At 62.2% G+C, this 100878-nt stretch carries 104 protein-coding genes, 2 tRNA genes and 1 pseudogene (1 of these 107 running past the window's edge); 73 read left to right on the top strand and 34 right to left on the bottom strand.

Translation table 11 applies throughout. The features are described 5' to 3' along the window. From D1641_RS00825 to D1641_RS00805, 5 genes and pseudogenes are all read left to right on the top strand, one after another. Window positions 1–2159, top strand: a pseudogene (locus D1641_RS00825) (hypothetical protein); the annotation flags it as partial. 248 nt (window positions 2160–2407) lie between these two features. Then, complete coding sequence (locus D1641_RS00820; protein ID WP_160662490.1) at window positions 2408–3691, top strand: insulinase family protein; 1284 nt, start codon at window positions 2408–2410, stop codon at window positions 3689–3691. A gap of 3 nt (window positions 3692–3694) precedes the next feature. Continuing rightward, complete coding sequence (locus D1641_RS00815; RefSeq protein ID WP_160662489.1) at window positions 3695–4972, top strand: pitrilysin family protein; 1278 nt, start codon at window positions 3695–3697, stop codon at window positions 4970–4972. Beyond that, on the top strand, window positions 4969–5928 hold the full coding sequence (lgt, locus tag D1641_RS00810; protein ID WP_160662488.1) for a prolipoprotein diacylglyceryl transferase: 960 nt from the start codon (window positions 4969–4971) through the stop codon (window positions 5926–5928). Before D1641_RS00815 ends, lgt begins: the two co-directional genes overlap by 4 nt. A 3-nt stretch (window positions 5929–5931) precedes the next feature. Further along, window positions 5932–6777, top strand: a complete 846-nt coding sequence (locus D1641_RS00805; protein ID WP_160662487.1) for a bifunctional 5,10-methylenetetrahydrofolate dehydrogenase/5,10-methenyltetrahydrofolate cyclohydrolase — start codon at window positions 5932–5934, stop codon at window positions 6775–6777. A gap of 3 nt (window positions 6778–6780) precedes the next feature. Here D1641_RS00805 and D1641_RS00800 read toward each other — a convergent pair whose 3' ends face one another. After that, complete coding sequence (locus D1641_RS00800) at window positions 6781–7434, bottom strand: YoaK family protein (protein WP_160662486.1); 654 nt, start codon at window positions 7432–7434, stop codon at window positions 6781–6783. Window positions 7435–7574: 140 nt separating this feature from the next. On the opposite strand from D1641_RS00800, the gene D1641_RS00795 reads away from it, so the two are divergent. From D1641_RS00795 to rplS, 5 genes are all read left to right on the top strand, one after another. Then, window positions 7575–7772, top strand: a complete 198-nt coding sequence (locus D1641_RS00795; RefSeq protein WP_201757169.1) for a DUF1858 domain-containing protein — start codon at window positions 7575–7577, stop codon at window positions 7770–7772. A 102-nt stretch (window positions 7773–7874) separates the two neighbouring features. Next, a complete protein-coding gene (locus D1641_RS00790; RefSeq protein ID WP_160662485.1) occupies window positions 7875–8468 on the top strand; it encodes a flavodoxin family protein in 594 nt (197 codons plus the stop codon). Beyond that, window positions 8465–9166 carry a class I SAM-dependent methyltransferase gene (locus tag D1641_RS00785; RefSeq protein WP_160662484.1) on the top strand — a complete coding sequence of 234 codons (702 nt, stop codon included), beginning with the start codon at window positions 8465–8467 and terminating at the stop codon, window positions 9164–9166. The genes D1641_RS00790 and D1641_RS00785 overlap by 4 nt, the downstream gene beginning before the upstream one ends. After that, entirely contained in the window at window positions 9154–9951 is a 798-nt protein-coding gene (locus D1641_RS00780) for a Nif3-like dinuclear metal center hexameric protein (RefSeq protein WP_160662483.1), read from the top strand. Before D1641_RS00785 ends, D1641_RS00780 begins: the two co-directional genes overlap by 13 nt. 129 nt (window positions 9952–10080) lie before the next feature. After that, window positions 10081–10422 carry a 50S ribosomal protein L19 gene (rplS, locus tag D1641_RS00775; protein WP_160662482.1) on the top strand — a complete coding sequence of 114 codons (342 nt, stop codon included), beginning with the start codon at window positions 10081–10083 and terminating at the stop codon, window positions 10420–10422. Window positions 10423–10460: 38 nt separating this feature from the next. Here rplS and D1641_RS00770 read toward each other — a convergent pair whose 3' ends face one another. The 3 genes from D1641_RS00770 to D1641_RS00760 form a co-directional block, all read right to left on the bottom strand. Next, window positions 10461–10616 (bottom strand): hypothetical protein, encoded by a 156-nt coding sequence (locus D1641_RS00770; RefSeq protein WP_160662481.1) that lies wholly within the window; start codon window positions 10614–10616, stop codon window positions 10461–10463. A 95-nt stretch (window positions 10617–10711) separates the two neighbouring features. Beyond that, window positions 10712–11482: a TraX family protein gene (locus tag D1641_RS00765; protein ID WP_160662480.1), complete on the bottom strand. Its 771-nt coding sequence runs from the start codon at window positions 11480–11482 to the stop codon at window positions 10712–10714. A 93-nt stretch (window positions 11483–11575) separates the two neighbouring features. Then, window positions 11576–12277 (bottom strand): F420-0--gamma-glutamyl ligase, encoded by a 702-nt coding sequence (locus D1641_RS00760; RefSeq protein ID WP_160662479.1) that lies wholly within the window; start codon window positions 12275–12277, stop codon window positions 11576–11578. Window positions 12278–12503: 226 nt separating this feature from the next. Between D1641_RS00760 and ylqF the strand changes: the two genes are divergently transcribed. The 31 genes from ylqF (at window position 12504) to D1641_RS00610 (ending at window position 39711) form a co-directional block, all read left to right on the top strand. Continuing rightward, window positions 12504–13379 (top strand): ribosome biogenesis GTPase YlqF, encoded by an 876-nt coding sequence (ylqF, locus tag D1641_RS00755; RefSeq protein ID WP_160662478.1) that lies wholly within the window; start codon window positions 12504–12506, stop codon window positions 13377–13379. Next, a complete protein-coding gene (locus tag D1641_RS00750) occupies window positions 13376–13891 on the top strand; it encodes a hypothetical protein (protein WP_160662477.1) in 516 nt (171 codons plus the stop codon). The genes ylqF and D1641_RS00750 overlap by 4 nt, the downstream gene beginning before the upstream one ends. 71 nt (window positions 13892–13962) lie before the next feature. Beyond that, entirely contained in the window at window positions 13963–14568 is a 606-nt protein-coding gene (locus D1641_RS00745; protein ID WP_160662499.1) for a ribonuclease HII, read from the top strand. Then, entirely contained in the window at window positions 14565–14933 is a 369-nt protein-coding gene (locus D1641_RS00740) for a YraN family protein (RefSeq protein ID WP_160662476.1), read from the top strand. The genes D1641_RS00745 and D1641_RS00740 overlap by 4 nt, the downstream gene beginning before the upstream one ends. Window positions 14934–15081: 148 nt before the next feature. Continuing rightward, window positions 15082–16566, top strand: coding sequence for a threonine synthase (thrC, locus tag D1641_RS00735; protein WP_160662475.1), 1485 nt, complete (start codon window positions 15082–15084; stop codon window positions 16564–16566). Between the two features lie 4 nt (window positions 16567–16570). Next, the gene (locus D1641_RS00730; RefSeq protein ID WP_160662474.1) at window positions 16571–17260 is read left to right on the top strand and encodes a metallophosphoesterase; all 690 of its coding nucleotides are present in this window, start codon (window positions 16571–16573) and stop codon (window positions 17258–17260) included. 206 nt (window positions 17261–17466) lie between these two features. Next, complete coding sequence (gene tig, locus D1641_RS00725) at window positions 17467–18843, top strand: trigger factor (protein ID WP_160662473.1); 1377 nt, start codon at window positions 17467–17469, stop codon at window positions 18841–18843. 122 nt (window positions 18844–18965) lie between these two features. Then, window positions 18966–19547: an ATP-dependent Clp endopeptidase proteolytic subunit ClpP gene (gene clpP / locus D1641_RS00720; RefSeq protein WP_160662472.1), complete on the top strand. Its 582-nt coding sequence runs from the start codon at window positions 18966–18968 to the stop codon at window positions 19545–19547. A 63-nt stretch (window positions 19548–19610) separates the two neighbouring features. Further along, window positions 19611–20936 carry an ATP-dependent Clp protease ATP-binding subunit ClpX gene (gene clpX / locus D1641_RS00715; protein WP_160662471.1) on the top strand — a complete coding sequence of 442 codons (1326 nt, stop codon included), beginning with the start codon at window positions 19611–19613 and terminating at the stop codon, window positions 20934–20936. Between the two features lie 201 nt (window positions 20937–21137). After that, a complete protein-coding gene (lon, locus tag D1641_RS00710) occupies window positions 21138–23561 on the top strand; it encodes an endopeptidase La (RefSeq protein ID WP_160662470.1) in 2424 nt (807 codons plus the stop codon). 176 nt (window positions 23562–23737) lie between these two features. Further along, window positions 23738–24328, top strand: a complete 591-nt coding sequence (yihA, locus tag D1641_RS00705; RefSeq protein ID WP_160662469.1) for a ribosome biogenesis GTP-binding protein YihA/YsxC — start codon at window positions 23738–23740, stop codon at window positions 24326–24328. A gap of 125 nt (window positions 24329–24453) precedes the next feature. Beyond that, window positions 24454–25248: a segregation/condensation protein A gene (locus D1641_RS00700; RefSeq protein ID WP_243149166.1), complete on the top strand. Its 795-nt coding sequence runs from the start codon at window positions 24454–24456 to the stop codon at window positions 25246–25248. A 113-nt stretch (window positions 25249–25361) separates the two neighbouring features. After that, window positions 25362–26000 carry an SMC-Scp complex subunit ScpB gene (gene scpB, locus D1641_RS00695; protein WP_160662468.1) on the top strand — a complete coding sequence of 213 codons (639 nt, stop codon included), beginning with the start codon at window positions 25362–25364 and terminating at the stop codon, window positions 25998–26000. After that, window positions 25997–26641, top strand: a complete 645-nt coding sequence (locus D1641_RS00690; protein WP_160662467.1) for a DUF2953 domain-containing protein — start codon at window positions 25997–25999, stop codon at window positions 26639–26641. Before scpB ends, D1641_RS00690 begins: the two co-directional genes overlap by 4 nt. 3 nt (window positions 26642–26644) lie before the next feature. Beyond that, window positions 26645–27073, top strand: a complete 429-nt coding sequence (locus tag D1641_RS00685; protein WP_160662466.1) for a spore germination protein GerW family protein — start codon at window positions 26645–26647, stop codon at window positions 27071–27073. Between the two features lie 189 nt (window positions 27074–27262). Then, window positions 27263–28375 carry a D-alanyl-D-alanine carboxypeptidase family protein gene (locus tag D1641_RS00680; RefSeq protein WP_160662465.1) on the top strand — a complete coding sequence of 371 codons (1113 nt, stop codon included), beginning with the start codon at window positions 27263–27265 and terminating at the stop codon, window positions 28373–28375. Window positions 28376–28531: 156 nt separating this feature from the next. Beyond that, on the top strand, window positions 28532–29254 hold the full coding sequence (locus D1641_RS00675) for a pseudouridine synthase (protein ID WP_160662464.1): 723 nt from the start codon (window positions 28532–28534) through the stop codon (window positions 29252–29254). Window positions 29255–29360: 106 nt separating this feature from the next. Beyond that, window positions 29361–30224: a MurR/RpiR family transcriptional regulator gene (locus D1641_RS00670; protein ID WP_160662497.1), complete on the top strand. Its 864-nt coding sequence runs from the start codon at window positions 29361–29363 to the stop codon at window positions 30222–30224. Window positions 30225–30333: 109 nt separating this feature from the next. Then, window positions 30334–31605 (top strand): NAD(P)/FAD-dependent oxidoreductase, encoded by a 1272-nt coding sequence (locus tag D1641_RS00665; protein WP_201757167.1) that lies wholly within the window; start codon window positions 30334–30336, stop codon window positions 31603–31605. A gap of 48 nt (window positions 31606–31653) precedes the next feature. Further along, window positions 31654–32199 carry an RNA 2'-phosphotransferase gene (locus D1641_RS00660; protein ID WP_160662462.1) on the top strand — a complete coding sequence of 182 codons (546 nt, stop codon included), beginning with the start codon at window positions 31654–31656 and terminating at the stop codon, window positions 32197–32199. A gap of 85 nt (window positions 32200–32284) precedes the next feature. Beyond that, window positions 32285–32503, top strand: a complete 219-nt coding sequence (locus tag D1641_RS00655) for a helix-turn-helix transcriptional regulator (RefSeq protein ID WP_160662461.1) — start codon at window positions 32285–32287, stop codon at window positions 32501–32503. A 282-nt stretch (window positions 32504–32785) separates the two neighbouring features. Next, a complete protein-coding gene (gene cmk / locus D1641_RS00650) occupies window positions 32786–33463 on the top strand; it encodes a (d)CMP kinase (RefSeq protein WP_160662460.1) in 678 nt (225 codons plus the stop codon). Continuing rightward, entirely contained in the window at window positions 33460–34122 is a 663-nt protein-coding gene (locus D1641_RS00645; protein ID WP_347707359.1) for a lysophospholipid acyltransferase family protein, read from the top strand. The genes cmk and D1641_RS00645 overlap by 4 nt, the downstream gene beginning before the upstream one ends. Further along, window positions 34119–36074: a bifunctional 4-hydroxy-3-methylbut-2-enyl diphosphate reductase/30S ribosomal protein S1 gene (locus tag D1641_RS00640; RefSeq protein ID WP_160662459.1), complete on the top strand. Its 1956-nt coding sequence runs from the start codon at window positions 34119–34121 to the stop codon at window positions 36072–36074. The genes D1641_RS00645 and D1641_RS00640 overlap by 4 nt, the downstream gene beginning before the upstream one ends. A 210-nt stretch (window positions 36075–36284) precedes the next feature. Beyond that, entirely contained in the window at window positions 36285–36761 is a 477-nt protein-coding gene (locus D1641_RS00635) for a CarD family transcriptional regulator (protein WP_160662458.1), read from the top strand. 83 nt (window positions 36762–36844) lie between these two features. After that, window positions 36845–37570, top strand: coding sequence for a hypothetical protein (locus D1641_RS00630; RefSeq protein ID WP_160662457.1), 726 nt, complete (start codon window positions 36845–36847; stop codon window positions 37568–37570). A gap of 5 nt (window positions 37571–37575) precedes the next feature. Next, entirely contained in the window at window positions 37576–38328 is a 753-nt protein-coding gene (gene ispD / locus D1641_RS00625) for a 2-C-methyl-D-erythritol 4-phosphate cytidylyltransferase (protein ID WP_160662456.1), read from the top strand. Beyond that, window positions 38316–38798, top strand: a complete 483-nt coding sequence (ispF, locus tag D1641_RS00620) for a 2-C-methyl-D-erythritol 2,4-cyclodiphosphate synthase (protein ID WP_160662455.1) — start codon at window positions 38316–38318, stop codon at window positions 38796–38798. The genes ispD and ispF overlap by 13 nt, the downstream gene beginning before the upstream one ends. 153 nt (window positions 38799–38951) lie before the next feature. Then, the gene (locus D1641_RS19820; protein ID WP_347707358.1) at window positions 38952–39044 is read left to right on the top strand and encodes a putative holin-like toxin; all 93 of its coding nucleotides are present in this window, start codon (window positions 38952–38954) and stop codon (window positions 39042–39044) included. Window positions 39045–39229: 185 nt separating this feature from the next. Then, complete coding sequence (locus D1641_RS00615) at window positions 39230–39409, top strand: hypothetical protein (protein ID WP_160662454.1); 180 nt, start codon at window positions 39230–39232, stop codon at window positions 39407–39409. Between the two features lie 107 nt (window positions 39410–39516). Then, window positions 39517–39711 (top strand): hypothetical protein, encoded by a 195-nt coding sequence (locus tag D1641_RS00610; protein ID WP_160662453.1) that lies wholly within the window; start codon window positions 39517–39519, stop codon window positions 39709–39711. A gap of 37 nt (window positions 39712–39748) precedes the next feature. Here the strand turns inward: D1641_RS00610 and D1641_RS00605 are convergent, their stop codons facing one another. The 6 genes from D1641_RS00605 to D1641_RS00580 all read right to left on the bottom strand — a co-directional run bounded on the left by D1641_RS00605 (window position 39749) and on the right by D1641_RS00580 (window position 44994). Then, window positions 39749–40939, bottom strand: coding sequence for a BTAD domain-containing putative transcriptional regulator (locus D1641_RS00605; RefSeq protein ID WP_160662452.1), 1191 nt, complete (start codon window positions 40937–40939; stop codon window positions 39749–39751). A gap of 102 nt (window positions 40940–41041) precedes the next feature. Then, entirely contained in the window at window positions 41042–42109 is a 1068-nt protein-coding gene (locus D1641_RS00600; RefSeq protein ID WP_160662451.1) for a TPM domain-containing protein, read from the bottom strand. Next, window positions 42106–42468, bottom strand: a complete 363-nt coding sequence (locus D1641_RS00595; protein WP_160662450.1) for a hypothetical protein — start codon at window positions 42466–42468, stop codon at window positions 42106–42108. The genes D1641_RS00600 and D1641_RS00595 overlap by 4 nt, the downstream gene beginning before the upstream one ends. Before the next feature lie 281 nt (window positions 42469–42749). Beyond that, window positions 42750–43940 (bottom strand): toxic anion resistance protein, encoded by a 1191-nt coding sequence (locus D1641_RS00590; protein WP_160662449.1) that lies wholly within the window; start codon window positions 43938–43940, stop codon window positions 42750–42752. Next, entirely contained in the window at window positions 43933–44133 is a 201-nt protein-coding gene (locus D1641_RS00585) for a hypothetical protein (protein WP_160662448.1), read from the bottom strand. Before D1641_RS00585 ends, D1641_RS00590 begins: the two co-directional genes overlap by 8 nt. Window positions 44134–44298: 165 nt before the next feature. Further along, window positions 44299–44994, bottom strand: a complete 696-nt coding sequence (locus D1641_RS00580) for a 5-bromo-4-chloroindolyl phosphate hydrolysis family protein (protein WP_243149165.1) — start codon at window positions 44992–44994, stop codon at window positions 44299–44301. Between the two features lie 157 nt (window positions 44995–45151). Between D1641_RS00580 and D1641_RS00575 the strand changes: the two genes are divergently transcribed. Further along, window positions 45152–46000 carry a patatin family protein gene (locus tag D1641_RS00575; protein WP_160662446.1) on the top strand — a complete coding sequence of 283 codons (849 nt, stop codon included), beginning with the start codon at window positions 45152–45154 and terminating at the stop codon, window positions 45998–46000. On the opposite strand, the gene D1641_RS00570 is transcribed toward D1641_RS00575, so the two are convergent. Further along, window positions 45978–46187 (bottom strand): hypothetical protein, encoded by a 210-nt coding sequence (locus tag D1641_RS00570; RefSeq protein ID WP_160662445.1) that lies wholly within the window; start codon window positions 46185–46187, stop codon window positions 45978–45980. The two genes, D1641_RS00575 and D1641_RS00570, sit on opposite strands and share 23 nt — an antisense overlap. A gap of 47 nt (window positions 46188–46234) precedes the next feature. On the opposite strand from D1641_RS00570, the gene D1641_RS00565 reads away from it, so the two are divergent. Both D1641_RS00565 and D1641_RS00560 read left to right on the top strand, forming a co-directional pair. Then, a complete protein-coding gene (locus tag D1641_RS00565; protein ID WP_160662444.1) occupies window positions 46235–46645 on the top strand; it encodes a DUF3842 family protein in 411 nt (136 codons plus the stop codon). A gap of 40 nt (window positions 46646–46685) precedes the next feature. Then, window positions 46686–46770 (top strand) — tRNA-Leu (locus tag D1641_RS00560). 140 nt (window positions 46771–46910) lie between these two features. Here D1641_RS00560 and D1641_RS00555 read toward each other — a convergent pair. The 5 genes from D1641_RS00555 to D1641_RS00535 form a co-directional block, all read right to left on the bottom strand. Further along, entirely contained in the window at window positions 46911–47114 is a 204-nt protein-coding gene (locus D1641_RS00555) for a hypothetical protein (RefSeq protein ID WP_160662443.1), read from the bottom strand. Window positions 47115–47523: 409 nt separating this feature from the next. Further along, window positions 47524–47817 carry a hypothetical protein gene (locus D1641_RS00550; RefSeq protein ID WP_160662442.1) on the bottom strand — a complete coding sequence of 98 codons (294 nt, stop codon included), beginning with the start codon at window positions 47815–47817 and terminating at the stop codon, window positions 47524–47526. Then, window positions 47804–48079 carry a BrnT family toxin gene (locus D1641_RS00545; protein ID WP_160662441.1) on the bottom strand — a complete coding sequence of 92 codons (276 nt, stop codon included), beginning with the start codon at window positions 48077–48079 and terminating at the stop codon, window positions 47804–47806. The genes D1641_RS00550 and D1641_RS00545 overlap by 14 nt, the downstream gene beginning before the upstream one ends. A 44-nt stretch (window positions 48080–48123) precedes the next feature. Continuing rightward, complete coding sequence (carB, locus tag D1641_RS00540) at window positions 48124–51333, bottom strand: carbamoyl-phosphate synthase large subunit (RefSeq protein ID WP_160662440.1); 3210 nt, start codon at window positions 51331–51333, stop codon at window positions 48124–48126. Then, entirely contained in the window at window positions 51333–52478 is a 1146-nt protein-coding gene (locus D1641_RS00535) for a carbamoyl phosphate synthase small subunit (protein WP_160662439.1), read from the bottom strand. Before D1641_RS00535 ends, carB begins: the two co-directional genes overlap by 1 nt. A 151-nt stretch (window positions 52479–52629) precedes the next feature. Here D1641_RS00535 and D1641_RS00530 point away from each other — a divergent pair, with 151 nt between their 5' ends. From D1641_RS00530 to D1641_RS19815, 3 genes are all read left to right on the top strand, one after another. Continuing rightward, a complete protein-coding gene (locus D1641_RS00530) occupies window positions 52630–53406 on the top strand; it encodes a DUF421 domain-containing protein (protein ID WP_243149163.1) in 777 nt (258 codons plus the stop codon). Between the two features lie 153 nt (window positions 53407–53559). Beyond that, complete coding sequence (locus D1641_RS00525) at window positions 53560–53940, top strand: DUF4363 family protein (RefSeq protein WP_160662438.1); 381 nt, start codon at window positions 53560–53562, stop codon at window positions 53938–53940. Between the two features lie 144 nt (window positions 53941–54084). Beyond that, on the top strand, window positions 54085–56361 hold the full coding sequence (locus D1641_RS19815) for an excinuclease ABC subunit UvrA (RefSeq protein WP_201757165.1): 2277 nt from the start codon (window positions 54085–54087) through the stop codon (window positions 56359–56361). Window positions 56362–57242: 881 nt separating this feature from the next. Here D1641_RS19815 and lexA read toward each other — a convergent pair. The 5 genes from lexA to D1641_RS00495 all read right to left on the bottom strand — a co-directional run bounded on the left by lexA (window position 57243) and on the right by D1641_RS00495 (window position 62218). Then, on the bottom strand, window positions 57243–57860 hold the full coding sequence (gene lexA / locus D1641_RS00515; protein ID WP_160662436.1) for a transcriptional repressor LexA: 618 nt from the start codon (window positions 57858–57860) through the stop codon (window positions 57243–57245). 141 nt (window positions 57861–58001) lie between these two features. Beyond that, window positions 58002–58622 carry an NUDIX hydrolase gene (locus D1641_RS00510; RefSeq protein ID WP_160662435.1) on the bottom strand — a complete coding sequence of 207 codons (621 nt, stop codon included), beginning with the start codon at window positions 58620–58622 and terminating at the stop codon, window positions 58002–58004. Window positions 58623–58635: 13 nt separating this feature from the next. Then, window positions 58636–59556: a DUF975 family protein gene (locus D1641_RS00505; RefSeq protein WP_160662434.1), complete on the bottom strand. Its 921-nt coding sequence runs from the start codon at window positions 59554–59556 to the stop codon at window positions 58636–58638. A gap of 137 nt (window positions 59557–59693) precedes the next feature. Beyond that, window positions 59694–61292, bottom strand: a complete 1599-nt coding sequence (locus D1641_RS00500; protein ID WP_160662433.1) for an MBL fold metallo-hydrolase — start codon at window positions 61290–61292, stop codon at window positions 59694–59696. Window positions 61293–61453: 161 nt separating this feature from the next. Further along, on the bottom strand, window positions 61454–62218 hold the full coding sequence (locus tag D1641_RS00495; RefSeq protein ID WP_160662494.1) for a Cof-type HAD-IIB family hydrolase: 765 nt from the start codon (window positions 62216–62218) through the stop codon (window positions 61454–61456). Between the two features lie 145 nt (window positions 62219–62363). Here D1641_RS00495 and yabP point away from each other — a divergent pair, with 145 nt between their 5' ends. The 17 genes from yabP to D1641_RS00405 all read left to right on the top strand — a co-directional run bounded on the left by yabP (window position 62364) and on the right by D1641_RS00405 (window position 77575). Next, window positions 62364–62654: a sporulation protein YabP gene (gene yabP, locus D1641_RS00490; RefSeq protein WP_160662432.1), complete on the top strand. Its 291-nt coding sequence runs from the start codon at window positions 62364–62366 to the stop codon at window positions 62652–62654. Window positions 62655–63143: 489 nt separating this feature from the next. After that, window positions 63144–63419, top strand: a complete 276-nt coding sequence (locus tag D1641_RS19325; protein ID WP_243149161.1) for a septum formation initiator family protein — start codon at window positions 63144–63146, stop codon at window positions 63417–63419. Window positions 63420–63490: 71 nt separating this feature from the next. Continuing rightward, window positions 63491–63964, top strand: a complete 474-nt coding sequence (locus tag D1641_RS00475; protein ID WP_160662493.1) for a S1 RNA-binding domain-containing protein — start codon at window positions 63491–63493, stop codon at window positions 63962–63964. A gap of 438 nt (window positions 63965–64402) precedes the next feature. Beyond that, entirely contained in the window at window positions 64403–64930 is a 528-nt protein-coding gene (locus D1641_RS00470) for a hypothetical protein (RefSeq protein ID WP_160662429.1), read from the top strand. Then, window positions 64924–66081: an amidohydrolase gene (locus tag D1641_RS00465; protein WP_160662428.1), complete on the top strand. Its 1158-nt coding sequence runs from the start codon at window positions 64924–64926 to the stop codon at window positions 66079–66081. Before D1641_RS00470 ends, D1641_RS00465 begins: the two co-directional genes overlap by 7 nt. 122 nt (window positions 66082–66203) lie before the next feature. Then, window positions 66204–66755, top strand: a complete 552-nt coding sequence (raiA, locus tag D1641_RS00460; protein ID WP_160662427.1) for a ribosome-associated translation inhibitor RaiA — start codon at window positions 66204–66206, stop codon at window positions 66753–66755. A gap of 57 nt (window positions 66756–66812) precedes the next feature. Then, window positions 66813–67805, top strand: coding sequence for a biotin--[acetyl-CoA-carboxylase] ligase (locus D1641_RS00455; protein ID WP_160662426.1), 993 nt, complete (start codon window positions 66813–66815; stop codon window positions 67803–67805). A 135-nt stretch (window positions 67806–67940) separates the two neighbouring features. Then, window positions 67941–68996 carry a PhzF family phenazine biosynthesis protein gene (locus tag D1641_RS00450; protein ID WP_347707357.1) on the top strand — a complete coding sequence of 352 codons (1056 nt, stop codon included), beginning with the start codon at window positions 67941–67943 and terminating at the stop codon, window positions 68994–68996. Then, on the top strand, window positions 68993–69418 hold the full coding sequence (locus D1641_RS00445; RefSeq protein ID WP_160662425.1) for a DUF3887 domain-containing protein: 426 nt from the start codon (window positions 68993–68995) through the stop codon (window positions 69416–69418). Before D1641_RS00450 ends, D1641_RS00445 begins: the two co-directional genes overlap by 4 nt. A 240-nt stretch (window positions 69419–69658) precedes the next feature. Next, entirely contained in the window at window positions 69659–72343 is a 2685-nt protein-coding gene (gene alaS / locus D1641_RS00440) for an alanine--tRNA ligase (protein ID WP_160662424.1), read from the top strand. A gap of 200 nt (window positions 72344–72543) precedes the next feature. Next, window positions 72544–72717, top strand: coding sequence for a DUF4250 domain-containing protein (locus tag D1641_RS00435; RefSeq protein WP_160662423.1), 174 nt, complete (start codon window positions 72544–72546; stop codon window positions 72715–72717). 116 nt (window positions 72718–72833) lie between these two features. Next, on the top strand, window positions 72834–73325 hold the full coding sequence (locus D1641_RS00430; RefSeq protein ID WP_160662422.1) for a sigma-70 family RNA polymerase sigma factor: 492 nt from the start codon (window positions 72834–72836) through the stop codon (window positions 73323–73325). Beyond that, window positions 73312–74406 carry a DUF4179 domain-containing protein gene (locus tag D1641_RS00425; protein WP_160662421.1) on the top strand — a complete coding sequence of 365 codons (1095 nt, stop codon included), beginning with the start codon at window positions 73312–73314 and terminating at the stop codon, window positions 74404–74406. Before D1641_RS00430 ends, D1641_RS00425 begins: the two co-directional genes overlap by 14 nt. 386 nt (window positions 74407–74792) lie before the next feature. Continuing rightward, window positions 74793–75281 (top strand): RNA polymerase sigma factor, encoded by a 489-nt coding sequence (locus D1641_RS00420; RefSeq protein WP_347707356.1) that lies wholly within the window; start codon window positions 74793–74795, stop codon window positions 75279–75281. Beyond that, window positions 75274–75894 carry a hypothetical protein gene (locus D1641_RS00415; protein ID WP_160662419.1) on the top strand — a complete coding sequence of 207 codons (621 nt, stop codon included), beginning with the start codon at window positions 75274–75276 and terminating at the stop codon, window positions 75892–75894. The genes D1641_RS00420 and D1641_RS00415 overlap by 8 nt, the downstream gene beginning before the upstream one ends. A gap of 402 nt (window positions 75895–76296) precedes the next feature. Next, a complete protein-coding gene (locus D1641_RS00410; protein WP_160662418.1) occupies window positions 76297–76635 on the top strand; it encodes a histidine triad nucleotide-binding protein in 339 nt (112 codons plus the stop codon). A 7-nt stretch (window positions 76636–76642) separates the two neighbouring features. After that, window positions 76643–77575, top strand: a complete 933-nt coding sequence (locus D1641_RS00405; RefSeq protein ID WP_160662417.1) for a LysR family transcriptional regulator — start codon at window positions 76643–76645, stop codon at window positions 77573–77575. A 20-nt stretch (window positions 77576–77595) separates the two neighbouring features. Here the strand turns inward: D1641_RS00405 and D1641_RS00400 are convergent, their stop codons facing one another. Both D1641_RS00400 and D1641_RS00395 read right to left on the bottom strand, forming a co-directional pair. Beyond that, a complete protein-coding gene (locus D1641_RS00400; protein ID WP_160662416.1) occupies window positions 77596–77964 on the bottom strand; it encodes a hypothetical protein in 369 nt (122 codons plus the stop codon). Continuing rightward, window positions 77961–78671 (bottom strand): helix-turn-helix domain-containing protein, encoded by a 711-nt coding sequence (locus tag D1641_RS00395; RefSeq protein ID WP_160662415.1) that lies wholly within the window; start codon window positions 78669–78671, stop codon window positions 77961–77963. Before D1641_RS00395 ends, D1641_RS00400 begins: the two co-directional genes overlap by 4 nt. 554 nt (window positions 78672–79225) lie before the next feature. Between D1641_RS00395 and cysE the strand changes: the two genes are divergently transcribed. The 6 genes from cysE to D1641_RS00365 are packed head-to-tail and all read left to right on the top strand — an operon-like array spanning window position 79226 to window position 86480. Next, window positions 79226–79861, top strand: coding sequence for a serine O-acetyltransferase (gene cysE / locus D1641_RS00390; protein WP_160662491.1), 636 nt, complete (start codon window positions 79226–79228; stop codon window positions 79859–79861). After that, entirely contained in the window at window positions 79858–80439 is a 582-nt protein-coding gene (locus D1641_RS00385) for an SMI1/KNR4 family protein (protein ID WP_120395236.1), read from the top strand. Before cysE ends, D1641_RS00385 begins: the two co-directional genes overlap by 4 nt. A gap of 40 nt (window positions 80440–80479) precedes the next feature. After that, entirely contained in the window at window positions 80480–81139 is a 660-nt protein-coding gene (locus tag D1641_RS00380; protein WP_160662414.1) for a hypothetical protein, read from the top strand. 30 nt (window positions 81140–81169) lie between these two features. Then, window positions 81170–82615 carry a cysteine--tRNA ligase gene (gene cysS / locus D1641_RS00375; protein ID WP_160662413.1) on the top strand — a complete coding sequence of 482 codons (1446 nt, stop codon included), beginning with the start codon at window positions 81170–81172 and terminating at the stop codon, window positions 82613–82615. A gap of 1 nt (window position 82616) precedes the next feature. Then, window positions 82617–85022, top strand: coding sequence for an N-6 DNA methylase (locus tag D1641_RS00370; RefSeq protein ID WP_160662412.1), 2406 nt, complete (start codon window positions 82617–82619; stop codon window positions 85020–85022). A gap of 12 nt (window positions 85023–85034) precedes the next feature. Continuing rightward, window positions 85035–86480 (top strand): restriction endonuclease subunit S, encoded by a 1446-nt coding sequence (locus D1641_RS00365; RefSeq protein WP_160662411.1) that lies wholly within the window; start codon window positions 85035–85037, stop codon window positions 86478–86480. 158 nt (window positions 86481–86638) lie between these two features. On the opposite strand, the gene D1641_RS00360 is transcribed toward D1641_RS00365, so the two are convergent. The 9 genes from D1641_RS00360 to larE form a co-directional block, all read right to left on the bottom strand. Next, on the bottom strand, window positions 86639–87529 hold the full coding sequence (locus D1641_RS00360; RefSeq protein WP_160662410.1) for a hemerythrin family protein: 891 nt from the start codon (window positions 87527–87529) through the stop codon (window positions 86639–86641). Window positions 87530–87667: 138 nt separating this feature from the next. Next, the gene (locus D1641_RS00355; protein ID WP_160662409.1) at window positions 87668–88339 is read right to left on the bottom strand and encodes an ATP-binding cassette domain-containing protein; all 672 of its coding nucleotides are present in this window, start codon (window positions 88337–88339) and stop codon (window positions 87668–87670) included. Window positions 88340–88426: 87 nt separating this feature from the next. Then, window positions 88427–89200, bottom strand: coding sequence for an ABC transporter ATP-binding protein (locus D1641_RS00350; protein ID WP_160662408.1), 774 nt, complete (start codon window positions 89198–89200; stop codon window positions 88427–88429). A gap of 10 nt (window positions 89201–89210) precedes the next feature. After that, window positions 89211–90029, bottom strand: a complete 819-nt coding sequence (locus D1641_RS00345; protein ID WP_160662407.1) for an ABC transporter permease — start codon at window positions 90027–90029, stop codon at window positions 89211–89213. After that, complete coding sequence (locus D1641_RS00340; RefSeq protein WP_160662406.1) at window positions 90026–91012, bottom strand: ABC transporter permease; 987 nt, start codon at window positions 91010–91012, stop codon at window positions 90026–90028. Before D1641_RS00340 ends, D1641_RS00345 begins: the two co-directional genes overlap by 4 nt. Before the next feature lie 208 nt (window positions 91013–91220). Next, the gene (locus D1641_RS00335; RefSeq protein WP_160662405.1) at window positions 91221–92735 is read right to left on the bottom strand and encodes an ABC transporter substrate-binding protein; all 1515 of its coding nucleotides are present in this window, start codon (window positions 92733–92735) and stop codon (window positions 91221–91223) included. A 94-nt stretch (window positions 92736–92829) separates the two neighbouring features. Then, complete coding sequence (gene larC / locus D1641_RS00330) at window positions 92830–94056, bottom strand: nickel pincer cofactor biosynthesis protein LarC (RefSeq protein ID WP_160662404.1); 1227 nt, start codon at window positions 94054–94056, stop codon at window positions 92830–92832. After that, the gene (larB, locus tag D1641_RS00325; RefSeq protein ID WP_160662403.1) at window positions 94053–94811 is read right to left on the bottom strand and encodes a nickel pincer cofactor biosynthesis protein LarB; all 759 of its coding nucleotides are present in this window, start codon (window positions 94809–94811) and stop codon (window positions 94053–94055) included. Before larB ends, larC begins: the two co-directional genes overlap by 4 nt. An 11-nt stretch (window positions 94812–94822) precedes the next feature. After that, window positions 94823–95578 (bottom strand): ATP-dependent sacrificial sulfur transferase LarE, encoded by a 756-nt coding sequence (gene larE / locus D1641_RS00320; protein WP_160662402.1) that lies wholly within the window; start codon window positions 95576–95578, stop codon window positions 94823–94825. Window positions 95579–96101: 523 nt separating this feature from the next. Here larE and D1641_RS00315 point away from each other — a divergent pair. The 3 genes from D1641_RS00315 to D1641_RS00305 all read left to right on the top strand — a co-directional run bounded on the left by D1641_RS00315 (window position 96102) and on the right by D1641_RS00305 (window position 98962). Next, a tRNA-Leu gene (locus tag D1641_RS00315) sits at window positions 96102–96188 on the top strand. Window positions 96189–96251: 63 nt separating this feature from the next. Continuing rightward, window positions 96252–97205: a glycosyltransferase family 2 protein gene (locus D1641_RS00310; RefSeq protein WP_160662401.1), complete on the top strand. Its 954-nt coding sequence runs from the start codon at window positions 96252–96254 to the stop codon at window positions 97203–97205. After that, window positions 97205–98962: a hypothetical protein gene (locus D1641_RS00305; RefSeq protein WP_160662400.1), complete on the top strand. Its 1758-nt coding sequence runs from the start codon at window positions 97205–97207 to the stop codon at window positions 98960–98962. Before D1641_RS00310 ends, D1641_RS00305 begins: the two co-directional genes overlap by 1 nt. Window positions 98963–98993: 31 nt before the next feature. Here D1641_RS00305 and D1641_RS00300 read toward each other — a convergent pair whose 3' ends face one another. Both D1641_RS00300 and D1641_RS00295 read right to left on the bottom strand, forming a co-directional pair. After that, the gene (locus D1641_RS00300; protein ID WP_160662399.1) at window positions 98994–100313 is read right to left on the bottom strand and encodes an extracellular solute-binding protein; all 1320 of its coding nucleotides are present in this window, start codon (window positions 100311–100313) and stop codon (window positions 98994–98996) included. A 5-nt stretch (window positions 100314–100318) separates the two neighbouring features. After that, on the bottom strand, window positions 100319–100878 hold the final stretch of the coding sequence (locus D1641_RS00295; RefSeq protein ID WP_347707355.1) for a response regulator. It continues 1882 nt past the right edge of the window; the window shows 560 of its 2442 coding nt (coding positions 1883–2442); its start codon lies off the right edge, out of view; it ends in the stop codon at window positions 100319–100321.

The following is a 100878-nucleotide window of genomic DNA, read 5'->3' as shown; positions in this document are numbered from 1 at the left end:
CGCTGGCCTGGGCGAAGGCGGTGCTGCCCGCAGAGGGCGGCCTCTGCGCCGCCCCGCCAGACCCCCCCATCTCTCCTCCGCTGCCGGTCCGCCTGTCTCCCGGCCCCGCCCCCTGGACCGTGGAGGGGGACGCCGTCACCATCCGCTGCGGGGAGGAGCTTCCCCCGGTGGGGTGGTCTCAGGTGTTATGCAACCCGGAGTTTGGCTGGCTCACCGACGAGACCGGGGCGGGCTTTCTCTGGTCTGGGGGAAACTCCAGGGAGAACAGGCTGACCTCCTGGGCCAACGATCCGTTGGCGGTGGGCGGACAGGAAACGATCACAATCAGTATAAAGGAAGGGGAATATTCTGTATTCGCTGCTGGGGACGGCTGTCCCTGCGCAGTCACCTACCGCCCCGGTCTTGCCAGGTGGACGAAGGAGCTGGAGGAGACCTCAAAAACGGGCGGACAATGTCCGCCCCTACTGGTCACAGAGTCCTTCGTTCCCCTGGAGGAGAACCGGCGCATCCTCCGCTTTACCCTCACCGGGGCCTCCGGGCGGCTGACCTGCCGCCTGGGGGAGGGGGAGCCCCTGTCCACCGCCTTGTCCGACGGCCAGACCGCCGCCCTGGTGACGGTGGAGAAGGGGGGCAGGCCCTGTTCCCGCTTCCTCCGGGAGAGCTTCCGGGAGGAGCAGGAGAAAACCCTGGCCTGGTGGCGGGAGAGGGTGTCTGCCCTGACAGTAAAAACCCCGGACGGAGCGCTGGACCGCTATCTCAACGGCTGGTGTCTGTATCAGGTCATCGCCTGCCGGCTGATGGCCCGAACCAGCCAGTACCAGAACGGCGGGGCCTTTGGTTTCCGGGACCAGCTCCAGGACGCCGCTTCCCTTCTGTACACCTGGCCCCGGCGCGCCCGGGAGCAGCTGCTCCTGGCCGCCTCCCGGCAGTTTGAGGAGGGAGACGTCCAGCACTGGTGGCACCCGCCCCAGGGGGCCGGGGTGCGCACCCGCATCTCGGACGACCTGCTGTGGCTGCCCTTGGTGCTGAGCCAGTATTGCACCGCCACCGGGGACTGGGCTGTTCTAAGGGAGGAGGTGCCCTATCTCACGGCAAGGCCCCTGGAGCGGGGGGAAAAGGACCGCTACGAGATTCCTCAGGTGAGCGAGAGGCGGGAGACCATGTACCGCCACGGTCTGGCCGCCATCCAGTGCGCCCTGGGCCGGGGGACCGGCCCTCACGGCCTGGCGAAAATGGGGGGCGGCGACTGGAACGACGGCATGGACAAGGTGGGGGGCGAATCCGTGTGGCTCACCTGGTTCCTGGCGGCGGCCTTGCAGGACTTCTCTGTCCTCTGCCGCCGGATGGACGAGGAGGCCCGGGCTGACGACCTGCTGCGCCACGCGGACCGGCTTCTTGAGGCGGCCCAGAGCGCCTGGGACGGCGGGTGGTATCGCCGGGGGTACTATGAGGACGGAACCCCTCTGGGCTCCGCCCAAAGCGATCAGTGCCAGATTGACTCCATCGCCCAGTCCTTTGCCGCCTTTCCCGGCGGGACGGACCGCAGACGGGCGGACGAGGCCGTCTCCGCCGCCCTGGACCGCCTGTTCAACCGGGAAAATGGGGTGGTGCGGCTCTTCACCCCGGCCTTTGACAGTCAGGGGGAGAAGGACCCGGGCTATATCAAGGGCTACCCCGCCGGGGTGCGGGAGAACGGCGGGCAGTACACCCACGCCTCCGTCTGGCTGGCCATGGCCTGCTTCCGGCTGGACCGCCCTGCCGACGGCTGGGCCGTTTTGAGGGCTCTTCTGCCGGAGCGTCACCCCACGGAGCTCTATCGGGCCGAGCCCTATGTCATCGCTGCCGATGTGTCCTATGCCCCCGGGCGGGTCGGCCGGGCGGGGTGGTCCTGGTACACCGGGGCCGCCGGGTGGTACTGGCAGACGGCCGTCCGGGAGCTGCTGGGACTGAAGCTCACCGAGGGCCGGCTGTCGGTGGAGCCCAACCTCCCCCCGGACTGGCCGGGGTATGAGGCCAGGTGGAGCCTTCCCGGCGGAAATCTGACCATTACCGTCCGGCGTGCCGGGGCCTACTCCGCCAGGCTGGACGGCAGAGAGACAGAGGGCGGCGTCCCCCTGCTGGAGCTGGAGGGGGAGCACAGACTGGAGGTCACGGTGTAGGGGCGCGCATTGCGCGCCCGCGTTGACCGGCCGTGTCCGTAAAAGCGGGCGGACAATATCCGCCCCTACAAGAGGCGGCCGTCTGAAAACGGGGCGCCGGGTTGCCGCCCCCTGCGAAAGGTGTGTAGGGCGGGACGACTCGGCCCGCCGTCCGAAGATGGTGAAATCCCCCTTTACTTTCCCCCCTGAAACGTGGTATGATAAATCTGCCATAAAGGAAAAAATTTTCCAGGAAAGGAACCAAAGATATGTCACAAGTGACGCGCCGGGAGCTGTTCCCCGGGGTATGGCTGCGTGCGGTGCATACCAACAAATTCAAAAGCTCTTATCTGTCCATCACTCTGCTCGCCCCCCTGGACAGGAGGACCGCCGGGGCCAACGCCCTCATCCCGGAGGTGCTCCGCCGGGGTTCGGCGATTCACCCGGACCTGGAGTCTCTGTCCGCCGCCCTGGACGAGCTGTACGGCGGGGCCATTGAACCGGCAGTGCGGAAGAAGGGGGAGACCCAGTGTGTGGGCTTCGCGGCCAGCTTTCTGGACGACGCCTACGCCCTGAAGGGGGAAAAGATTCTGGAGCCCGCCGCCGACCTGCTGGGGGAGCTGCTGCTGAACCCCTATACCCAGGACGGACATTTCTGCCCCGACTACACCGCAGGGGAGAAGGCCAACCTCATCGACCGCATCCGGGCCCAGATCAACGACAAGCGCACCTATGCCGTCCAGCGCCTGGCCCAGGAGATGTGCAGATATGAGGCCTTCGGCGCGGACAAGCTGGGGGACGAGGAGAGCGTTGCGGCCATCACCCCGGAGAGCCTGTGGGAGCGGTATCAGGAGCTGCTGCGCACCGCCCAGGTGGAGGTCTACTACTGCGGCTCCGCCGACCCGGACCGGGTGGCGGAGGCGCTGAGGTGCGCCCTTGCCAGGCTGCCGGTGAATGAGAACCGGGCAGACCCAGACTGCGAGGTCAGGGTGACCGCCGGGCCCGAGCCCGTTCTGGTGGAGGAGGCCATGGACGTGACCCAGGGCAAGCTGGCGCTGGGGTTCCGCACCGGGGGCCTGACCTGCTGGGAGAATGAGTTCCCCGCCCTTTACCTGGCGGTGGCCGTCTATGGCGGCACCACCCTGTCCAAGCTGTTTATGAACGTGCGGGAGAAGCTGTCTCTGTGCTACTATGCCAGCGCTGTCCTGGAGAAGATGAAGGGGCTGATGCTGGTGTCCTCGGGCATCGAGTTTGACAAGTATCAGACCGCGAAGGATGAGATTCTGGCCCAGCTGGAGGCGGTCAAGCGGGGCGAAATCGAGGACTGGGAGCTGGAGGGCTCCCGCCGCACCCTCATCGGAATGTGCCGGGCTGTCCTGGACGACCAGGGCCGGCAGGAGGAGTTCTGGCTGGGACAGGCTGCCGCCGGACTGGAGGAGGGCCCGGAGGAGCTGGCCGCCCGGCTCGAGAAGATTACCCGGGAGCAGGTGGCCGCCGCCGCCCAAAAGCTGGAGCTGGATACCATCTACTTCCTGAAAGGAAAGGAGGGCTGAGCCATGGAAAAGCTTGAATTTGTCCGGGTGGGGGAGAGCATGTACCACGAGAAGCTGGAAAACGGCCTGAATGTGTTTGTCTTCCCCAAGCCCGAGTTCCAGAAGGGCTACGCCTTTTTTGCCACCAACTACGGCGGCATGGACATGCGCTTCTGCCTGGCCGGGGAGTGGCACGACACCCCCGCAGGGGTGGCCCACTATTTGGAGCACAAGATGTTCGACACGGAGGAGGGCAACGCCCTCCAGGACCTGGCGGCCAACGGGGCAAACCCCAACGCCTTTACCAGTAACGCCATTACGGGCTACTACTTCGACTCCACCGAGAAGTTTGAGGAGAATCTCCGCATCCTGCTGTCCTTCGTCTCCGTCCCCTGGTTCACCCGGGAGAGCGTGGACAAGGAGCGGGGGATCATCGGCCAGGAGATCGGCATGATCGAGGACGACCCCCACTGGAAATGCTATATGAACCTGATGAAGGCTCTGTTCAAGCACCACCCCATCCGGGAGAGCGTGGCGGGCAGCGTGGAGTCCATCGCCAAAATCACCCCCGAGACCCTCTACGCCTGCCACAAGGCCTTCTACGACCCGGCCAACATGACCCTGTGCGTGGCCGGCCCGGTGGACCCGGAGCATATCTGCGCCGTTGCCCGGGAAATTCTGCCCAAGGAGGCCGGGCCCATCGCCGCCAAGGACTACGGCGAGCGGGAGGAGCCCCGGGCGGCCCAGTCCCTCATTGAGGAGCGGATGGAGGTGTCCGCCCCCATCTTCCAGCTGGGCTGGAAAGGGGACGCCAAGCGGAACGGGGAGGAGCGCCTGCGCCAGGAGCTGGTGGGCGAGCTGGCCCTGGAGGTGCTGCTGGGCAGCTCCACCCCTCTGTACGCCAAGCTGTACCGGGAGGGGCTGATTAACCAGGAGTTCTCCTACGGCTATGAGAGCGATCCCGGCTGTGCCTTTCTGTTAGCCAGCGGCGAATCCAGAGACCCGGAGGCCGTGCGCATGGCGGTGGCGGAGGAGGCCGCCCGCATCGGCCGGGAGGGGGTGGACCCCGCCCTCTGGGAGCGGGTGAAGAAGGGGGTCTACGGCAACCGGGTCCGGGGCCTGAACTCCTTTGAAAACCTGTGCGTGGGCCAGGCCCAGGCCTTCTTTGCCGGATATGACTTCCTGCGCTTTGCCGACCTGTTCGATGCCATCACCAAGAAGGAGGCGGAGGAGCTCATTGCCGGCTGGGTCACAGAGGAGCGCACCGCCCTGTCGGTGGTCCGGGCCAAGGAGGAGACATGATTAACACCATATCCTTCCCCGGCCTGGGGCTGGAGCTCACCCTGAACCGGGTGGCGTTTACCATCCCGGTTCTGGACCGGCCCGTCTACTGGTACGGGGTCATCATCACCTGCGGGCTGATCCTGGCGGTGTATCTGTGCACCCGCTGGGGGAAGCGGTTTGGCATCAGTGAGGACAACATTATCGACATGATGCTCTTTGCCGTCCCCGCCGCCCTGGTGGCCGTCCGGGTGTACTATGTGGTGTTCAACCTGGACATCTACCGCCGGGCGGATGGCTCGCTGGACTGGGGGGCCATTGTCAGCTATGGGGACGGCGGCTTAGCCATCTACGGGGCCATCATCTCCTCGGCCATCATCCTGCTGATCTTCTGCCGTGTGAAGAGGCTCAGCTTTCTGGCCTATGCCGACCTGGGGGTCCACGGTCTGTTCATCGGCCAGCTCATCGGCCGGTGGGGCAACTTCATGAACGTGGAGGCCTTTGGCTCCGCCACCGCCCTGCCCTGGCGGATGAGCGGGAACTCCATTGCCGCCGACATGCTGCGCTGGGGCTATGTGGACCAGGCGGAGTATGAGGCCATCCTCAGCGGTGCGCTGGGGGTACATCCCACCTTCTTTTATGAGTCGGCCTGGAATTTTGTGGGGCTGATAATGGTCTATTTCATGGGGAGAAAGCGGAAATTTGACGGGGAGTGCTTCCTGTTCTACTTCTTCTGGTACGGTCTGGGCCGGACCTGGATCGAGGGCCTGCGCACCGACAGCCTGTATCTCTTCGGCTGGGAACTGTTCGGCATGCCCATCCGGGTGTCTCAGCTCTTCGCCGCGATTACCTGCGTGACCGCGGGGGCGGTGCTGATCTGGGCGCTGTGGAAATACCGCAATCGAGGACCTGAGCTCTTCGTGGACCGGCTGGCCGCCCAGGCGGCCCGGGCCGAAGAGGATGCCAAGGAGGGATGAGCTGTGGCGGCTGTTGTTATGGACGGAAAGGCCCTTGCGGCCGAAATGAAGGAACAGGTGCGGCTCCGGACGGAGCAGATGACCCGCAGGCCGGGCATGGCCGTGGTGCTGGTGGGGGAGGACCCCGCCGCCCTGGCCTATGAGGCCGGGAAGCGGAAGGACTGCCAGGCCTGCGGCATCTACTACGACACCTTCCGCCTGCCGTCGGAGGTGTGTCAGGAGGACCTGCTGGGGGTGATTGACACCCTCAACCGCCGGGAGGACATCGACGGCATCCTCCTTCTGCTCCCCCTGCCCGGGCACCTGGATGAAAAGGCCGCCCTGCTGGCGATCCGGCCCGACAAGGACGTGGACTGTGTCAACCCGGCCAATCTGGGACAGCTGCTCCTGGGCGGAGGGAGCCTCCGGCCCTGCACCCCGGCGGGGGTGATGCGCCTGCTGGAGGCATATCACATCGACCCGGCGGGGAAGCGCTGCGTGGTGGTGGGCCGGTCCCATGTGGTAGGCAAGCCCCAGGCTCTGCTGCTGCTGGAGAAGAACGGAACCGTCACCATTTGTCACTCCAGGACCCCCGACCTGGCCGCCGAGTGCCGCCGGGCGGACATCCTGGTCTCCGCCGCCGGCCGGCCCGGCCTGATTACCGGGGACATGGTGAAGGAGGGGGCAGTGGTCATCGACGTGGCCATGAACCGAAACGCCCAGGGAAAGCTGTGCGGTGACGTGGACTATGAGGCCGCCGCAGAAAAAGCCGCCTGGATCACCCCCGTCCCCGGGGGGACGGGGCCCGTCACCCGGGCAGTGCTGATGGAGCAGGTGCTGTCCGCCGCCCTGGATCACGGGAAAGGGTAATTTCTATGCCGTGCGGGTCAGCAGCCCGAAACCGGCGGCCAGCAGTATACAGGACAGCCAGATGGCCCGGGGGCCCAGGTATGTCAGGCTCAGGCTCCCTGCCCCGGCCCCCAGGGCAAACAGGAGGATGACGGTAAAATACAGCCTGGCCTTTCGGCCCTCCTGCGGGTCTCCAGTGCGCAGAAAGGCGCACAGCGCGTCGGTGCCGCCCCGCAGATTGCCGATGCACATCGTGCTGGCAAAAGCGAAACCCTCTACCCGGCGGAAGGTCTGGACCTGCATGGCACAGGAAAAGGAGACCAGGGTGTTGGCCAGCTGATTCAGAGAGCGGGGCAGGAAGCCCACCAGAAAGAGCAGGATGATCTCCCACAGCAGCACCCGCTGCTGCCACTGCGGCCGCCCTGGCCGGGAGCAGCGGATTCCCTCCGCCGCCGCTATCCCCAGGGCGAAGGCAAGCAGGGGAAACAGGTAGCGGACGGCCTGGGACAGATTGCCGGAAAACAGGCTCTGCCCAAGCAGGACGATGTTGCCGGTCTGGGCGTTGGCAAACACATGGCCCCGGCAGAAGTAGGTGTAGGCGTCCTGGAGGCCGCCGGAGAGGGTGAGGAGCGCCACGGGGAGCAGACGCTCCCCGGCGGGACAGGTTTGGGCTTCCATATCGGTCATCTCGCATTTCAGTTTGAGTCACCCAATCATAGCAGAGTTTGGGGAAAAAGAAAAGTAAAAAAATCCGTTGCAAAAAAAACGCCCTTAGGGTATACTATCCCCATCCCAAAGAAAGATGGAGGAATTTTATCATGACCATTACCAAAGACACCGTGATCGGCGATATCCTGAAGATCGCCCCCCAGGCCGCCCCCCTGTTTATGGGCATCGGCATGCACTGCCTGGGCTGCCCCGCCTCTCAGGGCGAGACCGTGGAGGAGGCCTGTATGGTCCACGGCGTGGACGTGAACGAGCTGCTTGCCCAGGTCAACAAGCTGATCGAAGCGTGAGAATGCCGGCCGCTCTCCTTCGGGAGGGCGGCCATTCTGCTCTTTACAGCCCCGGATTTTTGTGGTATGATAATACAAATGTTCCATTCTGAGGTGAGCGAGATGAAATTCTGCATTTTGATGGGCAGCCCCCGAAGGGAGGGCAACACCGCCGCCGTGCTGCGCCCCTTTTTAGAGGAGTGCGCCGCCATGGAGGTGGAGACCGAGACCATCTGGCTCTATGACAAAAAAATAGACCCCTGTCTGGGGTGCGGGACCTGTCAGGACCGTCTGAAGGAGCTGGGCTGTGTCCAGGAGGACGATTTTGAGGAAATTTTCCGGTCCATGGCGGCCTGCGACGCCCTGATTTTCGCCACCCCCATCTATTCCTGGTACTGTACCCCACCCATGAAGGTCCTGATGGACCGGGCGATCTACGCCGGGGTGAAGAACTACGGCCGGGAGAGGGGCCCGAAGCTGCTGGAGGGCCGGCGGGCGGCCACCCTGACCACCTGCGGCTATCCCCCGGAGCGGGGGGCCGACCTGTGGGAGGAGGGCGTCAGGCGCTGGTGCCGCCATGGGAATGTGGAGTATCTGGGCATTCTGTGCCGCCGGGACTGGGGCGGGACGGAGCCCTTTCTGAATGAGGACCGGGAGCAGGCGGCGCGGGACTTCGCCCAGGCGCTCCGCATGGCTATCCGGGCGGAGGAGCTATGAGAATAGAACTGACGCCCCGGCTGCGGATGGCGGCGGAGCTGGTGCCTACCGGCGTCCGTCTGGCCGACGTGGGCACCGACCACGCCTATCTCCCCGCCGCCCTGATTTTGGAGGAGAAAATTCCCTTCGCCATTGCCGCCGACCTGCGCCAGGGTCCCCTGGCCCGGGCCAGAGAGACGGTGCGCCGGGCGGGGCTGACGGGGAGGGTGGCCTTCCGGCTGTGCGACGGGCTGACGGGCATCCGTCCTGACGAGGTGGACGCAGTGGTCATCGCCGGCATGGGCGGGGAGACCATCGCCGCCATTCTGGAGGCCGCCCCCTGGGTTCGGGAGAGGGATGTGCCCCTGATTTTGCAGCCCATGTCCTCCATGGCCGAGCTGCGGGGCTGGCTCCAGGGAAACGGATTTCGCATTGAGGAGGAGCGGCTGGCCCGGGAGGGGGAGACCCTGTACACCGCCCTGTCCGTCCGGGCGGGGGAGATGGGCACCCTGTCTCCGGCGGAGCTGTGGGCGGGGAAAAACAGGGCTGACCCCCTGCGGGGGGCCTGGCTGGACATGTGGATTGCCCGGACGGGCCGGGCTCTGGAGGGTATGTCCCGGGCCCGGGGGGAGGAGGTCCTCTCCCGGAAGCGGGCGCTGGAGGAGGTCCGCGCCGGCCTTCTGGAGATGAAAAAGGAGTGGGAAATATGCCAAAAGTAGTGAACATATGCCAGTTTATTGATGCTTTTTCTCCGTTTAAGATTCAGGAGGATTTTGACAACGCCGGTTTCCTGGTGGGCCGGAGGCACCAGGAGGTCACAAAAATTCTGGTGTCTCTGGACATCACCCGTGAGGTGGTGGAGGAGGCGGCCCAGCTGGGCGCCCAGCTGATTGTGGCCCACCACCCGGTCATCTTCCACCCGGTGAAGTGGATCACCGATGGGACCCCCACCGGGGAGATTTTGCTGGCGCTGATCGAGAACAGAATTGCCGCCATCTGCGCCCACACCAACCTGGACGCCGCCCGCGGCGGAGTCAACGACTGCCTGGCCGAGGCGCTGGAGCTGACGGAGATCGGCCAGCTCCAGCAGGCGGGGGTGGACGACCAGGGCCGGCCCTACGGCATCGGCCGGGTGGGAACGGTCCACCGGCCCGGGCAGTCTGCCGGGGAGTACGCCGCCTTCGTCAAGGAGAGGCTGGGCTCCGCCTGCGTCCGCTGCGTAAGCAGCGGGAAGCCGGTCCGGCGGGTGGCGGTGGGGGGCGGTGCCTGCGGCTCCATGCTGGGGGACGTCATCGCCCAGGGCTGCGACACCTTTGTCACCGCCGATGTGAAATATGACCAGTTCCTGGAGGCCAAGGCCCTGGGCCTGAACCTGCTGGACGCCGGCCACTTCCCCACGGAGAACGTGGTGTGCGGGCCCTGGGTCCGGTGGCTGTCTGAGACCTTCCAGGATGTGGAGGTGCGCCTGTCAGAGGTTCACAAGGAAGTTTATAAATCGGTGTAAAAAACCCTTGCAATCTGGAAACTCCTGTGGTACACTATTTTGGTCTGAATAACGGGCGGTCCTCTGCGGCGCCTCCAGAGAGGAAGTCAGGGCCGGAATGAACGCCTATACAACAGGAGGAAAACAATCATGGATCTGATGAAAGCATTTACCGAGAAGTACACAAAGGCAGAGCCCCCCAAGGTGAGCATCGGCGACACCGTCCGTGTGCACCTGCGGGTCAAAGAGGGCAGCCGTGAGCGTATCCAGGTCTTCGAGGGCACCGTCATCGCCAAGAAGCACGGCGGCATCGAGGAGAGCTTCACTGTCCGCCGCATCTCCTACGGTATCGGCGTGGAGAAGGTGTTCCCCCTGCACGCTCCCTCCGTGGAGAAGGTGGAGGTTGTCCGCAAGGGCAAGGTGCGCCGCGCCAAGCTGTACTACCTGCGCGACCGCGTGGGCAAGGCCGCCAAGGTCAAGGAAGCGCTGTAATCAAAAAAGGAGCGGCTTTGCCGCTCCTTTTTCTTAAATTATTCCTCGTTTTCCGTTTCGTCCTTTAATCCAGCAGAGTGTTTGCGGATTTCTTCGTTCATCTTTCGGACCTCGTCCATGTCCTTGCACTTATCGGTGGCGGTGGTAATAAGCCAGGCGATAAACTGCATCTGCTTGTCTGTCATAGCTGTCATATCCTTTCCTCCTTGTGTCGTTTCAAGGAATATTGTTTATACCATTATTATAGCGTAATATTACGAATTTAGCAAGACTGTAATAGTGATGTCCATTATGCCCCCAGCAGCGCCTTTTGCGCCAGTCCCAGCAGCAGTAAGTGGGCGGGGTAAAAGACGTACCACAGGTATTTGTCCCCCGGGAAGGTTCGCCCCTTCTTGCCGTTGTAGAAAAAGGTGAACGCCACCCCCAGCAGAGGACCAACAGCGTTGATGCACAGCATATGAAACCAGCGATATGTAAACAGCTGTTCCGAGAAGAACATCCAGATCAGCTTATACCGGGATAAGGGCATAAGAAACAGCCACAGAAGAGCCTTTCGATGGACCGGCCAGTGTTCTGTCCGGTAAAAGACCAGGATGAACAGGATGTAGGCCCCATTGCCCTCAGTCAGGCTCAGACATTGGGCGGCGATCACCACCCCGGCGGTTAGCAGATACCCCAGCCCGGCCCGCTTTTCGTTGCCCCAGTCCATGAGCCGCAGGGTGAGCAGGCCAAGCAGCAGGGTAAACATGATGTTGCCGTGGAAGCCGAACAGGAGATAATAGGGATACTCCGCCAGACAGGCGAAGACCAGCAGCCGCAGGGCGTACTTTTTCAAATCCCGGGTGTGCCGGTATCCGTTGGCGATGGAGAACAGAAAGATGGGGGCGGCGATGCGGCCCAGATAGTCGGTGGCCCGCTGGAGGGCCAGCAGTGCTGGGACAGTCTCCACGGCGTCGGGGAGGAAGAGCAGCTCCAGCGTCAGGGACAGGGGCCAGACGTGGGTTACGTGGTCCCACAGCATGGACAGCAGGGCAATGATTTTCAGGGTAAAAAAGCTCATGATATAAGACTCCTCTCTGGTTTGGATACCAGAGAGGGTATCAGAAAAACCTTACAAAAAGGTGGATAGATTTCTTACAAGTTTCTGAAGCTTTTAAGAGACCTCCCGAATCAAGATAAAGGGCGTGAGCTGCCGGCCCTGTCCGGCAGGGTTGTCCGCTATCAGAGCGGACAACTGATCGGGATTCCGGTCCTTCAGCTGGCCGCACCGGCCCAGCAGCTCCACATCCAGGTCATTGGCATCCACGATCATCATCATTACACCCGTTTTCTCAAAGACCTCGTCGCAGACCTTATCCGGCTCGCTGGGAACCCGGACACCCATGTGGGCGTACTCCGGGATATCCTCGCCGTAGAAGCCGTCCAGCCCCCGGACCTCCTCCCCCAGCAGACGGTAGAAGGTGCCGCGCACCCCCCGCAGCTTGTCGAAGCCGGCCCGGATGGCGGCCCAGAGCACCCTGCCCAGCCCGCACTGGTTGATGGCGAACTGCATCTTGGTGGGCAGACCCATTCCCGGCCCCGCCGAGGTCTGGTGGACAAAGCGGGAGAGAAGTTTGGCCCAGAAGCCGGGCCTGACCTGCTCCTCGGTGACCACCCGCCCCTGACACAGGGCGATGACCTTCTCGCTGGAGGAGAGGATGTCCCCCGGCTGGTAAACTGGCTTGACGTAGGTCTCGATCAGGTCGAGGTAGCTCTCACCCGACTGGACAAAATGCGTGGCGATGGCGTGGCGGGCGTAGGTTCTGTCTCCGGCCTGGATGGTGACCTGCTTGCCCTGATTGGCGCAGAACTTCAAGAGAAGCTCCCCTTTCTGTGTGGTATATAGTTTAGATTATGAGAATACGGCATCGAAATGCCATCAAACCCGCATCAAAAGAGAAGCGAGTTTTTGAACATTCTTCCATAATATCCCCATTCACGACGGAAAATAGACTATCAAAGACTCTTTAATTTGAAGTAAAGAAGAAATTAAAAAAGGCTTATAAAGTATTTATGAATTTATGAAGCTTCAGGAGGCGCGTATGAATATCCAGTGGTATCCCGGCCATATGACCAAGACCCGGCGGCAGATTGAGGCCGACTTGAAGCTGGTGGACATCGTGGTGGAGATTATCGACGCCCGCATCCCGGTCTCCAGCCGTAACCCGGACATCGATGCCGTCTGCGCCGGCAAGCCCCGGCTTATCGTCCTCAACCGGGCGGACCAGGCCGATCCCGCTCAAAATAAGGCCTGGGGGGCGTATTTCCGGGGCCAGGGGCACTCCGTCCTGGAGACCGACGCCCGCTCGGGAAAGGGCATCAGCCAGTTTTCTGCGGTGGTTCAGGGGGTGCTCCGGGAGCAGATCGCCAGGTGGCGGGAGAAGGGCCAGGTGGGCCGTCCGGTGCGGGCCATGGTGGTGGGGGTGCCCAATGTGGGCAAGTCCACCTTTATCAATAAGGTAGCCAAGCGGAAATCCGCCAAGGCCGGCGACCGCCCCGGCGTCACCCGGGGGAAGCAGTGGGTCCACGTGGACCGGGGGCTGGACCTGCTGGACACGCCGGGCATCCTCTGGCCCAAGTTTGAGGACGAGACCACCGGCATGAATCTGGCCTTCACCGGGGCGGTGAAGGACGAGATCATGGACGTGGAGACTTTGGGATGCCACTTTATGGTCCTGCTGGGGGAGCGGTATCCCCGGGCGCTGATGGACGGCTATAAGCTGGCCGAGGTCCCCTCCCGGGAGGAGGGGGAGAACGATGTGGCTTACGGATACCGGCTTCTCCAGGCCTGTGCCGCCAAGCGGGGGATGCGGATCTCCGGCGGGGAGCTGGACACCGAGCGCATGGCCCGGGTTCTCCTGGACGAGTACCGGGGGAGCCGGCTGGGGCAGTTTACTCTGGAGGTGCCGGAGACATGAGACGGGTAGGACCGGGCCGGCTGAGTATGGTCATAATATGGCTGGTATGCCTGCTGTTTGCGGCCTGCGGCGGATTGGCAATTTGGGAGCTGCTGGCGGGAGAGACTGCGCTTTGGGAGGCGCTGGCGTCTGCGGTGCTCTTTTGGGGAATCGCGGGCCTCCTCACCTGCCGGATCATATACCGGGGCCGGGCCTGCCTGCTCTATGATGAGACAATGGCTGTCTTTGTGCTCTCCCGCCGGGACCGCCGGTCCTGCCGCTGGGAGGATTTGGACAAGTACGGTGTCACCCTGCATGGCCTGGGGGCGCTGAAATCCGGACTTCCGGGGATGAGCGGATTGTTTTTTGCATTTCCGGACGGCAAACAGATTGTGATTATGCAGCTCCACTGGGGCTATCAGGCATTTGTGCAGCTGCTTTGTAAAAAAGGGCTGGTCCGCCCCTCAAAAACGTCGGGGCCGCCAGACTTTACCGACGTATATGACAGCATATTCCGGCGGAGGGATACCTGATCGGAAGGAGTCCGATGCAGAATGAAACAGAGGACCTGCGCCATTGCGGCCTGCTGAAAGGAGAAATCATTATGGATGTTTGGCAGTATGAGAAGGAAGCGCTTGCAGAGGGCTATACCACCATCTGCGGCTGTGACGAGGCGGGGGCGGGCCCCCTGGCCGGGCCGGTGTACGCCGCGGCGGTGATCCTGCCCCTGGGTGTGGACATCCCCGGCCTGGACGACTCCAAAAAGCTGACGGAGAAGAAGCGGGAGGCCCTGTTTCCTGTCATACAGGAGAAGGCCCTGGCCTGGTCGGTGACCTGTGTGGAGGCGGCGGAGATCGACCGGACGGACATCCTCAGCGCGAGGATGAAGGCCATGCAGCTGGCTATTGACGCCCTGCCTCAAGAGCCCGATTTTGCCCTCATCGACGGCAACCGGGACCACGGCAGAAGCGCTGCCATCACCGCCCCCCACCGCTGCGTGGTGAAGGGGGACAGCCTGTCGGCCTCCATCGCGGCGGCTTCCATCCTGGCCAAGGTGAGCCGGGACCGCTTTATGGTGGAGATGGCGGAAAAATACCCGGAGTACCGCTTTGAAAGGCACAAGGGCTACGGCACCAAGCTCCACCGGGAGCTGCTGGCCCAGTATGGCCCCTGTCCCATCCACCGCCGGACCTTTATGAAGAAGCGGTGAGCGGCCAGGACAGCCGGCTGCTGGGCCGGTGGGGGGAGAGCCGGGCGGCGGAGCACCTGCGCCAAAAGGGATTCGCCCTCCTGGCCGCTAACTGGAGGTGCCGCTTCGGAGAGCTGGACCTGGTGGCGGAGGACGGGACGTTCCTCTGCTTTGTGGAGGTCAAGCTGCGCAAGAGCGCGGCCTACGGCGCGGCGGCGGAATTTGTGGACCGGCGCAAGCAGGACAGGCTGCGGGCGGCAGCGGAGCTCTATCTGATGGAGCACCCCACCGAACTTCAGCCCCGCTTCGACGTGATCGAGGTCTACGCCCCCCAGGGGGTCCATACCGCCAGGCCGGAGATCCACCATTTGGAAAATGTGTTTTAAAGGACGCAGGCAGGGGCCGCCCGCCGGGACAGCGGGGGTATGTTACGGGCGGCAAAAACCGCCCATACAGAAACCCGGAAAAAAACTTGACCTTTCTATGGAAAGCTGGCATAATAGGAGCCACATTACGAAATAAGGAAGGATTGCTATGCGGTATATCAGCACACGGGACAACACCATTCAGTACTCCGCCTCTCAGGCCATCACCCAGGGCCTGGCCAAGGACGGTGGCCTGCTGACCCCGTTTTACATCCCCAAGCTGCCGGGCAATGCACTGGAGGACCTGAAGGCCATGGCCTATCAGCAGCGGGCGGTGTACATCATGAAGATGTTTTTGGAGGAGTTCTCTGTCAAGGAGCTCACCGACTTTGCCAATGCCGCCTATGGCCCGGACAAGTTCGATACCCCGGCGGTGGCCCCGGTGCGCACGGTGGACGGGAGCACCCACTGCCTGGAGCTGTGGCATGGCCCCACCAGCGCCTTTAAGGACATGGCCCTGCAGATGCTGCCCCACCTGCTCACCGCCTCCCTGACCAAAACGGAGGAGGACAAGACGGTGTGCATCCTGGTGGCCACCTCGGGCGACACGGGAAAGGGGGCTCTGGAGGGCTTTAAGGATGTGCCTCGGACGAAAATCCTGGTTTTCTACCCCAAGGACGGGGTGTCTCAGATCCAGGAGCTGCAAATGCTCACCCAGGAGGGGGGCAATGTGGGCGTGTGCGCCGTGGTGGGCAACTTTGACGATGCCCAGACCGGAGTGAAGGAGCTGTTCTCCAATGAGGAGGTCCGCCAGGCCCTGGCGAAGAAGGGGTATCTCTTCTCCTCCGCCAACTCCATCAACTGGGGCCGGGTGCTGCCCCAGCTGGTCTACTATGTCTCCGCCTGCTGCGACCTGCTCCGGGATGAGAAGCTTGCCCCCGGCCAGACGGTGAATGTCTGTGTGCCCACCGGCAACTTCGGCAACATCCTGGCCGCCTACTACGTCCGGGAGATGGGCCTGCCCATCGGCCAGCTGATCTGCGCCTCCAACAGCAACAATGTCCTCACCGACTTCATCCGGGAGGGAGTCTATGACCGCAACCGCCCCTTCCACAACACCATGTCCCCCTCCATGGATATCCTGATCTCCTCCAACCTGGAGCGGCTGCTCTACTCCCTCACCCAGGACCCGGCTGAGGTGAAGGGCTATATGGCCCAGCTGGCCGCCTCCGGCCGGTATCAGGTGAGCGACAGGATCAAGGACCGCCTCCAGAAGCGGTTTAAGGGCTACTTCTGCGACGACCGGGAGACCCAGCGGGTCATCAGGTCGGTGTATGACAGGTTCGGCTACCTCATCGACACCCACACCGCCGTGGCCTTTTCCGCCCTGGAGCAGTACCGTCAGGAGACGGGGGACAACACCCCCGCCATCGTGGCCTCCACCGCCAGCCCCTTCAAGTTCAGCGGCAGCGTGCTGGAGGCCCTGGGGGAGACGGCTCCCGCCTCCGGCCTGGACGCCCTGGACCAGCTCACCGCAAAGACAGGCCTGCCCGCCCCCGCGCCCCTGGCCGGCCTGCGGAGCAAGACGGTCCGCTTCAGCCAGGTGGTGGAGAAGGACCACATGCTGGACGCGGTGCGGTCCCTGCTGGAGTGAGCCCATGGCCCTGTACGCCATTGGAGACACCCACCTGTCCCTGTCCGCCGGCAAGCCCATGGACGTGTTCGGCGGGGGCTGGACGGGCTATGTGGACAAGCTGAGGGAGGGCTTTTACGCCGCAGTGTCCCAGGAGGATACCGTGGTGATCTGCGGAGATGTGTCCTGGGGCATGAGCCTGGAGGAGGCCCGGGAGGACTTCGCCTTTCTGGACGCCCTGCCCGGGGGACGGAAGCTCCTCCTCAAGGGCAACCACGACTACTGGTGGATGACCGCCGCCAAAATGAAGCGGTTTTTCGCGGACAACGGCTTTTCCACCCTGGACATCCTTCACAACAACTGCCATCTGTACGGGGAGACCGCCCTGTGCGGCACCCGGGGCTGGTTCTATGAGGAGGACCGGGGGGAGCACTCGGCCAAGGTGTTCAACCGGGAGCTGATCCGGCTGGAGGCATCCCTCAAGGCGGCGGGGGAGCGGGAGAAGCTGTGCTTTCTCCACTACCCGCCCCTGTACCAGGGCTATCGCTGTCAGGAGATCATCGACCTGCTTGAGGGGTATGGCGTGAAAACCTGCTGCTACGGCCACCTCCACGGGGGCAGCCACCGCCTGGCTGTCACCGGATTGCAGGGGAGGGTGGACTACCGCCTGGTGGCCGCCGACTATGTGGGCTTTCGGCCAGTGCGGATCCTGTAGGGGCGGATAATATCAGCCCCTACATGCGAAACTCCCGTCAAAATGCCTGATTTAGGGTCCGGCCAGAAATGAAATAGGAAAATTTCAGGGAAATTTCAAAAAAAGACTGTTCAAACCGCCGCGTTTCTGATAGAATGTCGTGGCGAAAGTAAAAAGGCTCTGCCGCCGGGAGAAGGACGACGGGGCGCACAGGAGGAAATTGACAAATGAAGGTCACCAGTGTTGAGAAGAAAGAGAAGAGCACCGTCGAGCTCACCATCCAGGTGGAGGCCGAAGCCTTTGAGGCCGCCATTCAGAAGGTCTATCTGAAGACCCGCGGCCGCATGAACGTTCCCGGCTTCCGCAAGGGCAAGGCCCCCCGGAAGATTATTGAGGGGATGTACGGCGCCGGCGTGTTCTATGAGGACGCCATCAACGAGCTCTACCCCGCCGCCTACGAGGAGGCCGTGAAGGAGCAGGGCCTGGACGATGTGGGCTACCCCAAGATGGAGATCGTGGAGGTGGGTAAGGACGGCTTCACCTTCAAGGCGCTGGTCTCTGTCCGCCCCGAGGCCAAGCTGGGCGAGTATCTGGGCCTGTCCGCCCCCAAGGAGGAGGTCAAGGTCACTGAGAAGGATATCGACGAGGAGCTCAAGCCTTACATCGAACGGGCCACCCGCCTGGTCAGCGTGAAGCGCAAGGCCAAGAAGGGGGACACCGCCGTCATCGACTTCGAGGGCTTTGACAACGGCACCCCCTTTGAGGGCGGCAAGGGCACCAACTACGAGCTGAAGCTGGGCTCTGGCACCTTTGTCCCCGGCTTTGAGGAGCAGGTGACCGGCATGAAGGCCGGCGAGGAGAAGGACATCGACATCACCTTCCCCGAGGACTACCACGCCGAGCTGGCCGGCAAGGCGGTGGTATTCCATGTGAAAGTCAACGAGGTGAAGGAGTCTCAGGTCCCCGAGGTGGACGACGAGTTTACCAAGGACGTGTCTGAGTTCGAGACCCTGGCCGACTTCCGCAAGGACCTGGGGGAGAAGCTCCAGCAGCGCCGGGAGGCCCAGGCCAGGAGCGAATTTGAGAACGCCGTGATCGACCAGCTGGTGGAGAATATGGAGTGCGAGGTGCCCGACGGCATGGTGGAGGTCCAGACCGACCGGCTCATGGACGACTACGCCATGCGTATCCAGAGCCAGGGCATCTCCATGGACCAGTACCTGTCCATGATGGGCATGACCCCCGAGATGATGCGCGCCTCCGCCAAGCCCTCCGCCCTGAAGCAGGTCCAGGCCGAGCTGGCCCTCACCGCCGTAGCCAAGGCCGAGGGCCTGGAGGTCTCCGACGAGGAGTATGAGGCGGAGCTGGCCAAGCTGGCCGAGCAGTATAAGATGGAGCTCGAGCGGGTGAGAGCCGTTGTCTCCGCTGACGAGCTGAAGAAGGACCTGATGCTGCGCAAGGCCAGCGAGCTGGTCATCTCCAAAGCCAAGGCCACCAAGAAGAAGGCCGCCAAAAAGGAGACTGCGGAGGGGGAGGAGAAGCCCAAGCGCACTCGAAAGAAAAAGACCGAGGAGTCCGCGGCTGAGGAGCCCCAGGCCGAGTAAGTACAACCGCATGTCCCGGAGCGGCCCGCGCCGCTCCGGGCATGACCCTATATCCTGGGAGGAATGATTTTTTCCCGATATGGGTATAATCTGGTATCTTATTGGAAAAAAGGAGTAACACTATGAGCTTAGTTCCCTATGTAGTTGAACAGACCAACCGGGGCGAGCGTTCCTACGACATCTTCTCCCGCCTGCTCAACGACCGTATTGTCATGCTTTCCGAGGAGGTCAACGCAACCACCGCCTCCCTGATCGTGGCCCAGCTGCTGTATCTGGAGGCCCAGGACCCGGACAAGGACATCCAGTTCTATATCAACAGTCCCGGCGGCTCTGTTACCGACGGCATGGCTATCTACGATACCATGCAGTATATCAAGTGCGACGTGTCCACCATCTGCATCGGCATGGCCGCCTCTATGGGGGCCTTCCTGTTGTCCTCCGGGACCAAGGGCAAGCGGCTGGCCCTGCCCAACGCCGAGATTATGATTCACCAGCCCTCCGCCGGAACCCAGGGCCAGATCACCGATATGGCTATCCACCTGAAGCGGCTGGAGATTGTCAAGACCCGGATGAACCGCATTCTGGCGGAAAACACCGGCAAGTCCATTGAGGTGGTCACCGCCGACTGCGAGCGGGATAACTTTATGACCGCCCAGGAGGCCCTGGAGTACGGCCTGGTGGACAAGGTGCTGGATAAGCGGTAAGCTTTCCCTTCCCAAGAGCGGGCCGTCCGGCCCGCCCATCCCCAAGTAATGAGGTGTATTCCCATGGCAAAGAATGATGATAAACGAATCCGCTGCTCCTTCTGCGGCAAGCACCAGGATCAGGTGAAGCGGATGATTGCCGGCCCGGGCGTCTACATCTGTGACGAGTGTGTCAATCTGTGTGTAGAGGCCATGGGGGCGGACCCCTTTCTGACGGATGAGCTGGAGCAGTTCCCCGGGGACATGCCCGACGTCATCCCCACTCCCAAGGAGATTCACGCCGTCCTGGACCAGTATATCATCGGCCAGGAGCAGGCCAAGGTGGCCCTGTCCGTGGCGGTGTATAACCACTATAAGCGCATCTACTTCGGCGGCGGCGAGGACGTGGAGCTGCAAAAGAGCAATATCCTCCTCATGGGCCCCACCGGATGCGGCAAGACCCTCTTCGCCCAGACCCTGGCCCGGGTGCTGAGGGTCCCCTTCGCCATCGCCGACGCCACCACCCTCACCGAGGCGGGCTACGTGGGCGACGACGTGGAGAACATCCTCCTGCGTCTGGTCCAGGCCGCCGACTACGACGTCGAGCTGGCCGAGCGGGGCATCATCTATATTGACGAGATGGATAAAATCGCCCGGAAGAGCGAAAATACCTCCATCACCCGGGATGTGTCCGGCGAGGGCGTGCAGCAAGCCCTGCTGAAGATTCTGGAGGGCACCGTTGCCAACGTCCCCCCCCAGGGCGGGCGGAAGCACCCCCACCAGGAGTTCATTCAGATCGACACCCACAACATCCTCTTCATCTGCGGCGGCGCCTTCGACGGCATCGACAAGATCATTGAGCACCGGCTGGACAAGCGGTCTTTGGGCTTCGGCGCTGAGATCCAGAGCAAGAAGGAGCGCAATGTGGGCCAGCTGATGAAGGAGATCCAGCCCCAGGACCTGCTCAAATACGGCATCATCCCCGAGCTGGTGGGCCGCCTGCCAGTGGTTACCACCCTGGAGTCCTTGGACCGGGGCCAGATGGTGCGTATCCTCACCGAGCCCAAGAACGCCCTGGTGAAGCAGTATCAGGCTCTGCTTGACTACGACCAGGTGGAGCTGGACTTTACCCAGGAGGCGCTGGAGGCGGTGGCCGACCGGGCCGTGGCCCGGGAGATCGGAGCCCGTGGCCTGCGTGCCATTCTGGAGGAGGTCATGACCCAGATTATGTATGACATCCCCTCCGACCCCACCATCGTCAAGGTGTCTATCACCGAGGGCTGTGTCAAGGACAGACAGTCCCCTGAGCTGACCCGGGACCCGGAGCGCACCCAGCGGCCCAAGCTGGGCCGGACCACGCTCCAGGTGGAGCACCCCAAGAGCGCTGGCCGTCACGGTCGGGCCGGCTGACAGCAAAAATTGACAGACGCCCCGCAGTACCCCTGAGCGGGGCGGCGGGGCGTCTGCCCTGCTCAAAAGTCTCCCCCTCTTGTGGGGGAGGTGCCCTCGAAGAGGGCGGAGGGGGGAAGCCCCCCTCAGTCTCGCTTTGCTCGACAGTTCCCCCACGTGGGGGGAGCTTTTGGGCGCATCCCTGGAAAGGAAGTGAAAACCATGTCGAAAGAGTGGGATATTTTGGATACGAGCACCATGCCCGTCATTGCCCTGCGGGGGCTGACGGTGTTTCCCAATGTGCTGATCCACTTTGAGGTGGCCCGGGAGACCTCCGTCCGGGCGCTGGAGGCCGCCATGGCCGCTGGCAGCCCTGTGTTTCTGGTGGGCCAGAAGGACATCGGGGTGGAGGAGCCGGAGGCGGACGACCTGTATCAGGTGGGCACCATCTCTGACATCCGCCAGATTCTCCGGATGCCCGGAGACAACGTGCGGGTGATGGTGGAGGGCCGGGCCCGGGGCCGGCTGGTCCAGCTTCTGCGCGCCGAGCCCTATCTGGAGGGGGAGGTGCGGGAGATTTCTCCCGCGCCCGTCCGCATCAGCGCAAAAATGGAGGCGCTGATGCGCGCGGCCTACGAGCTGTTCCAGAATTACGGCGAGCTCTCCCCCAAGCTGTCCCCCGACCTGCTGGTCCATGTATTGGCCAGCCAGGACCCCGGCCACATTGCCGACTATATCGCTCAGAACATCCCCATGCGCAACACGGATAAGCAGACGGTTCTGGAGGAGCTGCGCCCAGCCCGCCGCCTGGAGAAGCTCTACCACCTGCTGGAGCGGGAGGTGGAGATCCTGTCTCTGGACCAGGAGATTCAGGAGCGGGCCCGGGAGCAGATGAGCGAGCACCAGCGGGACTACTACCTCCGGGAGCAGATCAAGGCCATCCAGGCCGAACTGGGGGAGGAGGCCGACGAGATTGAGGAGTACCGGGAGAAGATCGCCCGGGCCAAGCTGCCCGGCCAGGTGCGGGAGAAGCTGAACCGGGAGCTGGGCCGGCTGGCCAAGCAGGGCTACAGCTCCGCCGAGAGCTCCGTCCTGCGCAATTACCTGGACATCTGCCTGGAGCTGCCCTGGGGGAAGTCCACCAGGGAGAAGATTAACGTAGACGCCGTCCGGAAGGCGCTGGACCGGGACCACTTCGGCCTGGAGAAGGTGAAGAAGCGCATTTTGGAGTTTGTGGCCGTCAAGCAGCTGGCCCCTCAGCTGAAGGGGCAGATCATCTGTCTGGCGGGCCCGCCGGGGGTGGGCAAGACCTCCATCGCCATGTCCATGGCCCGGGCCATGAACCGGAAGCTGGCCCGGGTCTCTCTGGGGGGCGTCAGCGATGAGGCGGAGATCAGGGGACACCGCAAGACCTATGTGGGAGCCATGCCCGGGCGGATTATCAACGCCATCAACCAGGCCCAGAGCTGCAACCCCCTCATCCTCCTGGACGAGATCGACAAGCTGGGCTATGATCACCGGGGGGACCCGGCCTCCGCTCTGCTGGAGGTGCTGGATGGGGAGCAGAACGCCTCCTTCCGGGACAATTTCCTGGAGGTGCCCTTCGACCTGTCCGATGTGCTGTTCATCACCACCGCCAACACCACCGACACCATCCCCCGGCCCCTGCTGGACCGGATGGAGATCATCGAGCTATCGAGCTACACCGACGAGGAGAAGGTGCAGATTTCCAAGCGCCACCTGCTCCCCAAGGAGCTGAAGCGCCACGGACTGACAAAGGCACAGCTGAAGGTGTCCGACGGCGCCCTGCGGGAGCTCATTGCCTCCTACACCCGGGAGTCGGGGGTCCGCGTGCTGGAGCGCCGTCTGGCCGCCGTCTGCCGCAGGGCGGCCATGAAGGTGGTGTCGGAGGAGGCGACGGCCCTCAAGGTTACTGAGAAGGACCTGGAGGAGTATCTGGGGGTGCCCAGGTATCACCCGGAGCGCCAGGCCCTGGAGGAGCGTGTGGGCGTGGTCAACGGCCTGGCCTGGACCTCCGTGGGGGGCGAGCTGCTGGAGGTGGAGGTCAACGTGATTTCCGGCTCCGGCAAGGTGGAGCTCACCGGCAACCTGGGGGATGTGATGAAGGAGTCGGCCCACGCCGCCTTGAGCTTCATCCGCAGCCAGGCTGACCGGCTGGGCATTCCCGCTGACTTCTACAAGGAGAAGGACATCCACGTCCACTTTCCCGAGGGTGCGGTGCCCAAGGACGGCCCCTCCGCCGGCATCGCCATCACCACCGCCATGGTGTCCGCCCTCACCGGGACCCCGGTGCGCCGGGGGCTTGCCATGACCGGGGAGGTCACCCTCCGGGGGCGTGTGCTGCCCATAGGCGGGCTGAAGGAAAAGACCATGGCCGCCTTCCGAAACGGGATCAAGACAGTGATTATCCCCGCCGACAACGACAAAGACCTGGAGGAGATCGACCAGACGGTGCGGAAGGCCCTCCAGTTCATCCTGGTGGAGCGGGCGGACCAGGTGCTGGCCCAGGCGCTGAACCGGCCTGTGGAGGCCCCCGTCCCCCGGAGGAGGGGCAGACCCAGAAAGACGGAGGAGCTGCCCGCCGTCCCGCCCGCGCCCGAGGGCGGCTCCCGGCTGAGGCAGTAGGGGGCGGCCTCTGCGCCGCCCCGCCTGATCCAGAACGAAACCGGGCCGGGACAGACCCGGCCCCTGAGAAGCGTGTAGGGGCGGCTATCAGCCGCCCGTGTCCAGCAGGAATCAAACAGACTGCGGGCGGATAATATCCGCCCCTACAGAGCGAACATGCGTGAAGGGGGCCTGTCATGGCTGTCAATTTGCAAAAAGCGGAGTTTGTCCTCTCCGCCGTCTCCCCGAAGAACTTTATTCAGGACGGTCTGCCCCAGGTGGCCTTCGCCGGCCGGTCCAATGTGGGCAAGTCCTCGGTCATCAACCGCCTTCTCAACCGGAAGAACTTCGCCCGGGTGGGGGCTGCGCCGGGGAAGACCATCCATGTGAACTACTTCAATATCGATGGGGCCTTTTATCTGGTGGACCTGCCCGGTTATGGCTACGCCAAGGTGTCCAAGGCGGAGCGGGACCGCTGGGGAAGGCTGATGGAGGACTATTTCGCCCGGCCCGACCTGCTCACCCTGGGGGTGATGATCGTGGACGTCCGACACAAGCCCACCGCCGATGACTGCACCATGTTTCAGTGGTTCAAGGACACCGGCTGTCCTCTCATCATTGTGGCGAACAAGCTGGATAAGCTGAAAAAGAGCGAGATTGAGGGCAGCCTCCAGCTCATCCGGGATACCCTGGAGCTGGGGGAGGAGGACCAGCTCATCCCCTTCTCCGCGGAGAAGGGCGCCGGCCGGGAGGAGCTGCTCTCGGCGATTTTCTCCGGAATTGAATAGCGCGGCGCGGCGGTTCCCCTGGGGACCGCCGCTGTCGTTGGACTTCTTCGGAATTTCCCTTGTCTTTTCCGGGATAAACTGGTATAATAACTGAAATGATAATCTGAAAATGGGGAGGTGGGCCCTTGGAGGCACCCATTTACCACCTGGAGGGGGTGGTGAAGGCGAAAGAGGAGAGCATGGAGGACTTTGTGGGCCCGCTGGACCTGATTCTCCATCTGCTGAGCAAGAACAAGCTGGAAATCAAGGACATTCAAATTGCCCTCATCCTGGACCAGTATATGGAGTGGATGAACAAGCGGAAGGAATTGGACCTGGAGGTTGCCAGCGACTTTGTCACCATGGCCTCCCATCTGGTGTACATCAAAACCAGAATGCTGCTGTCCATCAACGACGAGGAGGCCATGAGCGAGATGGAACAGCTCATCGCCACCCTGGAGGCCCACCAGCGCAACGAGAACTACCTGAAGATCAAGGCGGTGGTCCCCGCCATGGACGGCCGCTACCAGGTGGGCCGGGACTACCTGACCAAGGTGCCCGAGGCGGTCCAGACGGATAAGGTCTACCGCTATGTCCACAGCCGGCAGGATATTTTGAAGGCCATAACCGCCGTCCTCAGCCGGGCGGACAACAAGCTGCCCCCGCCAGTGTCCGCCTTTCAGGGCATTGTGGGCCGGGAACCCTACCCGGTGGCCGATAAGGCGGGGGAAATCCTCCGGCGGCTGGTGGACTATGGCGTAACTCGGTTCCGGGCCCTGTTCAAGGGCAGCCGCAGCCGGTCGGAGATTGTGGCTACCTTCCTGGCCGTCCTGGAGCTGTGCAAGAACCGTCGCCTGCTCCTGGCCGGGACAGAGACAGACTGCACCGTCACCAGTACCCAGGAGGAGGGCGCGGTGGAGTTTACAGCGGAGAATTATTAGGAAATTTCCCTATGGGGGAGGCGGCCCGAAGGGCCGGAGAGAGCCCTCTCAGTCACCGCCTGCGGCGGCGGCAGCTCCTCCAAGGGGGAGCCAAGGGCTAAGGAGGTGAGGTCGTGGAAGTGAAAGAGCTGGAATCCGCCCTGGAGGGGGTGCTGTTCGCCGCCGGAGAGCCGGTGGCGGTGGAGCGTCTGTGCCTGGGGCTGGAGGTGGACCGGCCCACCCTGGACGCGGTGGCCCAGCGGCTGATGGATCAGTACAGCTACGACCGCCGGGGCATCCGCCTGGTGAAGCTGGACACCAGCTATCAGCTGTGCTCCGCGCCGGAGTTTGCCCCCTATATCCGCCAGACCCTGGAGAGCCGCAAGCCCGCCCGGCTGTCCCAGCCGGCGTTGGAGGTGCTGGCCATCATCGCCTACTACCAGCCCGTTACCCGGGCCTATGTGGACCAGGTGCGGGGAGTGGACAGCTCCTACACCATGGGTCTGCTGCTGGAGCGGGAGCTGATCTGCGAGGCGGGCCGCCTGGCCGTCCCCGGCCGGCCCATGCAGTTCAAAACGACGAAAAACTTCCTGCGCTCCTTTGGCCTGTCCAGCCTGGAGGAGCTGCCTGAGCTGCCCAATCAGTCCCAGGAGGGCAGTCAGCTCACCCTGGAGCTGGAGGCCAGCCTGCAGCGCCTCCGGGAGGCTGAGTCCCCGGAGGAAGTCCCTGACGGGGAAGAGGCGCCGCCGGAGACTCCGGCGGAGGCGCCATGAGGGCGCTGTATATTCTGGCCGCCATAGTCCTGATTCTGTTCCTCATCGGACAGATTCGGGTGGGCTGCCGGGCGCGGTTCAACGCCGAGGGCTTTTTTCTCTGGGCCAGGCTGGGCAGGCTTCAGATCAAAATACTCCCCATGAAGCCCAGGGAGGAGAAGCCGAAAAAGCCCCAAAAGCCGAAGGATAAGAAGCCCAAAAAGCCGAAGGAGGAGAAGCCCCCCACCCCCCTTCCGGAGAAGTTGGGCGGGGCTCTGGAGTACGCCCAGGCCCTGCTGCCTGTGGGTCTGGAGGCGGCAAAGGGGCTGTGGCGGGACTTTCGGATCGACACCCTGGAGCTGGAGCTGACGGCGGGCTCCTCCGACCCGGCGGACGCGGCCATGCTGTACGGCCAGGCCAACGCCGCCCTGGGGGCGCTGTGGCTTCCGCTGACCAAAGCGTTCCATGTGAAGGACGGCACCGCCCGGGTGAGACTGGACTTCGATTCTCCGGGGATGACGGTCTACGGCCTGGCGTCCTTCTCTCTGAAGCTGGGAAATATTGTGTGGATTGGCCTGCGGGCCGGGGTAAAGGCACTGTTTGGAGCACTTGCCGCGAAAAAGCGGCTGAAATTAAAACGACAGCAGAGAAAGGCGGCATGACCTATGGAACAGGAGAAAAAGAACTCCCTCGGCGAGCTGATGAAGATTACCATGGAGAATATCAAGGTGATGGCGGACGCCAACACCATCATCGGCACCCCCATTCAGGCGGAGGGTGTCACCCTCATCCCTGTGTCAAAGATGTCCTTCGGCATGGGAGGGGGCGGAACGGAGTTTTCCACAAAATCCGGAGGGACGAAGGACAGCTTTGGCGGCGGCTCCGCCGCCAGCGCCAAGCTGGAGCCGGTGGCCTTCCTGATTGTCAAGGAGGATGGCAGCGTGAAGCTGCTCCCTGTGGCCCCGCCTCCCGCCACCGCTGTGGGCCGGCTCATCGACACGGTGCCTGAGGTGGTGGATAAGGTCACCGGCTTTATTGAGGAGCAGCAGGAGAAGAAGGCCAAAAAGGAAGCGGAGGCCGACTTCGCCGAGTAATAGCCTGCGACTGATCTGGAAGAGGGGCTGTAGGGGCGGATATCTACCGCCCGCAGCTCAGAATAGGCCCTCAAAGCATTGCGGGCGGCTGATAGCCGCCCCTACAGACACAAAAACATAAAATTTCCTGGAAAGAAAGGTAAAAAGCCGTTCCATACTAAGGCCATCGACTGAAAAGAAGGTGGCAGCATGAAGCGGCTTTTTTCGATTGCGCTGGCTGCGGCGCTGCTGTGGGCGGCGCTGCCGGGCGCCGGGGCGGAGCGTGCCCCTGGGGTGTCCGCCGCCAGCGCCGTTTTGATGGACGCGGACAGCGGGCGGGTCCTCTATGAGAAGGACGGCCATACCCGCCGGCCCATCGCCAGCATTACCAAGCTGATGACCGCCCTGACGGCCCTGGAGTCGGGGCACAGTCTGGACGAGACGGTCACCGTGGCCCGGGAGTGGACGGGGGCGGAGGGCTCCTCCCTCTACCTGCGGCCGGGGGAGAGGATCCCGCTGGAGACCCTGCTCTACGGCCTGATGCTCCGCTCAGGCAACGACGCCGCCCTGGCCATCGCCGGCTGGTGCGGCGGCAGTGTGGAGGGCTTTGTGGCCCAAATGAACCAGAAGGCCCGGGAGCTGGGGATGGAGGACACCGCCTTTATCAACCCCAACGGCCTGAACGAGGAGGGCCACTACTCCAGCGCCTGGGACATGGCTCTGCTGGCCCGGGCCTGCCTGGACAACGAGATTTTGGCGAAAATCGCCGCCACCAGGTCCATTACCCTGGGCACCTACACCTTTACCAACCACAACAAGCTCCTCTGGCGCTATGAGGGCTGTATCGGCCTGAAAACCGGATATACCGAGGGGTCGGGCCGGACCCTGGTCAGCGCCGCGAGGCGGGAGGGGACCACCCTGATCTGTGTCACCCTCAACGCCCCCAGCGACTGGGCGGACCACACCGCCCTCCTGGACTGGGGCTTTGCCAGCTATGAGGCCCGGACCCTGGCCAGAGCGGGGGAGCGGGTGGGACAGCTGCCAGTGTCCGGCGGACTGATTCCTGTCTGTCCGGTGGAAACAGCCGGGGCGCTGACCGCCGCTCTGGCCGCCGGCGAGACGGCGGAGGTGGCCTATGAGCTGGACGAGACAGCTCTGGAGGCCCCGGTGAGGGCAGGGACCCGGGTGGGAGAAGCGGTATGTTATGTCAACTCAGAGGAGCTTGCCCGCCTGCCCCTGATTGCCGCTGCGGATGTCCCCCGGGACCAGGCCGGGCCCTCCGGCTGGCTGGGGGGTATCTGGGAACGGATTACCAATTTGTAGCACCTGAGGCCCCCTTCATAAAGGGGGGGCTGTCAGCGAAGCTGACAGGGGGTTTTCTTTACAGGAAAACCCTCCGTCATCCGCCTTGCGGATGTCACCTCCCTTTGCGAAGGGAGGCTTTCCCCTGCGGGGGACGAAGGAGAGGAGGACTGCCCGATGGAGGAGCGCCTGCAAAAACTGATCTCCGCCTGCGGGCTGGCCTCCCGGCGGGCGGCGGAGGAGTGGATTACCGCCGGACGGGTGACGGTCAACGGGGAGAGGGCCCGCCTGGGGGACCGGGCGGACCTGGACCGGGACGCCGTCCTGGTGGACGGCCGGCCCCTGCGGCCCGGGAACGGGAGGACCTATCTCATGCTGAACAAGCCCCGGGGATATGTCACCACCCTCTCCGACGAGAAGGGCCGGAGGACGGTGGCCGGCCTGGTGGCTGGCTGCCCCGCCCGGGTGTGGCCGGTGGGGCGGCTGGACATGGACTCCGAGGGGCTGCTCCTCCTCACCGACGACGGCGCCCTGACCCACCAGCTGCTCCACCCCAGCCACCGGGTGGACAAGGAGTATCTGGTGTGGGTGACCGGGAACATAAACAAGGCCCTGCCCATCCTGTCCGGCCCCATGACACTGGACGGAGAGCCGCTGTCTCCCGCCCGGGTGCGCCGGGGCCGGGACAGCGGCGGGGTTCATCAGCTGGCAATCACCATCCACCAGGGGAAGAACCGGCAGGTGCGCCGGATGTGCGCCCAGGCGGGGCTGGAGGTGCTGCGGCTGAAGCGCATCCGGGAGGGGGGGCTGTCTCTGGACCGATCCCTGAAGCCGGGACAGTGGCGGAATCTGACGGAGGACGAGCTGCTGCGGCTCACCGGCGGGCTGAGCGGTGTCTGAGAGATTTTTGCAGGAAAAATGTGCATTTCCTGCAAAAATCTCTTGCTTTTTTCCGGAAAAAGGAGTATGATGACTTCCAATGAGCAACTCCAAAGGGGCGGAAGCAATGAGTTACGATATCCTGACGGTGATCCAGGAAAATATGGGTGGATTTTCCAAGGGACAGAGGAAAATTGCGGATTACATCCTGAACAGCTACGACAAGGCCGCCTTCATGACGGCCAGCCGGCTTGGCAAAAAGGTGGGGGTCAGTGAGTCCACTGTGGTCCGTTTCGCCTCCGAGCTGGGCTACGACGGATACCCGGACATGCAGCGCTCCATTCAGAAGATGATCCGGAACCGGCTGACCACGGTTCAGCGTATTGAGGTGACCAACGACCGGCTGGGAGATCAGGACCTGCTGTCCATGGTGCTCCAGTCAGACATTGACAAGATCCGGCAGACGCTGGAGGAGCTGGACCGGGAGAGCTTCAACCGGGCGGTGGACGCCATTGTGTCAGCCCGGAAGATTTACATAATCGGCGTGCGGTCCTCTGCCGCCATCGCCTCCTTCCTGCACTTCTACTTCAACCTGATTTTTGACAACGTGGTGCTGGTATCCGCCAGCACTGCCAGCGAAATTTTTGAGAGCCTGCTCCGGGTGGGGGAGGGGGATGTGGTAATCGGCGTCAGCTTTCCCCGATACTCCAGCCGGACCGTCCAGGCTATGAGCTTCGCTCGGGACCGGGGGGCCGCTACGGTGGCCATTACCGACAGTGAGGCCTCCCCCCTGATTCCCATCTCCCAGTATCTGCTGATGGCCCGCAGCGACATGGCCTCCTTTGTGGACTCCCTGGTGGCCCCGCTGTCCCTGGTGAACGCCCTGCTGGTGGCGGTGAGCCAGCGGAAGAACGAGGATGTGGAGCGCACCTTCCGGACTCTGGAGGGCATCTGGGACGAGTACGGCGTGTATGAGAAGGTGCAGGAATGAGTTACTTTTTCTTGAAAGAAAAAGTAACCAAAAAGAACTTTCCTGTGCGTACCGCTCTAAGGTCGGAGGCTTTTGCCTCAATATGCGGATTGATTAAGGGCTGTTGAATTTGAAGAATGATTTGATTGTAGTCGGCGGCGGAGCCGCCGGCATGATGGCGGCCATTGCCGCCGCCCGGCAGGGAGCGTCTGTCACACTGATCGAGCGCAACCAGAAGGTGGGCCGGAAGCTGTATATCACGGGGAAAGGCCGGTGCAACGTGACCAACCACTGCTCCCCCGAGGAGGTGCGGGCCGCCGTGCCCCGGAACGGGAAGTTTCTCTACAGCACCCTGGAGCACACACCCCCCGCCTGGGTGGAGGAATTTTTTGAGGCACTGGGCGTGCCCTTGAAGGTGGAGCGGGGGAATCGGGTCTTTCCCGCATCCGACAAGTCCATCGACATCATCGACGCCCTGTTTTTCGAGTTGAAACGGCTGAAGGTGCCTGTTGTAAACGACCGGGTGTCGGGCGTCTGCCTCCAGGACGGGGCGGTGTGCGCCGTGGAGATGGGGGAAGGCAGGGAGCTCAGCGGCCTCCCCTGCAAGGCTGTGATCCTGGCCACCGGCGGGCTGTCCTACCCCGCCACCGGCTCCACCGGCGACGGCCTGTGGATGGCGGAGGAGCTGGGCCACACCATCGTGACCCCCAGGCCCTCCCTGGTGCCCCTGGAGTCTCCGGACCCCTTCTGCGCCCGGATGCAGGGCCTGGCCCTGAAAAACGTCACTCTGACAGTAAAAAACGGAAAAAAAAAGACGGTTTACCAGGAGCAGGGGGAGCTGCTGTTCACCCATTTCGGCCTGTCCGGACCGCTGGTGCTGTCGGCCAGCGCCCACATGCGGGACTTCGAGAAGGACCAGTACACCTGCGCCATCGACTTGAAGCCCGCCCTGGATGAGCCGGCCCTGGACGCCCGGCTGGTCCGGGAGCTCACCGCTGGAGCCAACCGGGATATGGACAATCTCCTGGGGGCCCTGGCTCCCCGGCTGCTGGTGCCTGTCCTGCTGGAGCAGGCGGATATCCCGGGAAATAAAAAGGCCCACGACCTGACCCGTGGGGAGCGCCGCCGGCTGCTGGAGCTGTTCAAGTGCTTTACCGTGGCGGTGTCCGGCCCCCGGCCGGTTGATGAGGCCATCATCACCGCCGGCGGCGTGAAGGTGTCAGAGGTGGACCCGAAAACCATGATGAGCAGGAAGGTCCCCGGCCTGTTCTTCGCCGGGGAGCTGCTGGACGTGGACGCCTACACCGGCGGCTTTAACCTGCAAATCGCCTGGGCTACCGGCCGGGCGGCGGGCGAGGGCGCGGCGGAGTATGTCCTCGCCGGACAGGCGTTCCTTTCTTGAAAGAAAGGAACCGAAAGAACTTTAGCTGTTAGAGCTTAGGAGCTGCCAATGGAACAGAGCAATTCAGATGTAAAGCTGGGCCGGTTTTTGAGCCTGGTCCTGCGCCACGACCCCCACGCGGCGGGGATCACCCTGGACGAGCACGGCTGGGCGGACGTGAATGAGCTGCTGGCCGGAGTAAACCGAACCGGGCGGAGGATCGACATGGACACCCTGGAGCGGATCGTCCGGGAGAACAACAAGCAGCGGTATTCCTTCAACGGGGACGGCACGAAAATCCGGGCCAATCAGGGCCACTCCCTTCAGGTGGATGTGGAGCTGCGGGAGGAGACCCCGCCCCAATACCTCTACCACGGCACGGCCAGCCGGTTTCTTCCCTCCATTCAAAAGGAGGGTATCCGAAAAATGAGTCGGCAGTATGTCCACCTCTCCGGGGACTTTGAGACGGCCATGGCGGTGGGGAAACGACATGGAAGTCCGGTGGTCATTACCATCGACGCGGCCGCGATGGCCCGGGACGGGGTGAGCTTCTACCGCTCCGAGAACGGCGTTTGGCTGTGTGAGCAGGTGGAGCCCAAGTATTTCGCCTCCTAGCCCAGGTCGCCGCCCAGCGTGACCCCCGTGCGCACCCCCAGACGGAAGCCCTGGACGGCCGTGTCAATACCTGAAAGGAATTTTTATGGATAAAAGTTTGCTGGCTGATTTTGGAAAACGATTGAGGACCCTGCGAGAAGAAAAAGGACTGAAACAGCGGGAAATGGCTGAGATTATGGGAGTTAAGCTGCGTCAGTATCAGCGCTATGAGTATGGTGAGGTCGGTGTGCCTCTGGAGGTACTGAACTTCTTCGCCGATTTCTTCGGCGTAACTACCGATTACCTCCTGGGTCGAGGAGAGTAAAGCCTCCTTTTCCCCGCAAGGGGGACGCCGCATCCGTAAGGCGGCAAAGCCGCCAACGGCTGCGCAGTGAAAGGAGGTGCCCCAGTGCGCACACTGGGGCGGAGGATTGTGTTTCGCGAAGCGAAACGTGCGAAGCAAACAAGATTTGCATAGACTTAGTTTACTTCGTATGTCCGGCTTCGCCGGACGCAATCCTCAGTCAGCTTCGCTGACAGCTCCTTTCAAAAGGAGCCTTAGCCGCCTGCGGGCGGGACGAGAGAAGCAGGAACGGAGCGATCAGCAATGAGATGTAAAAGTATCGCCATTGATGGCCCGGCGGGGGCGGGGAAGAGCACCCTGGCCCGGCAGCTGGCGGAAAAGCTGGGCTTTTTGTATGTAGACACGGGGGCCATCTACCGCACGGTTGCCCTGGCGGTCCTGCGGGCGGGGGCTGACCCGGCTGACCCGGCCCAGGTGATCCCTCTGCTGGAGGGGCTGGACGTGAAAATGGCCTACGGCGAGGACGGGGTCCAGCGGATGTACCTGGCTGGGGAGGACGTGAGCCAGGCCATCCGGGAGCACCGGGTGTCCGGTCTTGCGTCCAAGGTCTCCGCTATTCCGGAGGTGCGGGCCTTTCTGCTGGAGTTCCAGCGCCGTCAGGCCCGGGAGAACGATGTGGTCATGGACGGCCGGGACATCGGCACGGTGGTCCTTCCCCACGCGGACGTGAAGATTTTCCTCACCGCCGCCCCGGAGGCCCGGGCACGCCGCCGCCTGCGTGAGCTGGAGCAGCGGGGACAGGAGGCGGATTTCGACACCGTCCTCCGGGACATCAGGGAGCGGGACTGGCAGGACGAGCACCGGCCCATCGCCCCCCTGAAGCAGGCGGCGGACGCCGCCCTGCTGGACACCACCAATTTGAATCTGGAACAGAGCTGTGACAGGCTGCTGTCCCTGGTAAAGGAGAAGATCGGCCTGTGAGCGAGGATACAGCTGTCAAGTCAGAAAAAAAGGCCAAGGAGACGCCGGAGCAGCGGAAAAAGCGGATGGACTGGTTTTTTCACCTGCTGTACTGCGTCGTTTGGCCCTACTTCCGGCTGATTCACCCGGTGCGGGCGGTGGGCCGGGAGCATATCCCGGAGGGACCGGCGGTCATCTGCCCCAACCACACCACCGCCGGCGACCCCTTCTATGTGGTGTTCGCCTTCGGCTACAGGTGGACCATGCGGGCCATGGCCAAGGTGCAGATCATGCGCGTGCCTTTTATCGGCTGGCTTCTGGAGAAGGCGGGGGTGTTCGGGGTGGACCGGGACACCACCGATGTGAAGGCGGTCAAAACCGCCATGAAGTTCCTGAAGGAGGGCGACAAGCTGCTCATGTTCCCCGAGGGTACCCGGGTCCACGAGGGGGAGGACGTTCAGGCCAAGGTGGGTGCGGCCCTCTTTGCCACCCGGACGGGGGTCCCCCTGCTGCCGGTGTACATACAGCGCAAAAAAAAGCGGTTCCGGCGTAATACCGTGGTAATTGGGGAACCCTATTATCCGGAGTATGAGGGCCGCAAGCCCACCGCCGATGAGCTGCAGGTCATGGCCCAGGAGCTGATGGACCGGGTACAGGCCTTGGGGGAGGGCGTAGAATGAGCAGGGTGGTGCTGGCCCAATCCGCCGGCTTCTGCTACGGCGTGCGCCGGGCGGTGGAGCTGGCGGAGGAAAAGGCGGCCCAGGGCATCCCCTGCGTGATGCTGGGCTCCCTCATCCACAACAGGGACGTGACCGGCCGGCTGGCCGCCCTGGGGCTCCGAACGGTGGAGCAGCCGGAGGAGGTGCCCGACGGAGGGGCGGTAATCATCCGCTCCCACGGGGAGAGCCGGGCGGTCCACCAGGACTTCGCCCGCCGGGGAATTACGGTGTTTGACGCTACCTGTCCCAACGTCACCCACATCCACAAAATTGTGGCTGATGCGGAGGCGCGGGGCCGCCAATGCGTCATCGTGGGCACGGCGGGCCATCCGGAGGTGGTGGCGATTGCCGGGTGGTGCAGGGCTCCTTTGATACTTTCCGGGGCGAAAGAGCTGGAAAAATGGCTGAATGAGGAGGAAAACCGAATCAATTCGCCCCTTACCTTTGTTTCCCAAACCACCTCCACCAAGAAAATTTGGGAAGATTGCGTGAAAAAAGCAAAAAAACTATGTACAAACGCGGAATTTTTTGATACAATATGCGGAGCGACGTCCAAACGCCAGGAGGAGGCCCGCCAGCTCGCGGCCCAATGCGGCCGAATGGTGGTGGTGGGCGATCGGCAGAGCTCCAATACCAGGCGGCTGGCGGAGATTTGCCGAGAATGCTGTTCCGATGTCCGGCTCATTGAGCGGGCGGAGGAGCTCGGCCAGCTTCCTCAAGTGGATATGGTCGGCATCACGGCGGGCGCGTCAACGCCCGCGTGGATAATAAAGGAGGTCTATAACAAAATGAGCGATGAAATCATGGAGATCGAAAAGTCCTTTGCGGAAATGCTGGAGGAGTCGATCAAAACTTTAAATAATGGAGATAAGGTCACCGGCACCGTTGTGGCAATCACGCCCACAGAAGTCCAGGTGGAGCTGGGCGTCAAGTACCCCGGCTACATTGCCCTGTCCGAGCTGAGCGACGACCCCAATGTCAAGCCTGAGGATGTTGTCAAGGTGGGTGACAAGATCGAGTCTCAGGTTATCCAGGTCAGCGACCGGGACTGCATGATTAAGCTGTCCAAGCGCCGTCTGGACATCAATAAGGGCTGGGAGGAGATCGAGGCCGCCCGGGAGAACGAGGCCGTCATGGAGGGCTTCGTCACCGAGGACAACAAGGGCGGCGTGGTGGTCTCTGTCAAGGGCGTGCGGGTGTTCGTCCCCGCCTCTCAGACCGGCCTGCCCCGGGAGACTCCCATGAGCGAGCTGCTCAAGCAGAAGGTCCGCCTGGTCATCACCGAGGTCAACCGGGCCCGCCGCCGGGTGGTGGGCTCCATCAGCCGCGTTACCCGTGCCGAGCGGGCTGCCGCCGCTGAGAAGGTCTGGGCCGAGATCGAGGACGGCAAGCGCTACACCGGCACTGTGAAGTCTCTGACTTCCTACGGCGCCTTTGTGGACATCGGCGGCGTGGACGGCATGGTCCACATCTCCGAGCTGTCCTGGAGCCGCATCAAGCACCCCTCCGAGGTGGTCAAGGTGGGCGACACTGTTGAGGTGTATGTCATCTCCGCCGACAAGGAGAAGAAGAAGATTTCTCTGGGAATGAAGGACCACAGCCAGGACCCCTGGACTGTGTTTACCACCACCTATCAGGTGGGCGACATTGCCAACGTGCGCGTCGTCAAGCTGATGACCTTCGGCGCCTTCGCCGAGGTGGTCCCCGGTGTGGACGGCCTGATCCACATCTCCCAGCTGGCCGATCACCGGGTGGAGAAGCCCGGCGACGTGGTGGCTGAGGGCGACAAGGTGGACGTTAAGATCACCGACGTGGACATGGAGAACAAGAAAATTTCCCTGTCCATCCGCGCCCTGCTGGAGGCTCCCGCCGACGAAGAGTACGAGGAGGATGCTCCCGCCGAGGAGCAGTAAGTCTAATCTGTACAGCTTACGGGCCTGACTGGTTGACAGTCAGGCCCGTTTTCTCTATAAAAAGTATATAAAAATGAAAATTTTGCAAGGAAAATCTTGAAAATTCACCGATTTTTACTTGCAAAATCAGGATAAAATTGTTATAATATGGAATAGAATGAGAATAGGGCGGAACAGAGAAGCGTACATGAGAAGAAAGTGAGGGGCAGAGTGTATCAGATTGGGGATAAGGTTGTCCACCCCATGTATGGGGCGGGCATAGTGGACAGTATCGTCCAAAAGACGGTAGATGGCATGGAACGGGATTATTTTATTCTGGCGCTGCCCAATCGGTCTATGGTTGTGATGGTTCCCACAGAAAACTGCAAAGAAATCGGTGTGCGCCCGGTGGTGGACCGGGAGCAGGCGGACCGCGTTCTCGCGGCTATTCCGGATATCCAGGTGGAGATGACCGCAAATTGGAACCACCGATACCGGGAAAACATGGAGCGGATGAAGAGCGGCGACCTGATCGAGGTGGCCCGGGTCATCAAGGGGCTCACCATCCGGGATCAGAAGCGGGGCCTGTCCACAGGAGAGCGGAAGATGCTCCACTCCGCGAAACAGATCCTCCTGTCCGAGCTGGTGCTGTCCAAGAGCGTCAGCTACGAGTCGGCGGAGGAACAGCTGAACACAGCGCTGGCATAAGCGGGAGAGATGTGCGGGGCGGCTTTTTTGTTCCGAATGGGAATAAAAGGGCCGCCGTATTTTGTATACTGTGAGGAAACGCGATGAATGTCTACCATACACCTCAATATCAGGCACACCGGCAGGCGTGCGCCTTTGTCTTTTCGGAGGAATACCGCTCCACCCTGCCCAGGAAGGAGGAGGCGCTGCCCGGGAGATATTCGGTACGCACCGACTACTATACAGGGCATTTGCAGCACCAGCTCCGCGCCGCACGGCATCAGCTGCTGGACAGCGGGGGCCAAGTGGTGTATACTTGGGACAGCCTGGACTTCGACGGGGAGTTCTGCGCCCTTGTTGGCCACGCCAACGGGAAGCATTACCTGATCTTCCGGGAGGACCTGTACGGCTACAGCGTGCTGGAGGTAGAGACCGGAGAGACGATGCACTACATTCCAGAAAAGTCCTGGCCGCTGGATGGGCGGATAGGGGAGGAGACCTTCATCTGGACCAACGCGGCTTACGACCCGGAGACCGATCTGCTGGCCGTTTGGGGCTGCTTCTGGGCCTGTCCTGGCTCTATGGTTTTTTTGGATTTCTCCGCCCCTCTGGAGGAGCAGGGCTGCGGCCGCTGGGTGGAGATGCACGAGATCATGGACCCGGACTACGAGCTTTTTGATGATATCAGGATGGTAAATTGGAATGTCCGCGGCTGGACGTGCTTTGAATGCACCAGCGCCTCAGAGGACACCGGCTGGACCGAGGAGCTGGTGTTCCGGGAAAAGATCCTGGATGCGGTGCGGAAGAAAAAATTGACAGATAAGGAGTGAGGCCCATGGCGGGACTGCTGTCGCTGTTCAGAGGGAAAAAGGACCGGGAGCCCAAGTGCGCGGCCATCATCGTGTCGGCCGGCCTGGCCCGGCGGATGGGGGGGATCGACAAGGTGCTGGCCCCCCTGGGGGAGCTGCCCGTGCTGGTCCACACCCTCTACGCCTTTCAGGACTGCCCGGTTGTTGAGGAGATCGTGGTGGTGGCCCGGGAGGACCTGCTGGTAGAGGTGGGCCGCATCTGCAAGGACTTCGTTTTTGACAAGGTGACCAAGGTGGTGGTGGGGGGCGAGGAGCGCATCCACTCCGTCCAGGCCGGCCTGCGGGAGATCAGTCCGAAGGCGGAGCTCATCGCCATCCACGACGGGGCCCGGCCCCTGGTGACTCAGGAGGTTATCCGGGACGCGGTGTCCAGGGCCGCCCTCACCGGAGCGGCTGCTCCCGCGATCCCCCTGACGGATACCATCAAGCGAAGCGAGGATGGCCTGGTGATGGAGACGGTGGACCGCTCCCAGCTATGGGCGGTGCAGACCCCCCAGGTCTTTGAGGCTGGCCTGATTAAAGGCGCCGTCCAGAAGGCGATTGACGACAATGAGCTGCTCACCGACGACTGCGGTGCGGTGGAGCGGCTGGGGATGAAGGTCACGCTCACCCAGGGCAGCCGGGAAAACCTCAAAATCACCACCCCTCTGGACCTGGTTCTGGGGGAGGCTATCCTGCGGGCCAGAGCGGAGGAGGGAGAGTGGCGATGCAGGGAGTGAGAGTCGGCCACGGCTATGACGTCCACCGGCTGACGGAGGGGCGGAGGCTCATCCTGGGCGGGGTAGACGTCCCCTGGGAGAGAGGCCTGCTGGGGCACTCCGACGCCGACGTGCTCACCCACGCTGTGATGGACGCCCTGCTGGGGGCGGCGGGCCTGGGGGACATCGGACGGCATTTCCCGGACAATGATCCCGCCTATGCCGGCGCGGACAGCCTGAGGCTGCTGGAGCACGTGGTGGGGCTGCTGAGAGAGCAGGGGTACTGTGTGGGCAATGTGGACGCCACGGTCCTGGCTCAGCGGCCCAAGCTGGCCCCCCATATCCCCGGCATGCGGGATAATCTGGCCCGAGTGATGGGGGTGGACCCCGGACAGGTCAACGTAAAGGCCACCACAGAGGAGGGCCTGGGCTTCACCGGCTCCGGCGAGGGCATGGCCGCCCACGCGGTGGCGCTGATTGAGAGGATATGAGAAAAGCCCAGCGCAAGCCGGGCTTTTTTCCTTGAAGAATATGTCGAAGCGTGCTATAATCAGAGCATGATACCGCCATAAAGCAGGCGGGCAGGACTCTCCGGACTGGGAGGGTGCTTCCAAGCCTCTCCCAATGGGAGAGGGGGTGATTTGATGCTTACTTACTCAGACCTGTTTCAGTTTTGTCTGGTAATCATCGGCATCATTAGTCTGGTTGTCCAGATCATCAATCATAAAAGGAAGTAACCACCCAGGCCCCAAACCGCGGGTGGTTACTTCTTTGTAACTTAACCGGAGAGCCCGCCGTCTGCGGCGGTATCATCCTTGTCTCCATTATACCAGCTTTCGCCGCCTTGTCAAGGGCGGTTTTATTTTGCTCTTGACAAAGTTCTAGCTACACTATATAATGTAGCTAGAACGGAGGTGAGGTTTTGGCTCCTGAAAGCAGGGCTGAGTATTTTCGCAGACGCCGAGAGACAATCGGACAGTTGAATGTTGCGGTTTCCAAGGAGCGACTGAGTGCTTTGGAAGAAAAGCTGAAAAACCAAGGAAAAACTAAGACGCAGTGGGTCAACGAGAAGATTGACGAAGAGCTCAGTCCAGAAAAATAAGACAACCGAGCCCCATAGCAAGGCAGTCTCGGTTGTCTGATACCACACCCGGAGGAATGGCAAATCTCATTATGCCACAACTCCCGGTGAAAATCAAGGAGGAAAACATGGACTGGGAACTTTTGAACGACCTGGAGGAGGCCTTCGGTCAGCTGTCAGATGGTTTGATCGCCATGAAGCTGATGACGTTCGGACTGGAGGACATGCAGGACCCAAAAGTGGACGGATTTTACGCGGCCAGGCCGGAGAGGAGATTCGCCGTCGTGCTGGCGCAGGCGGCTGTTGTGAAAGCAATCGCGTAAGGTAAGGGCCCTGTGTGAATACACAGGGCCCTCCTCATCAGCTGGTAGGCAGGGGCTGGACGGAGACCCGAAGCTGGGCGGGGGAATGGGGGTACTGCCGGGCGAAGGCCCGGGTGATCCGGGTGCAGACCATCCGGCTGTTCTCATAGGAGGCCTGGGGGAGCAGCAGAACATACTGGGAGGAGCTGCACCGGGCGGCGGCGTCTCCCCGGCGCAGGTGGACAAGGATGATATCTCCCAGGTTGTCCATGACCCGCTTCAGGCTGCTTTGAGACAGGGTGCTGTCTCCCTCGCCTATGACGGAGAGCAGGCCGATGTGGACCAGGCCGCCGCTGCGGCCCGCAGCCCGGGCCGTGGAGTGACAGATGATGCGGAAGAAATCAAATTCACAGATGAGCGCCCCCGGCTGCGGAAGCTCCTGGAGCCGTTCCAGCAGGACGACGGGAGAGATAGACCGGGAGCTGCTGCTGCGCTGGACCCGGCGATAGAGCTCCCGCAGCCCGTCTGAGGGCAGCGTTCCCCGGCAGGCCAGCAGACGCTCCTGAAAGTCCTCATAGACCTGGGCGGCCTCCTGCCGGCGGTTCAGGTGGAACAGGGCGTCCATATGGGCGCGGCACAGCTCCTCCTGGCAGGGCTCCAGAGCGAAGGCGGTGCCGGACAGCTCCGCCGCCTCCTGCCAGCGCTCCTGTCCGGCCAGCAGAGGCAGAGTGTCCAGCGCCGTGTCCAGATAGAGGCGGAGGAGCGTCTCCCGCTGAGAGGCGGCCCAGGGGTGCTGAGCCAGGGCGGGGAGATAATCCCCCCGATACAGGGCCAGAGCCTGCAGCCCTAAAGCCAGCCGGCGGTCCTCATCCTGAACGCCGCGGAGGGTGTGGCACAGGCCGAGGAACTCCTCCACATCCACAGTGAGGGGCAGGTCCGGGTCCCACTGGCAGCCGCCCTCCCGGCTGAGGATCAGCGCCCGGCCCCCCTCTGGCCACAGCTCGTCCAGGAGGTTCCGGGCCCGGTGAAGGATGGCCTTCAGGGAGTTAAAGGTGGAGGGATCGGAGGACTGGTCCTCCCACAGCAGGTCGGACAGCTCACGGTATGAGACGGTGCGGTCCCGCTCACGGATCAGGCAGGCCAGCAGCAGGCAGAGCTTGCGGGAGCGGGCGCTGACCGTGACCTCGCTGTCCTCCCGGCGGATGGAGAAGCCGCCCAGCATATTGACCTGCATCGTGACAGGCTCCATGATTTTCCCCCCTAAACCGGATTGGATATTAAGAGAATAGCATATTTTTTGCGCCTTTTCAAGGAAATATAAAAATAATCCCCCGGCGGGGGATTATTTCTGTTATCGACGGCCGAAGCCTCCGCCCCGGGAGCCTCCCCCTCCGGAGAAGCCGCCTCCCCGGCCGCCAGAAAACCCGCCGCCTCGGGAGAAGCCGCCCCCGGAGAAGCCTCCGCCCCGGCCACTGCCGAAGCCGCCTCCCCGGCCGCCGGAGAACCCTCCGCCCCGGGAGGAGCCGCTGCCGGAGAAGCCGCCCCCTCTGGGGCCGTTGAAGCCGGAGAAGCCCCCGCCGTTTCCAGGACCGGGTCCGCCCGGCCCTCTGGGAGGACGGGGCGGGGGAGGAGGAGGCTGACGCCAGTGCCTGCGGTACCAGGAGGTGCCCGGCCCGTGCCAGAAGAAGATGGGCCGGAACATCACCGGGGGATTGACTACGCCGTAGTAACGCTGCCGGTAGACGTTGTAGCGGGACTGATCAATGGCATTGATGACCAGGACGATGGCAATCAGGATAAAGACCAGCATGACAACGCCGATAAAGGTGTCTCCGCCGGAGGAGTAGCCCGGGGTATAGGAGCCGCTGTTGTCCAGATAGCCCAGGCCGTAGTTGTCCACATAGAACTGATTCAGCTCCAGAAACAGGTTGATGACGCCCTCGCCGTATTTTCCGCTCTCAACATACGGCTTGAGAGCCCTGTTTGTGTAGGTGGAGATCTGGCTGTCCGTCAGGGGGTAGTCCGGACTGGCGGCCAGATAGGCGTCCTTGGCGGAGGCGTCGATCACCAGGATGGCATCGGAGCCGGACAGGCTGATCTCTGCGCCGAGGGTATAGGCGTAGTCGTCAATACTGCCGGATACCGACTCCTTGACCGCCACGGCGATAATGCTGTCATACCGCTGGGCCCAGTTGGCGTTGTACAGGCTGAGCTGCCGCTCCTGCTGGGAGGACAGGGTTCCCGTCTCGTCCAGAATATAGTCGGTATAGCCCTCAACAGGCAGGCTCTCGTCCAGGGCGGCGCTGCCGGAGGGCAACGGCTCAGGCTGTCCCCCCTTGACCTGTCCGATTCCCACGGCCGCCGCGATCATCACGGCGGTGAGCAGCCAGGCAAACCAGGTTTTTTTGAAAAGCTTCATGGTGTGTTCCTTTCACAGTGGACACTATTGTTTAAAAAAAGAGGGAATTCTAACCAGCGGCTCTCTTCAAGGCGCTCCATCCACTTCATGAGAAAGCCAATACGGGGCGTGCAGAGATAACTGGTGTAATTGGGAGACTTCTCAAAACGTCGGAAGGTCACATTGTCCCTTCCAATATTATACAAAAATTCCCATTGACAAAAAATTCCCAGCATCTGATCTCTTACTTCCATATGGAATCCGCTTTTATATGGAAGGGTGAGCAGAGGGCCGCCCTCTCTATGTGTCTCATCGGGGAGCGCCAAAAAGAGCGCGAATTTTTCGCCCGCATATGGCTTGCTCTGCCCATGCAGTCCCATGGTGACCATCTGCATGTCAAAAAAAGAGGCGGGACGGGGCCAGGAAACCGCTGTCCACCGGGGCGCGTCCGGAAGCGAGGCAATCCGGAGAAGATATTCGCTCCCTCCGCACTCGGGCGGAATGGCGCAGGGGTATTCCGATAAATAACTCTGTACATGCTTGGGAGAACAGCTGTGCACCAGAGAAAAGCAGGTGTATCCGCTGAGAGAAAAAGGAGTTTCTGGCGGCGGATGTTCCGCTCCGCCGCTGGGCCATTGAAAAAGCCTCATCGCAGCTTCTGTTATCCCCGCAGCTCCAGCAGCTTCTGCTTCAGCTCGCCCTCGATTCTCCCCAGCTCCTTCTCGGCCTCTTTCCGCTTCTGGGCGCCCTCGGTCTGAATCTTCATCACCTCATCCAGGGTGGTGATGAGCTGCTGGTTGGTGTGCTGGAGGGTCTCGATGGAGACCACGCTCCGCTCGGCCTCCTTGGCGGTTTCGATGGTGCCCATTTTCAGCATGTCGGCGTTCTTTTGCAGCAGCTGGTTGGTCATATCAGTGACGGCGGACTGGGCCGCCACCGCCTGACGGCCGTGCTCCAGCCCCAGGGCCAGCACCATCTGGCTCTTCCACAGGGGGATGGTGTTCACCAGGGAGGACTGGATCTTCTCCAGCATCTGGGTATCGTTGTTTTGCAGAAGGCGGGTCTGGGGGCCCATCTGGATGGAGATCATCCGGGTGAGCTCCAGGTCGTGGAGCTTCTTCTCAAAGCGGCTGCACAGGTTGGCGAAGTCGTTGTAGGCCTGGGCGTCCTCCTGGGCGCCGGTGGTCTCCGCCTTCTTTTTCAGCTCCGCCAGGTCGTGGGTGCGCAGATACTCCAGCCGCTTCTTGCCGGCCAGGATATACATGGTGAGCTCCTTGTAATACTTGGTGTTCAGCTCATACATCTTGTCGAACATGGCCACGTCCTTCATCAGCGTGACCTGATGGTTCTCCAGCACCTTGACGATCTTGTCCACATTGACCTCAGCCTTGGAGTAGCTGGCCTTCAGGGCCTCCAGCTCGTTTCTCTTCTTCTGGAAGAAGCCGCCGATACCCTTTTTCTCCGGCTGGCCGAAGGTTTTCAGCTCCACCACCAGGGAGGACAGGGCCTCGCCCACCTCGCCCAGGTCCTTGGTCTTGACGTTGTTCAGGGCGCTCTCGGAGAAGGCGGCGATGTTCTTCTGGGCCGCCGCCCCGTAGTTGAGCACCAGATTGCTGTCGGTGACGTCGATTTTCTGGGAAAAATCCTCCACCATCTTCTTCTCCGCCTCGCTGAGCATGGACTCGTCCAGCTTGACGGCGTTGGCGTCCCGGGCGGCCTGGGCCGCCTCGTCCACCTGGGGGGCCGCCGGAGCGGAGGGCTCCAGGGTCAGCTCGGGCGCGGCCACCGCCTGGGCGGCGGAGGGCTCGAAGGTCAGCTCAGGGGTAGTAGATAAGTTCAGTTCGTCACTCATGGTTTTGTTCCTCCTGTCGTTTTTTAGCATAGTTCATCCACCAGAATACCGCGTCGGCGGTAAATATTACGGCGGCTATGATTCGCAGCGAGCCCGCACCCCGTTGCAGGATAAGGGCAATGGCGAGGATTGCCGAAATTGTCCATGCAATCGCCATAAACAGAGCGTGTATCTTGTCGGTGTATTTCTTCATGGTTCGCTCCTTTCCTGTAGGGGCGCACATTGTGCGCCCGCAAAAACAGGGCGGTAACCGGCGGGCGGACAATGTCGAAATGATGGCCTGTAGGGCGCGACGACCCCAGTGCGCCGCACATGGGCCGGTGCAAATTCTGAAAACGGCGGGCCGGGTCGTCCCGCCCTACAGCTCCAGGGTGGGGCCGTCCGCACCGCCGGTGGGAGCGGAGCCGCCGGACAGGCCCTCCTGAGCCAGCAGGTTCTCCATGACGGTGATGTCGGTGGAGATGTCCAAGGCCTCGTCGCCGAAGAGGGAATCCAGCTGCTTGTCAAAGGCGGCGCACAGGGTGTCCAGCATGGTCTCCACCTTCCCCTTGGTGGCGTCGATGTTGCTGCCCGAGATGCCGGCGGAGTCCATCCGGTCGTAGGCGTTGAGCAGCTTGATGGTGGTGGGCAGGAAGTAGTCTAGGAACCGGGAAATCTGGGGCTGCTTGGCCGGGTTGGCGATGACGTGGTCGATGATTTTCCCGGTGACCTCCTCCAGATGGTCGATCTGGGCGGAAATCTTCTCGTCGGGGATGGCGTCGTTAAGGCGGCGCAGTTCGGAGACCGCCCGGTCCTTCTCCTTCCGGAGAGCGGCGACCTTGGGGTCCTCATCCCTCTTGGCCTCGGGCTTTTTGGCCTCGGTCTTGGGGGCCTCGGGGGTCTGATAGACCTTATCCGGGAAAATGGCTTTGCCCGCCACAAAGGCGGCCAGGGACAGCCCGGAGCACAGCACATAGTGCAGCGGGGCGTTCAGGGGGAAGAGCAGGGCGTAGCCCAGCCAGACGAGGCCCACCAGATAGATGGGCAGAACGGACACTTTTTTGTGGGTAGTCATGGCGCGCCTCCGCATAAAATAGTCATTTCTATTCTACCCCCAACGGGCGGGGGTGTCAAGGAAATTGACGGGTTTACAAATGGTTTACAAATTACGGGGCAGAGAGGTATAATATAGAAAGAAAACAGCGCTCCGAAGGGGAGCGCGGGAGGTCTTTATGAAAACAGGCTTGGTGTTGGAGGGCGGGGCCCTCCGGGCAATTTTTTCCAGCGGTGTGTGCGACGGCCTGCTGGAGGGCAATGTTATGGCTGACTATGTCATCGGCGTGTCGGCGGGCATCGCTTACGGTGTGAGCTATGTGTCGAAGCAGCCCCGGCGCAATCTGGAGGTGGTCACCCGCTATGCCCCGGACAGGCGGTATATGGGCCTGCGCAATCTGGCGGACAAGGACAACCGCTCCTACTTTGGGCTTGAGTTTGGGTTCAGCACCATCCCCAATGAGCTGGTCCCCTTCGACTACGACACCTTCGCCGCCTTCCCCGGCCAGGTGGAGGCAGTGGTCACCAACCTGAACACCGGAAGGGCGGACTATCTGCCTGTTCCCCGGCAGGACCGGGAGTCCATCGTGCTTCAGGCCAGCTGCGCCATGCCCCTGCTGTTCCCCATCTATGAGATTGGCGGCCAGCCCTATCTGGACGGCGGTATCAGCGACGCCATCCCCTGGCGGCGGGCGCTGGAAAGGTGCGATAAGGTGATTGTGGTGCTCACCCGCCCCAGAAGCTACCGGCGAAAGCCCGACCGGATGATGAAAATGGTCCGGAAGCGGTACAGAGGCTACCCGGAGTTTGTGGCGGCGATGGAGAACCGGGCGGAGGTCTACAACCGGGACCGGGAGGAGCTGTTCCAGGTGGAGCGGGAGGGGCGGGCTCTGGTCATTGCCCCGAAGTCCACCCTGGGGGTGTCCCGGACGGAGCGGGACACCGAGAAGCTGCGCCTGCTGTGGGCGGAGGGCTATCAGACGGTGGTGGACCGGCTGGAGGAGATTAGAGATTATCTGCGAGACTGAGGGCGGTCCCGGTGCGGTCCGCCGGGCCTGGCTCCAGGGCGTACAGGCTGAGCGTATCTCCCACAATCGTAAAAAAGGCCCCCAGCTTTGCCAGCTGGGCCTGACTCTGCCCCTGGGCCAGCACGGCGGACAGCGTTACCGCCATAGTGAGCAGCTCGCCCCGGTTGGCGTTATAGATAGAAGACAAAATGACCACCCCTGAGCTATTCTATGTGGAAAAGGAGCTTTTTGCCCATGAAAATCGTTGTGATTGACGGACAGGGCGGCCGGCTGGGCCAGCTGCTGGTGGGGGCGGTGAAGAACCGCCTGCCCCAGGCCCAGGTGTACGCCCTGGGCACCAACACCGCCGCCACCGCCGCCATGCTCAAGGCGGGGGCGGACTTTGGCGCCACCGGGGAGAATCCGGTGGTCCGGGGGGTGGCGGATGCGGACGGAGTGCTGGGTCCGGTGGGCATCGCAGTGGCAAACGCCATTCTGGGGGAGGTGACTCCGGCGATGGCGGAGGCGGTGGGCAGTTGCCGGGCTAAAAAATTCCTGGTGCCCATGAACAGCTGCGGTGTGATTGTGGCTGGGGTGGAGGAGCTGCCCCTGCCTGCCTACGTGTCCCAGGCAGTGGAGGCCCTGGCGGCGGAGCTGGAAAAATGATTGACTTTTGGCGTGTGTTCCTGTATGATAAATCCGTCGCGCGGGTATGGCGGAATTGGCAGACGCGCAGGATTTAGGTTCCTGTGCCGCAAGGCGTATGGGTTCGACCCCCATTACCCGTACCACGTCGGAGCGAAATCCGCTCCGTTTTAAGGCGGTCCCTTTTGGGGCCGCCTTAAAACTGCGTTCCGCCTCTTTGAGCCTCCTTTCCAACTTGAACCCGCTGCGCCGGGCTTCGAGTTGGCTTTTGGTGCATGACGATGGGTTACAGCGCCTTCATACAGCGGCTCACCTGCTCCCGCAGAGCCCGGTCAGCCTGGATCAGATAGTCGCAGACGGCGAAAAAACCGTCCGCATGGGAGTCGTCCTCCTGGTCCAAACCGATGGACATCAGGTCTATGGCGTTGATGATCCTGGAAACCTGATTAGCCGCTGTCTCCAGCTCCAGCAATTCCTGCTGTAAACTCATAAGTACCTCCTTGATTTTTACCCGGCGTTGTGGCATAATCAGATTTGCCATTCCTCCGGGCTTGGTAAATAGAGTGTTGGTGTTGCTTGTTAGGGCGCGGCCAGCACTCTATTTTTATTCGCCCAGCTCCTCGTCGATCTTTTCGTTGAGCCATTTGACCTTGGAGACGTTTTTTTCTTTCAGCTTCTCTTCAAAACGCTCCATTTTGTCTTTCTCTACCTCAACAGCGAATGCCTTGAATTTAGAGCGGCGATTTCGAAAATACTGGGCCCTGTCTCTTTGTGGCACAAGTTCACCTCCCTGTTTCCCACAACCACCATTATAGCATGGTTGTGGGAAACCTGTCAAGAGAAAAATCGGCCCCCGGCGTAAGCCGGGGGCCTGCTATAAAAGGGGGGCGGGAATGGCTTTAAGAGATTGCGCGGTATTCGTCAACCGCTTTATCGAGCAGTTTGCCCAAAATGGCGATATAGTCCGAACCCATGCTTTTTACCTTTTCAATCGTTGCGGAAGAGACGTAAAGTGTAAGTGGTTCCCCGCGGAAGGGCTTTGCCTTTCTTGCGGCAAGAAAGGCCTGTTCCATCGCGTCAGTCAGCTCGGGAGAATCTTCATCATAGACAACAGGCAGCTTTTTAGCTTCTGCAAGCAGTTTTCTCTCTTCGTCAGACAATACAGACCCCGACTCCAGCTCAAATGTGACCATAATACACCTTCCTTTCTCTTGCCGTCGCGAGACGCGCGGAAATCAGCCTGATTCTGGGATGACGCTCAGTATACACAACAAACAAGACCTCATCAGCTAAACCGATTGTGATATACCGCTCCTCGTCTATACTGTGTGCCTCATCGTAAATTTCAATACGGTTTTCATCAGAAAAAACTTTTGCCGCAGTTTCAAACAAAATACCGTGTTTTTTAAAATTGCGTTCCGCTTTTTCCTCGTCCCATTCAAATTGTAGTATCATGCTGCGCCTCTCTTAATTATATCGCTTAAAACAGAAAAATACAATCAGATTTTTGTAATATCGATGGGTGTCAGGTCCTCGCTGCGGCTCTGCTGCCGGACAGTGAGCAGGGCCCGGGCGGTGTCCACCGAGGTGACGCAGCCCACCCCGTGCTCCACGGCGGAGCGGCGGATGCGGAAGCCGTCGGAGTCGTGCTTCCTGCCCCGGGTGGGGGTGTTGATAATCAGGTCCACGGTGCCGGAGGCGATCATGTCCAGGATGTTAGGGTGGGCCTGGGAGACCCGGTTGACCACCTTGCACTCGATGCCCGCCTCGGTGAGGGTCTGGCAGGTGCCGGCGGTGGCGTACAGCTCCACCCCCATGTCCTCAAAGCCCCGGGCGATGGAGATGCTCTCCTCCTTGTCCTCGTCCTTCACGGTGATGATGATCCGGCCGCCCCTCTTGGGAGCCCGCATCCCGGAGCCTTTGAAGGCCTTGAGCAGAGCCTGGGGATAGGTTTCGGCCAGGCCCAGCACCTCGCCGGTGGACTTCATCTCCGGGCCCAGGCCGGTGTCCACGTCGGTGAGCTTCTCGAAGGAGAACACCGGGGCCTTCACGGCGTAGTAGCTGGCCTCCTTATAGATGCCGGTGCCGTATTCCAGGTCCCGGAGCTTGGCCCCCAGCATCACCTTGGTAGCCAGATCGATGATGGGCACCCCCGTCACCTTGGAGATGTAGGGGATGGTCCGGGAGGACCGGGGGTTGACCTCGATGACGTAGATGTCGTCGTCGTAGAGGATATACTGGGCGTTAATCAGGCCAATTACACCCAGGTGCATAGCCATGTTCTTGGTGTGCCTGAGGATGAGCTCCCGGTGCTTGTCCTCCAGGTGGAGGGGCGGGTAGACGGCGATGGAGTCTCCTGAGTGGACCCCGGCCCGCTCCACGTGCTCCATGATGCCGGGGATGAGGATGTCCTCCCCGTCGAACACGCCGTCCACCTCCAGCTCCCGGCCCATGAGGTACTTGTCCACCAGGATGGGGTGCTCCTGGACGGTCATGTTGATGATCTTCATGAACTCCTCAATGTTCCGGTCGGAGTAGGCGATCTCCATCCCCTGGCCGCCCAGCACGTAGGAGGGGCGCACCAGCACGGGGTAGCCCAGCTCGTGGGCGGCGGCCAGAGCCTCCTCGGTGGTGAAAACGGTCCTGCCCTTGGCCCGGGGGATTCCGCACTTGGACAGAATCTCGTCAAACCGCTCCCGGTCCTCGGCGGCGTCCACCCCGTCGGAGGAGGTGCCCAGAATCCGGACGCCCATGTCGGTGAGGGCCTTCGCCAGCTTGATGGCGGTCTGTCCGCCGAACTGGACCACCGCCCCCCAGGGCTTTTCCTGCTCCACGATGTTTTGCACATCTTCTGCCGTAAGCGGCTCGAAGTACAGCTTGTCGGCCACGTCGAAGTCGGTGGAGACGGTCTCTGGGTTGTTGTTGACGATGATGGTCTCGCAGCCCAGCTTCCGCAGGGCCCACACCGAGTGGACCGAGCAGTAGTCAAACTCGATGCCCTGGCCGATACGGATGGGGCCGGAGCCCAAAACCAGCACCTTTTTCCGCCCGGACCCGTCGTCCCGGGCTTCGTTCTCCCCGTCGTAGGTGGAGTAGTAGTAGGGGGTCTCGGCGTCGAACTCAGCGGCGCAGGTGTCCACCATCTTGAAGGCGGGGATAATGTGATACTTCTCCCGCAGGGCCTTCACCTCGGCCTGCTTCATGCCGCACAGGGCGCCGATGTAGCTGTCGGCAAAGCACATCTCCTTGGCCCGCTTCAGGGTGTCGATGTCCGGCTCCCCCTTGCAGCGCTTCAGCTCCTCCTCCATGTCGATGATCCGCTTGAAGCCGTCCAGGAACCAGATGTCCATCTTGGTGATAGAGTAGATTTTTTGCGGGGAGAAGCCGCGCCGTAACGCCTCGGCCACCACAAACAGCCGCTCGTCGGTGACGTTCACCAGCAGCTCCTCGATCTCGTCGGTGTACAGCCCCTCCAGCTTGTCCAGCTTCAGCGCCCGGACGTTCAGCTCCAGGGAGCGGATGGCCTTCATGACGGCCCCCTCGAAGGAGTTAGCGATGGCCATGACCTCGCCGGTGGCCTTCATCTGGGTGCCCAGGGTGCGGCTGGCGGTGGTGAACTTGTCGAAGGGCAGGCGGGGGATTTTCAGCACGCAGTAGTCGATGGTGGGCTCGAAGCAGGCCTTGGTTTTTCCAGTGACGGCGTTGGGGATCTCGTCCAGGGTGTAGCCCAGGGCCACCTTGGCGGCGACCTTGGCGATGGGGTAGCCGGTGGCCTTGGAGGCCAGGGCGGAGGAGCGGGACACCCGGGGGTTGACCTCAATGACGGCGTACTCAAAGGAGTCGGGGTTCAGGGCGAACTGCACGTTGCACCCGCCCTCGATCTCCAGGGCGGAGATGATGTCCAGGGCGGCGGAGCGGAGCATCTGGAACTCCCTGTTTGCCAGGGTCTGGGTGGGAGCCACCACGATGGAGTCGCCGGTGTGGACGCCCACGGGGTCGATGTTCTCCATAGAGCAGATGGTGATGACGTTGCCGGCCCCGTCCCGCATGACCTCAAACTCGATCTCCTTCCAGCCGGCGATGCACCGCTCGATGAGCACCTGGCCCACCCGGCTGAGGTTGATGCCCCGCTCGGAGATCTCCTCCAGGGAGGCCCGGTCATAGGCGATGCCGCCGCCGGTTCCCCCCAGGGTGTAGGCAGGGCGGACGATGACGGGGTAACTGATGCTTTCGGCGAAGGCGACGGCGTCCTCCACGCTCTCCACCACCAGGGAGGTGACGCAGGGCTGGCCGATGGACTCCATGCAGTCCTTAAAGCCCTGGCGGTCCTCCGCCTTGCGGATGGACTCCGGCGACGTGCCCAGCAGGCGGACGCCGTACTGCTCCAGGGTGCCGTTTTCGTGGAGGGCCATAGCCAGGTTCAGGCCGGTCTGACCGCCCAGGGTGGGCAGGATGGAGTCGGGCCGCTCCATCTCGATGACCTGGGTGACGGAGGGGATGTTCAGCGGCTCGATATACACGTGGTCGGCGATGTCCTTGTCGGTCATGATGGTGGCGGGGTTGGAGTTGACCAGCACCACCTCCAGGCCCTCCTCCTTGAGGGCGCGGCAGGCCTGGGTGCCGGCGTAGTCAAACTCGGCGGCCTGGCCGATGACGATGGGGCCGGAGCCCAGCACAAGCACCTTCTTAATGTCGGTATACTTAGGCATTACTTGTCACCTCCACAAACTTCCTCTTCGCCTCCCCTGAAAGGGGCGGAGGGGTTTCCTCCTGCTTTCCTGGCTGCCATATTGTCAATGAAGCGGTTGAACAGATATTCGGTATCCTTGGGGCCGGCGTTGGCCTCAGGGTGGAACTGGGTGGTAAAGCAGTTGGGCCGCTTGTAGCGCAGGCCCTCGCAGGTGCCGTCGTTTACGTTGATGTGGCTCACCTCGGCAACGGCGGGGTTCACCGAGTCGGCCAGCACCATAAATCCGTGGTTCTGGCTGGTGATGAACACCCGGCCCTTCTCCAGGTCCCGGACGGGGTGATTGCCTCCCCGGTGGCCGTAGGCCAGCCGGCCGGTCCTGGCCCCGGTGGCCAGGGCCAGCAGCTGGTGGCCCAGGCAGACGCCGAAGAGGGGGATGTCGCTGTCGTAGAGCTTACGCAGCTCGGCAATGATGGCGGTGTTCTCCGCCGGGTCGCCGGGGCCGTTGGACAGCATCACCCCGTCGTAGCCCCCGGACAGCACCTCCTCCGCGGAGGTGGAGGCGGGCAGGGCGGTCACCTTACAGCCCCGCCGGCGCAGACACTCGATCATGTTCTGCTTGACGCCGTAGTCCATCATAGCCACGTGGAGGCGCTCCTCCCCATAGGCGGAGAAGACCTCCGCCTCCGTCCGGGTGACCAGGGAGACCGTGTCCTTCACCTGGTAGGCCTTCAGCTGCTCCAGCACCTGAGCGATATTAAAATGCTCCGCGCAGGTGAGCATTCCGTTCATGCTCCCCTCGCTGCGGAGTATTTTGGTCAGCGCCCGGGTGTCAACACCCTGGATGCCGGTGATATTGTGTTCCTTGAGATAGGTCCCCAGGTCGCCCTCACAGCGGAAGTTGCTCCCCCGGGGGGACAGGTGCCGGACCACGAGGGCCTCCACCCAGGGCCTGCGGGACTCGCAGTCCTCGTGGTTGACGCCGTAATTGCCGATGAGGGGATAGGACATGACCACGCCCTGTCCGGCGTAGGAGGGGTCGGTGAGAATCTCCTGATAGCCGGCCATAGAGGTGTTGAACACCATCTCGCACACCCGCGTCTCGGTGGAGCCGATGCTGGTGCCGGAGAAGATGCTCCCGTTGGCTAGAATCAAGGTCGCTTTCATCTTTCGTTCACTCGCTTTCCATTCCAGTTCTTGTGCCCATAAGTTATCAAGTTATTTTATCGAAAAACCGGCCCTTTGGCAAGATGGCGTTTTCCCTTTTTCTGTATAAATATTCGGGGGATATTTGGGCAATTCGTGGGGAAGGATATGCTTGTCTGTAGGGCGCGACGACCCCGGCGCGCCGCTTTCTGAGATGCGGGGTCTAAAAATGCGGGCCGCCCAGGTCGTCGGCCCCTACAGGGAGGCGGTTATCATGTTCACCGGCCTTATGCGGACCATTATCCTATACATCCTCATCATCGCCGGGGTGCGGCTGATGGGCAAGCGGCAGGTGGGAGAGCTGGAGCCCTCTGAGCTGGTGCTGTCCCTCATCATCGCCGACCTGGCCTCAGTGCCCATGCAGGACTACGGCATCCCCCTGCTCACCGGGGTGGTGCCCATCCTGGCCCTGATGTCGCTGACCATGATCCTGTCGGTGCTCACCATGAAGAGCGTCAAATTCCGGGCACTGCTGTGCGGCCGGCCCAGCATGGTGGTGCGGGACGGCGCGCTGGTTCAGAGGGAGATGTCCAAGACCCGCCTGACAGTGGACGAGCTGCTGGAGGAGCTGCGCATCCAGGGCTACACTGACATCAGCCAGATCAAATACGCCATTTTGGAGACCAACGGCCAGCTGTCTGTCCTGCCCTACGCCAACCAGAAGCCCCCTACAGCCCGGGATCTGAAGGTGTCTGTGGAGGAGGGGGGCCTGCCCCGGGTGGTGGTCAGCGACGGCAAGCTGCTGGAGCAAAATCTGAAGGCTCTGGGCCATGATCGCCCCTGGCTGGACAGACAGCTGGCCCAGCGGGGGTGCCGGGACCTGGAAAAGGTGTTTCTCCTGCTGGTGGACGAGGCGGACGCGGTATATTTGGCGGAGAAGGAGCGGTAATAAAATTTGGGTAGGGCGCGACGACCTCGGCGCGCCGTTTTGCGGAGGGCTGCCGGCGGCGGGCCGGGGTCGTCCCGCCCTACACCTGGCCTGCCTGTGAGCCTCAATACAGGTGGCCGCAGGCCGCCCCTGCATGAGATAGGAGGTATTCCAATGAAACGACTTTGGATCGCGGCGGGGCTGCTGGTCCTGCTGCTGGGGGCCAGCCTGGTTAACGCCTGGTACGCTCAGTCCCTCACCGGGGAAATGGCGGACCGGCTGCGCCAGGCCCAGGCTCTGGCAGAGCAGGACAACTGGGTCCTGGCGGAGGCGGTGACCCGCCAGGTCTATGAGGACTGGCAGAGCCACCACTTCTATTTTCATACCCTCATGCGCCACGGCGATACGGACCAGGTCCTGCGGGCCTTCCGCCAGGTGCTGGAGTATCTGCCCCTTCGGGAGCCCGACCAGTACAACGCCGCCAACGCCGACCTGACGGCCCAGCTGGAGCTGCTGGCTGAGATGGAGCAGGCGACGGTGGTGAATGTGCTGTAGCGGCGCTTTTTTGCGGGAAAGCAAAACTTTCGGTTGACAGTTTGCCCGGTTCGGTCTAAAATTTTGCAAAAGAGCGGCCCTTGACGGATTTCCCTCGGGGGCCTCTTTCCATGCTTGCAACGAATGAGAAAGGACTTGATACCCGTGAGCAGCGGAGAAAAAATTGAGATTGTGGGCGCGTCCGCCAACAACCTGAAGCGCGTCGATGTGGACATCCCCAAGGAGAAGCTGGTGGTGCTGACAGGGGTGTCGGGCTCGGGAAAGAGCTCCCTGGCTTTCGACACGGTGGCGGTGGAGAGCAGCCGCCAGTGGCAGTCCACCTACCCCATGTTCCTCCGGGCCCGCCTGCCCCGGTATGAGCGGCCCCCGGTGGAGTCCATCCGGAATCTGACCCCCAGCGTGGTGGTGGACCAGCGGCCCATCGGCTCTAATGCCCGGTCCACCGTGGGCACCGCCGCCGACGTGGCCCCCCTCATCCGCCTGCTGTTCTCCCGGGTGGGGCAGCCCAGCGCCGGAGGGGCTATGGCCTACTCCTTCAACCACCCCAAGGGGATGTGTCCCGACTGCACCGGCCTGGGGGAGAAGGTGGAGCTGGACGAGGAGAAGATGTTCGACCTGGACGAGACCCTCAACGGCAAGGGACTGCGGTTCAGCCAGTTCTCCGGCGGCAGCTGGCAGGAGTTCTACTACCGCTGCTGTCCCCTCCTGGACCCGGACAAGAAGTTGCGGGACTTTACCCCCGAGGAGTGGAAGGTTCTCCGCGTCGGCCCGGATGAGCCCCTGAAGCTGGGCTTTTTGCGGCACAACACCGGCCAGGTCTCCCAGGTCCCCTACGAGGGTGTGGTCCCCCGGTTCAACCGGCTCTATCTGAACCGGGACATCTCCGCCCTGAAAAAGTCCATCCAGGACGAGGTGATGCTCTTTGTCCGCCGCCGGCCCTGCGTCACCTGCGGGGGCAGCGGCCTGAATCCTCTGGCCCTGGCCTCCCGAATCAACGGGCACAATATCTCCGACTACTACGACATGCAGGTCAGCGAGCTCATTCCGGTGCTGGAGGCCATTGACAGCCCCCTGGGCCGGGCCATCGCCGGGCAGATCACCGCCTGCCTCCAGCGGATGGTGGACGTGGGCCTGGGCTATCTCAGCCTGTCCCGGCGGACGGACTCCCTGTCCGGAGGGGAGTCCCAGCGGCTGAAGATGGTCCGCCATCTGGGCAGCGCCCTGAACAACATTACCTACATCTTTGACGAGCCCACCGCGGGCCTCCACCCGGCGGATGCCCGGCGCATCGGCAGGCTGCTGCTGGCCCTGCGGGACATGGGCAGCACCGTGCTGGTGGTGGAGCACAGCCGGCAGATGCTGGAGCTGGCCGACCACATCATCGAGCTGGGCCCCCTGGCGGGCAGCCGCGGAGGACAGATTGTCTATCAAGGGGACCTGGCCGGGCTGAAGCAGGCCGACACCCTCACCGCCGCCGCCCTGCGGGAGACCGTCCGGCCCAACCCCAGCCCCCTGCCCTGGACTGAGAGCTTCCCCATCCGGGGAGCGAAGCTCCACAACCTGAAAAACGTGGATGCGGACATCCCCAAGGGGGTGCTGACCGCCGTGTCCGGGGTGGCCGGCTCGGGAAAGAGCAGTCTGATCTGTGAGGAGTTTGTCTCCCGCCACCCGGAGGCCATCGTCATCGACCAGAAGCCCATCGGCACCTCCAGCCGGTCCACCCCCGCCACCTACACCGGAGTGATGGACGAGATCCGCAAGCTCTTCGGCAAGGCCAACAAGGTCAGCCCCCAGTGGTTCAGCTTCAACTCCAAGGGGGCGTGCCCGGTGTGCAAGGGCAAGGGGGAGATCACCCCGGAGGTGGCCTTCGCCGACCCGGTGACCATCCTGTGTGAGGAGTGCCGGGGGGCCCGCTTCAACCCCACCGCCCTGAGCTATGAGTTCCAGGGCAGGAACATCCAGCAGGTGCTGGACATGACGGTGGTGGAGGCGGTGGAGTTCTTCCGGGAGGAGAAGATCACCGGCCCCCTCCGGACTCTGTGCGAGGTGGGGCTGGGCTACATGACCCTGGGCCAGCCCACCAGCACCCTGTCCGGCGGCGAGGTCCAGCGGCTGAAGCTGGCCAGCGAGCTGCACACCGAGGGGAACGTCTACATCCTGGATGAGCCCTCCACCGGCCTGCACAGCCGGGATGCGGAGCAGCTGCTCGCCCTGCTCCGGCGGCTGGTGGACCAGGGCAACACGGTGGTCATTGTGGAGCACCGGCTGGCCCTGATCGCCGCCGCCGACTGGGTCATCGACATGGGCCCCGAGGGGGGAAGCAGAGGGGGCGAGATCCTCTTTGCCGGCACTCCGGCCCAGCTGCTGGACTGCCCCCGGTCGGAGACGGGGAAATATATGCGCCTGATGGCCGGGCAATAAGAGAAAAACAGAAGCGGCAAGGTGCTGACCTTGCCGCTTCGACTGCGCTATACTGCGTTCAGCCCATCAGACACACGGCTGACCGCCTCCTCCAGGTCCATGAGAGAACTTTGAAGCTCCATATATAATTCTCCTTGCTTTTTCCCCGGAGCTGTGGCATAATCAAATTTACCACTCCTTCGGGGATGGTTTTTGTAGAGTGTTGGACAGCTTTGCTGTGGTGGCCAGCACTCTATTTTTTGTCCAGCTCCGCCTCCAAAAGGTCGATTCCCGTTACAATCGCGTCAATTCTTGACGATCCCAGCCGGTCTGCACAGTACTGAATTTTCTGCGCTTCTGTTTCAGTTACCCGAATGTTGATTGTTACGGTGCGAGGCTCGGTTCCTTTGAGTGGACGGCCCGTCCTTGGCGACACATGATTCACCTCACTTTAATGCGCATATAAATTATAAGTTTAACGCGCGTAAAAGTCAAGCCCTTTTTCGCGCAAAATGAAAAAAGGCCGCTCGAGCGGTCTTTCAGCTTGCCAAAAATCCTCATCCTCCGCAGAATAAGGCTCCTTTGGAAAGGAGCTGTCAGCGGTCGGCTGACAGAGGATTGCGTTTCGCGAAGCGAAACATACGAAGTGAACGAGGTTTGTACCCTCTGCGTAGGGGCGCACATTGTGCGCCCGTCATAAACAGGCCAGCTCCGAAAAGCGGGCGGACAATGCCCACCCCTACAGAGACTCAAAACCCTCGTTTGCTTCGCACATTTTGGCTTCGCCAAAATACAATCCTTCGTCACCGCCTTTCGGGCGGCGCCACCTCCTTTTGAAGGAGGCTCCGTCCGCAGGGCGGTGAAAACTGCGCTTTGCGAAATCCGATCTGCTTTAGCGAAGATCAATACCTGCGGACGACAGCCACCACCCGACCGATAATTTCGGCGTAGGTGCCGTCGATGGGCTCGTACTCCGGGTTTTCCGGCATGAGCCAGACATGCCCGTCCTTATAGCGGTAGGTCTTTACGGTGGCCTCGTCCTCAAAGAGGGCTACCACGATCTCGCCGTTCCGGGCCTCCTGCTGGCGGTGGACCACCACCAGGTCGTCGGGCAGAATGCCGGCCCCAAGCATGGATGTGCCCCGGACCCGGAGGGCGAAGTGCTCGCCGGACAGGCCCTGAGTGTCGAAGGTGAGGTAGTCCTCAATGCATTCCTGGGCCAGAATGGGGGAGCCGGCGGCCACGTTGCCCACAATGGGCACCTGGTTGGCATGGGAGTCCAGCTCCTCGGCCACCGGCCCCAGGGGGAAGCCGGGCAGGGAGATGGCCCGGGTTTTGCCCTCGGCCTTGACGATGGCGCCGGCCTCCTCCAGGCCCTTCAAGTGGAAGTGGACGGTGGAGGGGGACTTCAGTCCCACCGCGGCCCCGATCTCCCGGACAGAGGGGGGGTAGCCGTGCTCGTTGGTAAAGGCCAGGATGAAGTCGTAAATCTGTTGCTGTTTACGGGTCAGGTTGGCCATAAGCAGCTCCTTTCAAAGAGGCAGACGGGGCGTCTGCGGTGAGATTCTCTGTTACGGCCACTATTATAGCACAGGTTTTTTAACTTGTCAAACGAACGTTCCAGGAATTGAGAAAAAATTCAAAATTTCGGAAGTCCCTGTTCACTCTAAAAGAGTTTGCCAGTGCCCGGCGCGGTATGCGTCGAAGCACATGCTGATCTGCTCCCGGGAGGTCTTTCCTGTGGACAGGGGAGGCAGCTCCTCCAGGGCAAACCAACCGCTGTCCAGCGTCTCCAGGTTGGGCTGGAAGGACCCGCCCAGCAGCTCGCACAGGACAAATACCTTGCATACGCCGTAGGCGTTCACAGGCTCGTTGTGCCTGTGCTGGTCCTGGAGGGCGATGACCAGGCCAGGGACGACCTCCAGCCCCGCCTCCTCCCGGACCTCCTTCACAACGTTCTCACCCACGGTCAGGTCCACATCCACCCAGCCCCCGGGGAGGGACCAGCGGCCGTCGCTCTCCTGGACCAGGAGGATTTTTTCCTCCTGAAAGATGGCGGCCCGGGAGTCCAGCTTGGGAGTCTGATAGCCGGACTCATTGCAGAACAGGTCCTTTACCTTCTCCAGGGGCAGCTCTGCCTGCCGGGATACCATCTCTGCGGCGATGTCCCGGATACGGCGGTAGCGCTCAAAATCGTATTTGTCGTGGCCGTACTCAAGCCCCGCCTGGGCCAGGGCCTGAAGCTCCACGGCCCATTTCAGCCACGGCTCCTGTATATTCATATGCTCTCCCTCCTTACAGCGGCGGCATCTCGGGCAGAGGGCCCTGCTCCCGGGCGGCGGCGGCCAGGCGGGCGTCGTAGAAGCCGGCCTTCGACACCGAGCGGTAGGGGATCAGCCACAGAGAGACGGGGATGGTGATCAGAGTGCTGAGGACAGTCACAGGCGCAGAGTAGGCCACAGACCGGCAGGCCTCGGCCCACTCCAGCACCTGGTTCGCGTCGGTAAAGCTGGGGGACAGCAGCCCGGCCTGATAGAGACAGGTGAGCACCACGGCGGCGGACAGAATAAAGTTGACAGCCTCCCAGCCCATGAAGGACAAATCCAGCTTGAACAGCTCCATTTTCCAGCCCCGCATCAGCTCCACGCTGCGCAGGATGGGAATGGTGGAGCCGTCGTCCGGCCGGTCGGCCAGCAGGTAGGGGGCCAGGGCGTACCGCAGGGAGATGGCATATGCGGTGATAAAGAGGCTGAGGAAGAACAGGAAAAAGAAGATCCAGCGCGTGCCGTAGTCCCCGACGCCCACCGCCAGCATGGTAAAGGGGACAGACAGGGCCATGGCTGCCAGGAAGTACCAGCCCAGAATGCGGACGAGGATGCCCAGCTCCATGAGCAGCACCCGGCCCGCCACCGAGAAGCCCTGCGTCAGGGAGTTGACCCCCGGGTCCAGCTGCCGGTAGGTCCACAGGGCCCACAGGCACAGGCCGAACTGGACCACAATGTAGTACAGGGTCAGCAGCAGCTGGAGAAAAATATCGAGGGTGTCAATAAAGGGCACGGGGGAGGCCCCGGCCCCTGGGGTGGGGATCAGGCTGAACAGCCAGGATACCCCGGTGGTCATGGCGATGTAGGCCAGGGCCACCACCCAGAATTTGGGGTCGGTGAGGGCCATCCGCTCCCGGGCCTGACGCTTGAGCTCCTTGCGGTCGATTTCCATAGAATGATCTCCGATCTGCATAATTTGAATGGGCCGTATGTAGGGCGCGACGACCTCGGCGCGCCGCTTCCGGCATCAGACGGCGGGCCGGGTCGTCCCGCCCTACAGGCACACCCCAAGCAGGGGAAGTAAAATCATTACTCCCACTTCTCCATAAGCAGCCTGATCTGTTCGGCCAGCTTGGCCAGGTCCTTGTTGGACCGGCCCCGGCTGCGGCTGACCAGGTCGGCCAGGTCCCGGGACACGTCCTGGAGCCGGATATAGGCGGCAGAGGGCGCGGCGGCGGAGCCGGCAGCGGCCTTCTTGACCTCCAGTACCACGCCCTTAGCCAGCATGCAGTTGGTTGCCAGGTCGTAGACCTCCTCGTAGAGGGGGGCGTGGGCGGGGATGCCCCGCTGGTTCAGGTCGTGGGCAAACAGCTCGGTGACCTCGTCGTCCCCGTGGACCACAAAGACCTGTTGGGGCTTGGGGGTGAAGTGTCCGACCCACTCCAGCAGGTGGTCCCGGTCGGCGTGGGAGCTCAGGCCCTTGAAGTTGACAATCTTGGCCCGGACAGAGATGTCCTCGCCGAAGAGCTTCACGCTTCTGGCGCCCTCCAGCAGCCGGCGGCCCAGGGTGCCCTCCCCCTGATAGCCCACAAAGACCACGGCGCACTCGGGGCGCCAGAGGTTGTGCTTCAGGTGGTGGCGGATGCGGCCGGCGTCGCACATGCCGGAGGCGGAGATGATGATCTTGGGGGTCTTGTCGTCGTTCAGGGCCCGGGAGTCCTCGGTGGACTGGGTGAGGGTGAGCCCCGGGAAGGTAAACAGGTTCTCACCCCCCTGGATGACGGCGATGGCGTCGTCATCCAGATAGCCCTTCAGATTGCCGGAGTAGATCTTGGTGGCCTCGGCGGCCAGGGGGGAGTCCACATAGACCTTGAAGCTGGGCAGGGATTTTACCAGCCCGTCCCGCTTGATCTCCCGCAGGTAGTACAGCAGCTCCTGAGTGCGCCCCACGGCGAAGGAGGGGATGACAATATTGCCCCCCTTGGAGAACACCTCGTCAATCAGATTGGCCAGGGCCCCGGTGTAGCTCTCCGGGGGCTCGTGGTTCCGGTCGCCGTAGGTGGACTCCATGACCACATAATCGGCGCTGTCCACAAAGGAGGGGTCCCGGATGATGGGCTGGGCCTGGTTGCCCAGGTCGCCGGAGAAGACAATCTTCTTGGTGACGCCCTCCTCGGTGGCCCAGATCTCCAGAATGGAGGAGCCCAGCAGATGGCCGGCGTCAGTAAACCGGACCTTGACCCCGCTGCACAGGTCGAAGAGCCAGCCGTATTCCACCGTCTCCAGCATGTGGATGGCCTCCTCGGCGTCCATCAGGGTGTACAGCGGCTCCACCGGGGGCAGCCCGGCACGCTTGCCCTTCTGGTTCTGCCAGTTGGCGTCCCCCTCCTGGATGTGGGCGGAGTCCCGGAGCATGACGCTCATCAGCTGGGCCGTCAGGCCGGTGGTGAGGATACGGCCGTTGAAGCCCTCCTTCACCAGAAGGGGAAGCCGGCCGGAGTGGTCGATGTGGGCGTGGGTAATCAGCACATAGTCGATATAGTTGGGGGCGAAATCCAGGGAATTGTCGTCGTGCTCGTCCTGCCCCTGCTGCAGGCCGCAGTCGATGAGGATTTTTATGCCGTTGACCTCCAGGCAGTGGCAGCTGCCGGTGACCGCGTGGGCGGCGCCGAAAAATGTCAGTTTCATGGGATAGCCTCCTTTGTGTATATAGAATCTTATCTCTATTGTACACCATTACCCGGGAAAAAGCTATACCAATTTGTGAATAATGTGTAAATGCGGGGGATTTGCGGGGGCGGCAGCCAGCCGCCCCCGCAGCATGGATGACAGGCGGATGCTATCCGCCCCTACAGAAGCTCGAAGTGCTCCAGGGCGGTGAGGATGCCGTCCTCGTCCACCGTGCCGGTGACATAATCGGCCTCGTGCTTGACCACATCGTCGGCGTTGCCCATGGCCACCCCGATGCGGGCGTGGCGGAGCATGGGCAGGTCGTTCTCCCCGTCGCCAAAGGCCATGGTCTCCGACAGCTCGATGCCGAAGTGCTTTAAAATAACGTCCATTCCGTGGTCCTTGCCCCCGCCGGGGGCGACCACGTCCACGAAGGCGGGGTGCCAGCGCAGCACGTTGAGCCCCAGGAAAAAATCCGCTCCGGCGGCCTGCTGCTCCTCCCTGGTGTAGAAGGCAACCGCCTGGTAAAACCTGCGGTTCAGCATCTCGCGGAGGGGGATGACGGGGGGAACGGGGATGTTCAGCTGCTGGGGGAACAGCTCCAGCCGGGAGTCCGGGTTGACGGTATGGCTCTGCATCCCCTCCAGAAAGACGCAGGGGCTCCCGCTGCGCTCCAGCAGTCCGATCAGATGCCGGGCGCTGTCGGGCGGGATGGGGTTGTCCCACAGGACCTGGTCTCCGGCAAAGCAGAACTGGCCGCTGACGGTGATATAGCCGTCGAAGGGGAAGACACCCACAGCCTCCACAGCGGTCTCCTGCTGCCGCCCAGTGGCGACAAACAGCTTGATCCCCTTCGCCTGGAGGCGGTGGAGCCCCTCCAGCACGGCGGGGGAGATGCGGTGAGTCTTGAAGCTGACCAGGGTCCCGTCGATATCAAAAAAAATGGCTTTTTACCAAAAAATAACCTCTCCTCCCCAATTCTTCCCCCATTCTACTCCAATCGCAGCCCGGTTTCCATGTGCGAATTGGACGATTTTGGCATAACAGCCGCCCCCCAATCCATAGGATAGAGAGAAAGGGGGAATCCTTATGGCATATGTGGACGACCGGGCCCGTCCCGAGATGAGCCACCACATCATTCTGGAGGAGCGGGAGCAGCTGGTCGTCTCCGGCGTGGAGGAGGTGGAGAGCTTCGACGAGAACACCATTCTCCTCACCACCGCCCAGGGGGCGCTGGAGATCCAGGGGGAGGAGCTGCACATTGAGAAGCTGTCCCTGGACGGGGGCGACCTGAAGGTGGAGGGCCGGGTGAACGCCCTGCTCTACGGGGAGGAGAACCGGCCCCGGGGCGGCCTTCTCGCCCGGCTGCTGGGCGGATGACGGTGGATGTGGCCCAGCAGGGCCGGGCGCTGTGTCAGGCTCTGCTGCTGGGAGGGGCCATGGGGGTGACCTATGACCTGTTCCGCATCCTGCGGGTGCGGGTCAGGGTCCCCCTGCTTGGTCCGCTGCTGGACCTGCTGTTCTGGCTGGCGGCCACGGCGGCCCTGTTCATCTGGTCCCACGACGCCTGGGGGGGAGAGGTCCGGCTGTACGGCGCGGCCTTCTGCCTGGCGGGCGGGGCCCTCTATTTCTGGGCTGTCAGCCCCTGGCTGCTGAAATTGGGGTATCTGGGAGCCGACCTGGCCGCCGCCTTTTTGGGCATTTTGACCTTCCCGCTGGGGGTGGCGGAGTCGCTTCTGAAAAAAATCAGAAAAATTGTAAAAAACATCTTCCTTTCCGGGATGAAATGGTATAGAATAGATTCACGAACAAGGCAGCTGGAGGAAGCTGCCCGCCGCCGCGGCGTCCGGGAGAGAGGAGATGGCAGCCTTGACCTTCAAAAGAGCCGGTTTTTTGACCAAGCTGGTGGTGCTGGCACTGCTGATTTATATGGCCGTCACCCTCCTGGACCTGAGAGGAAAAATCCAGGGCGTCCAGGCCGAGCGGGACGAGCTGGTCCGGCAGGTGACGAACCAGCAGCTGGAAAACCAAAAGCTGGCAGACGCCATCGCCAACAGAGACGACCCTGAGATGATGGAGCGGGTCGCCCGGGACCGGGGCTATGTGGAGGAGAACGAGACACTGTTCATCGACGTAGCCAACTGAAAAAGCGCGTTTCCAAATGTGTGTTGTGTTGTAAAAGGATTTAATTTTACAAGGGAGGACAGTTCTTGCCAATGGAGTTAGCGGTAGGAGCCATCATGGATGGCAAGGTTACAGGAATCACAAAGTTCGGGGCTTTCGTAGCCCTGCCGGAGGGAAGGTCCGGGCTGGTCCATATCTCAGAGATTGCCTACTCCTATGTGAATGAGGTGAGCGACCACCTTCATGAGGGACAGGAGGTCAAGGTAAAGATCATCGGCATCGACCAGGCCAACCGGATCAATCTGTCCATCAAGCAGGTGGAGCCTCCGCCCCAGCGCGCCCCCAGACAGGGAGGCGGCCAGCGTCCGGGCGGAGGAGGCGGGGGACGTCCTCCCCGCCAGGGGGGAGGCAGGCCCATGGGCTTTGTCCATCAGGCCCCCAAGGAGCCTACCGACTTCGAGGATAAGCTGAAGCAGTTCATGCAGTCCTCCGACAGCAAGCTGTCCGAGCTGCGCTACATCGAGAAGAAGGGCGGAAACCGCCGGGGCGGCGGCGGACGCCGGTAAGGGTGCATAATGGAGGGGCCGTCCGGAGGACGGCCCCTTTTTTCGGAGATCCTTCGTAAGGCCCCCTTCGGGAAGGGGGCTCCCGGCGAAGCCGGGTGGGGGGTTCCCCTGAAGAAACAGCCGCATTTCGGCAGGGGAAAACCCTCCGTCATCGCCTTCGGCGATGCCACCTCCCTTTGCGAAGGGAGGCTTTTAGGCGCTTCCCAAGGCTTCCCCCTGGGAGGGGGAAGGCTAGCGTATCCCTTATGCCTTCCCCGAAAGGGGAAGGTGGCACGGCGTCAGCCGTGACGGAAGAGGCCAGCTATAAAAAAGACGCCCCTTACGGGGCGCCCATTTGCGGGGAGAGATAAAGCATATTGGTCGAGCTGGGACAAGTCTACCATAATTTACCAGACAAGTCAATGGGAAGTTTTGTCGTTTTTTAGGAAGGAGCAGGGTATGCCAACTTGGAGCGGCACAAGAAAAAAGCTGGAAACGGACTATCTCTGCCCCGCCCTGCGGGGGAGGGTGCGGTACTTCGCCGCCACCTATCGGAAGAGCCACGACCGGGAGGGCCGGGCGGCCATCCTGGTGGACGGGGTGGAGGTATTGAAAAGCAGCTATTATGAGTACGCCCCCGCCTTTTGGAAGCTCCAGAGCGAGCTGCGCCGGTTGGAGGAGGCCGATTGGCGTGAGGCCGCTCCAAAAGCCGGACAGACGGTTTTAGAGGACGGCCTGTTCGACCAGCGGGACTTCTATGCCGCCTTTCAGGAGTTCGACAACCAGAGCATCGAGGTCAGCCTGACCAGCCGGAACCCCATCGTCCGCGTCTTTGCTCTGCTGGACCGCCGGCTGGGCAAGCGGCGTCTGGCCGCTCTGGAGGAGACTATGGAACAGGAGCTGGACTGGGTCCGCCCTTTTTACCTCCTGCGCATGGAGGCGGAGGGGCTGCGGTTAAAATCTCAAAAGGAGAAAGAGGTATGCTGATTATCAACGGAACCGTCCACACCATGGACGGCCCCATCATCGAAAAGGGCTATGTGGCCGTGTCCGGGAGCAAAATTGCGGCGGCAGGCCCTATGGAGGAGTGTCCCCAAAACTGGGAGGGGGAGATTTTCGACGCCCAGGGGGGGCACATCTGCCCCGGGTTTATCGACGCCCACTGCCACCTGGGGATGTTTGGCGACGCTCTGGGCTTTGAGAGCGACGACGGCAACGAGGAGACCGACCCCTGCACCCCCCAGCTGAGGGCCATCGACGGGGTAAACCCCCTGGACCGCTGCTTTGCCGAGGCGAGGGCCGCCGGGGTGACCACCGTCCTCACCGGGCCGGGGTCCGCCAACCCGGTGAGCGGCCAGTTCGCCGCCCTCAAAACGGACGGCCGGTGGGTGGACGCCATGGTGGTGAAGGCCCCCATCGCCATGAAGCTGGCCCTGGGGGAGAACCCCAAGCAGGTCTATCACGACCGGGACGAGACCCCGGTGACCCGTATGGCCACCGCCGCCATCATCCGGGAGAACCTGCGCAAGGCGGTGGAGTACGGGGAGAAGCTGGACAAGGCCGCCTCTGACGAGGAGGCCGACCCGCCCGACTACGACGCCAAGCTGGAGGCCCTCCTCCCGGTGGTCCGGGGAGAGCTGCCCGTCCACATCCACGCTCACCGGGCGGACGATGTCGCCACCGGGGTGCGGATTGCCAGGGAGTTCGGGCTGAAGTGCGTCGTTGTCCACGGCACCGAGAGCCACCTCATCCCCGAGCTGCTGGCCGGGGAGAACATCCCCGTCATCACCGGCCCCGCCCTGGGGGACCGCTCTAAGCCCGAGCTGGCCAACATGTCTCTGCAAACCCCCGCCGTCCTCCAGAAGGCCGGGGTGCCCTTTGCCATCTGCACCGACCACCCGGAGGTGCCCATCCAGTATCTGCCCCTGTGCGCCGCCCTGGGAGTGAAGGGGGGGCTGGAGGCGGAGGAGGCCCTGGCCGCCATCACCCTCAGCGCCGCCAAAATCGCCGGGCTGGACGGGACGCTGGGCTCCCTCACCCCCGGGAAGGAGGCGGATATCGCCGTCACCAGCCGCCACCCCCTGGAGCTGCTGGGGGAGGTGCGGGCCGTTTTCATGGGGGGAAAACGGGTCCGGTAAGAATTTAGAAAATATTAACAAAAAACATTGGACTTTCCCGCTTCCTGTGGTATAATAGGGATAGCCGAAGGGGCTTCCCTCTCCGGTCTATACCAGCCCTCTGGGCGAAAGGAGCGACTGCGATGAAATTCGTATTTACGGACAAAAAGGTGACCCTGCCCGACGCGATCCACAAATACGCGGAGAAAAAGGTGGGCAAGCTGGACCGTTTCTTTAAGGAGGATGCCACCGCCGCCGTCACATTCAGTGTGGAGAAGGAGCGGAACAACAAGGTGGAGATCACCATCCGCTCCAGCGGCACCATCTACCGGGTGTCGGAGAGCACCTCTGATATGCACGCCTCTATTGACGCCGCCGTCACCACGCTGGAGCGGCAGATTCGCAAGAACAAGACCCGGCTGGAGAAGCGGCTGCGCCAGGGGGCCTTTGAGCGGGCGCTGGACGCCGCAGAGGTGTCCACCTTTGCCCCGGACGAGCCGGAGGAGGGGGAGTACCGCATTGTTCGCAGCAAGACCTTCCCCATCAAGCCCATGACCAAGGAGGAGGCTATTTTGCAGATGAACCTGCTGGAGCACAGCTTCTTTGCCTTCCGGGACGAGGAGGCGGACGGGGCCTTCGCCGTGGTTTACCGCCGCAACGACGGGGACTACGGCCTGATCCAGGACGAGCAGTAAAAAATATCAGGGGCCGGGCGGTGCGCCCGGCCCCTCTTGAAAAGGGGGAAAACGTCCATGAGCCGTGAGAGAGTGTTGGCCCTGCTGCGGGAGCGGCCGGGGGGGTATTTGTCCGGGGAGTCCATGAGCCGGACTCTGGGTATCAGCCGGGCCGGGGTCTGGAAGGCCATCGAGGGCCTGCGGCAGGAGGGGTATACCATCGACTCCGCCCCTAACCGGGGCTACTGCCTGAAGGATGCCCCCGACCGCCTGCGGGTGGGGGAGCTGTTCGGCCTGCTGTCCGACGCGAAAATTGGATCTCAGCTCATGTGCCTGGACGTTATCGACTCCACCAACACCGAGTGCAAGCGCCAGGCCATGGCGGGTGCGCCGGAGGGGCTGGTGGTGACGGCGGAGGAGCAGACCGGGGGCCGGGGCCGCCGGGGAAGGGGCTTTCAGTCCCCTCGGGGGAAGGGGCTCTACCTGTCTGCCCTGTTCCGCCCTGACCTGGACCCGGGCCGGGCCTCTGACTTCACCGCCTGGGTGGCGGTGGCGGTGTGCGACGGCATCGAGGCCTGCTGCGGTATCCGCCCCCAGATCAAGTGGACCAACGACATTATACTGGGCGGCAGAAAGCTGGTGGGCATCCTCACTGAGCTGAGCCTGGTCAGCGAGACGAACACCATTGACCATATGGTCACCGGAATCGGCATCAACGTCAACCAGGCCCCCGAGGACTTCGACCCGGAGATTCGGGATATGGCCACCTCCCTCTCGCAGGCACTGGGGCATCCGGTGCGCCGGGCCGACCTGGCTGCCCAGGTGATCCTGGCCCTGGACCGGATGTATGCCGATTTCCCGGAGAACCGGGAGGAGTATTTGGAGAAGTACCGGGCCGGATGCGTCACCACAGGCCACCAGGTCCAGCTCATTACCCCCACCTCCCGCCGTCAGGCCTTTGCCCTGGAAATCGACGACGACTTTAACCTGGTGGTGGAGCTGTACAACGGCAAAAAGGAGATTATCTCCGCCGGAGAGGTGTCCGTTCGGGGAATGTATGGGTATGTGTGAGGAGATTTCCCGCTCTGCCGGAGAAAAAAGCTTCTGATGTGATATTTTTTGAGAGATGTTTGGAGTCCGCAATTTTAATTTTTCTTTTATCTCGTTGAGTTTTGGGCAAAAAAGCGGTTGACAAGCGGTAAAAATGTGATACAATATGCGGGTAAATGCGATGATGGAGCTAAGTGCGTCAGAGAGCGGCCGCAAGCGAGAGGGGAGAGTGGAAGCCCTCGGCCGGACAGCGGACGCGCGGGCCACTCCGGAGCGGCCCGGGACGACCGGGACGGCCTGTCCCCGTTACGGACGAACGAGATGTCCCGCTCCGGCGGGGACAATCAGGGTGGTACCGTGGAGCTCTCCGCCCCTGACGCAGGTCAGGGGCGGTTTTTTGATGAAAGGAAGGGGTTTGTTGTGAAGCAGTATGTGGTAGATGCCTTCGCGGACTGTATTTTTGAGGGTAACCCGGCGGCGGTGATCGTGACGGAGCGGTGGCCCCGGGAGGAGCTGATGTTTCAGATCGCGTCGGAGAACGCCCTGCCGGAGACGGCCTTCGCGGTTCCGGAGGGGGACGGCTGGCGGCTGCGCTGGTTTGCTCCCGGGGACGAGGAGGTGGACCTGTGCGGACACGCCACCCTGGCTGCGGCCTATGTGATTGACCGATTTGTCCGGCCCGGCGGGGGCGCCATCCGCTTTGAGACCCTGAGCGGAACGCTGACCGTGGAGCGCCGGGGGGAGCTGTATGAGATGGACTTTCCCGCCTATACCCTCAAGCCCCTGGAGGTGACCGACCAGATTGCCGACGCCCTGGGGACGCGGCCGAAGGAGGTCTGGCGGGCCCGGGACCTGCTGTGTGTATTCGACCGGGCGGAGGACATCGTCAGCATGAAGCCGGACATGGAGAAGCTGAAGGGACTGAAAGGGGCGCTGATGCAGGTGACTGCTCCGGGCAGCGGGGAATTTGACTGCGTATCCCGCACCTTTGGCCCCAAATGTGCCATTTTAGAGGACCCGGTGTGCGGGTCGGGTCACTGCCACATCATCCCCTATTGGGCGGCCCGAACGGGAAAGACGGAATTTGTGGCCCGGCAGGCCTCCCCGCGGGGCGGCACCCTGTACTGCCGGCTGGAGGGGGACCGGGTGAAGCTGGCTGGAAGGGCCGTGCTGTACGCCCGGTCGGAGCTGATGCTGGAGGGTCTGATATGAGAAAGAAGCTTGCTCTGCTGCTGGCTGCGCTGTCGGCGCTGCTGCTCCTGTCCGGCTGCAAGGTTTCCGGCAACCCGCTCCCGGAGGGGATGGAGGAGGAGACCGTCCTGGAACAGGGCCGGGAGGTGGTCGCCCTGCTCAACAGTGGGGATTATCAGGGGGTCTACGATCTGCTCCGGGAGGACGCCCGGGAGACCTCCAGCCCCGAGACCATCCAGTCCTACATGGCTGAGCGTCTGGACAAGGCGGGGGCCTATTCCTCCGAGAAGGAGGCCATGGCCACCGGACAGAAGCTGAAGGACACTGGCGAGAAGTACGGCACGGCGGTGCTCTATTGCAAGCACGAGAAGAAGTCCGTCATGTACCGCGTGGCCTACAGCGTCGACATGGAGCTGATGGGCATCGAGATCAAGGTACAGTAGGGGCGGCAAACGAGGATTCTGAGCCCTTTGTAGGGCGGGACGACTCGGCCCGCCGTCCACGGAGAGCGAGTGCCCTCGGAAGAACGGCGCGCCGGGGTCGTCGCGCCCTACACACGTTTACTCCGTATGTTCGGCTTTGCCGAACACAATCCTCAGCCAGCCGACCGCTGACAGCCCCTTTCAAAAGGGGCCTTTTGGAAGAAACCTGAAAAATTTATCATAAAAACGGAGGTAATCAACATGAAAGAACCCAAACCTTACGGCCTGAATGAGCTGCGGGAGATGTTCCTGAAATTTTTCGAGAGCAAGGACCATCTCCGGCTGCCCAGCTTTTCTCTGATCCCCAAGGACGACAACTCCCTGCTGCTCATCAACAGCGGCATGGCTCCTATGAAGCCCTACTTCACCGGCGAGAAGGAGCCCCCCCGCCACCGGGTGTGCACCTGCCAGAAGTGCATCCGCACCGGCGACATTGAGAACATCGGCCACACCGCCCGCCACGGCACCTACTTCGAGATGCTGGGCAACTTCTCCTTCGGCGACTACTTCAAGAAGGAGGCCATCCCCTTTGCCTGGGAGTTTCTGACCAGTCCCGAGTGGGTGGGCCTGGACCCTGAGCGGCTCTACCCCTCGGTCTTTGCCGGCAACGAGACCACTCCCGCCGACGACGAGGCCTTCCGCATCTGGCACGAGGTCATCGGTATTCCGGAGGACCGCATCTTCAAGTTCGGCAAGGAGGACAACTTCTGGGAGCACGGCTCCGGCCCCTGCGGCCCCTGCTCTGAGATCTACTACGACCGGGGCCCCGAGTACGGCTGCGGCAAGCCGGGCTGCACCGTGGGCTGCGACTGCGACCGCTATATGGAGGTCTGGAACGTGGTGTTCTCCCAGTTTGACAACGACGGCGAGGGCCACTACGAGGAGCTGGCTCAGAAGAACATCGACACCGGCATGGGCCTGGAACGGCTGGCCGTGGTGTGCCAGGGGGTGGATTCCCTCTTCGACGTGGATACGGTGATGAACATCACCAAAAAGGTGTCTGAGATCACCGGCGCCCACTACGGCCAGAGCCGTGAGCGGGACGTCTCCCTCCGGGTCATCACCGACCACATCCGCTCCGCCTCCTTTATGATCTGCGACGGCGTCCTCCCCTCCAACGAGGGCCGGGGCTATGTCCTGCGCCGCCTGCTCCGCCGGGCGGCCCGCCACGGCAAGCTGCTGGGGGTGAACGAGCCCTTCCTGTTCAGCGTGGTGGAGACCGTCATCCACGAGAATGAGGGCCACTACCCCGAGCTGCGGGAGCGGCAGGACTATATCACCAAGGTCATCCGGGTGGAGGAGGAGAACTTCGCCAAGACGATCGACGGCGGCCTGAAAATTTTCGCCGACATGCTCAAGGGCCATCAGGAGAAACAGGAAAAGACCTTCTCCGGGGCGGACGCTTTCAAGCTGTACGACACCTATGGCTTCCCTGTGGACCTGACTCTGGAGATGGTGGAGGAGCAGGGCATGGTCCTGGACGAGGAGGAGTTCCACAAGCAGATGGAGGAGCAGCGCCAGCGGGCCCGGAAGGCCCGGGAGGCCCTGGGCGACCTGGGCTGGGCCGGCGTGGAGTTCGGCAAGGAGGTCCCCGCTACCGAGTTTGTGGGCTACACCGAGGACACGGTTAACGACGCCAAGGTTGTGGCCATCGTGGCCGAGGGCCAGCAGGTGGATGAGATCGTTCCCGGGGTGGAAGCCATCGTCGTTCTGGACAAGACCCCCTTCTACGCCGAGATGGGCGGCCAGGTGGCCGACCACGGTCAAATCGGCTGCGACAGCGACGACGAGCTGCTCTTCCAGGTCACCGATGTGCAGAAAAACAAGGGCGGCAAATATATGCACTACGGCAAAATGGCCGAGGGCACCCTCAAGGTGGGGGATACCGTCCGGGCCGCTATTGACACAGAACGCCGCCATGCCGTCATGCGGGCTCACTCCGCCACCCACCTGCTGGACGCCGCCCTGCGCAAGGTGCTGGGGGACCATGTCCACCAGGCCGGCTCCCTGGTGGAGCCCGACCGCCTGCGCTTCGACTTCACTCACTTCTCCGCCATGACTCCGGAGGAGCTGGCCCGGGTGAGCGCCATGGTCAACGACATGGTGCTCATGGGCAGCGATGTCACCACCGAGGTGCTCCCCATTGAGGAGGCCAAGCAGAAGGGTGCCATCGCCCTGTTTGGCGAGAAGTACGGCGACACCGTCCGGGTGGTCTCCATGGGGGACGGCTTCTCCGTGGAATTCTGCGGCGGCACCCACCTGGACAACACCGCCAAAGTGGGGGTGTTCCACATCACCAGCGAGTTCTCCGTGGCCTCAGGCGTGCGCCGCATCGAGGCCACCACCGGCCGGGCCTCGCTGGAGACCATGAACCGCAACCAGGAGCTGATCTTCCGGGCCGCCGCCGCCCTGAAGGCCAAGCCCGGCGAGCTGCGGGAGAAGGCGGAGGCCGCCATGGCCGAGATGAAGGCTCTGCGCCAGAGCATCGAGAAGCTGAGGGCCAAGGAGGCCGCCGGCGAGACCGACCGCATCCTCTTCGGCGCCCACGAGGTGGGCGGCATGAAGGTGCTCACCACTGTGGTCCCCGAGGCCGATGCCGCCCGCCTGCGCCAGATGGGGGACATTCTCAAGGACCGGGAGCCCAACGTGGTGGCTGTGCTGGCCGCCGTCAGCGGAGAGAGGATCACCTTCCTGTGCGTCTGCGGCAAGGAGGCGGTGAAGAAGGGAATCAAGGCCGGGGACATCATCAAGCAGGTATCCGCCATCGCCGGGGGCTCCGGCGGCGGCAAGCCCGACTCCGCCATGGGCGGCGGCAAGGACCCCCTCATGGTGGACAACGCCCTGGCTATGGTGGACAACGTGGTGTCCATGAAGCTGGGGCTGTAAGGAAACCCCTCATCCGCGAAGCCTGGGCTGAAAGAAAAAGCCTCCCTTCGTAAGGGAGGTGGCATTTGCGAAGCAAATGACGGAGGGTTTTCTCTATCGAAATGCGTCTGATTTTCGGAAGAAAAACCCCCACCCGCTTCGCGGGAGCCCCCTTTAAAAAGGGGGCCTGGCTCCGCAGGAGACAAAAAGGAGGAATAGCCATGCTCCCTCAGGACCCCATCATTTTGCTCAGCTATGTGAACACCAAGCTGCGGGACGAGTACGCCAGCCTGGACGAGCTGTGCGGCGCTCTGGGCGTGGACCGGGAGGAGCTGGTCCACAGGCTGGAGGGCGTAAACTACCGCTACAGCCCCGAGCACAACCAATTTATCTGACAAAAACCGGCTGGTTGGAGGACCAGCCGGTTTTCTAAAAATATTTTTTCGACCCTCAACAATTTCCCTTCCCCAATCGTGTATCAGACAGAAGGACAGAGAGGAGGCGGTCTCGGATGGGCGTATGCAGCCGGGAGGAGATCGAAGCAGTTTACCGGCGGAATTTCAAGCTGGTGTATCAGGTCTGTCTGGTGCTGATGAAAAGCGTGTCTGACGCCGAGGACGCCGCTCAAACTGTCTTTCGCCGGGTGCTGGAGCGGGGCGAGGTCTTTCGTGATCCGGAGCACGAAAAGGCCTGGCTCATTGTCACCGCCCGGAACGAGTGCCGGGACCAGCTGAAGCACTGGTGGCGCAGGGGGCGGGCGGACCCGTCCGCCCTGGACGGCCTGATCTGGGAGGACCCCCGGGAGGGGGATGTCTGGGAGCAGGTGGCCGCTCTGCCGGAGAAGCACCGGCTGGTGCTGTTTCTCCACTACTACCAGGGGTACAGCACCGACGAGATCGCCAAAATGCTGGGGGAGAACCCCTCCACGGTGCGCTCCCGGCTGGTCCAGGCCAGGAAGAAGCTGAAAATACGATTGGAGGCGGAAGGCTATGGAACCACGTGATTTAAACCGCATGTTTGACGCCCTTGCTCCCACTGCGGAGCAGGAGCAGGCCGGGCTGGACCGCCTTCTCCAGAAGGAAAGGAAGGTCAGACCCATGAAAAAGCTGAAAAAATTGACCGTCGTCGGCATCGCCGCCGCGCTGATGGTCATCTCCTGCGCCGCCGCGGTGGTGACAGGGATTGACCAGCGGCTGCTGGACTACTTTGGCGCAAGCCCCCAACAGGCCGAACTTCTGGTCCCCGGCGCGGTGCCAGTGGACGTGACAGTAGAGGACAACGGGGCATCGCTCCATGTCAGCCAGGTACTGATGGACCGGTACAATATTATGCTTGTGGCCGACTTCACCGCCCCAGAGGGGACGATACTGGATTTGGGCAGAGAGACGGATGATATCTTCTGCGCCTTTGACAGCGGCAGCATAGGGGCATCTGTGCCTGACCTGCTGGACCAGGCGGGGGAGCCCATCCCAGGAGTTGGGGGCTGGGGCTGGAGGACAGTCGTGCTGGACGATGAGGACCCGCTGGACCACCACCTGTCCCTGCTGTTCCGCCTGGAGCTGAGGGACGGGATTCAGCCGGACTGGGAGATCGGCGGGATATCCTTGCGCAACAGTGATCTGGTTCGGTATAACCCGGAGCCCACCGTGACCACGATTTATTCCGGTAATTGGTCCTGCGAGGTTCCTGTTACTTGGCAGGATATGGGCCGGAGCATCCGACCCAACCAGGCCGTCGGGCAGCTGGACAGTATCAATATTACGATGACTGAGCTCTATCTGTCCCCCATGACGCTGCGGGTCCAGCTGGAGAGCGAGACCCCCATCCCGCAGAAGTTTGGCGGAGGGATCGGCAACCGCTGGACACAGCTGGTCAATTCCGACAATGTGACCCTGACCACTCGGAATGGCGAGGCCATCCCCTTGACGGATCTGGGTGGTTCAACGGGAGACCAGGACAAGGACTGGATGTTCCGGCTGGAGAAGATTACCTCCCTGGAGGACTTGGAGGGCGGCACCCTCAACATCCGCATCGAGGGCGGCAGCGTGGATATCCCCCTGGACAACCTGGTCCCGGCGGAATAAGCGAAATAGAAAATTCCCTCTTGCATATACTAGGGAGCGGTGGTATAATAAATACCGCCAGAAGTCAATCAAAACCAAGGCAGACACGCAAAAGGGGACCCGGAGGCTGCATCCTCCGGGTCCCCATTGTGCTCATGGGTTCTTGCGGTGCCGGCTAAGCCACTTGCTCACATAATTGCCAATTATGCTCGCTCCTACCGACACTAAGAAGTCAATCAAGATTTCCAAGACATTCACCCCCTTTCCGGGGAAGAACCCAAAATGATTATACCAGCTTTCGACAAAATGCACAAGTGACTGGCAGAACAAATCTTTTTCTTTCGTCCAACATTTCCGGTTCTTAAATTGTGTTATAAATAGAGGGAACCGGAAGGGAGGTGTTTTCCGTGGAGAGCGTGCGCAGTCAAGAGGAGGTGGCCAGCCTCTACCAGCGGCATGTGGACATGGTATATCAGATTTGTCTGATGCTGATGAAGAATGTCCCCGACGCGGAGGACGCCGTCCAGACGGTTTTCCGCAAGGTGATGGAGTATGACAAGCCCTTCCGCGATCATGAGCACGAGAGGGCCTGGCTCATCGTCACCGCCCGAAACGAGTGCAGAAACCAGCTCAAGCACTGGTGGCGCACCCGTCGGGAGAGCGAAGAGACACTGAACGGGCTGACCTGGGAGCAGCCGGAGGACGGGGCGCTGTGGGAGACCATCCTGCGCCTGCCGGAGAAGCACCGGCTGGTGCTCTATCTCCACTACTACCAGGGCTACACCGCCCTGGAGACGGCGGAGATTTTGGGGAAGAACCCCTCCACCGTCCGGGGCTGGCTGGTCCAGGCCAGAGGAAAGCTGAAGGAACTGCTGGAGGTGGAAGAGTATGGATGAAAACTTGCGCCAGGTCTTTGACCAGGTAAAGCCCTCCCCCGAACAGAAGGAGGCCATGCTAAGCCGCCTTCTGGAATCGGAAAGGAAGGTCGTTCCCATGAAGAAAGTGAAGAAATTTGTGGTATTCGCCGTTGCCGCCGCTCTGATGGTCATTAGCGTGGCCGCCGCCAACCCGGAGGGGGTACAGAAGTTTTTCGGCGATATTGCGTCTGTTATTCAAGTGGGGCAGTATCGGGAGGAACGGAAAAATGCAGACGGTGAAACGGTAGCCGTGTACCAAATCCCAGATGCCACGGTGGAGAACCGGGACGGAAGGGCCATTCTGGTCATTGATAAAAAGGATGCCGCCGACATTACCGATGCCCTGAACTCGGAGGGGCGCTACACCTATGATGTGGAAACACAGGAGGGACAGCTGCACATCCTGGTGGAGGGGACTGCGGAGGAGTGGACCGCCAGCGTGATGATCGGTGAGCTGGGAGATGAAAAATACCTGTATACCAGGACCAGCCGCAGCGACGGAAGCGGGGAGTCCAGCGCCCCCGGCTGGTCCGTCCCCTTCGCGGACGACAGCGAGGACGATGCCCCGGACGCTTTAGCCCCAGAGGAATAAATGAAATAGAAAACTTCCTCTTGCATATACTAGGGCGGCTGTGGTATAATGACCTCAGCTAAGAAATTTAATGGACACCATGTACTCACAAAAAGGCGACCCCCGAAGAGGTAGGCTCTCTTCGGGGGTCAACCTTTGCTGGGGTGGACTTACTGCTCCCTGTGGTCATGTCGGTCAAGCCACTTGCAGATGTAGTAGGCTGCTACTCCTGCTGCGACCGACACTAAGAAATTTAGGACTATTACCATGTACTCACCCCCTTCCTGTTGCCAGTATGGGGTGGGGCAGCATGACCAGTATAGCAGCTTTCGACAGTTTTCGCAACAAAACAAAAAAGTAAATCTTGCAATCCCTGGAAAAAGAGGTACAATGGAGATACCGACAAACGAAGGAGGTTTCCCAATGTCCGACTGTTTATTCTGCAAGATCGCCGCCGGGGAGATCCCGTCCAGCAAGGTCTACGAGGACGAGAAGTGCCTGGCCTTTTACGACATCGACCCCCAGGCCCCCACCCACTTTCTGGTGATTCCCAAAACCCACATCGGCTCGGTGGCCGAGGTCACGGAGGACAACGCGGCTATTGTGGCCCACATCTTCACCGTCATCGCCCGGCAGTGCAGGAAGCTGGGGCTGGACAGCTACCGGGTGGTGTCCAACATCGGGGAGCAGGCGGGGCAGAGCGTGCCCCACCTCCACTTCCACGTCCTGGCCGGCCGGGACATGACCTGGCCTCCGGGCTGAGGAAGCCATGTTCGTCAAGAACCCGGAGTACTTTCTCACCATCGTCAAGGAGCGGAGCATCTCCAAAGCGGCGGAGCGGCTCTATCTCTCTCAGCCCTATCTGAGCCAGTACCTGGCCAGGCTGGAGGGAAGCCTGGGGGTGGTTCTGCTGGACCGCTCCCACTCGCCGCTGCGGCTCACCCCGGCGGGGGAGCTGTTCCATGCCTATCTGGAGCGGCAGAGCTTTCTGGACCGCCAGCTGGTCAGCGACCTGCGGGACCTCCAGGACAAAAAACGGCCGGTGCTTCACATTGGGGTGTCCCCCTGGCGGGGGTCCATCCTGCTGCCCGACGTGCTGCCCCGGTTTGAGGAGCAGTATCCCGACGTTCAGCTGGTCCTCCACGAGGCTCCGGTGCCCGATCTGGGGGCGCTGGCGGCGGCCAACGTGATTGATTTCTGTGTCATGCAGCCCCCCAGCGACCTGACCGAGCTGACCTATGAGCCCATGATGGGGGAGCGCATCTTCCTGGTGGGCCACCGGGACCACCCCCTGCTCCAGGGGCTGAACAGCACCTATGACGCCCCCCGGCCCTTCCCCGACCTGCGGCTGCTGGAGCACGAGCGGATCATCATGCTGCCTCCCGGCTGGCGGCTGTCCAAGCTGCTGTACAACCGCTTTTCAGTGTACAACCTGGAGCCCCAGAACCTGCTCATTACCACCAACACCACCACCGCCATCAATTTGGCGGCGGAGAAGCTGGGCTTCGCCTTTTTGCAGGAGAGCGGTCTCTCCCGCACCCCATACCTGGACCGGCTGGCCTGCTTCACCGTGGGCGAGCCGCCCCTGGCCTGCCCGCTGGCGGTGGTTTACAAGAAAAACGGCTTCCTGTCTCCCGCTGCCAGAACCCTCATCGACCTGATTAAGGAGCTGTACAGCCAGTTCGACTGGGCGGGAGAGTAGAGCGCTCTCCCGTCGCCGCATTAACCGCCCATAGGGCGGACCTTTTGTCCGAGGAGCCAAAGCGCTCCCCCCGCCTGATAGGCCGCGAAGTCCCAGGGGTCAAAGACGGCACCCGGCTTCCACAGGGGGGCCAGCACTTCCCAGACAAGGCCGCAGGCCAGCAGCAGGGGAACAGTCTGCCGCCAGGAGCGGACGGGGGGCAGCCTGCCCCACCGGAGGAGCAGGTCGGCCCAGGCGGTGAGGGCGGCCCCGGCTAGGAGATCGTTGGCGTAGCAGGCCAGAAACCAGCCCGCAGGGCCGCCAACCGCCTGTGTCAGCCACAGGCGGTTGACCAGGTAGAAGGACCCGGCCGCCCCGATGACGGCCAGGTCGAAGCCCTTCTCACTCATAGGAAGGACAGCAGGATGACCGCCCCGATGATGCCCGCGATGACGGCCAGCACCGTCATGCCAAAGGTCATAGGCTCATTGCGAGGGGTCAGTATCAGGCTTTTGGGGTCGATACCCGGGTATTCCGCCAGAATTTGAGGGTCGGTCTGCTCGGTATCTTCAAAAAAGAGGAAGCAGCTGGGATAGGACAGGACGTCCCAGGCGCGGTATACCTCCTCCTTGTCGAGCCCCGTGCCCAGCACCACCGGGGCGGAGCTGACCAGCTCCTGCGCCTTCTGATAGTCCAGAGAGCCGTCCAGGGGCGGCTTGGAGAATATTCCGGTTTTGGACAGGCGGAACAGGTCCTCCCGGGCGAGGCTGTCCCCGCTGTTGCGGGCCTTCAGCAGGATGGTGTAGCCCTTGGGCTGATTTCCCCGCAGGCTGCGGCCGCAGTTGGGGCAGAACTGGTCCAGCCCGCTGACGATGGCCTGACAGCCGGGGCACCGCTCCGGGGCGGCGGACTGGGCGGACTCCTCCCCAAGCAGCAGCCAGTCGGAGGACACCCCTAACAGCCGGCACATCTGGGCCACATAGGCCACGTCCGGGTTGGTCTGGTCACTCTCCCACTTGCTCACCGCCTGCCGGGACACCCCCAGCTTGTCCCCCAGTTGTTCCTGAGACAGCCCCGCCTGCTTCCGGGCCAGGGCAATGCGCTCTCCTAAGGTCATAGAATGATCCCTCCTTTTTCTGATATCAGAATACCAAAAGCGGGTTCTTTTGGCAAGAAAAGAAAGCTGGAAGTTTGTCAACCTGGCGTTGACAGGGGGATTTTTATAGAAGTTCTGCCCCGATACTTGACACGAACCGGCCAAAATGATAATATACTGTACTGTCAGCGCAGAGAACGGAAGAGTAGCGTCTGCCCAAGGGACAGAGAGGGCCCCTCACCGGCTGAAAGGGGGCCTCCGGCGGAGGATGTGAAGTGCGTCCGGGAGCGCGGCGGGTAATGCCGTCCGGCCAGGCCCCGATACCGGCCCTTCGAGTGAAACATGAGAGTGGAACCGCGAGCAATCGCCTCTTATGCCCCTGCGGGCGTAGGGGCGGTTTTTGTTTGCTTGTCGATGCGGGGGAAGAGATGTGTGCAGGGCGGGACGACTCGGCCCGCCGTCTTTATAGAAAATATTTCTGTTTGTGCGGCGCGCCGAGTCGTCGCGCCCTACAGTCAGATCTCCCTATTGGGAAGACCAAGGAGGTAATCTATTTGTTCAAAGCCTTAAACGAGATGCTGGAGGCCTATCAGCGCCGGGACCCAGCGGCCCGGTCCAAGCTGGAGATTTTTCTGCTCTACCAGGGGGTCCACGCCACCATCTACCACCGGCTGGCCCACTGGCTGTACTGCCGTAAGCTGAGGTTTTTGGCCCGGTTTGTCTCCCAGTGGTCCCGGTTCTGGACGGGCATCGAGATTCACCCCGGGGCCAAGATCGGCCGGCGGTTCGTCATCGACCACGGCATGGGCATCGTCATCGGCGAGACCGCCGAGGTGGGGGACGACGTGCTCATCTACCACGGGGTCACCCTGGGGGGCACCGGCAAGGACCAGGGCAAGCGCCACCCCACCATCGGCAACAACGTCCTGATCTCCTGCGGGGCCAAGGTGCTGGGGCCCTTCAAGGTGGGGGACAACGCCCGCATCGCCGCCAACGCCGTGGTCCTGTCCGAGGTCCCCGCCGACGCCACCGCTGTGGGCATCCCCGCCCAGATCGTCCGGATTGCCGGACGGGCCACCCACTACGCCGACGACGTGGACCAGACCAGCGTGAACAACCCCACCCTGGAGAAGCTGGCCGCCCTCAACGCCCGGCTGGAGCTGGTGGAGAAGCTGCTGGATGAGAAATACTTGGAGGAGAAGCACAAATGAAACTGGAGACGGTAGAGAGAAAACTCCATATGACCTATCCCAAAGCATTTCGAGAAATCTATGAAGCCGGGGCCATGCGTTGGGTATGCAGTAAACCCCAGGCAAAGTCACACCTGTTCCCGAACAAGCTGCTGGAGCCGGAATACTATCCTTATTGGAATCTGCTGGAATTTTCCGTTGTGGAATGGTCGAACCATTATCTGATGGAACGTGTCCAGGAGTGGCGCGGACAGTGGAAAGAGGGAGCACGGATTCTCCCATTTGCCTGGGAGGACGAGGGAGATGCCTATTTCTTTGACGCTGCGCTGGGAGAACCGGAATCACCGGTTTTTATGCTGAGCAAAGACGGCGAAGTGGGACTTTGGAGCCACAGCTTTGAAAATTTCATCTGTGCCCACCTCTGTGAACCTGTCCTGAGTAAACGGATACCTGTAAACCACTGGTGGGTTCAAAATCAACTGCGCTGGCTGACGCCGGAGCATCAGGCCGCTTTGACTTCCGGCGACCCGAATGTACTTGAAACGCTGCTTTCCCAGACGAGCTGCTGGGAAAATACGGATTATGTAATCTACCGATAAGGCGGTCCCAGACCGCCGCTGTAAAGGAGGAGCTTGCAGGATGGAACTGCGAAAACTTGTCCGCGACCTCTACGGCGTGGACCAGCCCCAGGGCTGTACGGAGGAGGAAATTTCCTCCATAAAGGAAATTTTCGGCGCCCTCCCCGCTGTGGTGGAGGACTTCTGGCGCACCTTTGGCCGCACCCGGCGGCTGAATTATACCCAGGACGACTGGATTTTTCCGGAGCAATATTCCAAACAGAAATGGCTGGCGGAGTATGGCAATCTGCTGCTGCTGAATGAGAATCAAAGTGTCTGCCTGGCGTATGTCCGGCGGGAGGATTTGACTCTCCCTGATCCGCCGGTGTACCTGGGAACGGAGCCGGACGGCCCCTGGAAGCTGGCCGCCCCCACCGTCAGCGAATTTCTGGAGGCCGCATTGACCTATGAGGCCGTGTGGCAGCTAGAGCACAGCCCAGATGAGTTTTATGAACTGTCTGCCAAGGACATGGAGGTGGTCCGGTCTAAGCTGGAGAAGAGGCCTGCTGTCCTGAGAAACTGGTTTGTCACCGAGACCACCTTTTACAGCAGCCGCCCGGATAACCTGGTGGTTGTTATGGACATGGGCGACGGGGACTATCAGGCCCTCTACGGCGGGGCCACCCAGGAGAGCTACGCCGCCCTGCTGGAGGTCATGGAGGGACTGGGCGAGCCAATCTAAACAGAAAATTACAGGATGGAGGAAAAAACCATGTTACTTTACAATTCCGCGACCCACAAAAAAGAAGAATTCACCACCCACACCCCTGGCCATGTGGAGATGTACACCTGCGGGCCCACGGTATACCACTTCGCCCACATCGGCAACCTGCGGTCCTACATCATGGAGGACGTGCTGGAGAAATTCCTGCGCTACGACGGCTACAACGTAAACCGGGTGATGAACATCACAGACGTGGGCCACCTCAGTTCCGACGCAGACACCGGCGAGGACAAGATGGTCAAGGGGGCCAAGCGGGAGCACAAGACGGTGATGGAGATCGCCCAGTACTACACCGACGCCTTTTTCGACGACTGCCGCAAGCTGAACATCAAGACCCCCGACGTGGTCCAACCCGCCACCGGTCTCATTGACGAGTTCATCACCCTGGTGGAGGGCCTGCTGGACAAGGGCTATGCCTATCTGGCCGGAGGCAATGTCTACTTCGACACCTCCAGGCTGGAGCGGTACTATATCTTCAACGACCACGATGAGGAGGACCTGGCGGTGGGCGTCAGGGAGGGCGTGGAGGAGGACAAAAACAAGCGCAGCAAGAACGACTTTGTCCTCTGGTTCACCAAGAGCAAGTTTGAAGATCAGGCCCTGAAGTGGGACTCCCCCTGGGGGGTGGGCTACCCCGGCTGGCATATTGAGTGCTCCGGCATCTCCCTGAAGTACAACGGAGAGTATCTGGACCTGCACTGCGGCGGGGTGGACAACGCCTTCCCCCATCACACCAACGAAATCGCCCAGTCTGAGAGCTATATCGGCCATCCCTGGTGCTCCCACTGGTTCCATGTCCACCACCTGAACACCAACGACGGCAAGATGTCCAAGTCCAAGGGGGAGTTTCTCACCGTCTCCCTGCTGGAGGAGAAGGGGTATGACCCCCTTGTCTACCGCTTTTTCTGCCTCCAGAGCCACTACCGCAAGGGACTGGTGTTCACCTGGGAGAACCTGGACAACGCCGCGGGAGCCTATCAGAAGCTGATTAAAAAAATTGCCGCCCTGGACCCCGCTGACGGGCCGGTGGACGAGGCGGTGGTGTCCGAATACAGGGAAAAATTCCGCACCCAGGTGGGCAGCGACCTGAACACCGCCCTGGGCGTCACCGCCCTGTATGACGCCCTCAAGGCCAAGACCGGCGGCGCCACCCGGCTGGCAATTCTGGACAGCTTCGACCAGGTGCTGTCCCTGTCTCTGCTGGACAAGGCGGCAGCCGTCCGCGAGGAGCAGAAAAAGCAGAAGGCCAGCTCCCAGGGGGGCTGTACCATCACCGGCGAGGGGGATCCCGCTGTGGACGCCCTGGTTCTCCAGAGGTATGAGGCCAAGCGGGCAAAGAACTTTGCTGAGGCCGACCGCATCCGGGACGAGCTCAAGGCCCAGGGGATCGAGGTAACTGATCTGCCCGGCGGGGCCAGCTGGAAGAGAGTATAGGATGAACAGGGATTTAATCAGGGACTATATCGGCTCGATGCCAGTGAAGGTGGTTGCCAGCCTCGACCTGGACCAGGAGAAGCTGGAGTATGACAAAATTGTACAGTGCCAGAAGCGGACGGAGGCCAAGTCCGAGGAGCTGTGCCGGGCCTATCTGCTGACCCGGCTGGTCAACGAGCTGGGCTACCCGCCGGAGAGAATCGAAATTGAGCACGTGTACACCGCCGGCCGGCCCCACACAAATACAAGCCGGATTGACCTTGTGGTGCGGGACTCCGGCGGCGGGGCCTTCCTGTTTTCTGAGATTAAGAAGCCGGACGAGTATGCGGAGATGGATCAGGACCGTGTCATTGAGGAGCAGCTGTTCAAGGTGGCCGCCATGGAGCGCGGTGAGGGCCGGAGCGTAAAATACCTGATGCTGTATACCATAAATGACGCCGGGGGCGCCATCTCCGACGAGTGCATCATCATTGATTACGAGAAATACTCCTCCTTCTCCGCCTGGGAGGCCGCCCGTGATTACAGCAATACCATCCCCGCCCACTACGGCAGGGCCCAGAAAACGCCCTACGTGAAGGCCTCCCCCAAGGATCTGAGGACCGATTTCACCGATAACATGCTGGAACGGCTGCGGACTGACCTGCACAATGTTCTCTGGGGCGGTGGCGGAACCGACGACAATGAGGTGTTCTCCTCCCTGACGAATCTGATTCTGGCCAAGGTCCAGGACGAGGACGAGAGGGAGGAGGGCGAGACCTATGAGTTCCAGTCCATGGCCTACGCCAAGAGCGGTGACGAGGAATTTGAGACCAACGAGCAGCTCTTCGACAGGATCAACCAGCTCTACCGCCGGGCGCTGACGGACAAGCTGTATATTTCGGACAGGGAGGAGCTCCAGAAATCCTATGTGGTGGATACGAAGAAGTTTTCTCTGTCCAAGCTGAAATACGCCGTGCAGAGGCTGGAGGGCCTCTCCTTTGTGGACGGCAAAAACAGTGTGGCCGGCAGGGATATTCTGGGCGGCTTTTTTGAGGGGATCATACGGGATGGCTTTAAGCAGACCAAGGGCCAGTTCTTTACCCATGTCAATATTGTCCGCTTTATGCTCTACGCGCTGCAGGCCGACAGACTGGCGATTCAACGCATCAAGAGAGACCGGGAGCTCCCCTATATGATCGACCCCTCCGCGGGCAGCGGCACATACCTGGTGGAGTATATGAAGTTTATCACGGAGAACATGAAGTACCGGGACAGAAATGGGGGCGGCTATAACGCGGCTCTGGGGACAGCGGAGGCTGTAAAGCGGAAAATTCAGGAGTGCTTCTACCCCGATGAGCTGGAAAACAGGTGGGCGCAGACCTATATCTACGGCATAGAGATTAACTTCAATCTGGGCACAGCCGCGAAGGTGAACATGATTCTCCACGGCGACGGCTCCAGCAATATCTTTGTGAAGGACGGCCTGCTCCCCTTCTCCCGGTATGTCAAGGTGAACGGGCCCAGCGCCCTGAACGCGGAGGCGGCGGACCTCCTTTACAAAAGCGGAGGGAAGGCTCTGAGCGTCAACGGGCAGTTTGACCTGATTCTGACCAATCCTCCCTTCAGCGTGGAGCTGGACCGGGACACCAAGAAGACCGTGGGGAACGATTTCCTGTTCGGGGAGAAGAGAAATTCCGAAAATCTATTTGTGGAGCGCTGGTATCAGCTCCTGCGGGAGAACGGCCGGGTTGCCGCCGTACTGCCGGAGAGCGTATTCGATACCACGGAGAACAAGTATATTCGCCTGTTCCTCTATAAATATTTCAAGGTCAAGGCGGTGGTCTCCCTGCCACAGCTGGCTTTTGAGCCTTATACCTCCACCAAGACCAGCATCCTCTTTGCCCAGAAGAAGACAAAGAGGGAGGTAGAGGCCTGGAACACCGCCTGGGATCAGGCGGGGAAGGAGTGGAGCCGCCTCAAGACCAGGGTGGAGAACCTGATTGCCGTTCACGACGGCCTGAAGCAGAAGGCGGGTCTGCCATCCATCCGGTCTTTGACGGCCCGGGAGGAGACGGATGTGCTGCGCAGAATGCTGAAGGCCTATGTGACGGAGCGGGACGACGGATGCCCGGCGGACGAGCTGATTGTCAGGTATCGTCCGGAGCTGGAGGCGCTGTGTGCCGCGGACCGGGATACCCGGGATACCTTCGGCGTGGTGAATACCTGGTGGGTGTTCAGCGAGGTGATAAATGCCTCCGGGGGCAGCATTTTCCTGGCGGAGGTGGACAGCATCGGATACAAGCGGTCCAAGCGGGGGGAGAAGGAGACGCCCAACGAGCTGTACCGGGAAAAGGATGGCGTCCCGGTGATTGACGACGGGGTGTCGGACTCCGTGCTGGACGAGATCAGAAGGATCAACTGGGATTAAGGGTGGCCGGCAATGAGAAAATGTGCGGTTATCAAGGATAAGGCGCTGGGGATTAGCACGCAGTGCCGGTGCGACACGAAATACCTTTCCTTTGTGTCCCGGGATTGCTGGAGCGCCTTTGGGCCGGGGGAGCGGCTGTCGCCTCTGTCAGAGCTGCTCACCCCGCTGCCGGTCAGCAAAAGGCCCAAGGGGGACCTGGAGACCGGCTGTCTGCTGGTAAACATATCCGACCAGGAGCCCGGCGGCGGTATGCTCGACTGGGACAGGATTGCGGCGGTGGACGAGATCAATTCCGACAAAACCGTACTGTCGGATGGTGATCTGATTGTGTCCAAGCTGGGGATGCCGAAGGGGTACATATACCTCCTGCCCGAGACGGAGCGGGAGCTGATCGGCTCGACGGAGTTCATCCCTTACGCCCTGAGAAAGCCCGATATGGACTATTTGATTTTGTATCTCCTGCTGACGCCGGAGATGAGGAATGCCTACGCCTGCCTTGAGACAGGAAAAACCCCGTCTCACAAGCGGGTGAACCCGGAGGAATTTTTGAAGATTCAGGTTCCCCGCTTCCGTGAAGGCGCGGACACAGGCCGGTTAAACGAGGGCATCCGGAAGCGGGTGCTGGAAATCGAGGCCCTGCTGGGCCGGCGGGAGAAGATTCAGGAAAAGCTTGAGGCCGTGTTTTCCCAAGCCTTTCAGTATGACATGGCGCTCCCGGCACGGTTTGGAAAGGGGGTATCCCAGCCCACCCAGTCCCTCCCCCCGAGAGGGCGCCGGAGCACCTCGCTTGCCTATGGGGCGCTCTTCCGGTCCCCGGCTCTGCGGATGTCGGTGAGGTTTCACAATGAGATCACCCAAGCCCTCGCGGAGGTGCTGCGGGGCATTCCCACCGTGAAGCTGGGCTCGCTGGTGCTGACGCCGGTCCATCGCGGCTGCTCCCCCAGATATAAGGCAGAGGGGGAGATTCCTGTGGTCAAGACGGCGCACCTGCGGGATGGAAAGGTCGCGGTTTCAGAGGAGGAATTTGTGTCGGCCTGTGACTATGAGAGGGACGAGAGGGCGCAGGTCCAGGATGGAGACCTCCTGATCGCCTCCACAGGAAAGGGCTCCATCGGGAAGGCGGCTGTGGCCTGGAGCGGGGAGCGGCTGTACGCCGACAGCCATATCACCATCATCCGCCTGGACCGGGAGCGGTACAATCCGGAGTTTGCCCTCTGCTTTCTGCAATCCGTGCTGGGGTATTTCCAGATAGAGCGGGACTACACCGGCTGTACCAATCAGGTGGATATCTATCCGGACAGCATCGCGGAGCTTTTGGTGCCCGACCTGACGCTGGAGGAGCAGGAGCATATTGTGGGTAAGGTCAGGGCTGAGCTTGACCGGCAGGACAGCATTCAGGCCGAAATTGCCAGACTCCGCGGAGAGATTGACGCCATTGTAAGGGAAGCGGTTTTTTGAGAGGGCTTGTGACCTGCGAGGGGCGAAATCTGGACCGAATTTTTGCGAAATAAGTAATAAATCCCGTGATTTCTGCAAATCACGGGATTTATTCATGCGATAAACGGGTAAGACCGATTTCTCTGCGGGACCTCCCGGTCTCTAAAGCCGCAAATGCTTCAGGCATCCAGGATCTGGTCAATACATAAGGCGAAGCAGCCCTGCTTGACTTGAAACAGTAGACTGTACTGGGCGGGCCGCTCCCCGAACATCGCGCGGAACTCCTCGTGCGTCAGAAAGCGTCCCTTTTCCAGCTGATATTCGTCCGGCTGCCTTCCGATGCTGTAGGCCGCCCGATGGATCAGATTTTGCGCAATCTCCTGGATGGCAAAGCAGACAATCTCATTTCGTTCATAAAAGTCAATATCAAAGAGCACGCCCGCCGCGTGGAGCAGCATCGGCTCTCCCATGACCAGAATGACCCGCAGCCGCTTTCCGTCCTGGGTGCCGTAACGCAATTCGCAGTACTGGGCGTTGGCAATCTCATCTTTTGGAGAAAATTTCCCGATATATTGGACGCCGCATTCAAATATCTCCCGCAGAGGACCGACAATCATTGTCTGAATGACCGACAATTCGTCGCTCCGCTCTGTAAGGAGCGGTTCCTCGGTCCTCCCCCTAATGATGGCCCGGTCCTCGATCAGGATATGACCAGTCAGCCATCCGGTGCATACGCCAATGAAGCGCTGCACGGCCTCAGTGGAGAAATCTGTTTCGTGCAGCAGGCGGTCCAGCTCCGGAAGGGTCTCCCACTCCATCCTGTCGTGGATTTTTTTGTGGGCCAAATAACCGGGATACCCGATTTCACGCATATAGGCCTCCTCCTCCGCGAAATGCTTGAGGGCATAGGCCTTAAAGTATTTGATCCCTTCTACGCAGGCAAACCTGTTTTCGTGCCGCTCCACATAGAGATCCATGATCTTTTGGACAATGGTGAACAGTTTGCGGTGGGCCTGATCTATGGCCTCCACACCGATGTTGAATCGATCCTGCCATTGAATCCGCTGCATAGCATTTCCCTTCTTTTTTCGCCGCCCGCAGGATGTCAGGCGGAAGGGCCCATGAGAGGACAGTGGACGGGCGCGGCAAAAGACGGTCAGGTGCTTTCCGGCGCCCCGCTGTCACTCCATTCTATGCGCGGAGGCTTGTTATGTGCCTCCCTGCGAGCTGTCTGCGCTGTCCCCACAGCTGGGGGCAGGGCGGGGCGCTGTGATATCCTCCCAGGTGAGCACCCTGGTGCAGACCCGCTCCAGCAGGGCGGCGTCGTGACTGACGATGAGCAGGCCCAAATTGCGGGCCTGGGCATAATCCAGCAGAAACCGCCACAGCCTCGCCTGGGTGACCAGGTCCAGCATGGCGGAGGCCTCGTCACACAGCAGGAATTTCAGCTCCGACCGCAGAGTCCGGCCCACGCAGATTCTTTGCAGCTCTCCGCCGGACAGCTCAGCGGGATAACGCTCCAGCCAGCTGTCCTGAATCCCCAGCCCCTCCAGGACAGCCCGGTCCGCCGGACCGGCCTCATACAGGGCGGTTCTCAGCTTCAGCAGGGGGTCCACCGCCTCCTCCGGGTGCTGAAGGAGGAGCTGCACCGGACAGAAGCCCCGGTACTGGGAGAGGGGCCTGCCATCCAGCAGAACCTGTCCGCCGCCGGGCCGCTCCCAGCCGGCCAGCAGGCGGCACAGGGTGGTTTTGCCCCGGCCGCTGGGGGCGGACAGCCCTACCCGCTCCCCGGAGCGCAGGGTGAGGCTTACCCCCTCCAGCACCGGGGGGCTCCCCCGGCGGAGGTAGCGAAAGGTGAGATTTCGGGCTTCCAGGGTCATGGGCGGACCTCCGTTCCTGTGTGTAGGGGCGGATATTATCCGCCCGAATCATCAATACTGCAGCCGGCGGATGGACAGTATCCGCCCCTACCAGAGCCTGTGCTCCGGCATGGCCTGCCACAGGGCGCGGGTATAGGGGTGGGTCAACCCCTGGCCCCGGCGGAAATCGGCGGCGGGGAGTTCATCCACCGTCCGCCCCTCCCGGAGCACCACCAGCTTGTCGGCCACCGACAGGGCCAGCTTCAAATCGTGGGTAATAAACAGCACCCCGGCCCCCTGCTCCGCCAGCTCCCGGAAATGGCCCAGCACCCGCCGGGCGGACTTCACGTCCAGGCCGGGGGTGGGCTCGTCGGCCACAATGAGCCGGGGGCTGTCCAGGACAGCGGCGGCGATGAGCACCCGCCGGGCCATCCCCCCGGACAGCTGAAAGGGGTAGAGCCCCTCTGTCTCAGCGCCCAGACCGTAGCGCTCCAGCACCTTGCGGCAGCGGCTCCGGGTATCGGGATCGGTCCGGCCCCGGCGCAGCTGCGCCCCCACCGTCAGGAGAGGGTCCAGGTAGGTGATTCCCTGGGGAATCAGGGAGATCTCCCTGCCCCGGAGGGCGGCGGCCCGGTCCGGGGTGAGGGGAGCGCCGTCATAGAGAATAGAGCCCCCCGCTTTGGCGTTCCGGGGGAGGATGTGAAGGATGGCGTGGGCCAGCAGGCTTTTGCCCGAGCCGCTCTCTCCGGCCACCGCGGCCACCTGCCCCGGCTCCACCGTGAGAGACAGGTCCCGGATGGCGCTCAGCTCCGCCCTGGACAGACCACGCCTGTACCGGGTGAAGGAGACAGACAGGTGCTCCACAGATAAAATCGGTTCCATAAGACGCCTCCTATTCCTGAGCGGTGGCGGGGGAGAGGAGCAGGCGCAGCCGCTCCCCAATCAGGGCGAAGAGGAGCACCGCCGCTGCCAGGGACAGCCCCGGGAGCAGAGCCAGCCACCACCGCCCGGCGGCCAGATAGCCCATGCTCTCCTCCAGGATAACCCCGATGGCGGGCTGGTCGGGGGGCAGGCCGAAGCCCAGAAAGGTGACGCTGGCCTCGTGGAGAATGGCGTGGGGGAACTGCAGAATCAGCCCCGTGAGAAGCTGGGGCAGCAGGTGGGGGAGGAGGTGGTTCCGGGCCAGCCTCTCCGGGGGCGTCCCCAGCCGCCGGGCGGCCTGAAGCCAGGGGGCCTGCCTCAGCTGGAGCACCTCCGCCCGGACCAGCCGGGCCAGGGAGGGCCAGTGGGTGAGGGCCACCCCGGCGGTCACCCCCCAGAGGCCCCGGCCGCAGGCCAGGGAGACGAGGAGAATGAGCAGGATGTGGGGGATGCCCATGACCAGGTCGATGAGCCAGGAGACGAGGCTGTCCACCCAGCCCCCCAGGGCGGCGGAGGCGGTTCCCAGCGCCAGGGCGATCGCGGCGCTGACACAGGCCGTCAGCGCCCCCACCCGGATGGACAGAGACAGCCCGGCCAGAGTGCGGGCCAGCATATCCCGGCCCATCCAGTCGGTGCCGAAGAGAAAAGGGACGCAGGGAGCCAGGTTTTTCCGGGTGAAATCGGTCTCCACGGCCTGCCGGGCCAGCGCCGCGCCAGACAGAACCACGGTACACAGCAGGAGAGCGGCGAGAATCAGCAGAAGCAGTGTGCTTTTCCGGCGGTTTTTCATCCCTTGGCCGCCCCCCTTCGGATGCGGGGGTCGAGGACGCCGTAGAGCAGATCGGCGGTGAGATTTCCTCCAAAGACCAGTGCGGCGGTGATGACCGTGATGCCCAGCAGTAGGGGCATGTCGCCCCCCAGACCGGCGCTGACGGCCGCCTGACCCAGACCAGGGTAGGAGAATACCTGCTCCACCAGCACCGAGCTGCCGATGATCTCTCCCACAGAGGCAAATTGTAATGTCATGGCGGGCAGCAGCACGTTGGGCACCACGTGCCGGCGGAGGATGCCACGCTCCCCCCGGGCCCGGGAGAAGAGGACATAGTCGCTGTCCATCACGTCGGCTGTTTTCTCCCGTGTGTGGAGGGCGACTCCGGGCAGGCCGGCGACGGACAGGGTCAAAGCGGGCAGAACGGCGTGGTGCAGCCGCTCCAGCAGAGTAACACTGTCCGCCGTCCCCCCGATGGGAACGGACAGCCCGATGGGCAGCACCCTCAGCCAGACCGAAAATATCATAAGCAGCACCAGGGCCAGCCAGAAGGAGGGGGTGCTGTATAAAATCAGGCAGGTCCCCCGGATCAGCCTGTCGGGCCAACGGCCCCGGCGGGACCCGGCGAGCACGCCCAGGGCCAGGCCCAGCGCCCCGGACAGGGCCCAGGCAAACACCAGCAGCCACACAGAGACGGCCAGCCGCTGGCCGATGACCGTCAGCACCGGCTGGCGGTAGAGCAGCGAGACGCCCAGGTCCCCCCGCAGGGCGGAGGACAGCCAGCCCAGATACCGCTCCGCCGCCGGGGTGTTGACCCCCCAGTAGTCCTCCAGCCGGGCCACCTGCTCGGGGCTCATGGTCCCCAGCGCCGCTTGGCCGATATTGGTGCGGAGAGGGTCCAGGGGGGAGGCGTCCATGAGGAGAAAGGCCGTCAGGCTCACCCCCAGCAGGAGGAGGGCCATGCGGACCAGTTTCTTGGCGGTAAATTGAAGGCGGTGTTTCATAGGTAACCTCCAGCCTGTAGGGCGCGACGACTAGGCGCGCCGTTTTTGGGTTTTGCAGCCGCTTTGGACGGCGCGCCATTTTTGAGCTCGGCAGCCGCTTTGGACGGCGGGCCGGGGTCGTCCCGCCCTACACGCCCCGTTTGCAGGGACGGATATTGTCCGCCCATATACACCGGGCGCATATTTGGCGGGCGGATGATATCCGCCCCTACATGGCCCATTCCCAGGCGTCTACGTTGTTGACGATGGACCAGCCGTGGCCGTGGGGGTGGATCTTCTGTTCGGCCACGTGCAGGCCGCCCCGGACCCAGTACAGGTGGTCCACGTTCACCAGCCACACCCAGGGCACGTCCCGGGCGATCTCCTCCTGGGCCCGCTGCCACAGGACATAGGATGTTTCCAGGTCGGTGCAGGCCAGGGCCTCATCCATCCAGGCGTCTACTGCGCCGCTGGAGTAGCCGTACACATTGCCCGAGTGGTAGATGCTGTACATATCCATGGGGGTGTGTGCTCCCCAGCCCCAGATTGTGGGGGTGCGGTAGGCTTCGCCGTAAATAGTGTCCCAGTCTACCCCGTTTGGGCTGGCCTGGATGCCCAGCTCTCCCAGCTGGCTGGCAAGCTCGGCGGCCAGCCCCTGGCGGAGAGAATCTCCGGCGGGGTAGTGGATGGTCAGCTCCGCCCGGCCGAAGCTCCACTTCTCCCGGATGCCGTCCGCCCCGGGGAGCCACCCCGCCTCATCCAGGAGGGCGTTGGCCGCCGCTTCCGGGGCGTCAGGCACTTCACCGGTGCGGGTCCAGGGAAGTCCGTCGCTGACACTGTAGGCGGGGGTCCCATAGCCGTTGAGGACGTGGCCGATCATGGTCTGCCGGTCCAGCCCCAGGCTGATGGCGTGGCGGACCAGCGGGTCGGCGGTGAAGCCGTTCAGGGGCAAATTGATCCCCCGGTTGTCCACTGTTTGGACGGACAGCAGGGAGAAGCCGTCCACCCTTTGGTCGGAGTAGGGGGCAGAGGTGTAGGCCAGATCGGCCTGGCCCGCCTGGACGGCCAGAAAGGCGGCGTCCTCCTCCATAAACAGGATAACCACCCGCTCCATCCGGGGCGTTTCGCCATAATAGTCCGGGTTGGCCTCCAGGATGACCTGTTGGCCCCGGTCCCACTGCCTCAGGATGTACCGCCCCGAGCCCACGGGACTGGAGCCGTAGGCGGCGGGGTCGTAAGAGCCCTCCGGGACAATGCCCACGGTGGCCATGGTGTAGGGCCAGACGGAGAAGGGCTTTTTCAGGTGAAAGGCCACCGTGGTGTCGTCCACCGCCTCGGCCCGGCCCAGCATGGTCAGGTCGGTGACAGAACTGGCGTCCCGGGCGGCGTTGTAGGTGAAGGCCACATCGGCGGCGGTGAGGGGCTTCCCGTCGGTGAAGCGCACGCCGTCCCGGATTTTTACCGTCCAGGTCATGGCGTCGGGGCTGGTCTCCATGCCAGTGGCCAGGTCATAGCCGATGGTCAGATCGGGGTTGGTCACCGTCAGGGTGGACTGGATCAGCGGCTCGTGGACGTGCTCTCCCGCCCCCCAGCCCAGAATGGGGTCGAAGCCGGCCTCGGGCTCCGCCGCGGTGGGCAGGACCACGGTGACGGCCTGTTTGTCCTGCGGGGTCTCCGGCGCAGGGGCGGCCTGGCACCCGGCCAGCAGGGCGAGGGACAGGAGAAGAAGGATGATTTTTTTCATTTGGATATCCTTTCTGTGCAGGGCGGGACGACTCGGCCCGCCGTGTTTGGGCCTTATGTGGGTTTTGCCGGACGGCGCGCCGGGTCGTCGCGCCCTACAGATTCCCGATCTCCTTCATCGCGGCCTGGAATACCGTCTCATAGGACAGGCCGTGCTCCCGGGCCAGGGCGGCCACGTTCTCGAACTCCGGCTTGGTGTGAGTGACGCCGAAGCCCTCGGCGATTTTCACCCCCACCGGGCCCCACTGGGTCCGGACCCGGCCCTGGCCGGGCTTGAGGAAGTACTTCTCCGACAGCCGGGCCCGCAGGCCGTTGGTGGAGGTGTGGGCGAAGATGTGCCGGATCATCTCCTGATCCCGGTCAGGCTCGCACAGCACCGTCAGCACCCAGCCGGGCCGGCCCTTCTTCATGGTGCCGGGGGTGGTGTAAACGTCCAGCGCGCCCTCCTCCAGCAGCCGGGCGCAGGCGAAGGCCAGGGCCTCGGGGGTCATGTCGTCGATGTTGCACACCAGCTCCAGAATATCGCCGCAGCTTTGGGGCTCCTCCTCCCCCCAAAAGGCCCGGACGCAGTTGGCCTGTTCAAACTCCTTGGTCCCGATGCCGTAGCCGACCTTCTCCGTCTCCATCACCGGTATGGGGCCGAAGGACTGGACAAAGGTCTTCAGCAGGGCGGCCCCGGTGGGGGTGCACAGCTCCCCCTGAATGGCCCCGCCGTAGATGGGCATCCCCTTCAGCAGGGCGGCGGTGGCGGGAGCGGGGACGGGCATGATCCCGTGGGCGCAGTGTACCGTCCCGCTGCCCACGTGGACGGGGGAGGCGGTCACCAGATCGGGGTCCAGCAGGTGCATGGCGCAGCACACCCCCACCACATCGGCCACCGCGTCCAGCGCCCCCACCTCGTGGAAGTGGACGTCCCCAATCTCACAGCCGTGGGCCTGGGCCTCGGCCCGGGCGATGGCGTCGTAGACCTGCCGGGCCTTCTCCTTCACCTCCCGGGGCAGGGAGAGGCCGTCGATGAGGTCCCCGATGTGCCCCGGAGTGGCGTGGTGGTGATGGTGATGGTCGTGATCGTGGTCATGGTGGTGGTCGTGGTCGTGATGGTGCTCGTGTTCCTCGTGGCCGTGGACGGTCACCCTCATATGGGTGCCCGCAATGCCGCCGGTTTTGGCGGCAGCAGGGGCCACCTCCACCCCGGGCAGGCCCAGGCCGTTCATGGTGTCCAGAAAGGTCTTTTTCTGCTCCTCGCTGAGCAGCTCGTACAGGGCGGCCATGAGCATGTCCCCCGCCGCCCCCATATTGCATTCCAGGTAAAGTGTTTTCATGAAATTCCCTCCATTTGGTTAATCATACTGGCCAGATATCCGGCCCCGAAGCCGTTGTCGATGTTGACCACGCTGCACCCGGAGGCGCAGGAGTTGAGCATAGCCAGCAGGGCGGACAGCCCGCCGAAGCTGGCCCCGTAGCCCACGCTGGTGGGCACGGCGATGACCGGGCAGTCCACCAGCCCGCCGACCACCGAGGCCAGCGCCCCCTCCATCCCGGCCACCGCCACCACGCACCGGGCGCTCATCAGGGGGTTCAGGTTAGCCAGCAGCCGGTGGAGGCCCGAGACGCCCACGTCGTACAGCCGGGTAACGCTGTTGCCCAGCACCTCGGCGGTGAGGGCGGCTTCCTCCGCCACGGGCATGTCGCTGGTGCCCCCGGTGGCTACCACGATGCGGCCCAGGGCCTTCCGCTCCCCGGGGTAGGCGATGGCTGCCCTGGGGATAGGGTGGTAGTCCAGGGGGATGGTTTTTGCCACCAGCTCCGCCGCCTCCGGGCCCATGCGGGTAATGAGGACATTCTGACAGCCCCGCTCCCCCATGGCGGCGGCGATGCCGGCGATCTGCTCCGGGGTCTTGCCCGCCCCGTAGATCACCTCCGCCGCCCCCTGGCGGACTGAGCGGTGGAGGTCCACCTTGGCGTAGCCCAGATCCTCGAAGGGGGCGGTTTTCAGCTGGAGCAGGGCCTCCTCCGGGGGGAGAGAGCCCTCCGCCACCTGGCGCAGCAGCCGCAAAATATTGTGCCGGTTGTCCATAAGTACCTCCTTCAGTCTATAGAGACCCTGGGCCGCAGGTCCAGGGTGATTTCAGAAAAATCCGTCTCCAGGGCGGACAAGATTTCCGTCCGCCGCTCCAGAGCCAGGGGGAGCTGGCCCTCCGGCACCTGGAGCTTGGCTCCGCCCACTGTCAGCCGCAGGCGGAAGTCCCAAAACCCCAGGGCGGCCAGGGCTTGCTCTCCCCGCTCCACCCGCTCCAGATCCGCCCGGGTGATGGTCCGCCCGGTGGGGACGCGGGTGGCGAGGCAGGCGTAGGAGGGCTTGTCCCAGGTGAACAGCCCCGCCTGCCGGGACAGTTCCCGGATGCGGTCTTTGGTCAGCCCGCACTCCCGCAGGGGGGAGCGGACCGCAAGCTCCCCTAGGGCCCGCATGCCCGGGCGGTCCTCCACAATGTCCGAGGCGTTGGTGCCGTCCAGCAGCAGGGAGAAGCCCTCCGAGGCCGCATAGTGCTTCAGCCGGGAGAACATCCGCCGCTTACAGTGGTAGCAGCGGTCCGGGGGGTTGGCGGCCACCGTCTCGTCGGCGAGGATGTCGCAGTCCAGCACGATCAGGTCCACATCCAGTTGGTCACACAGCTTATAGGCATCCTCCAGCTCAAACCGGGGCTGGAAGGGGGTCTTAATAAAGCAGGGCCGTACCTCGGCACCTGCCCGGAGCCCCGCCCACAGCAGCCAGGCGGAGTCCACCCCTCCGGAGAAGGCCAGGGCCGCCTTGGGGTGCTCGTGAAAAAATTGTTCCAGCGTCACAGCGAGTCCCTCCCTGAACAGAAAAAAGACATACCTGTCAGGTATGCCTTCTGGCAATCCCCCGGACTTCTGCGCCGGGGGCTGTTTATCTGATGTCTGTTTGAGAGCCTTCTGGCCCGTTCGCGGCTTCCTTCCGCATGTTTAGTATAACCGAGCTTTGCCCGCTTGTCAATACTTGGGCGGCGGCGGGAGTGTCCTACCGCGCATTTTATCAAGTAGGGGGCGGCCTCCGCGCCGCCCCGCTTTTCTGGGACCGCTTATGCCCGGGGGACGGGCCGGGACGGAGCCCGGCCCCTACATAAAATCTGCGAATAAGACTCATCCACGGCGGCGAGAAGCTCCGGCTTTTCCAGGGGTGGGCTGATGGCCGCCCCTATGTTAAAATCTGTGAAAAGGACGCTTCTATGGAGGCGGGATGGGGCCCGGCAGGGGGGCGAAAAAAATAAAAGAAAATTTTGCGAAAAGTGTTGACAGAAGGAATTAGATGTGGTATTATCTCTCTTGCGCTGAACGAGTGCCACTTGCGCGAGTGGTGGAATTGGTAGACTCGCTGGCTTCAGGTGCCAGTGCTCGCAAGGGCGTGCGGGTTCGACTCCCGCCTCGCGCACCACGCCGAAGCAAAGTCCGCTTTGCTTCGGCTTTTTTATTTGTACAGAAGAGAAAGGGGTATCCTATGGATAAAATTGCCGTTTTGATCCCCTGCTTCAACGAGGAGCGCACCATTGAGCAGGTGGTCCAGAAATTCCGGGCGGCGCTGCCCGACGCGGTGATCTACGTCTATGACAACAACTCCTCTGACCGCACCGGCGAGTGCGCCCGGCGGGCGGGGGCGGTGGTCCGCCAGGAGTACGCCCAGGGAAAGGGCAACGTGGTGCGGCGGATGTTCCGGGAGATCGACGCAGAGTGCTACATCATGACCGACGGGGACGATACCTACCCGGCGGAGTGTGCCCCTGAGATGGCCCGGATGATTCTGGAGGGCCGGGCGGACATGGTGGTGGGAGACCGGCTCTCCTCCACCTATTTTACCGAGAACAAGCGCCCCTTCCACAACCTGGGCAACTCCCTGGTGAGATACTGCGTCAACTCCCTGTTCAAGAACAACATTAAAGATATTATGACCGGCTACCGGGCCTTCAGCTATGAGTTTGTCAAGACCTTCCCGGTCCTGTCCAAGGGCTTCGAGATCGAGACGGAGATGAGCATCCACGCGGTGGACAAGAACATGCAGATTGGGAATCTGGTTGTCCAGTACCGGGACCGGCCGGAGGGCAGCGAGTCCAAGCTGAACACCTTCTCCGACGGCTTCAAGGTGTTAAAGACGATCCTGCGGCTCTTCCGCATCTACGCCCCGCTCCCCTTTTTCTCCGTGCTGGCGGCCCTGCTGTGTGTCGCTGCCGGCATTCTGTTTGTCCCGATTCTGTCCGCCTATCTGGCCACCGGCCTGGTGCCCCGCTTCCCCACCTTGATTATCTGCGGCTTTATGGTGCTGGCCGCCCTGCAGCTGTTCTCCTGCGGTTTGGTGCTCAACAATCTGGTGCAGAAAAACCGGCAGGAGTTTGAGTTCAAGCTCCAGCTGGCCGCCGTCGAGCGCAAGCGGCTCCTGCGGGAGAGGGCGGCGGAGTAATGAGACAGCCCGTAAGCCTCCCGGGCCGGGTGGTCTTTGGCCTGTCCGCGGCGGCCCTTTTCCTGGCGCTGTCCCCTCTGGGAGGCAGATGGCTGGCGGCCTTTGGGGGGCTGGGTCTGGTGTGCGGGACTGCTGTGGCCCTACGGGGCGCCGGCCCCTGGCGCCCGGAGCGCCCCCTGCTCCGGGCGGTTCTCCTTCTGCCCGCCCTTCCGGTGTGCTGGTCTCTGGGCGCCTGCTTCTATAATACCTGTCTGGCCTCCGCCCAGGTTCAGAGCCTGGCCGCCGCCCTGGGACTGCCCCGAGAGGGCCTGCTGGCCGGCCTGAGCTGTCTGCTGGCTGCGGCAGCCTGCCCCTTCGTCTATTGGCTCCTCTCCCGCGCCGCCGGGGCCTGTGCCCGCTTATGTGCCCTTCTGGACTGGTCCCTCCTGCTTCGGGAGCTTCGGCCTGCCTCCCGGAGGGGTTTTTTTGCCGGGGTGCTGCGTGTGCTGTGCGCCCTTCTGCTGGCGGCGGTGCTGGGAACCGCCCTGCTCAGCGGGCTGTTCCGCCCCCTGACGCCGGAGGCCGCTGCCAGGCTGGAAAAAAACGCCCTGGCCTCGGCCCGGATTTTTCAGCGGGAGGGGCTGTACCCCGACCTGTTCCCCTGGTGTGAGAGCCGGCTGGACAACTTCACCGATGCCACCATGATCCTGGAGGCCGCCGACCTCACAAGGGCCGCCCCCCTCCGCCGGGCTATGCTGGTCTACCGGGGGGCCTTCCCCCAGGACGGCTATGTGGACCCCTGCGAGACCATAACCCGGCATTACCTCCAGGACGAGGCGTATACCGGAATCCAGACCTACCCCAGATACTGGCACGGCTACCTGCTTCTCCTCCGGCCCCTGCTGTTTTGGATGGACTACGGAGCAATCCGGGCGCTGAACGGCGCCGTCCAGGGGCTGCTGTGCGGCGGAGTGCTGCTCCTGCTCTGGCGCAGGGGGCTGGGCCGCTTTGTCCCGGCCTATCTTGCTTCGATGCTCCTGCTCATGCCGAGGGTCACAGCTTACAGCCTGCAATACTCCGCCTGCTGCTATCTCTTCACCCTGGGGACCCTTCTGCTGCTGGCCCTGGGTCCGCGGGTGGGGCGGGCCCGGATCTGCGGCGGCCTCTTCCTGGCCCTGGGGATCGCCACCGCCTTTTTTGACTTTTTGACCTACCCCATCGCCGTTTTCGGGGTTCCGGCTGTTTTTTACCTCTGCCTGCGCTCCGGCGACGCTCCGGAGCTCCGCCTGGCCGGCCTGGTCCGCGGGGGAGTCCTCTGGGGGGCGGGTTACGCCGGGATGTGGAGCCTGAAATGGGTCTTTGCCAGCCTGCTCACCGGGGAAAATGTGCTCCAAAATGCCTTCGCCGCTGTGACCAACCGCCTGTCCAATTTCAATCTGGACAAGACCATGCGTTTCTCCCGCATCCAGGTGGAGCGGACCAATCTGCTCAGCTTTTTCAGGACTCCCGCCGCCCTGCTGGCCGCGGCGTTGGTGCTCTGGTATGTGTTCCGCCTCCTTCAGAGGAAGGGGAATCCCCTGGAGGAGAAGGAGCTTTTCCTGACCGCCATGCCCTACGTCCTGGTGGGTGTCCTGCCTATGGTCTGGCGCGCTGTCACCGTAAATCACGCCGGCATTCACTACTGGTTTACCGGCAAGGGCTACGTTGTCACCGCTCTGGCCTGTATGTGCGGCCTTTCCGCCTGCTGTCATAGAGCCAGCCAAGGCGCAAAACAATAAACATCCACCGGCAAAGCCGGTGGATGTTTTATTATTCAGGAAATACCGCTTTGGCACCGCCGCTGTGGGCGAGGGCCGCGTCCTGCAGTCTGTCGAAGGCCGCCATGCATTCCTCTACCGACGCGCCGTTCAGCAGCTCCCGAACGATCAGGCAGGTGCTGCCCCACTGCTCCACCTTCATCCCCGCGTTGGTGGCAAGCACGTAGACGCCATCTTCGATCCGGTCGTAGAGGGGAGTTAAGGAGGGGGGGCACTCCAGGGAGACGTTTTTAGAGGGTGAGATCACCCGGTTCGTCTCGGAAAAGAGCTGAAGGGCCTCGTCAGAAATCATGTGATCCAGAATACGGGCCGCGTTTTCCCGGTTCTCCGCGTTGGCCCCCACAGCCAATCCGGTCATGGACAGCACCGGCATCTGCCCCCGGCTGCTGGGAAATCCGATGACCTTCATCTCGAAATCAGTCTTTCCATAGGCGGTCTCCGTGTTTGCCGCCGCCCAATAGGCCATGACAATGGGGGTTTTTCCCGCCAGAAAATCCGGCCTCTCCCCCTCAATGGCCTCGCTGACCAGGGCCTTCTCTGCGTCGATATAGCCCTGGCTGATCAGTGTTTGGAGAAATTCAAACCCTGAGCGCATATAGTCACTGTATTTGCGCTCTCCGCTGTTGAGGGACGCAATCTCTGCCTGGGTATTTCCGCCGTTGTACAGGTCGGCGTAGGCTTGGGCAAAGACAAAGGTCTCCAGCCACCAGCGGTTGGCCCCAATAGGCGTTTCGATTCCGTTCTCCTTGAACACCCGGCAGCACTCCAGAAGCTCCTCAGGCGTCTCCGGCAGGGCAAGGCCATACTGCTTAAAGAGGTCCACGTTGACGAACAGGCCGTAGGCCACCACCTCCTGGGGGATTGCGACCAGCTTTCCGTCCACCGTGTTGGCGATGCGAATGACCTCCCGCAGGTTTTTGACGTTGTCCAGCCCGGACAGGTCCATCAGCTTCCCCTCTGCGCCAAGCGTCTGGATGGTATCCGGATTGAGCAGGTAGAGATCGTCCATGTTGCTGCGTGCCCGGTCAAGGGCGACGTCGTCATAAGTCTTGTCCTTGTGGTCCTCCGCTGTATAGGTGCGGTAAGCAACCGTGACGCCCACGGCCTCCTCCGCCATTGCTACAGTCAAATCCAGGGCGGTCCGCGCCACATTTTCCGCGTTGGGATCGCTTTTCTCCATGGGACTAAACAGGTTGACCGTGGGCTTTTTCTCCTTCTCCTCGGGGATCAGGTTTTTGGGATCCTCGTGGCCGCAGCCTGCCAGAGACAGAATGAAAAGCGCTGTCAGGCAAGCTGAAATCCATCTCTTCATATCATTCATCCCTTTTCCTTTCGTCTGCTGTGCTGCCGGATGGCCTTCTTCAGCAGATCCATATTCAGGGGCTTAGGGACATGGGCGTCCATGCCGGCGTCCAGAGCCGCCTTTTCGTCCTCCGCGAAGGCGTTGGCCGTCATGGCGATGATGGGGATGCTTCCTGCGTCCTCCCGGTCCAGTGCGCGGATGGCTCTTGCAGCCTCATGACCGTTCATCACTGGCATCTGAACGTCCATCAGGATTGCGTCAAACTCGCCCGGAGCAGAGCGCTGAAAGCGCTCCACCGCCAGCTGGCCGTTCTGCGCGATCTCACAGGCGGCCCCCTCCAGCTCCAAAAGCTCCGTCAAAATTTCGGCGTTGATCTCGTTATCCTCCGCGGCAAGGAAGCGCATCCCCTTCAAATCACCGGACTCCTCCGTGTCAGGCGCCGGCGTCTCGTCGCCCGTGTATCTCAGCTCCTCGATTTTTTCACGGAGCGCGGAGACAAAGAAGGGCTTTGTGAGGGATTCTGTTCCGCTGACCTTGAGCGCTTCCTCCAGGTCTTCCGCGTCAAACTCCGCCA

The sequence above is a fragment of the Colidextribacter sp. OB.20 genome (assembly GCF_009911595.1).
GTDB lineage: Bacteria > Bacillota > Clostridia > Oscillospirales > Oscillospiraceae > Lawsonibacter.
This window is presented reverse-complemented; position numbering and strand designations above follow the sequence as displayed.

What these genes read in the sequence shown, in the direction of transcription:
- D1641_RS00780 (WP_160662483.1), top strand. Translation starts at nt 9,154, where the DNA reads ATGCCAAAAGTAGTGAACATATGCCAGTTTATTGATGCTTTTTCTCCG.
- D1641_RS00365 (WP_160662411.1), top strand. Translation starts at nt 85,035, where the DNA reads ATGAGAAAATGTGCGGTTATCAAGGATAAGGCGCTGGGGATTAGCACG.
- D1641_RS00750 (WP_160662477.1), top strand. Translation starts at nt 13,376, where the DNA reads ATGAGACGGGTAGGACCGGGCCGGCTGAGTATGGTCATAATATGGCTG.
- D1641_RS00685 (WP_160662466.1), top strand. Translation starts at nt 26,645, where the DNA reads ATGGAACAGGAGAAAAAGAACTCCCTCGGCGAGCTGATGAAGATTACC.
- D1641_RS00470 (WP_160662429.1), top strand. Translation starts at nt 64,403, where the DNA reads ATGCCAACTTGGAGCGGCACAAGAAAAAAGCTGGAAACGGACTATCTC.
- D1641_RS00680 (WP_160662465.1), top strand. Translation starts at nt 27,263, where the DNA reads ATGAAGCGGCTTTTTTCGATTGCGCTGGCTGCGGCGCTGCTGTGGGCG.
- D1641_RS00555 (WP_160662443.1), bottom strand. Translation starts at nt 47,114, where the DNA reads ATGAGTTTACAGCAGGAATTGCTGGAGCTGGAGACAGCGGCTAATCAG.
- D1641_RS00430 (WP_160662422.1), top strand. Translation starts at nt 72,834, where the DNA reads ATGGGCGTATGCAGCCGGGAGGAGATCGAAGCAGTTTACCGGCGGAAT.
- larC (WP_160662404.1), bottom strand. Translation starts at nt 94,056, where the DNA reads ATGAAAACACTTTACCTGGAATGCAATATGGGGGCGGCGGGGGACATG.
- D1641_RS19820 (WP_347707358.1), top strand. Translation starts at nt 38,952, where the DNA reads ATGCTTACTTACTCAGACCTGTTTCAGTTTTGTCTGGTAATCATCGGC.
- D1641_RS00435 (WP_160662423.1), top strand. Translation starts at nt 72,544, where the DNA reads ATGCTCCCTCAGGACCCCATCATTTTGCTCAGCTATGTGAACACCAAG.
- D1641_RS00630 (WP_160662457.1), top strand. Translation starts at nt 36,845, where the DNA reads ATGAATGTCTACCATACACCTCAATATCAGGCACACCGGCAGGCGTGC.
- D1641_RS00610 (WP_160662453.1), top strand. Translation starts at nt 39,517, where the DNA reads ATGGACTGGGAACTTTTGAACGACCTGGAGGAGGCCTTCGGTCAGCTG.
- lexA (WP_160662436.1), bottom strand. Translation starts at nt 57,860, where the DNA reads ATGGCCAACCTGACCCGTAAACAGCAACAGATTTACGACTTCATCCTG.
- D1641_RS00400 (WP_160662416.1), bottom strand. Translation starts at nt 77,964, where the DNA reads ATGAGTGAGAAGGGCTTCGACCTGGCCGTCATCGGGGCGGCCGGGTCC.
- carB (WP_160662440.1), bottom strand. Translation starts at nt 51,333, where the DNA reads ATGCCTAAGTATACCGACATTAAGAAGGTGCTTGTGCTGGGCTCCGGC.
- D1641_RS00505 (WP_160662434.1), bottom strand. Translation starts at nt 59,556, where the DNA reads ATGGAAATCGACCGCAAGGAGCTCAAGCGTCAGGCCCGGGAGCGGATG.
- D1641_RS00785 (WP_160662484.1), top strand. Translation starts at nt 8,465, where the DNA reads ATGAGAATAGAACTGACGCCCCGGCTGCGGATGGCGGCGGAGCTGGTG.
- D1641_RS00790 (WP_160662485.1), top strand. Translation starts at nt 7,875, where the DNA reads ATGAAATTCTGCATTTTGATGGGCAGCCCCCGAAGGGAGGGCAACACC.
- D1641_RS00770 (WP_160662481.1), bottom strand. Translation starts at nt 10,616, where the DNA reads ATGACAGCTATGACAGACAAGCAGATGCAGTTTATCGCCTGGCTTATT.
- clpP (WP_160662472.1), top strand. Translation starts at nt 18,966, where the DNA reads ATGAGCTTAGTTCCCTATGTAGTTGAACAGACCAACCGGGGCGAGCGT.
- D1641_RS00525 (WP_160662438.1), top strand. Translation starts at nt 53,560, where the DNA reads ATGAAACGACTTTGGATCGCGGCGGGGCTGCTGGTCCTGCTGCTGGGG.
- D1641_RS00730 (WP_160662474.1), top strand. Translation starts at nt 16,571, where the DNA reads ATGGCCCTGTACGCCATTGGAGACACCCACCTGTCCCTGTCCGCCGGC.
- D1641_RS00340 (WP_160662406.1), bottom strand. Translation starts at nt 91,012, where the DNA reads ATGAAACACCGCCTTCAATTTACCGCCAAGAAACTGGTCCGCATGGCC.
- raiA (WP_160662427.1), top strand. Translation starts at nt 66,204, where the DNA reads ATGAAATTCGTATTTACGGACAAAAAGGTGACCCTGCCCGACGCGATC.
- D1641_RS00800 (WP_160662486.1), bottom strand. Translation starts at nt 7,434, where the DNA reads ATGGAAGCCCAAACCTGTCCCGCCGGGGAGCGTCTGCTCCCCGTGGCG.
- D1641_RS00415 (WP_160662419.1), top strand. Translation starts at nt 75,274, where the DNA reads ATGGATGAAAACTTGCGCCAGGTCTTTGACCAGGTAAAGCCCTCCCCC.
- D1641_RS00590 (WP_160662449.1), bottom strand. Translation starts at nt 43,940, where the DNA reads ATGAGTGACGAACTGAACTTATCTACTACCCCTGAGCTGACCTTCGAG.
- D1641_RS00575 (WP_160662446.1), top strand. Translation starts at nt 45,152, where the DNA reads ATGAAAACAGGCTTGGTGTTGGAGGGCGGGGCCCTCCGGGCAATTTTT.
- D1641_RS00605 (WP_160662452.1), bottom strand. Translation starts at nt 40,939, where the DNA reads ATGGAGCCTGTCACGATGCAGGTCAATATGCTGGGCGGCTTCTCCATC.
- D1641_RS00475 (WP_160662493.1), top strand. Translation starts at nt 63,491, where the DNA reads ATGGAGTTAGCGGTAGGAGCCATCATGGATGGCAAGGTTACAGGAATC.
- larB (WP_160662403.1), bottom strand. Translation starts at nt 94,811, where the DNA reads ATGGACAACCGGCACAATATTTTGCGGCTGCTGCGCCAGGTGGCGGAG.
- D1641_RS00305 (WP_160662400.1), top strand. Translation starts at nt 97,205, where the DNA reads ATGAGACAGCCCGTAAGCCTCCCGGGCCGGGTGGTCTTTGGCCTGTCC.
- D1641_RS00765 (WP_160662480.1), bottom strand. Translation starts at nt 11,482, where the DNA reads ATGAGCTTTTTTACCCTGAAAATCATTGCCCTGCTGTCCATGCTGTGG.
- D1641_RS00510 (WP_160662435.1), bottom strand. Translation starts at nt 58,622, where the DNA reads ATGAATATACAGGAGCCGTGGCTGAAATGGGCCGTGGAGCTTCAGGCC.
- D1641_RS00405 (WP_160662417.1), top strand. Translation starts at nt 76,643, where the DNA reads ATGTTCGTCAAGAACCCGGAGTACTTTCTCACCATCGTCAAGGAGCGG.
- D1641_RS00380 (WP_160662414.1), top strand. Translation starts at nt 80,480, where the DNA reads ATGGAACTGCGAAAACTTGTCCGCGACCTCTACGGCGTGGACCAGCCC.
- D1641_RS00595 (WP_160662450.1), bottom strand. Translation starts at nt 42,468, where the DNA reads ATGGGACTGCATGGGCAGAGCAAGCCATATGCGGGCGAAAAATTCGCG.
- D1641_RS00350 (WP_160662408.1), bottom strand. Translation starts at nt 89,200, where the DNA reads ATGGAACCGATTTTATCTGTGGAGCACCTGTCTGTCTCCTTCACCCGG.
- D1641_RS00600 (WP_160662451.1), bottom strand. Translation starts at nt 42,109, where the DNA reads ATGAAGCTTTTCAAAAAAACCTGGTTTGCCTGGCTGCTCACCGCCGTG.
- D1641_RS00795 (WP_201757169.1), top strand. Translation starts at nt 7,575, where the DNA reads ATGACCATTACCAAAGACACCGTGATCGGCGATATCCTGAAGATCGCC.
- D1641_RS00535 (WP_160662439.1), bottom strand. Translation starts at nt 52,478, where the DNA reads ATGAAAGCGACCTTGATTCTAGCCAACGGGAGCATCTTCTCCGGCACC.
- D1641_RS00820 (WP_160662490.1), top strand. Translation starts at nt 2,408, where the DNA reads ATGTCACAAGTGACGCGCCGGGAGCTGTTCCCCGGGGTATGGCTGCGT.
- D1641_RS00745 (WP_160662499.1), top strand. Translation starts at nt 13,963, where the DNA reads ATGGATGTTTGGCAGTATGAGAAGGAAGCGCTTGCAGAGGGCTATACC.
- ispD (WP_160662456.1), top strand. Translation starts at nt 37,576, where the DNA reads ATGGCGGGACTGCTGTCGCTGTTCAGAGGGAAAAAGGACCGGGAGCCC.
- yabP (WP_160662432.1), top strand. Translation starts at nt 62,364, where the DNA reads ATGGCATATGTGGACGACCGGGCCCGTCCCGAGATGAGCCACCACATC.
- D1641_RS00385 (WP_120395236.1), top strand. Translation starts at nt 79,858, where the DNA reads ATGAAACTGGAGACGGTAGAGAGAAAACTCCATATGACCTATCCCAAA.
- rplS (WP_160662482.1), top strand. Translation starts at nt 10,081, where the DNA reads ATGGATCTGATGAAAGCATTTACCGAGAAGTACACAAAGGCAGAGCCC.
- D1641_RS00345 (WP_160662407.1), bottom strand. Translation starts at nt 90,029, where the DNA reads ATGAAAAACCGCCGGAAAAGCACACTGCTTCTGCTGATTCTCGCCGCT.
- D1641_RS00660 (WP_160662462.1), top strand. Translation starts at nt 31,654, where the DNA reads ATGGAACAGAGCAATTCAGATGTAAAGCTGGGCCGGTTTTTGAGCCTG.
- lon (WP_160662470.1), top strand. Translation starts at nt 21,138, where the DNA reads ATGTCGAAAGAGTGGGATATTTTGGATACGAGCACCATGCCCGTCATT.
- D1641_RS00500 (WP_160662433.1), bottom strand. Translation starts at nt 61,292, where the DNA reads ATGAAACTGACATTTTTCGGCGCCGCCCACGCGGTCACCGGCAGCTGC.
- tig (WP_160662473.1), top strand. Translation starts at nt 17,467, where the DNA reads ATGAAGGTCACCAGTGTTGAGAAGAAAGAGAAGAGCACCGTCGAGCTC.
- ispF (WP_160662455.1), top strand. Translation starts at nt 38,316, where the DNA reads ATGCAGGGAGTGAGAGTCGGCCACGGCTATGACGTCCACCGGCTGACG.
- D1641_RS00690 (WP_160662467.1), top strand. Translation starts at nt 25,997, where the DNA reads ATGAGGGCGCTGTATATTCTGGCCGCCATAGTCCTGATTCTGTTCCTC.
- D1641_RS00335 (WP_160662405.1), bottom strand. Translation starts at nt 92,735, where the DNA reads ATGAAAAAAATCATCCTTCTTCTCCTGTCCCTCGCCCTGCTGGCCGGG.
- D1641_RS00445 (WP_160662425.1), top strand. Translation starts at nt 68,993, where the DNA reads ATGAGAAAGAAGCTTGCTCTGCTGCTGGCTGCGCTGTCGGCGCTGCTG.
- D1641_RS00585 (WP_160662448.1), bottom strand. Translation starts at nt 44,133, where the DNA reads ATGAAGAAATACACCGACAAGATACACGCTCTGTTTATGGCGATTGCA.
- D1641_RS00425 (WP_160662421.1), top strand. Translation starts at nt 73,312, where the DNA reads ATGGAACCACGTGATTTAAACCGCATGTTTGACGCCCTTGCTCCCACT.
- D1641_RS00360 (WP_160662410.1), bottom strand. Translation starts at nt 87,529, where the DNA reads ATGCAGCGGATTCAATGGCAGGATCGATTCAACATCGGTGTGGAGGCC.
- D1641_RS00815 (WP_160662489.1), top strand. Translation starts at nt 3,695, where the DNA reads ATGGAAAAGCTTGAATTTGTCCGGGTGGGGGAGAGCATGTACCACGAG.
- D1641_RS00565 (WP_160662444.1), top strand. Translation starts at nt 46,235, where the DNA reads ATGAAAATCGTTGTGATTGACGGACAGGGCGGCCGGCTGGGCCAGCTG.
- D1641_RS00395 (WP_160662415.1), bottom strand. Translation starts at nt 78,671, where the DNA reads ATGACCTTAGGAGAGCGCATTGCCCTGGCCCGGAAGCAGGCGGGGCTG.
- D1641_RS00355 (WP_160662409.1), bottom strand. Translation starts at nt 88,339, where the DNA reads ATGACCCTGGAAGCCCGAAATCTCACCTTTCGCTACCTCCGCCGGGGG.
- ylqF (WP_160662478.1), top strand. Translation starts at nt 12,504, where the DNA reads ATGAATATCCAGTGGTATCCCGGCCATATGACCAAGACCCGGCGGCAG.
- D1641_RS00550 (WP_160662442.1), bottom strand. Translation starts at nt 47,817, where the DNA reads ATGGTCACATTTGAGCTGGAGTCGGGGTCTGTATTGTCTGACGAAGAG.
- D1641_RS00675 (WP_160662464.1), top strand. Translation starts at nt 28,532, where the DNA reads ATGGAGGAGCGCCTGCAAAAACTGATCTCCGCCTGCGGGCTGGCCTCC.
- alaS (WP_160662424.1), top strand. Translation starts at nt 69,659, where the DNA reads ATGAAAGAACCCAAACCTTACGGCCTGAATGAGCTGCGGGAGATGTTC.
- cysS (WP_160662413.1), top strand. Translation starts at nt 81,170, where the DNA reads ATGTTACTTTACAATTCCGCGACCCACAAAAAAGAAGAATTCACCACC.
- D1641_RS00370 (WP_160662412.1), top strand. Translation starts at nt 82,617, where the DNA reads ATGAACAGGGATTTAATCAGGGACTATATCGGCTCGATGCCAGTGAAG.
- D1641_RS00465 (WP_160662428.1), top strand. Translation starts at nt 64,924, where the DNA reads ATGCTGATTATCAACGGAACCGTCCACACCATGGACGGCCCCATCATC.
- cysE (WP_160662491.1), top strand. Translation starts at nt 79,226, where the DNA reads ATGCTGGAGGCCTATCAGCGCCGGGACCCAGCGGCCCGGTCCAAGCTG.
- D1641_RS00455 (WP_160662426.1), top strand. Translation starts at nt 66,813, where the DNA reads ATGAGCCGTGAGAGAGTGTTGGCCCTGCTGCGGGAGCGGCCGGGGGGG.
- cmk (WP_160662460.1), top strand. Translation starts at nt 32,786, where the DNA reads ATGAGATGTAAAAGTATCGCCATTGATGGCCCGGCGGGGGCGGGGAAG.
- lgt (WP_160662488.1), top strand. Translation starts at nt 4,969, where the DNA reads ATGATTAACACCATATCCTTCCCCGGCCTGGGGCTGGAGCTCACCCTG.
- D1641_RS00300 (WP_160662399.1), bottom strand. Translation starts at nt 100,313, where the DNA reads ATGAAGAGATGGATTTCAGCTTGCCTGACAGCGCTTTTCATTCTGTCT.
- D1641_RS00670 (WP_160662497.1), top strand. Translation starts at nt 29,361, where the DNA reads ATGAGTTACGATATCCTGACGGTGATCCAGGAAAATATGGGTGGATTT.
- D1641_RS00580 (WP_243149165.1), bottom strand. Translation starts at nt 44,994, where the DNA reads ATGACTACCCACAAAAAAGTGTCCGTTCTGCCCATCTATCTGGTGGGC.
- clpX (WP_160662471.1), top strand. Translation starts at nt 19,611, where the DNA reads ATGGCAAAGAATGATGATAAACGAATCCGCTGCTCCTTCTGCGGCAAG.
- D1641_RS00310 (WP_160662401.1), top strand. Translation starts at nt 96,252, where the DNA reads ATGGATAAAATTGCCGTTTTGATCCCCTGCTTCAACGAGGAGCGCACC.
- thrC (WP_160662475.1), top strand. Translation starts at nt 15,082, where the DNA reads ATGCGGTATATCAGCACACGGGACAACACCATTCAGTACTCCGCCTCT.
- D1641_RS00410 (WP_160662418.1), top strand. Translation starts at nt 76,297, where the DNA reads ATGTCCGACTGTTTATTCTGCAAGATCGCCGCCGGGGAGATCCCGTCC.
- D1641_RS00545 (WP_160662441.1), bottom strand. Translation starts at nt 48,079, where the DNA reads ATGATACTACAATTTGAATGGGACGAGGAAAAAGCGGAACGCAATTTT.
- D1641_RS00655 (WP_160662461.1), top strand. Translation starts at nt 32,285, where the DNA reads ATGGATAAAAGTTTGCTGGCTGATTTTGGAAAACGATTGAGGACCCTG.
- D1641_RS00640 (WP_160662459.1), top strand. Translation starts at nt 34,119, where the DNA reads ATGAGCAGGGTGGTGCTGGCCCAATCCGCCGGCTTCTGCTACGGCGTG.
- yihA (WP_160662469.1), top strand. Translation starts at nt 23,738, where the DNA reads ATGGCTGTCAATTTGCAAAAAGCGGAGTTTGTCCTCTCCGCCGTCTCC.